The organism is Serratia sarumanii, assembly GCF_029962605.1.
GTDB lineage: Bacteria > Pseudomonadota > Gammaproteobacteria > Enterobacterales > Enterobacteriaceae > Serratia > Serratia sarumanii.
Window position 1 is genome coordinate 2899907 of sequence record NZ_CP124750.1, and the last position, 114207, is coordinate 3014113.

Annotated in this window: 107 protein-coding genes (1 of these 107 running past the window's edge); 35 read left to right on the plus strand and 72 right to left on the minus strand. The window is 60.0% G+C overall.

Annotated features, from left to right (window positions below):
• Window positions 1-54: 54 nt before the first annotated feature.
• Entirely contained in the window at window positions 55-288 is a 234-nt protein-coding gene (locus SSARUM_RS13800) for a YobH family protein (protein WP_004927690.1), read from the plus strand.
• Between the two features lie 40 nt (window positions 289-328).
• Here the strand turns inward: SSARUM_RS13800 and SSARUM_RS13805 are convergent, their stop codons facing one another.
• Complete coding sequence (locus SSARUM_RS13805) at window positions 329-568, minus strand: DUF2766 family protein (RefSeq protein WP_004927692.1); 240 nt, start codon at window positions 566-568, stop codon at window positions 329-331.
• Window positions 569-752: 184 nt separating this feature from the next.
• On the opposite strand from SSARUM_RS13805, the gene SSARUM_RS13810 reads away from it, so the two are divergent.
• A complete protein-coding gene (locus tag SSARUM_RS13810; RefSeq protein WP_004927694.1) occupies window positions 753-965 on the plus strand; it encodes a YccJ family protein in 213 nt (70 codons plus the stop codon).
• Between the two features lie 447 nt (window positions 966-1412).
• Window positions 1413-1799 (plus strand): helix-turn-helix domain-containing protein, encoded by a 387-nt coding sequence (locus tag SSARUM_RS13815; protein ID WP_004927697.1) that lies wholly within the window; start codon window positions 1413-1415, stop codon window positions 1797-1799.
• Between the two features lie 21 nt (window positions 1800-1820).
• Here the strand turns inward: SSARUM_RS13815 and SSARUM_RS13820 are convergent, their stop codons facing one another.
• The 5 genes from SSARUM_RS13820 to lysM all read right to left on the minus strand — a co-directional run bounded on the left by SSARUM_RS13820 (window position 1821) and on the right by lysM (window position 4702).
• Window positions 1821-2174 (minus strand): DUF1304 domain-containing protein, encoded by a 354-nt coding sequence (locus tag SSARUM_RS13820; RefSeq protein ID WP_033647695.1) that lies wholly within the window; start codon window positions 2172-2174, stop codon window positions 1821-1823.
• 427 nt (window positions 2175-2601) lie between these two features.
• On the minus strand, window positions 2602-3543 hold the full coding sequence (locus SSARUM_RS13825; RefSeq protein ID WP_039565624.1) for a pirin family protein: 942 nt from the start codon (window positions 3541-3543) through the stop codon (window positions 2602-2604).
• A gap of 105 nt (window positions 3544-3648) precedes the next feature.
• Window positions 3649-3813, minus strand: a complete 165-nt coding sequence (locus tag SSARUM_RS13830; RefSeq protein ID WP_162846224.1) for a hypothetical protein — start codon at window positions 3811-3813, stop codon at window positions 3649-3651.
• A 23-nt stretch (window positions 3814-3836) separates the two neighbouring features.
• Window positions 3837-3977 carry a hypothetical protein gene (locus SSARUM_RS13835; protein WP_162846225.1) on the minus strand — a complete coding sequence of 47 codons (141 nt, stop codon included), beginning with the start codon at window positions 3975-3977 and terminating at the stop codon, window positions 3837-3839.
• A 278-nt stretch (window positions 3978-4255) separates the two neighbouring features.
• The gene (gene lysM, locus SSARUM_RS13840) at window positions 4256-4702 is read right to left on the minus strand and encodes a peptidoglycan-binding protein LysM (protein WP_048321675.1); all 447 of its coding nucleotides are present in this window, start codon (window positions 4700-4702) and stop codon (window positions 4256-4258) included.
• Between the two features lie 228 nt (window positions 4703-4930).
• Here lysM and SSARUM_RS13845 point away from each other — a divergent pair, with 228 nt between their 5' ends.
• Window positions 4931-5122: a YdfD/YebW family protein gene (locus tag SSARUM_RS13845; protein ID WP_004934567.1), complete on the plus strand. Its 192-nt coding sequence runs from the start codon at window positions 4931-4933 to the stop codon at window positions 5120-5122.
• A gap of 123 nt (window positions 5123-5245) precedes the next feature.
• Window positions 5246-5470, plus strand: coding sequence for a biofilm development regulator YmgB/AriR family protein (locus SSARUM_RS13850; RefSeq protein WP_033634903.1), 225 nt, complete (start codon window positions 5246-5248; stop codon window positions 5468-5470).
• 242 nt (window positions 5471-5712) lie between these two features.
• On the opposite strand, the gene ompC is transcribed toward SSARUM_RS13850, so the two are convergent.
• The 6 genes from ompC to SSARUM_RS13880 form a co-directional block, all read right to left on the minus strand.
• A complete protein-coding gene (gene ompC / locus SSARUM_RS13855) occupies window positions 5713-6795 on the minus strand; it encodes a porin OmpC (RefSeq protein WP_033634904.1) in 1083 nt (360 codons plus the stop codon).
• A gap of 567 nt (window positions 6796-7362) precedes the next feature.
• On the minus strand, window positions 7363-8346 hold the full coding sequence (gene astE, locus SSARUM_RS13860; RefSeq protein WP_043147588.1) for a succinylglutamate desuccinylase: 984 nt from the start codon (window positions 8344-8346) through the stop codon (window positions 7363-7365).
• A 10-nt stretch (window positions 8347-8356) separates the two neighbouring features.
• Window positions 8357-9697: an N-succinylarginine dihydrolase gene (gene astB / locus SSARUM_RS13865; RefSeq protein ID WP_043147589.1), complete on the minus strand. Its 1341-nt coding sequence runs from the start codon at window positions 9695-9697 to the stop codon at window positions 8357-8359.
• 52 nt (window positions 9698-9749) lie between these two features.
• Window positions 9750-11222, minus strand: a complete 1473-nt coding sequence (gene astD / locus SSARUM_RS13870) for a succinylglutamate-semialdehyde dehydrogenase (RefSeq protein WP_060430618.1) — start codon at window positions 11220-11222, stop codon at window positions 9750-9752.
• Window positions 11222-12256 (minus strand): arginine N-succinyltransferase, encoded by a 1035-nt coding sequence (astA, locus tag SSARUM_RS13875; protein ID WP_060430196.1) that lies wholly within the window; start codon window positions 12254-12256, stop codon window positions 11222-11224. The genes astD and astA overlap by 1 nt, the downstream gene beginning before the upstream one ends.
• A gap of 52 nt (window positions 12257-12308) precedes the next feature.
• Window positions 12309-13523 (minus strand): aspartate aminotransferase family protein, encoded by a 1215-nt coding sequence (locus tag SSARUM_RS13880; RefSeq protein WP_033647702.1) that lies wholly within the window; start codon window positions 13521-13523, stop codon window positions 12309-12311.
• Window positions 13524-14178: 655 nt separating this feature from the next.
• On the opposite strand from SSARUM_RS13880, the gene SSARUM_RS13885 reads away from it, so the two are divergent.
• On the plus strand, window positions 14179-15153 hold the full coding sequence (locus tag SSARUM_RS13885; RefSeq protein ID WP_043147591.1) for an alpha/beta hydrolase: 975 nt from the start codon (window positions 14179-14181) through the stop codon (window positions 15151-15153).
• Between the two features lie 15 nt (window positions 15154-15168).
• Here SSARUM_RS13885 and SSARUM_RS13890 read toward each other — a convergent pair whose 3' ends face one another.
• Complete coding sequence (locus tag SSARUM_RS13890) at window positions 15169-16587, minus strand: aminotransferase-like domain-containing protein (protein WP_033647705.1); 1419 nt, start codon at window positions 16585-16587, stop codon at window positions 15169-15171.
• 144 nt (window positions 16588-16731) lie between these two features.
• Here SSARUM_RS13890 and SSARUM_RS13895 point away from each other — a divergent pair, with 144 nt between their 5' ends.
• The 3 genes from SSARUM_RS13895 to SSARUM_RS13905 are packed head-to-tail and all read left to right on the plus strand — an operon-like array spanning window position 16732 to window position 19309.
• On the plus strand, window positions 16732-18132 hold the full coding sequence (locus SSARUM_RS13895) for a cytochrome ubiquinol oxidase subunit I (RefSeq protein ID WP_033647706.1): 1401 nt from the start codon (window positions 16732-16734) through the stop codon (window positions 18130-18132).
• 2 nt (window positions 18133-18134) lie between these two features.
• Window positions 18135-19142, plus strand: a complete 1008-nt coding sequence (gene cydB, locus SSARUM_RS13900) for a cytochrome d ubiquinol oxidase subunit II (RefSeq protein WP_033634913.1) — start codon at window positions 18135-18137, stop codon at window positions 19140-19142.
• A gap of 14 nt (window positions 19143-19156) precedes the next feature.
• On the plus strand, window positions 19157-19309 hold the full coding sequence (locus SSARUM_RS13905) for a DUF2474 domain-containing protein (RefSeq protein WP_071605360.1): 153 nt from the start codon (window positions 19157-19159) through the stop codon (window positions 19307-19309).
• Between the two features lie 9 nt (window positions 19310-19318).
• On the opposite strand, the gene SSARUM_RS13910 is transcribed toward SSARUM_RS13905, so the two are convergent.
• From SSARUM_RS13910 to SSARUM_RS14040, 27 genes are all read right to left on the minus strand, one after another.
• Complete coding sequence (locus SSARUM_RS13910; RefSeq protein ID WP_060427944.1) at window positions 19319-19585, minus strand: hypothetical protein; 267 nt, start codon at window positions 19583-19585, stop codon at window positions 19319-19321.
• Window positions 19582-19806: a hypothetical protein gene (locus SSARUM_RS13915; RefSeq protein WP_025303190.1), complete on the minus strand. Its 225-nt coding sequence runs from the start codon at window positions 19804-19806 to the stop codon at window positions 19582-19584. Before SSARUM_RS13915 ends, SSARUM_RS13910 begins: the two co-directional genes overlap by 4 nt.
• 106 nt (window positions 19807-19912) lie before the next feature.
• On the minus strand, window positions 19913-20998 hold the full coding sequence (locus SSARUM_RS13920; protein ID WP_060430198.1) for an acyl-CoA desaturase: 1086 nt from the start codon (window positions 20996-20998) through the stop codon (window positions 19913-19915).
• Window positions 20995-22077, minus strand: coding sequence for a fatty acid desaturase family protein (locus SSARUM_RS13925; RefSeq protein ID WP_060430201.1), 1083 nt, complete (start codon window positions 22075-22077; stop codon window positions 20995-20997). Before SSARUM_RS13925 ends, SSARUM_RS13920 begins: the two co-directional genes overlap by 4 nt.
• The gene (locus tag SSARUM_RS13930) at window positions 22070-23203 is read right to left on the minus strand and encodes a sterol desaturase family protein (protein ID WP_033634917.1); all 1134 of its coding nucleotides are present in this window, start codon (window positions 23201-23203) and stop codon (window positions 22070-22072) included. The genes SSARUM_RS13925 and SSARUM_RS13930 overlap by 8 nt, the downstream gene beginning before the upstream one ends.
• The gene (locus tag SSARUM_RS13935; protein ID WP_033647711.1) at window positions 23200-23817 is read right to left on the minus strand and encodes a phosphatase PAP2 family protein; all 618 of its coding nucleotides are present in this window, start codon (window positions 23815-23817) and stop codon (window positions 23200-23202) included. The genes SSARUM_RS13930 and SSARUM_RS13935 overlap by 4 nt, the downstream gene beginning before the upstream one ends.
• Window positions 23814-25100, minus strand: a complete 1287-nt coding sequence (locus SSARUM_RS13940) for a F390 synthetase-related protein (RefSeq protein ID WP_060430203.1) — start codon at window positions 25098-25100, stop codon at window positions 23814-23816. Before SSARUM_RS13940 ends, SSARUM_RS13935 begins: the two co-directional genes overlap by 4 nt.
• Window positions 25097-25903, minus strand: coding sequence for an MBL fold metallo-hydrolase (locus SSARUM_RS13945; RefSeq protein WP_049212719.1), 807 nt, complete (start codon window positions 25901-25903; stop codon window positions 25097-25099). The genes SSARUM_RS13940 and SSARUM_RS13945 overlap by 4 nt, the downstream gene beginning before the upstream one ends.
• Complete coding sequence (locus SSARUM_RS13950) at window positions 25896-26912, minus strand: NAD-dependent epimerase/dehydratase family protein (protein ID WP_049212717.1); 1017 nt, start codon at window positions 26910-26912, stop codon at window positions 25896-25898. The genes SSARUM_RS13945 and SSARUM_RS13950 overlap by 8 nt, the downstream gene beginning before the upstream one ends.
• Window positions 26909-27916, minus strand: coding sequence for a 3-oxoacyl-[acyl-carrier-protein] synthase III C-terminal domain-containing protein (locus SSARUM_RS13955; protein ID WP_041035554.1), 1008 nt, complete (start codon window positions 27914-27916; stop codon window positions 26909-26911). The genes SSARUM_RS13950 and SSARUM_RS13955 overlap by 4 nt, the downstream gene beginning before the upstream one ends.
• Before the next feature lie 276 nt (window positions 27917-28192).
• Entirely contained in the window at window positions 28193-28870 is a 678-nt protein-coding gene (gene narI / locus SSARUM_RS13960) for a respiratory nitrate reductase subunit gamma (RefSeq protein WP_060430205.1), read from the minus strand.
• Window positions 28871-28872: 2 nt separating this feature from the next.
• A complete protein-coding gene (gene narJ / locus SSARUM_RS13965; protein WP_033647718.1) occupies window positions 28873-29595 on the minus strand; it encodes a nitrate reductase molybdenum cofactor assembly chaperone in 723 nt (240 codons plus the stop codon).
• Window positions 29592-31136, minus strand: coding sequence for a nitrate reductase subunit beta (gene narH / locus SSARUM_RS13970; protein ID WP_033634924.1), 1545 nt, complete (start codon window positions 31134-31136; stop codon window positions 29592-29594). The genes narJ and narH overlap by 4 nt, the downstream gene beginning before the upstream one ends.
• Window positions 31133-34894 carry a nitrate reductase subunit alpha gene (locus tag SSARUM_RS13975; RefSeq protein WP_041035556.1) on the minus strand — a complete coding sequence of 1254 codons (3762 nt, stop codon included), beginning with the start codon at window positions 34892-34894 and terminating at the stop codon, window positions 31133-31135. Before SSARUM_RS13975 ends, narH begins: the two co-directional genes overlap by 4 nt.
• A 292-nt stretch (window positions 34895-35186) precedes the next feature.
• A complete protein-coding gene (locus SSARUM_RS13980; RefSeq protein ID WP_053088906.1) occupies window positions 35187-37046 on the minus strand; it encodes a carbohydrate binding domain-containing protein in 1860 nt (619 codons plus the stop codon).
• A gap of 11 nt (window positions 37047-37057) precedes the next feature.
• A complete protein-coding gene (locus SSARUM_RS13985) occupies window positions 37058-37801 on the minus strand; it encodes a glycosyltransferase family 2 protein (RefSeq protein WP_033634927.1) in 744 nt (247 codons plus the stop codon).
• 7 nt (window positions 37802-37808) lie between these two features.
• Window positions 37809-38864, minus strand: coding sequence for a glycosyltransferase family 4 protein (locus SSARUM_RS13990; protein ID WP_033653670.1), 1056 nt, complete (start codon window positions 38862-38864; stop codon window positions 37809-37811).
• Between the two features lies 1 nt (window position 38865).
• Window positions 38866-39771 (minus strand): glycosyltransferase family 2 protein, encoded by a 906-nt coding sequence (locus SSARUM_RS13995; RefSeq protein ID WP_033647723.1) that lies wholly within the window; start codon window positions 39769-39771, stop codon window positions 38866-38868.
• Window positions 39772-39774: 3 nt separating this feature from the next.
• Window positions 39775-40929, minus strand: a complete 1155-nt coding sequence (locus SSARUM_RS14000) for a hypothetical protein (RefSeq protein WP_033647724.1) — start codon at window positions 40927-40929, stop codon at window positions 39775-39777.
• Window positions 40930-40935: 6 nt separating this feature from the next.
• Complete coding sequence (locus SSARUM_RS14005) at window positions 40936-41784, minus strand: ATP-grasp fold amidoligase family protein (RefSeq protein WP_048321684.1); 849 nt, start codon at window positions 41782-41784, stop codon at window positions 40936-40938.
• Window positions 41765-43063, minus strand: a complete 1299-nt coding sequence (locus SSARUM_RS14010; protein ID WP_033634932.1) for a flippase — start codon at window positions 43061-43063, stop codon at window positions 41765-41767. Before SSARUM_RS14010 ends, SSARUM_RS14005 begins: the two co-directional genes overlap by 20 nt.
• A gap of 4 nt (window positions 43064-43067) precedes the next feature.
• Window positions 43068-45248 carry a polysaccharide biosynthesis tyrosine autokinase gene (locus tag SSARUM_RS14015; RefSeq protein ID WP_033647729.1) on the minus strand — a complete coding sequence of 727 codons (2181 nt, stop codon included), beginning with the start codon at window positions 45246-45248 and terminating at the stop codon, window positions 43068-43070.
• 27 nt (window positions 45249-45275) lie between these two features.
• Window positions 45276-46409: a polysaccharide export protein gene (locus SSARUM_RS14020; protein WP_033647730.1), complete on the minus strand. Its 1134-nt coding sequence runs from the start codon at window positions 46407-46409 to the stop codon at window positions 45276-45278.
• Between the two features lie 45 nt (window positions 46410-46454).
• Window positions 46455-47504: a UDP-N-acetylglucosamine--undecaprenyl-phosphate N-acetylglucosaminephosphotransferase gene (gene wecA / locus SSARUM_RS14025; protein ID WP_049212714.1), complete on the minus strand. Its 1050-nt coding sequence runs from the start codon at window positions 47502-47504 to the stop codon at window positions 46455-46457.
• Between the two features lie 174 nt (window positions 47505-47678).
• Window positions 47679-48641: an NAD-dependent epimerase/dehydratase family protein gene (locus SSARUM_RS14030; RefSeq protein WP_049212712.1), complete on the minus strand. Its 963-nt coding sequence runs from the start codon at window positions 48639-48641 to the stop codon at window positions 47679-47681.
• 180 nt (window positions 48642-48821) lie between these two features.
• Window positions 48822-49721 (minus strand): winged helix-turn-helix domain-containing protein, encoded by a 900-nt coding sequence (locus SSARUM_RS14035; RefSeq protein ID WP_060418930.1) that lies wholly within the window; start codon window positions 49719-49721, stop codon window positions 48822-48824.
• A 771-nt stretch (window positions 49722-50492) separates the two neighbouring features.
• The gene (locus SSARUM_RS14040) at window positions 50493-51887 is read right to left on the minus strand and encodes a NarK family nitrate/nitrite MFS transporter (RefSeq protein ID WP_033647734.1); all 1395 of its coding nucleotides are present in this window, start codon (window positions 51885-51887) and stop codon (window positions 50493-50495) included.
• 350 nt (window positions 51888-52237) lie between these two features.
• On the opposite strand from SSARUM_RS14040, the gene narX reads away from it, so the two are divergent.
• The gene (gene narX / locus SSARUM_RS14045; RefSeq protein ID WP_043147601.1) at window positions 52238-54022 is read left to right on the plus strand and encodes a nitrate/nitrite two-component system sensor histidine kinase NarX; all 1785 of its coding nucleotides are present in this window, start codon (window positions 52238-52240) and stop codon (window positions 54020-54022) included.
• A 10-nt stretch (window positions 54023-54032) separates the two neighbouring features.
• On the plus strand, window positions 54033-54683 hold the full coding sequence (narL, locus tag SSARUM_RS14050; protein ID WP_016927346.1) for a two-component system response regulator NarL: 651 nt from the start codon (window positions 54033-54035) through the stop codon (window positions 54681-54683).
• Here narL and SSARUM_RS14055 read toward each other — a convergent pair.
• Window positions 54680-56191: a YchO/YchP family invasin gene (locus SSARUM_RS14055; protein WP_033653663.1), complete on the minus strand. Its 1512-nt coding sequence runs from the start codon at window positions 56189-56191 to the stop codon at window positions 54680-54682. The genes narL and SSARUM_RS14055 overlap by 4 nt on opposite strands.
• Before the next feature lie 429 nt (window positions 56192-56620).
• On the opposite strand from SSARUM_RS14055, the gene SSARUM_RS14060 reads away from it, so the two are divergent.
• Window positions 56621-57379, plus strand: a complete 759-nt coding sequence (locus SSARUM_RS14060; RefSeq protein WP_223181964.1) for a prepilin peptidase — start codon at window positions 56621-56623, stop codon at window positions 57377-57379.
• Window positions 57380-57691: 312 nt separating this feature from the next.
• On the opposite strand, the gene SSARUM_RS14065 is transcribed toward SSARUM_RS14060, so the two are convergent.
• The 9 genes from SSARUM_RS14065 to chaB form a co-directional block, all read right to left on the minus strand.
• Window positions 57692-59266 (minus strand): ABC transporter substrate-binding protein, encoded by a 1575-nt coding sequence (locus SSARUM_RS14065; RefSeq protein WP_043147603.1) that lies wholly within the window; start codon window positions 59264-59266, stop codon window positions 57692-57694.
• A gap of 132 nt (window positions 59267-59398) precedes the next feature.
• Window positions 59399-60070 (minus strand): ABC transporter ATP-binding protein, encoded by a 672-nt coding sequence (locus tag SSARUM_RS14070; protein ID WP_033634942.1) that lies wholly within the window; start codon window positions 60068-60070, stop codon window positions 59399-59401.
• Complete coding sequence (locus SSARUM_RS14075) at window positions 60067-60909, minus strand: ABC transporter ATP-binding protein (protein ID WP_039565565.1); 843 nt, start codon at window positions 60907-60909, stop codon at window positions 60067-60069. Before SSARUM_RS14075 ends, SSARUM_RS14070 begins: the two co-directional genes overlap by 4 nt.
• Entirely contained in the window at window positions 60899-61768 is an 870-nt protein-coding gene (locus SSARUM_RS14080; protein WP_060387885.1) for an ABC transporter permease, read from the minus strand. The genes SSARUM_RS14075 and SSARUM_RS14080 overlap by 11 nt, the downstream gene beginning before the upstream one ends.
• Window positions 61765-62820, minus strand: a complete 1056-nt coding sequence (locus SSARUM_RS14085; RefSeq protein ID WP_033647742.1) for an ABC transporter permease — start codon at window positions 62818-62820, stop codon at window positions 61765-61767. The genes SSARUM_RS14080 and SSARUM_RS14085 overlap by 4 nt, the downstream gene beginning before the upstream one ends.
• Entirely contained in the window at window positions 62820-64388 is a 1569-nt protein-coding gene (locus SSARUM_RS14090; protein WP_043147605.1) for an ABC transporter substrate-binding protein, read from the minus strand. Before SSARUM_RS14090 ends, SSARUM_RS14085 begins: the two co-directional genes overlap by 1 nt.
• Window positions 64389-64563: 175 nt before the next feature.
• Complete coding sequence (gene cbl, locus SSARUM_RS14095) at window positions 64564-65517, minus strand: HTH-type transcriptional regulator Cbl (RefSeq protein ID WP_033634950.1); 954 nt, start codon at window positions 65515-65517, stop codon at window positions 64564-64566.
• 302 nt (window positions 65518-65819) lie between these two features.
• Window positions 65820-66515: a gamma-glutamylcyclotransferase gene (locus SSARUM_RS14100; protein WP_033647744.1), complete on the minus strand. Its 696-nt coding sequence runs from the start codon at window positions 66513-66515 to the stop codon at window positions 65820-65822.
• A gap of 252 nt (window positions 66516-66767) precedes the next feature.
• Complete coding sequence (gene chaB / locus SSARUM_RS14105) at window positions 66768-66995, minus strand: putative cation transport regulator ChaB (RefSeq protein WP_033647745.1); 228 nt, start codon at window positions 66993-66995, stop codon at window positions 66768-66770.
• A gap of 130 nt (window positions 66996-67125) precedes the next feature.
• On the opposite strand from chaB, the gene SSARUM_RS14110 reads away from it, so the two are divergent.
• Window positions 67126-67944 (plus strand): siderophore-interacting protein, encoded by an 819-nt coding sequence (locus tag SSARUM_RS14110; RefSeq protein ID WP_033634954.1) that lies wholly within the window; start codon window positions 67126-67128, stop codon window positions 67942-67944.
• 294 nt (window positions 67945-68238) lie between these two features.
• Window positions 68239-69342, plus strand: a complete 1104-nt coding sequence (gene chaA, locus SSARUM_RS14115; protein ID WP_033647747.1) for a sodium-potassium/proton antiporter ChaA — start codon at window positions 68239-68241, stop codon at window positions 69340-69342.
• 37 nt (window positions 69343-69379) lie between these two features.
• Here chaA and lpxO read toward each other — a convergent pair whose 3' ends face one another.
• The 6 genes from lpxO to putP form a co-directional block, all read right to left on the minus strand.
• The gene (gene lpxO, locus SSARUM_RS14120; RefSeq protein ID WP_033634956.1) at window positions 69380-70282 is read right to left on the minus strand and encodes a lipid A hydroxylase LpxO; all 903 of its coding nucleotides are present in this window, start codon (window positions 70280-70282) and stop codon (window positions 69380-69382) included.
• Between the two features lie 235 nt (window positions 70283-70517).
• A complete protein-coding gene (phoH, locus tag SSARUM_RS14125; protein ID WP_015378226.1) occupies window positions 70518-71306 on the minus strand; it encodes a phosphate starvation-inducible protein PhoH in 789 nt (262 codons plus the stop codon).
• Window positions 71307-72025: 719 nt separating this feature from the next.
• Window positions 72026-73324 carry an iron uptake transporter deferrochelatase/peroxidase subunit gene (gene efeB / locus SSARUM_RS14130; protein ID WP_043147607.1) on the minus strand — a complete coding sequence of 433 codons (1299 nt, stop codon included), beginning with the start codon at window positions 73322-73324 and terminating at the stop codon, window positions 72026-72028.
• An 11-nt stretch (window positions 73325-73335) separates the two neighbouring features.
• A complete protein-coding gene (gene efeO / locus SSARUM_RS14135; protein ID WP_033647749.1) occupies window positions 73336-74472 on the minus strand; it encodes an iron uptake system protein EfeO in 1137 nt (378 codons plus the stop codon).
• Between the two features lie 20 nt (window positions 74473-74492).
• A complete protein-coding gene (gene efeU, locus SSARUM_RS14140) occupies window positions 74493-75338 on the minus strand; it encodes an iron uptake transporter permease EfeU (RefSeq protein ID WP_033647751.1) in 846 nt (281 codons plus the stop codon).
• 237 nt (window positions 75339-75575) lie between these two features.
• Window positions 75576-77060, minus strand: a complete 1485-nt coding sequence (gene putP / locus SSARUM_RS14145) for a sodium/proline symporter PutP (RefSeq protein WP_039565551.1) — start codon at window positions 77058-77060, stop codon at window positions 75576-75578.
• Window positions 77061-77631: 571 nt separating this feature from the next.
• On the opposite strand from putP, the gene putA reads away from it, so the two are divergent.
• Complete coding sequence (gene putA, locus SSARUM_RS14150; protein WP_060418943.1) at window positions 77632-81603, plus strand: trifunctional transcriptional regulator/proline dehydrogenase/L-glutamate gamma-semialdehyde dehydrogenase; 3972 nt, start codon at window positions 77632-77634, stop codon at window positions 81601-81603.
• Between the two features lie 315 nt (window positions 81604-81918).
• Here putA and tcyN read toward each other — a convergent pair whose 3' ends face one another.
• The 7 genes from tcyN to SSARUM_RS14185 form a co-directional block, all read right to left on the minus strand.
• Window positions 81919-82671, minus strand: a complete 753-nt coding sequence (gene tcyN, locus SSARUM_RS14155; protein WP_039565546.1) for an L-cystine ABC transporter ATP-binding protein TcyN — start codon at window positions 82669-82671, stop codon at window positions 81919-81921.
• Window positions 82672-82674: 3 nt separating this feature from the next.
• Window positions 82675-83337, minus strand: a complete 663-nt coding sequence (tcyL, locus tag SSARUM_RS14160) for a cystine ABC transporter permease (protein WP_033634963.1) — start codon at window positions 83335-83337, stop codon at window positions 82675-82677.
• On the minus strand, window positions 83337-84137 hold the full coding sequence (gene tcyJ, locus SSARUM_RS14165) for a cystine ABC transporter substrate-binding protein (protein ID WP_033653651.1): 801 nt from the start codon (window positions 84135-84137) through the stop codon (window positions 83337-83339). The genes tcyL and tcyJ overlap by 1 nt, the downstream gene beginning before the upstream one ends.
• A gap of 115 nt (window positions 84138-84252) precedes the next feature.
• Window positions 84253-85245, minus strand: coding sequence for a D-cysteine desulfhydrase (locus SSARUM_RS14170; RefSeq protein ID WP_043147609.1), 993 nt, complete (start codon window positions 85243-85245; stop codon window positions 84253-84255).
• A gap of 123 nt (window positions 85246-85368) precedes the next feature.
• Complete coding sequence (fliZ, locus tag SSARUM_RS14175; RefSeq protein ID WP_033647756.1) at window positions 85369-85878, minus strand: flagella biosynthesis regulatory protein FliZ; 510 nt, start codon at window positions 85876-85878, stop codon at window positions 85369-85371.
• Window positions 85879-85933: 55 nt separating this feature from the next.
• A complete protein-coding gene (locus SSARUM_RS14180) occupies window positions 85934-86656 on the minus strand; it encodes an RNA polymerase sigma factor FliA (protein WP_043147610.1) in 723 nt (240 codons plus the stop codon).
• 182 nt (window positions 86657-86838) lie between these two features.
• Window positions 86839-88074: a flagellin FliC gene (locus tag SSARUM_RS14185; protein ID WP_033653649.1), complete on the minus strand. Its 1236-nt coding sequence runs from the start codon at window positions 88072-88074 to the stop codon at window positions 86839-86841.
• 281 nt (window positions 88075-88355) lie between these two features.
• On the opposite strand from SSARUM_RS14185, the gene fliD reads away from it, so the two are divergent.
• The 5 genes from fliD to SSARUM_RS14210 all read left to right on the plus strand — a co-directional run bounded on the left by fliD (window position 88356) and on the right by SSARUM_RS14210 (window position 93742).
• Window positions 88356-89771, plus strand: coding sequence for a flagellar filament capping protein FliD (gene fliD, locus SSARUM_RS14190; protein ID WP_033634969.1), 1416 nt, complete (start codon window positions 88356-88358; stop codon window positions 89769-89771).
• A gap of 33 nt (window positions 89772-89804) precedes the next feature.
• On the plus strand, window positions 89805-90215 hold the full coding sequence (fliS, locus tag SSARUM_RS14195) for a flagellar export chaperone FliS (RefSeq protein WP_033634970.1): 411 nt from the start codon (window positions 89805-89807) through the stop codon (window positions 90213-90215).
• The gene (gene fliT, locus SSARUM_RS14200) at window positions 90215-90583 is read left to right on the plus strand and encodes a flagella biosynthesis regulatory protein FliT (RefSeq protein ID WP_004934765.1); all 369 of its coding nucleotides are present in this window, start codon (window positions 90215-90217) and stop codon (window positions 90581-90583) included. Before fliS ends, fliT begins: the two co-directional genes overlap by 1 nt.
• Window positions 90584-90891: 308 nt before the next feature.
• Entirely contained in the window at window positions 90892-91740 is an 849-nt protein-coding gene (locus SSARUM_RS14205) for a helix-turn-helix transcriptional regulator (RefSeq protein ID WP_039565536.1), read from the plus strand.
• 706 nt (window positions 91741-92446) lie between these two features.
• Window positions 92447-93742, plus strand: coding sequence for a hypothetical protein (locus SSARUM_RS14210; protein WP_033647761.1), 1296 nt, complete (start codon window positions 92447-92449; stop codon window positions 93740-93742).
• Between the two features lie 42 nt (window positions 93743-93784).
• On the opposite strand, the gene SSARUM_RS14215 is transcribed toward SSARUM_RS14210, so the two are convergent.
• The gene (locus SSARUM_RS14215) at window positions 93785-94702 is read right to left on the minus strand and encodes a LysR family transcriptional regulator (RefSeq protein ID WP_043147613.1); all 918 of its coding nucleotides are present in this window, start codon (window positions 94700-94702) and stop codon (window positions 93785-93787) included.
• Between the two features lie 128 nt (window positions 94703-94830).
• Between SSARUM_RS14215 and SSARUM_RS14220 the strand changes: the two genes are divergently transcribed.
• Complete coding sequence (locus tag SSARUM_RS14220; protein ID WP_060430209.1) at window positions 94831-95430, plus strand: FMN-dependent NADH-azoreductase; 600 nt, start codon at window positions 94831-94833, stop codon at window positions 95428-95430.
• A gap of 180 nt (window positions 95431-95610) precedes the next feature.
• On the opposite strand, the gene SSARUM_RS14225 is transcribed toward SSARUM_RS14220, so the two are convergent.
• Together SSARUM_RS14225 and fliE are read right to left on the minus strand one after the other, a co-directional pair.
• Window positions 95611-95811 (minus strand): hypothetical protein, encoded by a 201-nt coding sequence (locus tag SSARUM_RS14225; protein WP_033647764.1) that lies wholly within the window; start codon window positions 95809-95811, stop codon window positions 95611-95613.
• A gap of 80 nt (window positions 95812-95891) precedes the next feature.
• Window positions 95892-96206, minus strand: a complete 315-nt coding sequence (gene fliE, locus SSARUM_RS14230; RefSeq protein WP_033638515.1) for a flagellar hook-basal body complex protein FliE — start codon at window positions 96204-96206, stop codon at window positions 95892-95894.
• 314 nt (window positions 96207-96520) lie between these two features.
• Between fliE and fliF the strand changes: the two genes are divergently transcribed.
• The 14 genes from fliF to sra all read left to right on the plus strand — a co-directional run bounded on the left by fliF (window position 96521) and on the right by sra (window position 107771).
• Complete coding sequence (fliF, locus tag SSARUM_RS14235) at window positions 96521-98227, plus strand: flagellar basal-body MS-ring/collar protein FliF (RefSeq protein ID WP_049194673.1); 1707 nt, start codon at window positions 96521-96523, stop codon at window positions 98225-98227.
• Entirely contained in the window at window positions 98224-99216 is a 993-nt protein-coding gene (fliG, locus tag SSARUM_RS14240) for a flagellar motor switch protein FliG (RefSeq protein WP_033634975.1), read from the plus strand. Before fliF ends, fliG begins: the two co-directional genes overlap by 4 nt.
• Window positions 99209-99913 (plus strand): flagellar assembly protein FliH, encoded by a 705-nt coding sequence (gene fliH / locus SSARUM_RS14245; protein WP_060426024.1) that lies wholly within the window; start codon window positions 99209-99211, stop codon window positions 99911-99913. The genes fliG and fliH overlap by 8 nt, the downstream gene beginning before the upstream one ends.
• Entirely contained in the window at window positions 99913-101274 is a 1362-nt protein-coding gene (fliI, locus tag SSARUM_RS14250; RefSeq protein ID WP_033634977.1) for a flagellar protein export ATPase FliI, read from the plus strand. Before fliH ends, fliI begins: the two co-directional genes overlap by 1 nt.
• 21 nt (window positions 101275-101295) lie before the next feature.
• Entirely contained in the window at window positions 101296-101742 is a 447-nt protein-coding gene (gene fliJ / locus SSARUM_RS14255) for a flagellar export protein FliJ (RefSeq protein WP_033647768.1), read from the plus strand.
• Complete coding sequence (locus tag SSARUM_RS14260; protein WP_060387918.1) at window positions 101739-102968, plus strand: flagellar hook-length control protein FliK; 1230 nt, start codon at window positions 101739-101741, stop codon at window positions 102966-102968. The genes fliJ and SSARUM_RS14260 overlap by 4 nt, the downstream gene beginning before the upstream one ends.
• Before the next feature lie 165 nt (window positions 102969-103133).
• Window positions 103134-103619, plus strand: a complete 486-nt coding sequence (gene fliL, locus SSARUM_RS14265) for a flagellar basal body-associated protein FliL (RefSeq protein WP_033634980.1) — start codon at window positions 103134-103136, stop codon at window positions 103617-103619.
• A gap of 5 nt (window positions 103620-103624) precedes the next feature.
• Entirely contained in the window at window positions 103625-104629 is a 1005-nt protein-coding gene (gene fliM / locus SSARUM_RS14270) for a flagellar motor switch protein FliM (RefSeq protein WP_033634981.1), read from the plus strand.
• Window positions 104622-105038 carry a flagellar motor switch protein FliN gene (gene fliN / locus SSARUM_RS14275; RefSeq protein WP_004934799.1) on the plus strand — a complete coding sequence of 139 codons (417 nt, stop codon included), beginning with the start codon at window positions 104622-104624 and terminating at the stop codon, window positions 105036-105038. The genes fliM and fliN overlap by 8 nt, the downstream gene beginning before the upstream one ends.
• Window positions 105038-105442, plus strand: a complete 405-nt coding sequence (gene fliO / locus SSARUM_RS14280; protein ID WP_033647771.1) for a flagellar biosynthetic protein FliO — start codon at window positions 105038-105040, stop codon at window positions 105440-105442. Before fliN ends, fliO begins: the two co-directional genes overlap by 1 nt.
• The gene (gene fliP, locus SSARUM_RS14285) at window positions 105439-106200 is read left to right on the plus strand and encodes a flagellar type III secretion system pore protein FliP (protein WP_033647772.1); all 762 of its coding nucleotides are present in this window, start codon (window positions 105439-105441) and stop codon (window positions 106198-106200) included. The genes fliO and fliP overlap by 4 nt, the downstream gene beginning before the upstream one ends.
• Window positions 106201-106221: 21 nt before the next feature.
• Window positions 106222-106491: a flagellar biosynthesis protein FliQ gene (gene fliQ, locus SSARUM_RS14290; protein ID WP_004934803.1), complete on the plus strand. Its 270-nt coding sequence runs from the start codon at window positions 106222-106224 to the stop codon at window positions 106489-106491.
• A 2-nt stretch (window positions 106492-106493) separates the two neighbouring features.
• Entirely contained in the window at window positions 106494-107276 is a 783-nt protein-coding gene (gene fliR, locus SSARUM_RS14295; protein WP_033647774.1) for a flagellar biosynthetic protein FliR, read from the plus strand.
• A gap of 360 nt (window positions 107277-107636) precedes the next feature.
• Window positions 107637-107771: a stationary-phase-induced ribosome-associated protein gene (gene sra / locus SSARUM_RS14300; RefSeq protein WP_087763075.1), complete on the plus strand. Its 135-nt coding sequence runs from the start codon at window positions 107637-107639 to the stop codon at window positions 107769-107771.
• A 272-nt stretch (window positions 107772-108043) separates the two neighbouring features.
• Here sra and flgL read toward each other — a convergent pair whose 3' ends face one another.
• From flgL to flgG, 6 genes are all read right to left on the minus strand, one after another.
• Complete coding sequence (flgL, locus tag SSARUM_RS14305) at window positions 108044-109003, minus strand: flagellar hook-associated protein FlgL (RefSeq protein WP_060420803.1); 960 nt, start codon at window positions 109001-109003, stop codon at window positions 108044-108046.
• A gap of 59 nt (window positions 109004-109062) precedes the next feature.
• Complete coding sequence (gene flgK / locus SSARUM_RS14310; RefSeq protein WP_060425883.1) at window positions 109063-110712, minus strand: flagellar hook-associated protein FlgK; 1650 nt, start codon at window positions 110710-110712, stop codon at window positions 109063-109065.
• Window positions 110713-110996: 284 nt separating this feature from the next.
• Complete coding sequence (gene flgJ / locus SSARUM_RS14315) at window positions 110997-111941, minus strand: flagellar assembly peptidoglycan hydrolase FlgJ (protein ID WP_060430212.1); 945 nt, start codon at window positions 111939-111941, stop codon at window positions 110997-110999.
• The gene (locus tag SSARUM_RS14320; RefSeq protein ID WP_004934816.1) at window positions 111941-113041 is read right to left on the minus strand and encodes a flagellar basal body P-ring protein FlgI; all 1101 of its coding nucleotides are present in this window, start codon (window positions 113039-113041) and stop codon (window positions 111941-111943) included. Before SSARUM_RS14320 ends, flgJ begins: the two co-directional genes overlap by 1 nt.
• A gap of 10 nt (window positions 113042-113051) precedes the next feature.
• Complete coding sequence (gene flgH / locus SSARUM_RS14325; RefSeq protein WP_060387921.1) at window positions 113052-113753, minus strand: flagellar basal body L-ring protein FlgH; 702 nt, start codon at window positions 113751-113753, stop codon at window positions 113052-113054.
• 83 nt (window positions 113754-113836) lie between these two features.
• On the minus strand, window positions 113837-114207 hold the 3' end of the coding sequence (gene flgG / locus SSARUM_RS14330; RefSeq protein WP_004934819.1) for a flagellar basal-body rod protein FlgG. 412 nt of this gene lie beyond the right edge of the window; 371 of the gene's 783 nt are visible here — the last part of the coding sequence; its start codon lies off the right edge, out of view; the stop codon is at window positions 113837-113839.

Sequence of the window (114207 nt, forward strand, 5' to 3'; positions counted from 1 at the left end):
CCCTCGCATGCGCGCCGTGGCTAGATGCTCCCTCGGGGACAACGAGGAAATGCGATGAGTAAATTGATTAAGTGGGTACTGGTGTTGGCTGTCATTTACGGCGGCTTTTTGATCTCGGGCTACGGCGTGCTGATCGGCAGCAACAAAAACGTTGGCGGGTTGGGATTGCAGTGCAAATACCTGACGGCGCGTAACGTGGCGATCGCCCAGTACGTGAATGGCGACAACGGTTTCATCGGCGTAGCCGACTGCCCGCTGTTCAAGAAAATCGAAACGGTGGTGGATTAACCGCCACCGCCCGACGCCGTCGCTCTGCGGCGGCCCCGCCTCAGTTGCGGGTAAACTTCATCTCGATCAGCGCAATCGCCTTGTCAATCGCTCGGCGGGTCACCGGATCGGCGCCAGCAGGGTGCGTGGAGAAATCGATGCTTTTGAGCTGACCCGCCATCTTGTCGCGCACTTCGGTCGGCGCAATCACGTCGATAACGTCCAGAATCTGTTTGATGACCAGTTGGCAAGCGACCAGATCGGAAGCCAATTCCTGCTCGTTGCTCAGCATGTCAGACATAATAACTTTCCTTCTTGATTCAAACGCCGCACAGAATAGCATGGCGTCCGCGCCATTGCCCGCTCTCCCCGTCTTTTTCCCCCTTCTGCGCACCGCCGGGCAAAAGCCCGCGGCGGATTAGCCTATACTTGCAGCATGACGGTGGCAAAAACCACCCCCAAGCCACAACCAACAGGAGAAAGTTATGGCGAATCACAATGTGAAATCCTGGGCGACAGTGCGTGAAACTTCGGTGGAGATCGCCGAAGCCATTTTTGAACTGGCAGGGAACGACGAAGTGTTGGCGCAGAAAATCTGGGAAGAAGGCAGCGACGAAGCGCTGGAGAAAGCCTTTGCCAAAACCACCGCCGACCAGCTTTATTGGGGAGAGGAAACCGTCGAGCGGAAAAACGTTTGAGCGCCTGCGCAACAAAAAGCCCGGGTTTCTGACCCAGGCTTTCCCGATTGGCGTTCGCCCCGCTCAGCGGCGTGCAATATCTCTTGCTCTCACGGTTCTTCACCTCCCACACCTTCCGCGTTTTTCATGCTCATCACCGGCATCGCCATAAAAGCGCCGACGCCCACGATTACAACCAGAGTAATAATCACTGTCATTAACATGCGATCACCCCATCAACGTTGAGTTGTTACGGCTGACTCTGTTTTGGCGGTTACTTGCTGCGGCCTTCTTTGCGTCCCCCACCGAGGCGGTGACCGTCTCAGATTAGCCGTTTTTCCTTTCGGCTGACAAGCGGCGGTTACGCGGTTTTTCCGAATAATTGCCGCCCGACACCGGCGGCGTTTTTGTCCACGGCGGCAAGTTGTGTATACTTCACCGCTATGTAGGTCTCACACTGACGCACTGATGATACAAGAACACCACCTCTCATTGGTCTGCGCCCTCAGCAAATGGGTCGAAACTCACCTCGGACGAGTGATCCATCTCGAAGAGCTGGCCGAGTACTCCGGCTACTCGCTGTGGCACATGCAGAAGCTGTTCAAAGAAGCGACGGGAATTTCGCTCGGCAAATACATTCGCGAACGCCGTCTGGCCGGCGCGGTCTACCAACTGCGCAGCAGTGAAGCGTCGATCTTCGATATTGCCCTGGACTTTGGCTTCGGTTCACAGTCTCACTTCACGTACATGTTCAGAAAGCGTTTTAATATCACGCCCTATGATTTCCGCCAGGATTTGAGCGTCGATCTGCATATCGATCCGCCGCTGCACGTCATTCACCAAAAATCCGCCTGAAGCCCGCCGCAAACCGGCGGGTTAACGCGCCGCCCATGCCGCCAGTATCGCGATCGCGGCCGGCAGCGCCTGCACCCACAGAATTTTGCGGCTGGCGGTCAGCCCGCCGAACACGCCGGCCGCCAACACGCACCCGAGAAAGAACAGCTGCAGCGCCATATCCCCACGCCAGTAGCTCCATGCCAACCCCACCGCCAGAAAGCCGTTGTACAACCCCTGATTGGCGGCCAGCACCCGGGTGGCGGCGGCGAACTCCGCCGTCGTGCCGAATGCGCGCCTGCCGAGTGGCGTACGCCACAGGAACATTTCCAGCACCAGGATATAAAGATGGAGCGCTGCGATGAGCAGCAGCAAAATATCGGCAAAGAGCGTCATGAGGATCCCGGTCGTTTATTGAAGATGTCATCAATTATAAACTCCGCCTCTCATCTTCCCACCGGCGGAGATAAAAAAACCCGCCGAGGCGGGTTTATGCAGGAGTCATTTTTTGAGGTTAGTTTAATACGGCGACCAACAATGCCGCGACAGAGGCCCAAAACAGCGCCGTGGCAACCACGACATGGGACAGTCTTGCACGATAGAGTACCTGGCTCATAATGACCTCACTGACATCTGACTAACGGGAGACAACCTTACTTCCTGAGGATTATCCTAAACTTCTTCTCGCTGTCATTATATGCGCCAGATCACTTTTCCGCCGATAAACCTTATATTGTCGTAAAGCTGGAGCCGCGATCACATTAATTGCGCCTTATTAGAGCGAAATAAGCCGAATAATCGCGGCGATTATATCCTAACGCTATCAAACATCGCTCCAGGGCAGGCGTGGCGCGGTCATGCGCTCACCAGAATAACCGCTAACCGCCGGGAAGCGCGGCGCCCCTTGTTCCCAATCATGCTGAGCCCGAGTAATTTCAGCCTTGCTATGGCCAACGAAATTCCACCAGATAAGGATCTCTTCGTTTAATGGCGCCCCACCGATTAATAATCCCCGGCTGCCCTTTTGCGCATTTAACCCAATAGAGTTATTCTTCATGCCCAAATAGGCGAACTCATCAGGTGAAAAAGTTTCACCATTAAGTTCAAATGCACCAATAAGGGGCAAAAAGCCGATTTCATCATCATCGCGCAGCGGCAATTCGATCCTCGCCGCTTCCTGCCATTCCAGATCAATGGCGATTAATGGCGAAAGCGTAAACACCGGTGAACGGTAAGCGCCAAATTCCCCCACCAGCAAACGGTGATTCACGCCGTTATTCTGCCATTGCGGCAAGTCAGGATAATGATCGAAGCGTGGCGCCATGTCGGCATGTTCGGCCGGCAACGCGATCCATAATTGTGCGGCATGCAATCGCCGTTGCTCACCCACCGACTGTTCGGTATGCGCAATGCCGCGCCCTGCGGTCATCAGATTAACCTGGCCCGGGCGAATCACCTGCTCACTGCCGAGGCTGTCTCGGTGCAGCACCTCCCCCTCTATCATCCAGGTGAACGTTTGCAGCCCGATGTGCGGATGCGGCCCCACATCCATGCCGGGCGAGGTGCCGTTGAAGACCGTCGGCCCGGCGTGATCGAGAAAACACCAGGCGCCGACGGTGCGCCGCTCCCGGGTTGGTAACGCACGGTTGATCGGGATGCCCCCCACTTCTGCGTTACGCACGGCAATACGTTGTATCTGGCGCACGCCGTCAACGACAGGGCATTCGCGTGCAGGTGAAGAGAGCGTAGGACGTGACTGACTCATCGCAAAGACCTCCTGAATGGCGCAGATTCGCCAAGGGTAACCGCCCAAGCTTAACACAGGACCGCTTCCCCACAGAGCGGCGACGCTCAGGCGCAGTTGCGCGGTTCAGGACGCTTTGATATAGCAGCTCATGATGTCTATATCGTCCTGCGCGTGCCTGAGATCGGAGAAATAGGTCACGCCAAAGAGAATTGATACCACCAGCAGCACGGACACCAACAGGCCGATAATCGCCAGCAGTTTGGTCTCATCATGGAGATTAGGCTCCATTTTATCTCCCCTAGTTAATCGCGTCAGGTCACCCACAGCGTGACCGCCAGCGTAAAGATAATCAGTGAGCAGGACGCCACCGCCAACACGACGATCGCAAATTGCGCATCACCCAAGGTTTCTCGATAGTTTTTATCCGTTGAGGCGTTACGCTGTTGTTTCACTAAATCGGTTTCACTCGTTCAACTGCTGCATTGCTGTTTGATGGGGCAAAACATCCCCTCAGAATAAGGCGCCAACGTTGTCGCCTTGGTCGTTCCGGCTCAACCGGGGGATGACGCTATCAATTTTCCCCATCAGGGTCAACACCGCGCCTGCCGGCAAGCGAGCGGGTACACAGGGGAAATGTAACCGGCATCAAGATCGCAGGGAAATAAGAGACACCTATTGCAGAGGACAAAAAAAAGCCCGGTACACAACCGGGCTATGGCAGACCGACGCGTTATTGCGGGATACGCAACACCTGCCCAGGATAAATCTTGTCCGGGCTCGACAGCATCGGCTTGTTGGCTTCGAAAATCTTGTTGTACTGATTGGCGTTGCCGTACATCTCTTTAGAGATGGCGCTCAGCGTATCGCCCTTCTTCACGGTATAGAAGCGGCTCTCGGCGTCGGGTTGCGTCACCGCCACCTTATCCTCCACGCCGCTGATGCCCGCCACGTTGCCGACAGCCACCAGGATCTTCTCTTTTAACTCCTGGCTGACGGCGTCGCCGGTCACTACGGCTTTACCATCGATCACCTGCACATTGACTTTGTCGGTGTCCGGCAAGCCGCTCTTATTGAGATGCTCCTTGAGTTTGGCGCCTTGATCTTCGGCGGAGGCATTACCGGTGACTGTGTCCCACAGTTTTTCACCCGCTTCTTTGACGAAGTTAAACAAGCCCATATTCACTCCTTTTGATGGTTTCACTAATGCGTTTAAGTAAGGCTAGTTAAGCTTAGCATCGACAAAAGGATATGCCATCCGCTCACGGCGTCAGAAACGGTTAGAGTATTCCGAAAGTGTCGTCAACGGCGTTTCGGTGGCGATTAATCGCGCAATGATGCTGAAAAATCGCGCTTTTTTACCTACACTGTTGCAGACAGAGCAACTCGACGAAGGAGGCGTGCAACGATGTACGCATTGGTGATGTTTGTCTGTTATCTGGATGGTGGCTGCAGTGAAATGGTGGTCGACATATTGCGCGACGAGCCGCAATGCCTGGTCGCGATGAAGGAACAGAACTTGCGACACGCCGGCTGTTATCCCATGGAAGAGTTTATCGACGGCTTCTGGTTGCCAGCCAGCGAATATTCGGATTTTTAACGCCCTCCCCGCGCGACGCTGAGGAATTTCTGATTTCATCGGAAACTGCGTCTTCCTCCGAGGCATAAGGCCGCTGTTTTGCTAAATTGCGGCTCCCGAAGAAGAAAGAGACAGAGAAAGGTCATGCCAGCATCGGCTCACTCCAACGAGCAATATGAAACTCTGCTGCACGACGTCAGCCTGGCGTTAGGCGACGCAGTGTTGCAGTTAATCCAAAACCATAAAAAGGTCTCCGGCGGCAACATTCTTTCACAGCTGGTGAACGAAATAGAGCGTGAGCAGGATCAGCAACGTTTCGCCGCGCTGCGTTCCGCCATTGAGCTGGTCGGGCTGGCGCCCAAAGGCTGAGATCCCGATAAAACGAAGGCCGGGCTTGCGCCCCGCCTGAGGTTAATGACAAGCCTGGTGACATTGCCAGGTTTACCGAAAACAGCATTTAAAATAAGGGAAATCAATTCATTGATTTTCGGTTGCTCACCACAAAGAAGGAAAAACCACGCTTTTTCCGCCTTTGTCAACGAGCTAAGGCGGGGCTTGCGCCCCGCCTGATTACCAATCCCGACACAGGATGAAGGTAAGGGAATTGCAGATTAGAAGCGATACGTCAGGCTGACGGCAACAATATCATCGTTGGCCAGTTTCAGTTTGTTATCGTCGCTCAGCTGGTTGATTTGGTAATCAACGTAGGTGTACATATTTTTGTTGAAGTAGTAAGTCGCCCCCACTTCCACGTACTTCACCAGGTCGGCATCACCGATCCCTTCGATATCCTTGCCTTTGGACTGCACGTAAGCCACGGAAGGACGCAGACCGTTCTCGAATTGATACTGGGCCACAACTTCGAAGTTTTGCGTTTTATTGGCGAAACCGGAAGTGCCGTTGACGCTGATCGGCGTCATGTTGCGGGTTTCGGCATACATCGCAGCCAGGTAAACCTGGTTGGCATCGTATTTCACCGCAGTGGTCCATGCGGTGGCGCTGTCGCCTTTACCGTACTGCAGCGCTTTTTGAGCGCTGGTGCGGTTGGAGTCGGAGAACGCCGCCGCTACGCCGATGCCGGAACCGCCGATGTCCTGATAGTCCAGAGACAGGCCGTAACCGTCGCCGTTTTGCTTGGTCACGCTGCGGCCGTCGCCATCGTTTTTACCCTGGTACTGCACCGCCAGATTCAGGCCGTCCACCAAACCGAAGAAATCACGGTTGCGGTAGGTGGCCAAACCGTTGGAACGGGCGGTCATAAAGTTATCGGTATAGCTGTAGGAGTCGCCGCCGAACTCCGGCAGCATGTCGGTGTAAGCCTCGGCGTCATAGACCACACCATAGTTGCGGCCGTAGTCGAAAGAACCGTAGTTGCCGAATTTCAGCCCCGCGAAGCCCAGACGCGTTTTGGTGCCGGTAGTGCCCTGCGCTTCGTCATGATTGGCCTGGACGTTGTATTCCCACTGGCCGTACCCGGTCAACTGATCATTGATTTGCGTTTCGCCTTTGAAGCCCAGGCGAACATAGGTCATATCACCGTCGTTGGATTTACTGTCGCTGAAATAATGCTTGGCGTTAACACGGCCGTACAGGTCGAGTTTATTGCCATCCTTATTGTAGATTTCAGCCGCGTTGGCGAAGGAGGTGATCGCCCCGAGGGCGACAGCTAAGGCTAATACACTGCGTTTCATCATTTATTTTCCTAGATATTATAATTAGAACCCTGCCCATCACGCCCATTTATAATTTGGGCTGTGATTTTATCTTTTGGTATTTTATGAGCCCCCCTAATACGGGGGTGATGTGACATTAGCATCATGAATCAAAACTTAAAATCAAAAAGTTCATGAAACAACGAGGAGAAAGCATGTTTATTTGTAACCAAACATTACAAAGCAAGCATCACGCAACCAATTGAATATATGAATATTTTGCCACATAAGTTATAACCAAAATGGTGCAACGCACCAATATGGTGCATTTAGGTTTCGTTTTGCGTGCTTTCTGCACGATTCAAAAATAACAATAAAATTAGCATGGTTATTAAAAACGTTACTTATTTCACATTTTTGTCTTAACATATTCACCAGGCAATTAAGACTTTCAGCTAATCATCTGACACCGCCTTTTATTCATTCACATAAGGGAATCTCTTCAGAACGAATAAAATTCGCCTTACGGCAATTAAAATAGCGAGAAATAGCAGACTAAAATAATGAAGGGAATAACGGCGGCGCGCTGAGGGCGCCGCCGTGGATAAATCAATACAGCGTAGAACGGGAAACTTCGCTCAACAACATACCGGCACGCAGGCCCAACGCCACACCGGGGTTAGGGAACAGTATCCACGCCCCCTCCTGGCCCACGCGATACTCCTCCTGCGGCTGCTCGCACAGCAACATCCCCGGTTTCAGCTCGGTGAAGTTGGCCGTGTCATCGTCCAGGTGCAGCTTGAAATCTTCGCTGTGCTTGATCAACGAGTGCATCACACGGAAAACCCGAATCTCGGCGCCCGCACGCACCGGCGGCGGCCCTTCGCTGACCGCCGCCCGCAGCGCGCGATCGATGGCGGCGAATTGCTGCAGATCGTTACTGCCGAACGGCCGCGCCTTGCCCAACTCGAGCGTACAGCTCGCCGCATTGAGATGTTCGCTGGAGTAGTGGCTAAAGGTACCGCCCGGCGCGCTGTGCACCACCAGCGCATCCAGATCGGCGGCATCCAGCAGCTGCAACATCGGCTCGCTGTACGGGCGTTTCTGGAAGGGCAGAATGCCGAAGCGCGGCAAACGCGATTCACGGATGGCGGTGTGCAAATCGTAGTGGAAACGCGCCGCCTGCTCGCCATCGAAAAAGGCGGCGAGCGCACGCTCCAACTGCTGCGCGCGCACGGTTTCGCCGCTGGCGGCGAAGTTGCGGTAGCGGCCGCCGAACATGCGGTTCATATCGCTGTGCAGATAACGCTTGCCGGCCCGCATCGCCGCCGGGTTACCCAGCACCACCAACAGCCGCACCTTCAGCGGCAACCGGCCAGCCAGCAGATCGCCGACCAGCTGATTGAGCAGTTCAATCGGCGCGGTTTCGTTGCCGTGCACGCCCGCCGACATCACCATCGCCTGGCGGTGAGGCTGCCGCGGCGTGAGCTCCAGCACCCCTTCCCCCTGCCAGCGCCAGCGCAGCTGCGGTGTTTCACCCTGCCATTCGACGGGTTCGTTCCCTTCCAGCGTCAGGGGCAGTAGATCGATCATGCCGCCTCCCTTAGCGTTGGAATGGATAGATGGAGCCGAGGCCGAGGATCGACGTCAGCGCATCCAGCGCCTCGCGCCCTTCGCGCAGCAGCAGCGGATCGGCCAGGTCATCCTGCGTCAGGCGATCGCGGTAATGACGATCCACCCATTCGTTCAGCGTCGCAAACAACCGCTCGTTCATCATCACGCGCGGATTGACCGCTCTCAACTCTTGTTCGTTGAGCGCCACCCGCAACCGCAGGCAGGCCGGGCCGCCGCCGTTGCGCATGCTTTCGCGCAGGTCGAACACGCGGATTTCATCGATCGGGTCGCCGCTGCCGATCATGTCGTTCAGATAACGCCACACGCCGGCGTGCTGACGCGACTCTTCCGGCACCACGATCATCATCCTGCCGTTCGGTTTGGTAAGAATTTGGCTATTGAACAGGTAGGTCGCCACCGCGTCCGCCACCGAAACGCGCTCGGTCGGCACCTCGATCGCCACCAGCTCGCTGTCCAGCGTCGCCATCTTGCGGCGCACTTCATCCAGCGCCTGCTGCTGGCGGTGAAACGCCTGCTGGTGGTGGAAAAGTACGTTTTGGTTGCTGACCGCAATCACGTCGTTATGGAACACGCCCTGATCGATCACCGCCGGGTTTTGCTGCACGAAGACCGTATGCTGCTCGTCCAACTGATGTAGGCGAGCGATCGCCTCACCGGCTTCGCGCGTCTGGCGCGCCGGATAACGCGCCGGCGCCGTTTCGCCGCCGAACTCCTGCCGACCGTAGACGAACACCTGCACGCTGCGCTTGGCGTAGTCGCCGCCCAAACGGTTGTGGTTGGCGGCCCCTTCGTCGCCGAACAACGCCACCTGCGGCAGCGCCTCATGGTGGGCGAAATGCCGATCGTCGCTGAACATCGCCCGCAATACGGCGGTGGTGGTTTCCGCTTCGATGGCGCGGTGGAATTTGTTGTTCAGGTTGGCGGCGGTGAAATGCACCTTGCCGTCGGCGCTGTCCGCCGAAGGCGACACCGTAGCCGCATTGGCGGTCCACATGCACGACGCCGAGCTGAGCGCCGACAGCAGGCGCGGCGACTGACGCATCGCCTGCGCCAGCACCGCCTCATCGCTGCCGCTGAACCCCAGGCGCCGCAGCATCGGCAAGTGCGGCCGCTCCTGCGGCGGCAATACCCCTTGCTGGAAACCGAGATCGGCCAGCGCCTTCATTTTCAGCAAACCTTGTTTCGCCGCCAGCTTCGGGTTAGATACGCTGTTTTGGTGCTGCGTCGAGGCCTCATTGCCGAACGACAGCCCGGCATAGTGGTGCGTCGGCCCCACCAAACCGTCGAAATTGACTTCATATCCTGACATGGCTATCCCCTGGGGATGGCCTGCGGCGGCGCCATCGCGCCGCCGCAGACGATTAACGGAACAACAAGCCCGGCGAGAGCGTCGCCGGCAGCGACAGGCTTTCGCTTTCCAGCGAAGCCATCGGCCAGGCGCAATAGTCCGCCGCATAGAAGGCGCTTGGGCGATGGTTGCCGGAGGCCCCCACGCCACCGAATGGCGCCGCGCTGGACGCCCCGGTCAGCGGCTTGTTCCAGTTGACGATGCCGGCGCGCGCTTCCAGCAGCAAGCGCTCGAACAGCGCGCGCTGCGGCGATACCAGCCCCACCGACAGGCCGTAGCGCGTCCGGTTGGCGAGCTGTAGCGCTTCGTCGAAATCGCGGTAACGCACGATGGTGGTCAAGGGGCCGAAATACTCTTCGTCCGGTACGCCGGCCACGCCGGTCAGATCGACGATGCCCGGGCTGAGCAGCGAACTGCCCGGTTCCAGCAGGCGCATGCTCAGCAGCGATTTGCCGCCCAGCGCCAGCAAGCGCTGCTGCGCGTTCAGCATGTTTTCCGCCGCGGCTGCCGACACCACCCCGCCCATGAACGGCTGCGGTTCGGCATCCCAGCGGCCGACGCGCAGTTCACCCGCCACCTGGACCAAACGTTCGATAAAGGCGTCTCCTTCCGCCCCCTGCTTCACCAGAATACGGCGTGAACAGGTGCAGCGTTGGCCGGCGGAGATAAACGCCGATTGGATAGCCAGGTTGACCGCCGCATCGCGATCGTCAAAACCGTCGACGATCAGCGCGTTGTTGCCGCCCATCTCCAACGCTAGGATCTTCTCCGGCTGCCCCGCCAATTGGCGATGCAGGTGATAGCCGGTGCCGGCGCTGCCGGTGAACAGCAGGCCGTCGATATCCGCACTGGACGCCAGCGCTTCGCCGGTCTCGCGGCCGCCTTGCACCAGGTTGATCACCCCGTTCGGCAGGCCGGCCTGCAGCCACAGCTTCAGGGTCTCCTCGGCGGTCAGCGGCGTCAGCTCGCTCGGTTTGAATACCACGCAGTTGCCGGCCAACAGCGCCGGCACGATATGGCCGTTCGGCAGATGGCCGGGGAAGTTGTAAGGCCCGAACACCGCCAGCACGCCGTGCGGACGATGGCGCAGCACCGAAGCGCCGTCGGCCATCGCCGTCTGGCTAAAGCCGGTGCGCGTCTGATAGGCCTGCAGCGAAATGCCCACCTTGCCGATCATCGCCTGAATTTCGGTCAGCGTTTCCCAGCGCGGTTTGCCGGTCTCGCGGCTGATGGTTTCCGCCAGCGACTGCTTGTGTTCTTCCAGCAAGGCGGCGAAGCGTCTTACCAGCTGTTCGCGCTGCTCGAACGGCGTACGCGCCCAGGCCGGGAACGCGGCGCGCGCGGCCTCGCAGGCGGCGGCGACGTCGTCGGTATCGGCGGCGTTGGCGCGCCACAGCGGCTGGTTGCCGACCGGATCGGCCTTGCCGAACTCGGCGCCGCGGCCCTGCCGCCAGACGCCGTTAATCAACAGTGCAGGATGAGACATCATGCTTTCTCCTGTGCAATAAGGGGGAGCACCCGCACCGAGCTGCCCTGTTCGACGCCCAGCGCCGCGGCGGTGGCGGCGTTGATATGCAGGCGGTCGTCATACAGATCGGCATTGACCAACAGTGCGCGGTAGTGCTGATAGTTGTCGTTGGCCACCAGATGCACCGGCGCATCGGCGCGCATCGGCGTGTCATCCAGCACCACTTTCACCAGGCGGCTCTGCTTCACCGCGCGGATGTGGTCGATCTCGGCTTCCAGCGTCGGGCCGCCGTCGAAGATATCGACGTAGCCCTGATAGCTCAGGCCTTCCGCCTCCAGCAATCGGCGCGCCGGCAGGGTTTGCGGATGCACTTCGCCGATCACTTTCTGCGCGTCTTCGGCCAGGAAATCGACATACAACGGGTGTTTCGGCATCAGTTCGGCGATAAACGCCTTTTGCCCGGTGCCGCTCAGGTAGTCCGCCTTGGCGAACTCGATGGAGAAGAAATGGCGCCCGACGCTCTCCCAGAACGGCGATCGGCCGTTTTCATCGGAGAAACCGCGCATCTCGGCGATCAGGCGCCGGGAGAAACGTTCGCGGAACGCGGCAATAAACAGGAAACGCACCTTCGACAGCAGCTTGCCGTTCTCGCCGTGACGATAATCCGGATCGAGGAACAGCGTGCACAGCTCCGAATGGCCGGTATGATCGTTGCTGAGGAACAGCGTCGGCACCGATTTATAGACGTTCAGCTGTTTGGAAGCGTGCACCTGCGTGCCGACGCGGAAGCTGTACCAGGGTTCCGCCAGGCCGACGGCCACTTCGATCGCGCAGACCCCGACCACCTGACGGCGCTCGCTGTCTTCCAACACGAACAGATAACACTGGTCACTTTGCGGAAGTTCGCCTTGCCAGGTTTTTAACGCCCGCTCAATGCGTGCCGACAGGGTATCTTCATTTTGCGGCAGTGAAGTGAGACCGATGCCGGATTTACCGGCCAGCGTCAATAAATCCGCCAGATCGCGACGCTCTATAGGGCGAATAATCATCATAATGCGAACCTCTTCTGAATCAGGCTGCGCCGGTGAAGGCGCAGCCCGCTGATTAGCTGCAAATGCGCGCCACGGCGCGCGCGAATCGCGCCAGCCCCTCTTTCACATCCTGCTCAGGGATGATCAGCGACGGCGTGAAACGCACCACGTCCGGGCCGGCGATCAGCGCGATAACGCCTTCTTCGTTGGCCAGTTGGGTGATCTGCTTCGCTTTGCCGGCATAGTCTTTCGTCAATTGGCAGCCAATCAGCAAACCGCCGCCGCGAATGTCGGCGAAGATCGGGTACTGACGGTTGATGTCGTTCAACCCGTCGATAAACCACTGGTGACGCTGTTTGACGCCTTCCAGCACTTCCGGGGTGTTGATGATGGAGAACACCGTCCCCGCCACCGCCGTCGCCAGCGGGTTGCCGCCGTAGGTGGTGCCATGGGTGCCGACGCCCAGCGTTTTCGCCAGCGCATCGGTGGTCAGCATAGCGCCGATCGGGAAACCGCCGCCCAGCGCTTTGGCGGTGGTCAGCACGTCCGGCACCACGCCGTACTGCATGTAGGCATACAGGTGGCCGGTGCGGCCGACGCCGGTCTGCACTTCGTCGAAGATCAGCAGCGCATTATGGCGATCGCACAGCTCACGCAGCCCCTGCAGGAAACTGGCTTCCGCCGGCAGCACGCCGCCCTCGCCCTGGATCGGCTCGACGATCACCGCGCAGGTGCGATCGTTGATAAGCTCGGCCGCCGCGGCCAGATCGTTGTACGGCGTATGGGTGATGCCGCCCGGCAGCGGCGCAAAGTCCTGCGAGTATTTTGGCTGGCCGCCGGCGGACACGGTAAACAGCGTGCGGCCGTGGAACGCGTTGTTGAACGCCACAATCTGATCTTTACCGGCGCCGTGCTGGTCGTGCGCATGCTTGCGCGCCAGTTTCAGCGCCGCTTCGTTGGCTTCGGCGCCCGAGTTGCAGAAGAACACCTTGTCGGCGAAGGTGGCGTCGATCAATTTTTTGGCCAGGCGCAGCACCGGTTCGTTGGTATAGCCATTGCCCAGATGCCACAGTTTGCCCGCCTGCTCCACCAGCGCCGCCTTGACCGCCGGGTGCGCATGCCCCAACGCGTTAACCGCGATGCCGCCGGCGAAGTCGATGTAAGACTTACCCTGCTGATCCCACACCTGCGAGCCTTCTCCCCGCACCAGAATAAAATCGGCAGGGGCATAAACCGGGACCATCCAGTCATCGAAAGACTGGCGGGTGACTGCGATTGGCTGTTCCATAGTGACCTCATAATCTCAGCAAAGGCTGAATTTTGACTGTAAGGGCCGCTCAGGCCCGGCTAGGCCGCCACATTGCAAAAAAACCGTTGTTCAAAACCGACTTTCACGGCGGAGAAAATGCTGCCCCTTACCGCTGATTTAGAAACAAATCTGTTACATAAAATCGGTTTTTCACTATTTATGGCGTATATCCGGTCCCTGAGCGGGGAGTAAATGTTAACGAGCAGTTAAAATACATGTCGTTTGATAAAGAGTGTAGAGCAGCTATCGTGCCAAAACGGGATTTTTACCGGATTTTGCTATTTTTGACGTTAAAACAACGGCTTATATTGCATAGTTATTCATTTTCTATGCATTGGTAATGCATAAATTAAAAAATAAGGCCTAAAATCATCATTGCGCGCGAAATCCTATTCAATTGCGAAAAACTTCAGGATTTCTGATCGGGCTCGCAAAAATAATTTCGCCCGATTTGCTCGCTATCACACTTTTTGCCCCCAGCGGGTGCAGCGGTGCGCCAGAATGGTGCATCGCGGCAGCGACGCGAGACCCCACCGGTCAAAAGGGGCCACGCTGGCCGCGGCTCCTGCTTTGTGCGCCAGCGACTACACTGTGATCCTGACCGCCCCTTCTCTTCTGCGCACAAGGAGTCCCCATGCCCAAGAAAACCGTCGATCTCAGCCAGCCGCACGCCCAACACGACATCCGCGCGTTTCTCGACGCGCTGAATGCCGGCGGCGGTAAACCTATGGAACAGATGAAGCCCAAAGAGGCGCGCAGGGTGTTGGAGGACGCGCAACGCAGCGTCGAGGTGCCGCTGCGCGAGGTCGAGATCAGCGAGAAAACCATTCACGTAGAAGGTCAGGATATTCTGCTGCAGCTGGTGCGGCCGGCCAGGGTCAAAGAGGCGCTGCCGGTATTCATGTTCTTCCACGGCGGTGGCTGGGTGCTGGGCGATTTTCCCACCCATGAACGGCTGGTGCGCGATCTGGTGCACAGCTCAGGTGCGGCGGCGGTGTTCGTCAATTATCCCCGCTCACCGGAGGTGCGCTACCCTGAGGCGATCAACCTGGCTTACGCCGCCACCGAATGGGTGGCCGAGTACGGCGAGAAGATCAACGTCGACGGCTCGCGGCTGGCGGTGGTCGGCAACAGCGCCGGCGGCAATATGGCGGCGGTGGTCAGCCTGATGGCCAAACAGAAAGGCATACCGGCGCTGCGCTGCCAGATCCTGCTGTGGCCCGTCACCCGCGCCCAGTTTGATACCGATTCCTATCATCAGTTTGCCGAAGGCCATTTCCTGACCCGCAACATGATGAAGTGGTTTTGGGACAGCTACGCGCCCGATAAGGCGCAGCGCAAAGATATCTACGCCTCGCCGCTCAACGCCACGCCGGACCAGCTGCGGGGGTTGCCGCCGGCGCTGGTGCAAACCGCCGAGCTGGACGTACTGCGCGATGAGGGCGAAGCCTACGCGCGTCTGCTCGATGCCGCCGGCGTCGAGGTCACCTCCACCCGCTATAACGGGCTGATCCACGACTACGGCCTGTTGAATCCGCTCGCCCACGTCCCGGCGGTGCATTCGGCGATCCACCAGGCCGGGCGCGCGTTGAAGCACTATCTGTCCTGACGCCAGGTGTGCCGTTCAGCCTGCCGCCGCCAGCCCCCGGATAAGTTTGGCTAAGGTTTTGATCGCCTCTTCAAAGCGGTCGTTCCATTCAAAAGAGGCGTTGAGACGGAAGCAGTGGTTGAAATGGTCGCCGGTGGTAAACATGCGCCCCGGCGCGATGCTAATGCCCCGGGAAAGGGCCCGCCGGTACAGTTCCATCGACGACAGCGCCGGATCCAGCTCCAGCCACAGGAAGTAGCCGCCGTCGGGCTGGCTGACCTTCACCGTCGGCGGGAAATGGTGGGCGATCGCCTGACGCATCGCGCTTTGGCGCTGGGCCAGCAGGCGCCGCAGCCGCCGCAGATGGGTATCGTAGCCGCCGTGCAGCAGATAATCCGCCAGCGCCATCTGGGTCGGCACGCTGGTAGAAACGGTGCTCATCAGCTGCAAACGCTGGATCTGCTGCGCATAACGCCCCGCCGCCACCCAGCCGACGCGAAAGCCCGGCGCCAGGCATTTGGAAAACGACGAGCAGTGCAGGATCTGGCCGCCGCTGTCGAGCGCCTTGGCCGGCAGCGGCCGTTCCGCGCTGAAGTACAGTTCGCCGTAGACGTCGTCTTCAATCAGCGAGATCTGCCGTTCGCGCAGCAGCGTCACCAGCCGTTGCTTGTTGGCCTCCGGCAGGGTGGCGCCCTGCGGGTTCTGGAAATGGGTCATCAACCAGCAGGCTTTGATCGGATACTGGTCCACCGCCTGCTGCAGCGCGTCCAGATCGATGCCGTCCTGCGGATGCGTAGCGATCGCCACCGCCTTTAACCGCAGCCGTTCCAGCGCCTGCAGCGCGCCGTAAAACGCCGGCGATTCGATCGCCACATAGTCGCCCGGTTGGGTCACCGCCTGCAGGCTGAGGCTGAGCGACTCCATCGCCCCGGCGGTGATGACGATTTCGTCCGGCGCGACCTGCATGCCGCTCAGCGCATAGCGTTGGGCGATGTGCCGCCGCAGCGCGTCGTTGCCCGGCGGCAGGTTGGCCAGCGAACTGTGCGGCGTGAACTTGCGCGCCACGCTGCTCAGCGCGCGCGCCAGCTTCGGCTGGGCGAACAGCGTGGCGTCGGGAAAGGCCGAACCGAAAGGAACGATATCCGGATCCTTGCAGGCCTGCAGCACGTCGAAAATAAAGGCGTTGATGTCCACCTGCTCGCTCAGCAACAGCTTCTCGCCGCGCGAAGGCTGGGGCAGCGGCTGCGGGCGCGCCGCCACGTAGTAGCCCGACTGCGGCCGGGCGACGATCCACCCCTGGCTCTCCAGCAGTTGGTAAGACTGCACCACCGTCATCAGGCTCAATCCGGCGCGTTTGCCGCTCTCGCGCAGCGAAGGCAGCTTGTCGCCCGCCCGCCACACCCGGTTCTGGATCTGCTCTCTAATCTGCTGCGCAAGCTGCTCGTATCGGGTCATAACCATTAACTGTTATATGAAAAAGTAAAATAACTGTCACTATTATAGTCACTGTACTCCGTGCTTAACTTAACGCCAAGTATTTCACATAAAAATGACAGCTATACTCAAGAGGTTAATTTATGTTCAACCCTAGGAGGCGCCATGCTGGGTCTTGATGCACTGGAACTCGCCAGAATACAGTTCGCCTTCACCGTGTCTTTCCATATCATCTTCCCCGCCATCACCATCGGTTTAGCCAGCTATCTGGCGGTGCTGGAAGGATTATGGTTGAAAACGCACAATGAAGCCTACCGTGAGCTTTACCATTTCTGGTCAAAGATTTTCGCCGTCAACTTCGGCATGGGCGTGGTGTCCGGGCTGGTGATGGCCTATCAGTTCGGCACCAACTGGAGCTTCTTCTCCGAGTTCGCCGGCAGCATTACCGGGCCGCTGCTGACCTATGAAGTGCTGACCGCCTTCTTCCTCGAAGCCGGTTTCCTCGGCGTAATGCTGTTCGGCTGGAACCGCGTCGGCCCCGGCCTGCACTTCTTCGCCACCTGCATGGTGGCGCTCGGCACGCTGATCTCCACCTTCTGGATCCTGGCTTCCAACAGCTGGATGCAGACGCCACAGGGGCATGAAATCATCAACGGCCAGGTGGTACCGGTCGACTGGCTGAAGGTGATCTTCAACCCGTCCTTCCCGTACCGCCTGCTGCACATGTCCACCGCCGCCTTCCTCTCCTCGGCGTTCTTCGTCGGCGCCTCCGCCGCCTGGCATCTGCTGCGCGGCCGCGATACCCCGGCGATGCGCAAAATGCTGTCGATGGCGATGTGGATGGCGCTGATCGTCGCGCCGGTGCAGGCGCTGATCGGCGATGCGCATGGCCTGAATACGCTGAAACACCAGCCGGCGAAGATCGCCGCCATCGAAGGCCATTGGGAAAACCCGCCGGGCGAAGCCACGCCGCTGATCCTGGTCGGCTGGCCGGACATGGAGCGCGAAGAGACCCGCTTCAAGCTGGAAGTACCGTACCTCGGCAGCCTGATCCTGACCCACAGCCTGACCGAACAGGTGCCGGCGCTCAAATCCTTCCCGCCGGAAGATCGCCCCAACTCCACCGTGGTGTTCTGGTCGTTCCGCATCATGGTCGGGCTGGGCATGCTGATGATCCTGGCCGGGGTGTGGAGCCTGTGGCTGCGCTGGCGCGGCGGGCTGTATCAGTCGCGTCCGTTCCTGTACTTCATCCTGTGGATGGGCCCTTCCGGGCTGCTGGCGCTGCTGGCGGGCTGGTTCACCACCGAGATCGGCCGCCAGCCGTGGGTGGTGTACGGCCTGCTGCGCACCAAGGACGCGGTCTCCGCGCACGGCGATCTGCACATGAGCATCAGCCTGCTGGCGTTCATCATCGTCTACTGCTCGGTGTTCGGCGTGGGCTATTCCTACATGATGCGCCTGATCCGCAAAGGGCCGCAGCCGCATGAACACCAAGAAGACAATACCGAGGGCCGGCCGGCGCGTCCGCTGTCCGCGGTCAACGACACTCTGGACGACAGGAGCTGAACATGGGCATCGATCTTCCGCTGATTTGGTTTGTGATCATCGTGTTCAGCACCATGATGTACGTGGTGATGGACGGTTTCGACCTGGGCATCGGCATCCTGTTTCCGTGGGTGAAAGAGAGCGGCGACCGCGATCTGATGATGAACACCGTCGCCCCGGTGTGGGACGGCAATGAGACCTGGCTGGTGCTGGGCGGTGCGGCGCTGTTCGGCGCTTTCCCGCTGGCCTACTCGGTGATCCTCGACGCGCTGGCGATCCCGCTGACGCTGATGCTGATCGGGCTGATTTTCCGCGGCGTGGCCTTCGAGTTTCGCTTCAAGGCGACGCCGGAGAAACGCCATATCTGGGACAAGGCGTTCATCTGGGGCTCAATCTTCGCCACCTTCAGCCAGGGGGTGGTGGTGGGCGCCGTGATCAACGGCTTCCCGGTCGAAGGCCGCACCTACGCCGGCGGCGCACTGGACTGGCTGACGCCGTTCGCGCTGTTCTGCGGGCTGGGACTGGTGGTGACCTACGCCCTGCTAGGCTGCACCTGGCTGGTGATGAAAACCGCCGGTGACCTGCAGGCGCGCATGTATCATCTGGCGACGCCGCTGCTGGCGATCCTGTTGCTGGTGCTGGCCGCGGTCAGTATCTGGACGCCGATCGCGCATCCGGAAATCGCCGCCCGCTGGTTTACGCTGCCGAATTTGTTCTGGCTGCTGCCGGTGCCGGTGCTGGTGCTGCTCAGCGCCTGGGGAATTCAACGCGGGGTGAAACGCGGCGCGCACTACTCGCCGTTCATGCTGACGCTGCTGCTGGTGTTCCTCGGCCTGAGCGGGCTTGGCATCAGCATCTGGCCGCACCTGATCCCGCCGGCCATCAGCCTTTGGGACGCCGCCGCCCCGCCGCAGAGCCTCGGCTTTATGCTGGTGGGCGCGCTGTTCATCATCCCGATCATTCTGGTCTACACCTTCTGGAGCTACTACGTGTTCCGCGGCAAGATCAGCCATGAACACGGCTATCACTGAGAAGGGAGGACGCTATGCAAGATAAAACGGCAACCGCCGCGCCGGCGCCCTGGTGGAAACGCATCGGCTGGCTGGTGATCATCTGGAGCGCCAGCGTGCTGGGGCTGTTCGTGGTCGCCTCGCTGTTCCGCCTGCTGATGACCGCGGCGGGCATGAAGTCGCATTGACGCGGCGCCTTATCTGGCCGCGCTGGTGGGAAAGTAGAAGGAAACCACCAGCGTGACCAGCGGCAAGGCGCCGATCTTCACCAGTTCGAACGTTTGTCCGAGCGCTTCATTTTTGTCCCAGTACGCGTGGGCGGCGAATACGCCCACGCTGACCGCGAATATCCCGCACAATACCTGGCGCGCCAAGCGCAGCCACTCCATTTCGTCGAAGACCAACACCTGTTCCAGATAAACCTGGCTGGCCTCATCGCGCAGATTACGGCTTTCGATGTTCATGGGAAGATCTCCACGACCCGGCCCACCGCTTCAAGCTGTTCACCCTTCTCCCGTACAATGCCAAGAGAAGTACCATCCTGTTTCATCCAGTACTTATCGGCAAGGGTAATCAGTGCAAACGCCATTTTGATTACCTCGGTTTTTTCCATCCCATGACGCCGGGCAATATCGTTCAGATCATCATCAATTTTGTTCGATAACCGAATCGGCAAGCTGCGCATAGTCCACCTCCTGTGGACGTTGATTCACAGGAGGAAAGTCTACTGGAAGGGCAACTATCGTTCAATTAGTGAACTGCGTAACGCCTCGCACAATCCGCATGCAACGCTAATGTGGTTTGCGCCCCATCGCGCTGAGGAAGCGCTGCTGCAGGCGCAACAGCTCCCCCAGCTCCAGCAGGCGGTAGTCGATGCCGAAACGCGGCGCTACCTCGCCGATGATGCGGCTCAGCGCCGGGTAATGGCGGTGGCTCCAGTGCGGGAACAGATGATGCGTCAAATGCAGGTTCGCCCCGCCGAGCCAGTATCCCAGCCAACGCGGCCGGGTCAGCCAGTCGAAGGTCGTGGCGAACACATGGTGATACCAGCCGTGCGGCATCGCACCCTGCGCCGGCGCCTGGTAAAAATTGGCCTTGGCCCAGTGGGTGCCGATGATCAACATCACGAACAGCAATGAAGAAAGCATCTGGCTCAGCAAATAGACCAGCAGAATTTGCCCGATGCCGATGGCCGGCGGCAGCAGCCAGCACGGGATCGCCAGCGCCAGCAGCAGGTGCGCCGCCTTGCCCGCCAGAAACTCGCACCAGCCGCGCACGCCCTGCTGTGCCATGCGCGCCGCCACCCGGGTGCGTCCCGCCCGATCCAGCCAGTCGAACAGCCAGATGTAGTACGGGAACGTCAGCGCCGCCACCAGCGGCCAATAGTAACGCTGGGCGCGCATAAAGGGCCGCCAGCGCTGGAACGGCGTTTGCCGCAGCACGCCGTTGGCGTCGATGTCGGGGTCGTAATGTTCGATATTGTTATGGGCATGGTGGAACAGCACGTGCCGCACGCGCCAACAGTCGGGATCCAGCCCCAACGGGACGCTCACCAGGGCGTTCAGCCAGCGGTTGGCCCAGGGCCGACGGAAAAACGCGTTATGCGAGGCATCGTGCACCACGTTCACCGTCAGGAACATGCCGATAAAGATAAAACCGAAGTAGCAAGCGAAAAACGCCCAGCCGTTTTGCTGCTGCAGGCTCAGCCCGTAACACAGGCCGCACAGCGCCAGCAGCAGCGCCACCTTTGCCAGCATGCCGCCGTCGGCGAAGCGGTGATCGCCGTTGGCCGCCAGATAATGCTGGGCGGCCTGCATCAGCGCGCGATGCAGGCCGCCGTCGTCGCGCCGATAGGCTAACGGACGCAGCGCTTTCATGGCTGCCCCATAAGGCGCAAGAAGCGCTGTTGCTGCGCCAGCAGTTCGCGATAGCCGATGCAGCGATATGCCATGCCGTGCCGCTGCGCCACTTCCGCCAGCGCGGCGGCCAGCGCCGGATAGTGGCGGTGATTCCAGCCGGGAAACAGGTGGTGGGTCAGGTGATAGTTCAGCCCGCCGGTCAGGTGCTCCAGCCCGCGCGGCTCGGGCTGCCAGTCGCAGGCGGTGGCGAAATTGTGCCGGTACCAACCGTGCGGCATGCTGTCGCCCGCCGGCGCCGGGTAAAACTCGGCCTGCGCCCAGTGGGTGCCCAGCAGCAGGAACACCACCAGCAGCGAGGCAAACATCTGGCTGAGCGCGTAAGCCAACAGCACCCAGCCCCAACCGATGCCGTGCAGGTGGCACAGGATCAGCGGCACCACCAGCACCAGCGCCACATGAAGCAATTTGCACAGCACGAACAGCGTCCAACCGCCGCGCCCCGCCAGCACGCGTTTTTCCCGCAGCGGCGTTTTATCGAGCCGATCGGACCAATCGAAAATCCACGCGATGTAGGGCAGCGAGAGCGCGGCGATCAGCGGCCAGTACAGATGCTGATAGCGCATATGCGGCCGCCAGCGCTGGAACGGCGTCTGGCGGAAAAAGCCGTTCTCTTCGGTGTCCAGATCGTAGTGTTCGACGTTGGCGTAAACGTGGTGGTAATCCACGTGCCGCGTGCGCCAATAGTCCGGATCGACGCCCAGCGGCAGCGTCACCAGCCGCCCCACCAGGCGATTGGCCCAGGGCGCGCGCAAGAAGGCGTTATGCGAAGCATCGTGGTTGACGTTGACGTTGAGCAGCATGCCCATGGCCACGAACAGGAAATAGCAGAGGAAAAACGCCCAGGGCTGATGCTGCAGCAGGCTCAGGGCATAAAACCCGACGCACAGCGCCAGCAACAGTGCGGCCTTGGCCAATCGCGCGGCATCGGCATAGCGATGATCGCCCGCCAGGCAGGCGTGCGCCGCGCGCTTGAGATCGCGGTGAAACGCCTGCTCGCCATCGGCGGGAAAACGCAGCGGCGGCAATAAGTCAGCCATGCGGTTCCTCCACGGCGGCCGGCGCGGCCACTCGCCCCCAGCCCAGCGCCACGCACAGGGCATGCAGCGCCACGGCGGCCATGGCGATATGCCAATAGCGCTGCGGCCAGCCAAGATAGCCGATAAACAGCAGCGGCATACCCAGCGCGATCAGCAGCCAGACGGCGCTCGCCCACGGCCGCCCTTCCGTCATGCCACCCAGCGCTACCGAGCCCAACGCCAGCAGCACCAGCAGCGCCATTTGCGGCCAGCTGATGTCGCCGTAGCCGTAACCGTATTGGTAGACGTAACCGACCACCAACGAGAACAGCAGCATGGCGCCGCTGAAGACGCTGAGCGCCGAACGGCGGTCGCGCGGCCGGCCCGGCGCCGGGCGCCATGCCAGGCGCAAATAGCGCAGAAACGGCAGATTGCTCGCCCAGAACGGGTTGGCGGACGGCCGATCGCCGCTGACGCCGTAGCTGAACGGTGTGGTCGGCAACGCCGGGCAGAACGTGCCGAACAGCTTGTCCCAGAAGATAAAGCTGCCGCCGAAGTTCTTATTGGAATACGCCATGTCCTTGACGTGGTGCACCCGGTGGTGCGCCGGCGTGACCAGGATTTTTTCCAGCACGCCCAGCTTCGGCGTCAGCGCATTGTGGTTGAACAGCTGAATGCTGTAGTGAAAAATCGACACCGTGACGAACACCGACAGCGGCACGCCCGCCAGCGCCAGCAGCAAAAAGAACGGGATCGATGTCAACGACGAATACCAGGAGTTGCGCACCCCCAGCGACAGGTTGAAGTGCTCCCCCTGGTGGTGCACCACGTGTACCGCCCACAGCACGCGGAAGCGGTGATGCAGACGGTGCAGCCAGTAGAAACCGAAGTCCCACGCCAGCAGGGCGAACAGCCACATCAGCAGCGGCGGCCAGGCGTCCAGCAGCCCCAGACTGAAATGCGCGGCCACGTAGCCGTAGCAGGTGATCTCCAGCCCGCGGAACAGCCACAGCATGATATGGCCGGAGTTCAGGTTAAACACCAGATCGTGCCAGTTGACCGGCTCACGGCGCCCCCACTGCAGCGCCACCGCCTCGGCCACCACGATGAACAGCATGAACACTATCGGCAACGCCAGATCGCTCATCCCATTTCTCCTTTAACCACCCGCCGGCGCAGGGTCTTGATGCGCAGGGCCAACCACCCGGCGCACAGCGCCAGCAGCGCGCCGCCGGCCAGATCGACAAACAAATGGCGGCGCAGCTGCAGAATGGAGAACGCGATCGCCACGCCCCACAGCATCCACAGCGCCGTCCGCACTTTGCGCTCGCCGTCGCTCAACGCCCACACCGCCAGCACCGTCAGCGCCATATGCAACGAAGGCAGGCAGTTCTGCGGCGAATCCACCTGGGTTAACGCCGCCAGCAGCTGCGCGCTGATCCCAACGCCATCGTTCCGCGGATAGGCCATGGTGGTCGGCCACAGCAGGTAAACTGCCCCGGCGCCCAGCGCCGTCAGCTGCATCGCCAGCGTCAGCCATTTGATTCGCTGCAGCGGCGCCAGCAAATAGCCCGCCGGGACGATGAGGAAGAACGACAGGTAAAGCCAAATGGCCGCCGGGCTGAACGGGATCGCCCGATCAAGCGCCGACGGCGGCAACAAAGTTCCCGTCCCCTGCAGGCGATCGGTCAGGCTATACACCACCCCGACCGTCCCCCAGCCGAGCAACATGTGCCCTAGCCTGAACAGCGTATTTTTCATGCTTCCTCCGCCTGGCGCACGATGCGCCGCCGCTTGCGATCGAACTGCGGCAGCACCGCCTGCGCCGTCAACCGCCATTCGAGCCGATCGGTGGCGATGCCCTGGCGAGCGAACAGCGCGATCAGCTGCGCCTGGCAGTGCGCCAACGCCGCCGGGCTGCAATCGGCGATCAACTCCAGCCGGTGCTCGCCGCGCTGGATCAGGCGGTAATCGCTGGTCAGCGGCAGCGCATTGGCGATCGTCCGGCTGCAGGCATCGGCGAACACCGCCTGCGGTTGCCGCTGCGCATCGGGCAGCATCAGCTGATCGTCGCGCCGCCCTTCGATACGCGCAATCGCCCGCGTCGGCTGCCCGCACGGGCAGGGTTCCTTGCGCAGCACCAGCACATCGTCCAGCCGATAACGCACGATCGGCTGCGTGCTGCGGGTGAAATCAGTGATCAGCGGCGTGAAACGCAGTTCGTCGATCCACTGCGGTTCGATATGCAAAAACTCTTCGTTCAGATGCAGGGTGCCGTGCGCGCAGGTCGCGGCCAGGAACCCCTCGGTGGCCTGATACACTTCGCCGACCGCCGGAAACACCTGCATCAGCAGGCGGCGATCCTGTTCTTCCAATACCTCGGCGACCGAAATCACTTTTTTGACCGGCAGCTTCACCTGCCCGGCCAGCACCGCCAGCGCCAGGGCGCGCAGCACCTGCGCCGGCGCCACGATGATGCTGGGCGCCTGCCGTTCCAGCGCGGGCAGATGCTCGCTGAACGGCGCCAGCAAATCGTAAAACGCCAGGCTCAGCCAACGGTTGTTTACGCTGTGATAGAGATTATTGTCCGCCCGCAGAAACAGCGCGACACGCTCACCGGCCAGCAGCCCGTCCGGCAGCATCTTCGCCAGCATGCCGCCGGCCCACACCTGCTGTTCGCGCGGGCTGACGACAAACACGCCGCGCTGCCCAGAGGTGCCGGACGACAACCCGACGCTGTAGCGCCCGATCTTTGGCGTGAAATCGCGATCCGCCTCGCTGCGCTGCGCGCAGGCCAGCACCGCCTCCCGGCTCAGCCCGGCGGTATTCATCCGGTCGAACTGCGCCATCATCAGCGCCTTGTCCATCTGCGGCCATTCGGCGAACGGCCGGCGGCTGAAACACTGAAAATAGGGGCTCTTGCTCAGCACCCGGCGGGCAAAGCCCGCGAGCTGCCGGGCCTGATGCGCCTCCAGCGCCGCACGATCGCCAAAGCGCAGGCGCCGGGCGCGGAAGTAGTGCCAAAGGGTCATGAAGGGGATCACAGGTCCCCCTCGTGGCACAGCAAAATGTTGACCTGGCCGCCCGCCCACAGTTGGTTAAGCCGCTCCAGCGTGCGGGTGTACGCCGCCGCATCGTCCATCACCAGATTGGCCAGGCGTGAGGGTCCGCGCAGCGTCTGGTAGCTCTGCGGCGACCAGGCGGCGTCGCTGGCCAACAGCGTCCAGCCGGCGTCGGTGAGGATAAAGGCGCCGATATGGCCGGCCGCATGCCCCGGCAGCGGCACCAGCACGATTTGTCCTTCACTGCCCGGCAGCGCGTAACCGCGATCGAACGGCGCCAGCAGTGCGGGCAACGCCACCGAGGGAAAAGACTCCATAAACTGCAGGCGGCTCTCGAAATCCGCCGGGATCAGGCCGGGAATAAAGGCGCGCTTGAGCGCCGCGAAACCGCGCAGCCCGCGGGTTTGCTGCCAGCCTTCGCCGCAGCAAATAAAATCGAGGCGGCTGAAATCCTGCAGCCCGGCGATGTGATCCGCGTGAAAGTGCGAGACGATCAGCGCCTGGATGTCGCCTTCGGCGTAACCGGCTTCGCGCAGCTGATGCGCCAACGACTCGGCGGGATCGAAATAGACCGGCGTCATGCGGCGGTAAAGGCTGAACAGCCCCGACTGCGTGTGCTGCTGAAAATAATGCGCATAGCCGGTATCCCACAGCCAGCGGCGCTCTCCCACCTCCAGCAGATAGGCGCGCGCCGGGAATTTACACACCCGGAACCCGGCGCCGCGCAGCGCCATGCAGCCGATATGCGTGCAATAGCCCACTTCAAATACGGTGACCTTAGCCATGCTGTATGCCTCCTTGCTGCCGCAGCCACTCGCCGGTCAGGCGGATCCCCTCTTCCATCGAGTAACGCGGCCGATAGCCCAGCTCTTCGATCGCGCGGGTCTGGCTCAGGGTCATGTCAAAATGCACCGCCGCCACGCTGTAGCGCGTCAGCAGCGGTTCCTTGCCGCTCAGCGTTGCCCACAGCTCCATGCCGCCGGCCAGCGCCTGCAGCAGCGGGTAAGGCACGGCCTGCAGCCGGTAACGCAGCCCCAGCTCCTGGCGCAGCAGTGCATCCAGCATCTCCGCCAGCCGCTGCGGTTGGTGGTTGGTGATGTTATACACGGCGCCGGACGGCAATCCGCGCTGCCGGCTGGCCAGCTCCATGGCGTGCACCACGTTGGGAGCAAAGGTCAGATCCAGCAGCGCTTGCCCGCCGCCGGGCAGCCGCAGCACGCCGCGATCGCGTTCGAGCTGCTGCAACAGCCGCGGCACGATCACCCGATCGTGCGGGCCAAACAGGCCGCGCGGCCGCAGCATAATATAGGTGGTTTGCGGGTAGATTTTCGCCTGCGCCAACAACCGCTGCTCGGCGGCGTGCTTGCTGGCGGCATAGTGATTGGCGAAGCGCCGGGCGCGATAACCCTCATCAAGATCGTAATGCGGCTGAAAATCGAAGTAGATTGCCGGCGTGGAGATATGCACGAAGCGCCGCACGCCGCAGCGCCCGGCCGCCTCCGCCAGTTTCTCCGTCGCCGCGGCGTTGATGCGGTGAAATTCCGCTTTGCTGCCCCAGGGCGAAGACTTGGCCGCACAGTGCCATACCCACTCGCAGTCGGTCACCAGCTCCCGGCACTGCTGCGGCGTGGCCTGCGCCAGATCGCGCGAGTAAAATTCAGCGCCCATCTGCCGCAACGCTTCGCCGGCCCGCTCATCGCGGCCGGTGGCGCGCACCTGATGCCCGGCCTCCAGCAACCACTGCGCCGCGTTGCGCCCCAGCCCGCTGGTCGCCCCGGTCACCAGCACCCTCATGGCAGCAACACCATGCCGGCCAGCGCCAGCCCGGCGGCGGTGCCGATCAGCATCACCGGCTGGCCGGGGTTGAAGCGCCCGCTGGTCACGGCGGCATGCAGCGCGGTCGGGATAGAGGCCGCCACCTGGTTGCCGTGATGGCGGTAGATGTCCACCAGCGCCTCGCTGGAGACGTGCAGCCGTTTGCGCATATGTTCGAGCGACAAATGGCTGGCCTGGTGCGGCACCACGGTGGCGATCTGCGCCAGGGTCAAGCCGCTGGCGCTCAGCAGCCGGTCGAGGTAGTCCTCAATCAGCGCCGACGCCTGACGGAACAGCGGTTTGCCCTGCATATGAAACAGGAAGTCTTGCTCGCACATGCCGGCGCGCGGGTTGCGGCGCGTGCCGCCGGCGCGGATCTCGCACAGTTCGCTGCCGGCGGGATAGGTTTCCACCAGGCTGGCGAGGATGCCGCCGGTGCCGTCGCCGCGCTCCACGATGGCGCAGGCGGCGCCGTCGCCGAAAATCAGCGACGACTCTTCGTGCTGCCAGTCGATGCCGCGCGAAGCGAGATCCGCCGAGACGATGGCGATACGCCGATACGTCCCGGCGTTCAACAGCCCCGCCGCCACCTGCAGCGCAGAGATAAAGCTGACGCAGCTGCTGTTGATGTCGAAGCCCGGCGTACCCGGCGCCAATCCGGCGATCTTGAGAATATGCGCGGCAGAGCACGGCAGCGCCTGTACCGCTATCGCCGAGGCGGAGATCAGCAGGTCAATCGAAGCGGCCGGAATAGTGCTGCGGGCCAGCGCGTCTTGCAGTGCGGCGGCGGCGAGCTCGGCCTGGCTGGCGTCGTCGTCGGCGTGATAGCGGTAAACGATGCCCGAGCGCTTTTCAACGTAGCCGGCCGGTTTCCCCAGGCGGGCATCGAGCGTAGAGGAGGCCACGCGGTTGGGCGGCAACGCGGCCCCGGTGGCGATGATTTTCAGAGGCAACAGCTCGGGTGAGCGACATTGTGTGGTCATTATTGTTATTGATTAACCTGACTATCCATAAAGCGATTCTCCCGCGCGGCGCGAAGGCCATGCGGATCATCCCCGGTTTTTATGTCCCAAAAGGCCTTTCATCAAGGCGCTATCTCTTGTTATCGGCTACCACGGGCCGACGTCCGTCGGCGCAAGCATAAGCGTAACATGACTGAGATAGTAAGTTTACGACAAGGCGGCGAGAATGGGCAGACGGCGGGGGAATTATCGGAATAGCGCCGCCGCTGGCGATCGGCGGCGGCGGCGGGGTCAGGCTCAGCGGCGGTTGCGCACCAGCTGGTAACGGCGGGTCAGATACTCTACCGGCGCACTCCAGATATGCACCAGGCGGCAGAACGGGAACAGCACGAACAGCGTCATGCCCAGCACCATGTGCAGTTTGAAGATAATCGCCACCCCTTCCAGGTGCGCAGAGGCGCCGGCGTGGAACGTCACCACCGCCTGCGCCCAGGCCACCAGCTTCATCATTTCGCTGCCGTCCATATGCTGGGCGGAGAACGGAATGGTCAGCAGGCCGAGGCACACCTGCACCACCAGCAACGTCAGGATTATGATGTCGGCGAAGCTGCTGGTGGCGCGCACCCGCGGATTGGTCAACCGGCGCTTCAGCAACAGCGCACCGCCGATTAGCGTCATCAGGCCGCAGGCGCCGCCGGCGATCATCGCCAGCTTCTGCTTCACGTCGATCGGCAGGAAAGCCTCATACATCCAGTGTGGCGTCAGCATGCCGAGGAAATGGCCCGCGAAGATGCCGATAATGCCGATGTGAAACAGGTTGGACGCCAGCCGCATGCCCTTTTTATCCAGCATCTGGCTGGAGCCGGCGCGCCAGCTGTATTGCCCGTAGTCGTAACGCAACCAGCTGCCGATCAGGAATACCGCGCCGGCCAGATAAGGGTAAATATCGAAGAAGAACTGATTCAAAAATTGCATGATTAGCGTCCTTTGGTTCCGGTTAACGCATCCGTCAGGTCCAGATACTGTGGCGCCACCGCGCCGGCGAAGCGCCGCTGGTGCGCCGTCTGCTGGGCGGAGGCGCAGCCCTGTTCGCCGAGAAACTTGACCTGCTCCTCTTCCCACACCGCATCCAGCGCCTGCGGCGTATCGTCGCGCGCCTCTTGCGCCACCTGGGTTTCCAGCGTCTGGGCCTGCACCTCGCTGCCGGACAGCAATAGCAGCAGATCGAACAGCACCGCATACGGGCTTTCGCGCTGTTGCAGGCGCGCGCCCAGCAGCGCCAGGATCGGCGCGATGTCCTGCAGCCCTTCCCGCGCCTGCGCCGCGCTGCGGCTGGCCAGATACTCCAGGTACAGCGGCAGGAAATCCGGCAGCTCGCGGCTGTCGATCTCCAGCCCGGCGGCGCGGTACTGCGCCATCAGATCGACCATCGCCTGGCCGCGATCGCGCGACTCGCCGTGCACGTGCTCAAACAGCAGCAGCGAGGTGGCGCGGCCGCGATCGAACAGCTCGCAATAGTCGGCCTGCGCGTCCAGCAGCGGACGGGCGCACAGGCGGCGGATAAACAGAATCAGCTGCGCGCTGTGGTGCAGATCCAGCTCGCTGGCCGGCTCCAGCGCCTCAATCAGCGCCTGCTGATGGTCAAACAGGACCTGCTCCGGGTAATCCAGCAGGCGGGCGATCACTTTCAGGCTGATCATGAGGCGTCCTCCGGCCGCGCGGTTTTCGCGGTCACGTCGATGGCGTCGATGCGGCGGCTGTTGAACAGGTTGAACTTGCCGTCGCTGCCGTGGCAGCCGTCGCCGAAGCTGAAACCGCAGCCTTTGCTTTCCGGGAAGGCTTCGCGCGCCAGCTCGCGGTGGCTCGACGGCACCACGAAGCGATCTTCATAGTTGGCGATCGCCAGGTAGCGATACATCTCCTGCGCCTGCGCTTCGCTCAACCCGACCTGCTCCAGCGCGCTGGTGTCCACCACGCCGTCGACGGTTTCCGCCCGCTTGTAGTGGCGCATCGCCAGCATGCGCTTCAGCGCCAGCAGCACCGGTTCGGTATCGCCGGCGGTCAGCAGGTTCGCCAGATACTGCACCGGAATGCGCAGGCTCTCGACGTCCGGCAGCACGCCGCTGTGCGCCAGCTCGCCGGCGTCGGCGGCGGACTGAATCGGCGACAACGGCGGCACGTACCAGACCATCGGCAGCGTGCGGTATTCCGGGTGCAGCGGCAGCGCCAGCTTCCAGTCCATCGCCATTTTGTACACCGGCGACTGCTGGGCAGCTTCAATGACCCCCTGCGGCACGCCGTCCGCCAGCGCCTGAGCAATCACCTTCGGGTCATGCGGATCGAGGAAGATGTCGAGCTGGCTCTGATACAGATCCTTGTCGTTCTCCACCGCCGCCGCCTGCTCGATGCGGTCGGCGTCGTACAGCAGCACGCCGAGGTAGCGAATGCGGCCCACGCAGGTCTCCGAACACACCGTCGGCTGCCCAGCTTCGATGCGCGGGTAGCAGAAGATGCACTTCTCGGACTTGCCGCTCTTCCAGTTGAAGTAGATTTTCTTGTACGGACAGCCGGTCAGGCACATGCGCCAGCCGCGGCACTTGTCCTGGTCGATCAGCACAATACCGTCTTCGCCGCGCTTGTAGATCGCCCCGCTCGGGCAGGTGGCGACGCAGGCCGGGTTGAGGCAGTGCTCGCACAGGCGCGGCAGGTACATCATGAAGGTGTTTTCGAACTGGCCGTACATCGCCTTCTGCAGGTTGTCGAAATTCTTGTCCTGCGAGCGTTTTTCGAACTCCCCGCCGAGGATCTCCTCCCAGTTCGGGCCGCTTTCGATCTTGTTCATGCGCTGGCCGGTGATCAGCGAGCGCGGGCGGGCCACCGGCTGGTGCTTGCCCTGTTTGGCGGTGTGCAGATGCTGGTAGTCGTAATCGAACGGCTCGTAGTAGTCGTCCAGCGCCGGCACGTCCGGGTTGGCGAAGATTTTCGCCAGCACGCCGACACGGTTGCCCATACGCGGCTCCAGCTTGCCGTTGATTTTACGTATCCAGCCGCCCTTCCATTTTTCCTGATCTTCCCAGGCGTGCGGATACCCGACGCCGGGCTTGCTTTCCACGTTATTGAACCAGGCGTATTCCATACCTTCACGGCTGGTCCAGACGTTTTTGCAGGTGACCGAACAGGTGTGGCAACCGATGCACTTGTCCAGATTCAGCACCATGCCGACTTGCGAACGAATTTTCATTTGCTGTTCTCCTGCTGACTGCCCTGCGCGTAGTCGTTGCCTTCGTCATCCAACCAATCAATGCGGTTCATCTTGCGCACCACCACGAACTCGTCGCGGTTGGAGCCGACGGTGCCGTAGTAGTTGAAGCCGTAGGCCAGCTGCGCATAGCCGCCGATCATGTGGGTCGGCTTCGGACAGGCGCGGGTCACCGAGTTGTGGATGCCGCCACGCTGGCTGGTGATCTCCGAGCCCGGCAGGTTCACGATGCGCTCCTGCGCGTGGTACATCATGGTCATGCCGGCCGGGATACGTTGGCTGACCACCGCGCGCGCCGTCAGCGCGCCGTTGGCGTTAAAGGCCTCGATCCAGTCGTTGTCCGCGATGCCCAGATCTTTGGCGTCGTCTTCGCTCAGCCAGACGATCGGGCCGCCGCGCGACAGCGTCAGCATCAACAGGTTGTCGCTGTAGGTGGAGTGAATGCCCCACTTCTGGTGCGGCGTCAGGAAGTTCAGCGCCTTCTCCTTGTTGCCGTTCGGTTTGCTGTTGAGCAACGGCTGCGCGGCGCGGGTGTCGATCGGCGGCCGGTATACCAGCAGGCTTTCACCGAAGGCACGCATCCACTCGTGATCCTGATACAGCTGTTGACGGCCGCTAAGGGTGCGCCACGGGATCAGCTCGTGCACGTTGGTGTAGCAGGCGTTGTAGGAAACGTGTTCGTCTTCCAGACCGGACCAGGTCGGGCTGGAGATGATTTTGCGCGGCTGCGCCTGAATGTCGCGGAAGCGAATTTTCTCGTCTTCCTTGTTCAGCGCCAGATGGCGGTGATCGCGGCCGGTGACGTTGCTCAGAGCCTCCCAGGCTTTTACCGCCACCTGGCCGTTGGTTTCCGGCGCCAGCGACAGGATCACTTCCGCCGCGTCTATCGCGCTCTCGATCTTCGGCCGCCCCGCCGCCGGGCCGTCGGCCTTGACGTAGTTAAGCTGCTTGAGGAAGTCGACCTCGGTTTGGGTGTTCCAGCTGATGCCCTTGCCGCCGTTGCCCAGTTTGTCCAGCAGCGGCCCCAGCGAGGTGAAGCGCTCGTAGGTGGCCGGGTAATCGCGTTCCACCGCGATGATGTGCGGCGCAGTTTTGCCGGGGATCAGATCGCATTCGCCTTTCTTCCAGTCCTGCACGCCGTAAGGCTGCGCCAGTTCGGCGGCGGAATCGTGCTGGATAGGCAGGGTCACCACGTCGGTTTCCTGGCCCAGATGGCCAACGCACACCTCGGAGAAGGCCTTGGCGATGCCCTTGTAGATCTCCCAGTCGCTCTTCGAATCCCAGGCCGGATCGACCGCCGCCGACAGCGGATGGATGAACGGGTGCATGTCGGAGGTGTTCATGTCGTCTTTTTCATACCAGGTGGCGGTCGGCAACACCACGTCGGAGTACAGGCAGGTGCTCGACATGCGGAAATCGAGCGTCACCACCAGATCCAGCTTGCCTTCGCCGCCCTGCTCGCGCCATTCCACTTCCTGCGGCATCACGCCGCCCTGCTGGCCGAGATCTTTCCCCTGAATGCCGTTTTCGGTGCCCAACAGGTATTTGAGCATGTACTCATGGCCCTTGCCGGAGGAGCCCAACAGGTTGGAGCGCCAGACGAACAGGTTGCGCGGGAAGTTCTGCGGATTGTCCGGCTGCTCGGCGGCGAAGCCCAGCGAGCCATTTTTCAGGCTGTCGACGGTGAACTCGACCGGCGACTGACCGGCCGCGCGGGCCTGCTCCGCCAGGCGCAGCGGGTTGGTGCTCAGCTGCGGCGCCGACGGCAGCCAGCCCATGCGCTCGGCGCGCACGTTGAAGTCGATCAGGCTGCCGCCGAAGCGCGATTTGTCCGCCAGCGGCGACAGCAGCTCGTCGGTGCCGACGGTTTCATAGCGCCATTGGCTGGAATGGTTGTAGAAGAACGAGGTGCTGTTCATGTGGCGCGGCGGACGCTGCCAGTCGAGGCCGAACGCCAGCGGCAGCCAGCCGGTTTGCGGCCGCAGTTTTTCCTGGCCGACGTAGTGCGCCCAACCGCCGCCGCTCTGGCCGACGCAACCGCAGAAGATCAGCATATTGATCAGGCCGCGGTAGGTCATGTCCATGTGATACCAGTGGTTGACGCCGGCGCCGACGATGATCATCGAACGGCCGTGGGTCTTTTCGGCGTTTTCCGCGAACTCGCGGGCAATGCGGATGATGTTGTGGCGCGACACGCCGGTGATCTGTTCGGCCCAGGCCGGGCTGTAGGCCTTGACCTCGTCATAGTCGGCGGCGCAGTTGGCGTCACCCAACCCGCGCTCGAGGCCGTAGTTGGCAAGCGTCAGGTCGTACACGCTGGTCACCAGCGCTTCGCTGCCGTCCGCCAGCTGCAGGCGTTTCACCGGCAGTTTGTGCAGCAGGATCTCGTCCAGCGCCACGCTGTTGAAATGCTCGCTGTCGGCGCCGCCGAAGTACGGGAAGCCCACCTCGGCAACGTCGTCATGCATGCCCAACAGGCTGAGCTGCAGCTCGACTTCCTGTTGCGACTTGCCCTCGCGCTGTTCCAGGTTCCACTTGCCCTTCTCGCCCCAGCGGAAGCCGATGGAGCCCTGCGGCGCCACCAGATCGCCGCTGCGGCTGTCGATAGCGACGGTTTTCCACTCGGGGTTGTTTTCCTGGCCCAGCCCGTCCACCAGATCGGCGGCGCGCAGCAGGCGGCCAGCGGCGTAATGGCCGCCTTCACGCGCTTCCAGCAGCACCAGCATCGGCATGTCGGTATAGCGGCGCACGTAGTCGCGGAAGTAGCCGACTTCGCGATCGAGATGGAACTCTTTCAGCATTACGTGGCCCATCGCCAGCGCCATCGCGCTGTCGGTGCCCTGCTTCGGATTCAGCCAGTGGTCGCACAGCTTGGCGACTTCGGCATAGTCCGGCGTCACCGCCACGGTTTTGGTGCCCTTGTAACGCACTTCGGTAAAGAAGTGGGCGTCCGGGGTGCGCGTCTGCGGCACGTTGGAGCCCCAGGCGATAATGTAGGAGGAGTTGTACCAGTCGGCGGATTCCGGCACGTCGGTCTGCTCGCCCCAGGTCATCGGCGAGGCCGGCGGCAGATCGCAATACCAGTCGTAGAAGCTCAGGCAGGCGCCGCCGATCAGCGACAGGTAGCGGGCGCCGGCGGCGTAGGACACCATCGACATCGCCGGGATTGGCGAGAAGCCGATGATACGGTCCGGGCCGAAGGTTTTGGCGGTATAGACGTTGGCGGCGGCGATCAGTTCATTGACCTCCTGCCAGCTGGAGCGGACGAAACCGCCGCGGCCGCGCGCCACCTTGTAGCTTTTGGCTTTTTCCGCATCGCCGACGATAGAGCCCCAGGCCGCGACCGGATCGCTGTGCTGCGCTTTCGCCTCGCGCCACAGCTTGAGCAGACGCTTGCGCATCAGCGGGTATTTCAGCCGGTTGGCGCTGTACAGGTACCAGGAGTAGCTGGCGCCGCGCGGGCAGCCGCGCGGTTCATGGTTGGGCAGATCGGGGCGGGTGCGCGGGTAGTCGGTTTGCTGGGTTTCCCAGGTCACCAGGCCATTCTTCACGTAGATCTTCCAACTGCAGGAACCGGTGCAGTTCACGCCGTGGGTGGAACGCACCACTTTGTCGTGCTGCCAACGGCTGCGGTAGCCGTCTTCCCAGTCGCGGTTGGTGTTCAAGGTCTGGCCGTGATCGCCAGAAAAAGGCTCCGCCAACTGCTTGAAATAGCGGAAACGGTCTAAAAATTTGCTCATCCGGAATGCTCCTGAAGGCTCTTGTCGTTATAAGAAGACATGCTCAATCTGCCGCCAGCCTACTGACGGCCAATCGGCGGCAAATTGATTGCGATCAAGAGAAAGCGGGAGGCGATACACGCACCGGGTGAGAAATACCACCAAAGTATAGGTGCGATAAACGAGATTAATATGTTGAATTTAAATGAATAAATCAGGAGTGGAAGACAGAGGCTGACGGGCGGGAGGCAAGATGGGGTATTTGGGGGTAGGACGCGGGAGAAACCTCCCGCGTAACGCTAACTCGACGCTTTCAGCGTTGGAGCCACAGCGTCGCGGTGCCCACGGCGGGCAACGCCAGCTGGATCTCCGCCCCCCCTTCCCGCTGCCGCCAGCCCGCCGGAAGGCGCAATCGGGTGCTTTCCTCTCGATAGTAAGGGTTGGCTACCAGCAGCAAGGCGCGATCGCCCAGAACAAACATCCGCGCCGGCATTTGAGGGTTGCTTCCCGCCAGCGGCGTCGATTTTCCCGTCAGCAGATAAGGGGTGAAGGCGGCGATTTGCTGCGACACGGCGGCCACAACGCGCCAGGTGGCGTCAAACTCCCGTTGGTCGAAGCGGCCGGTTTTGCGCTTGTAAAACAGATCGGTATAAGAATAAAACAACAGCCCCTTGGCGCCGCCGATCAGCGCCTGCCAGGCCTGATTGCGGATTTCCGCCTCTGACGGCGGATGTGGCTTGCGGCGGGCGTCATAAGCGGCATGATCCATGATTTGCATCACCACCCAGGCCCCGCGCGCCTGGCGGGCGGCCTGCACCGTCAGTTCGGTATAACGCGTGGTGCGCGTCAGATCGCGATCGTTCCCCACCGGGTAAGGGTCGGTCGCCAAAATGTCGCTGCTGTTGAAGTGAGCGTCCAACTCCCCGGTTTTGTTCAACACCTGGAAGGTAGGATGATCGCCGTCAAGCCGCTTTATTTGCAGGTTTTTTTCCTCGATCTTATCGAGATATTCCGGCCCCAGCTCATCGTTGATGTACCAGGCGAGCAGGTTGGGCTGAGAGCGCAAGCGCTGCACGTACCAGGCCGTCATCGCCGCATAATCGCCGCCGCGCACGGCCGGAGCGAAACGGCTGCCGCGGTACTGATCTTTGACGGAGTAAATGACCAGCAGCCCGCGCTGGCGTGCGTTGCGGAAAAAGGCGTAAGGGTCTTTCTTCTCCCCATAATCATAATTCAGCACCGTGTTGAATCCCGCCGATGCGATGCGCGCCAAATGCTCATCGGTCGCCACGTTGGCGTAAATACCCAACGGGAAAAGCCGTTGACCGTCGCGCAGGGTAAAGCCTTCGCTGTCGATCGCCACTTTGGCCGCAGGCTGCCCGACGCGAAAAGACAGCTCGCTGTCCGGTGCCGGCCGGGATTGCTGCCCGGTGACCTGCTGACGCAGGCGGTATTCGCCCTGGGCCAGGCCGGTCGGCGGTTGGTATTCGATACGGCGCTGCCCTTCAACCTGATAACGGTCGCGGCTACGGTGAACAACCTGCCCCTCGGCATTGAGCAATTCGCTGTCGACTTGCAAACGCTGCGGCTGCGAAGTGACGACCAGCGTGTCGACCTTCCCCTGTGCCGACGCGCCGAGCTGATACAACGCGGGCGTAGGCGCTCGAGCACACGCATAGGCGTCGTCAAACCAGGCGGTACCGGTGCTCCCCTTGCGCAGATAAACGCCAAACGTGATTCGCGCCGCCTGCGGCGGCACGGTATAGCTGGCGTTCACCTGCCGCCAGCCGCTGTCGCCGGTCACCCCAGCCGGATAGCTGCCCTCCAGAAAGCGCCCCTGCGCATCAAAGCTCTGCAGATAAACCCCGGCGCCGCCGTCGCGGCTTTGCCCGCGTACGCCGCGGGTTTTGAGCCAGACGCCAAAATCGATCGTCTGTCCGGGCGCAACCTGCAGCGCCTGGTTGAAGGTGCGGTACTGCGCGGCATCTGCATTGTCATAGCGCAAACTGCCATTGCCGCTGTGCGTATCGCCGTCGGCCTGCGCGCCCTGCGCTCGCCAGCCGCCGAGCCCCTGCTCAAAGCCGGGGTTGGCCAACAGATTGGGTTGGCAGCTCTGCGCCAGAGCCGAAGCGCCCCACAAGGCGCAACAGCCCAGAACCACCCTCTGATACATCCCCCTCATGGTCATTTCCTTTTCACCACGGCATTGAACAGATAGGTGGCGAACAGATAGCAGGATTTCTGGTAAGACAGCCCCAAATGCTGACGGTAAATCCGCCATTGCCAGTCAGCGGCGCGGATTTTGTTGCCCGACAGCGAATGGGTAGACAATCGGTAACAGGCCAGCGGTTCAGGAATGCAGTAGGCCAGGCCGTTACGCGCCTTCTGCAGCACCGCCAGCCACATCAAATAGTCCTCATGGCCCACTTTTTGCTGATACACCTTGCCGATGCGCTTTTGATTGTAGATGCCGGTGAGATTACCGATCCAGTTGCTTTTCAACATGTCCTGATAGCCGATAAGCTCTTCCGCGCCACGGGTGTTTTTGATCAATTTCAGGTCGTCTTCGAAGGTGTAGTAATGGGAACACACCACGTCGTAGCGGCGGGTTTGCAAAATGCTCGCCTGGCGCGACAGCTTGTTGGGGAGCCATACGTCATCGCTGTCGCAGAAGGCGATATAGTCGCCGTTCGCCGCCTCAATGCCGATGTTGCGCGTTTCCGCCACGCCCTGATTATGCTCATTGCGTATATAGGTGAGGCGATCGTGGATAAACGGCCGCACCACCTCGGCAGTATCGTCGGTGGACGCATCATCGATCACATACAGGTGATAATCGGTAAATCGCTGGTTCAGCACGCCTAGAATCGACTCTTTGATAGAGTTCGCGGCATTGTAGGCCGGCATGATTACGGATATCTTTTCCATTTTGTCCTCACTCGGTGAGCTGTTGCCACTGGGGATAAATACGTTCGGGAGAAAAACGGCGAGACTTCTCTAACGCGGCGACAGAAAAGTGCTCGCGCAAACCCGGATCGAGCATCAGTTTGATCACCCCTTCGCTGAAGGCGGCGGCGTCGTCATCGGGCACCAGATAGCCGTTGACGCCGTCGTCTATCAACTCGGCCGGGCCGGTCTTGCAGTCGTAGGCCACCAACGGCAGGCCGAAACTCATGGCTTCGATCAACACCATCGGCAATCCCTCATAGCGAGAGGTCATCAAATACAGGCTGGCCTGGCGATAATAGTCCGCCACGTCGGCGGTGGCCGGCAGCAGACTCACCTGCCGCGCCAGCCCGGCGTCTTCAATCTGCCGCCGCAGCGCATCGCGCTCCGGGCCGTCGCCAATAATCAGCAGCCGCCAATCCGGCACCTGCGCCGCCACCCCTCGCCACAGCGCGATCAGACGATCGAAGCCCTTCTGATTGCTCAAGCGCCCCACCGCCAGCGCCACCTTTTGCTGCAGCGCCGGCGTCGGCGCCTGTGCGCGGAACGGCGAAACGTTCTCGATCACCCTACATTTCCCGGCCCCCACCCAGCGCGCGATGGCGTCGCTATCTTGCCGCGTCAGGAAAATCACGCGATCGCTCAGCCGGTAAACCAGCAACTTCAGCCACTTAAATACGCGCGGATACTGGTGAAAGCTGACGTGCTCACTCAACAGCAGCCGGCTGCGGGCACAGAACAAACGCAGGAAAGGCGTCATCACCACCGACAGTTTCCCCATGGAAACGGTAATGATCACGTCCGCGCGTTCACGCCGCAGCGCGAACGCCAGCCGCCACGGCCAGAACAGCGAATCGCCACCGCCGCAGCGCAACCGGACGTCGCTCGCCAGCGGAAAGAAGCTCCGCTCGCCAAACAGCGAAAACACCGCGACCTCGTAACCCGGCAAACGCGCCAGCGCATTGGCCAAACCGCTGGCGACCCTCTCAGTACCGCCCTTGCCCGCCATATTTTCGATAACGATGATTATCTTGCGTGGTTGCATGTCATCTCCTGAATCCCTGGCGCACGTTGCGCAGCAGCCGGCCGCCAACCGAGAACAACCCCAACCGCGCCAGACAATCGCCATACCATTTGATCATCTTGAACTTGCCGCTCAGGCTATGCCGCACGATGCGCGACGAGTAATAATTGAACGCCTGGGCGTTTTCCGAATACAGCGAGGCCAGCAGATGCTTACAGGCGAATCCGCTGATATGGCGATCGCTGGGGCTGAGGAAGGTATTGATAAAGCGGTCGCTGGCCTCCAGATTAAGCTTCGCCGTCATGCGCCCGTAGCGCCCCACGTCGAGAAACACCCCGCCGCCGGCGTCATGCGCCACTTGCGCGCCCAAATTGGTGGCGTTGACCAGAAAACCCCAATCCTGATGCTTGTTGAGAAACTCGGGAAATAAAAAGCGGCGATCGCTTTTTTTACGCATGCTGATGGTGGATGACCGAATATCGCCCATTTCCAGAAAAAGAAAATCTTCGCCGGAAGAACCGGATTTGTAGTGGAAGTTGAAGTCGCGTACCGAATCGCCGCTCACCTCCGCATAGTTGCCGAAGATAATATCAATCTGGCGATCTTCATGCTTCTTCATGCGGCGAATAATATAGTTGGTTGTGAAGTAATCATCGGAGTCGAGGAAAAACACGATCTCCGATTGCGCTAACTTGGTGCCTAAGTTGCGCGATACCGCCGCATTGCTCTTCTGTTTTTTCTCATGCAGCATCACATTGCTATTGGTCGCCGCTATCTGGCGGATAGATTTGATGTCATCCTCGTCAGAGCAATCATCAACCAAAATCACCTGATAGTCGAACCCTTGGCAAGCGTTGAAAATTCGCTTCAGCGTTTTAGGCAGGTAGCGCGAACTATTATAAATAGGGATCACGATAGAGAAATCCATTTCTTAACCCTCCAGCTTAGAATTTATTATTTCTTTTCCACGGCAAAGCAACAATAACGACACGTTAAATACCGGGACCAAAAAATAGGTTTCCGTCAAGGTTGTTAACAGGAAAACCACCACCACCCAGCGCATGAATCGACTCAGCCTGCGCATATTGCCCAACAAGTGAAAATAACAAAAAAGCATGACGACAGAGGCGATGCCACCGGCCGAATAAAACATGGCGATGAAGAAGAAATCGACTGGCTTATACGGCTCTATATTCATGCCGAACAGCGGATTGGGTAGCCCCACCGCCTGAAACATCTGCCAGGAGAACCAGATCCGGCCGGTCAGCGCCTGGTTCAAGAGCACGTCCAATGCCGGATTGTTCCCCCAGCGTATAACGCTGGCGAATTGAAAGCCTACAATGACCAACGTCAGTGCGATGCAGACTTTTCTGTTGGGGGCGACACGCAGCAGCGGCGCCAGCCAAAACAGCAGCAGCATCAACAACGCCAGCATAAAACAGGTGCGAGAATAGGAATACATCAGCACCGGGAGAATTAACGCCGATACCGCCAACGAAGCGATATTTTTCATTCCACGCGTTAATTTCGCATGGTCGATCAGGCACAGCAGTGTGGCGAACAAGGCAAAAGAATAATACGCCAGGGTATTCGGGTTATCGAACCCCAGCGTTAATCTGTTGCCATAACGTTCATCAAGGTAAACAAACCCATCAGTGTAAAAGGTATAGGGAATAACCACCAGCAACCCTGCCACCACAAAGGTGATGGCAAACATTTCAGCGCCACGCCCCATTTCGATACGACGAAATAAAATTATCACCGCCGTGCTGAATACCGCACCAAACAGATAATCACCATGCCCGGTGGCAATATTCATAAGAAACAGCAGAACCAAAAAACCCGCAACCGCCTTTTCCGCCAGCGTAGCGATAAAAAATGCATAGCCGACATAGAGCAACATCAGGCCATTCAGCCCCAGCACGGCTTTATTAATCAGCTCGCTGTTGAACGATCCCGAGGTCAGGAAGGTTTTCACGAAAAACATCAGCAGGAAGGTCAATACGATGGATTGATTGATCAAATCCCGCGACTGATTATAACCGGCATTGGCATGCATTTGAAAATTGGAGGCGACTCTTTGCATAAGCGTTTACTCAGTAAAATAACTGCCCCATTCCTGCTCAATGTTTTTCGGCATCAGCTTGCTTAGCCCCGCGCCAGGCGTAAACGTCAACTCACCGAAATACACCTTCTCGCCGACCTGGTAGAAATCCACGCGCACATAAGAGAACTGCTGCGCCGTCTGGCGAGCCAAACGTATCATTTCATCCAGCCGCGTAGGGCGCGGCATCGGTTCGTCGGCATTGGGCAAGCTGATGCGGATTTCGGTGCGGTTCCAGTCGACATCAAAAATATCGCGCCGATGGGTGCCGAAGCGCTGATAATCCACCTGGATGAACATGCGAATTTCATGATTGTCGTTGAAACAATGAAACTTGATATCGTTCGGCACCTGTTCGCCATCCAGCAACATGCGCTCCACCATGATGCAGGGTTCGATATCCAGATAATGCTTTTCGCGACTCTGCTCATAAAAGTTGCTGCGCATCCACGCGTTGCTGAGATCGTACAACTCCGCGTAGCTAACCTGCCGCTTGTCGAACACCAACCGGTTATAACCGCTGCCGTGGTTGGCCTTCAGCACAAAGGCGTTGGGCAATTGCCTGAACATCTCGTAGCTGAGTTCAGTGCCATGCGCATACAGCTCCACCAGGTACTCCTCGCCCCACAGACCGGCGATAAATTCACGTACCTTGAACTTGTCCGACAAGGTGGTGTAGATGCTGCGCGGGTAAATTTTGCGGCGCATGATCTTTTCGCTGAAGCCGGTCGGTTTTGACAGGTGCGGCAGCTTCTTGAAATAGAGCGCGTATTTAACCTGATGGTGCCAGGCATCGGGCAGGCGCTTGGAAATGTTTTTAACCAGGATGTTTAACATGCTCTCTCCTTAATTTGCTGACAAGACGCGGCAGGCAGTAAAAACAGGTCAGCTGCAGTCGGGTAATTTTTCCGCCACGGAATAAACTGTTCAGCACAAAGAACGAAATGAATTCCGCCAGCAGCGTAGACACCGCCGCGCCGATCAGGCCATAGCGCGGGATCAGCAGCAGATTCATCACCACGTTCGCCACAGCCACCAACGGCATCTTGATGGCGATAAAGCGATAGCCGGCGAACAGCACGATGCTGCGGTACGAAACCGTCCCCATGACCGAAAACAGCGAGGTCAGCGTACAAATAGCCAGGATGTTGGCGGCCGGTTGGAAAGCGGCGCCGTACAGCAGCGCAATGGCCGGGTGGGCGAACCACCACAGGCCCAGCAACACCGGCAACGACAGGCCCAGGACCACCAGATAAAGCACCCGGATACGGTACTCCTGCTCCAACGGATCGCGGCAGCTGGCAATGCCCGGCATCAACGAGGTGATCAGCGCCATCGGCACGAAAACCCAGCCTTGGCTGAGGGTGGTGGCGGCACTGAACCAGCCTACCGCCTGTTCGCCGACCAGATTGCCCAGCATGATTTGATCGATGCGGGTATAGATCACTATCGACAGGCTGGAGATGGCCAACGGCAGCCCCACCTTTAGCAAGTAACGGCCGTAGCGCCTGGCCTGGCGCGGCGTAACCCGCGGCGAGGCCGCAGCTTCCCCACGGAATAACCAGAGGCGCACCAGGTAAGGCACGGCGCTGCTGAGGATGTAGGGTACCGCGAACCACACCAGCGGCAGCGCGGCGCTCACCAGCGCCAGCCGCAGCCCGATCGACAGCAGCAGCGCCAGGTTGTTGATCAGCGTATTGCGTTTCGACTGCAGGCGGGCATCGTAATAAATCTTGTACACGTCCTGAATCGAGAAATAGGCGCTGACAAGCAGCAACAGCGTCATCAGTTGGCTGGCGGGCGTTTGGCTGAAATAGCTCCATATCAGTATCGGCAGCGCCACCACCAGGAACAGCCGGCGGCGCAGGCGTATTGACGCCAGCATCAGGCGAATGCCGCTCGGCTGTCGGCGGGCGACGCGGTTGAAAATGATGCTGTCGGCGCCCAACTGCACCAGTGGCACCACGATGGCGATCGTCGCCAACAGATAGTTGAGCGCGCCAAACTGCGCGGGCCCCAGATAGCGCGCAACGTAAATGGAGACGAAGATGCCGGACAGGCTGAGCGAAACGCGTTCGAGCATCAGCCACAGGGCATTGGTGATAATGGCCTTCACCCGCTTACTCCCCTGCCTGCGGGCGTTCTTCCCGATGGCTTGGGTAGGCGAAGTTGTAATAGCTCATGTCGGTTGCCGCCTTCTTCACCATGCCGTTGAGGATCACGCCCTTGATCGTCACCCCATTCTGTTCGAAGCGGCGCATGCTGGTTTCGATCTGCTTGACGGTATTCACCTCAAAGCGCACCACCAGCAGCGAGGTGCCCGCGTGATTGCCGACGATCGCCGCGTCCGTCACCGCCAGAATCGGCGGCGTGTCGATCAGCACCAGATCGTAGTTTTGCCCGGCCCAGCGCAGAAAATCGGCGAAACGGCGGTGCATCAGCAGTTCGGACGGGTTCGGCGGCACCTGGCCGCGCGGCACGAAGTCCAGGTTGGCGATGGCGGTTTTCCGCACCGCCTGTTCCGCCGTCACGTTGCCCACCAGCATGTCGGACAGGCCCTGATGCCCATCATCCGCCAACCAGCGGTGCAGGAAGCCTTTGCGCATATCGGCGTCGATCAACAGCACCCGCTGCCCGGCCTGCGCCACCACCACCGCCAGGTTGGTGCTGGTAAAGCTCTTGCCGCTTTCCGGGCTGGCGCCGGAGACCATCAGAATGTTGTTTTTGGCCTCCATCATGGCGAAATGCAGGCTGGTGCGCAGGCTGCGGATCGCTTCCACCGACAGATCCGTCGGTTCGGCCACCGCCAGGATCGGCAAGCGCCGGCCGCCGGATTTGGGCAGCAAATGGCGCTGCTCGCGGTTGCGCTTGACCTGCCACGGCGACAGCGGCACGGTGGCGTAGACGTTGATGCCCCGCTTCTCCAGGGTATCGATATCATTGATGCCGCGATGGAAAGCCGCGCGCAGCAGCACCACCGAGGCGGCGCCTCCCGCCCCCAGCAGCAGCGCCAACAAGACGATCAGCATCTTTTGCGGCTTAATCGGCCGGATAGCGGTTTCCGCTTCGTCGATGATGCGAACGTTGCCCACCGTGCCGGCCTTGCTGATGCTCAGCTCCTGCTGCTTGTTCATCAGCTGCATGTAAACCTGCTGATCCACCTGCACGTCGCGGGTGAGGCGCAGGATCTCCTGCTGCATTTTCGGCAGCGTCTGCACCTGTTTACCCAGCCGCGCCTTTTCCGCCTCCAGCGTGGCGCGCTTTTCCAGCAGCGCCCGGTAAGCCGGGTGCGCGCGGGTATAGAGCTTGGAGATCTCCGCTTCCTTGAAGGTCAGCTCATTGAGCTGGGCTTCGAGCTGCACCTGAGTATCCAGCACCGATTTGGCTTCCAGCGACAGATCCACCGAGTCGTTTTGCTGGCGGAACTGATTGAGCTGGGTTTCGGCATTGTTCAGCGAGGTTTGCGTTTGCGGCAATTGCTCTTGCAGGAACGCCAGCATGCGCTGCGCCTCTTCCGTTTTGCGGTCCACGTTCTGTTGCAGGTAGTTGTCGGTGATGTTCTTCAGCATCGCCTCGGCGCTCTGCGGATCTTCGCTCGGCAGCGTAAAGGCCATGATGCCGCTGTCCTTGCCGCCCGGTACCACGTCCAGGTATTTGCGCAGATCATCCACCGCTTCTTGACGCGCGACTTTGACCACGGTAAAGCTGGCGCCCGGCGCCGCGTCCAGCGCCGAGACGGTCATGTTCCAACCGCCCTGCGCCACCGGCTGCCCGACCACGCCGCTGAACAGTTTGTCGCCGTCATGGCTCAATTCGTAATGCTGCCCGTCGCGCACCGTCAGCGTCAGCGCTTCGCCCTGCATGTCCGCCGGCGTCGTCAGCGTGGTGATGTTCAGCACCGGCGGCTTTTCACCGCTCAACCGGGCAAGGCCTTTGCCGAACACCGGGAAATAGTCCGGGCTGACGCGCACCGTCAGGCCGAGGGCGTCCACCGTTTTGCCGAGCACGTAGCGTGACTTGGCCAGCGTCACCTCATCCTGCGTCGCCGAGCTTTGCCCCATCGTGCTGTCCAGCGTTTCACGCAGCAGCGAATCGCCGGACAGCTGCTTCTCCACCTGCACCACCGCCGTGGCCTGATACACCGGGGTGGCCAACAGGGCGTAGGCGACGCCCAGCACGCCGGCCAAACCGGTCACGACGGCGATCCGCCAACGGTTATCCCACAGCGGCCCGATCAGCCGCTCCCACTCCAGCTTTTCATCTTGTTCGGCCACCATCACGGACAGCGCATTGTTTTTCATCTTCTGTTCCTTATTCACCCTGCGGAGTTACCAGTTGCGCACGCGCAAGGTAGCCTCGCTGAGATCGTTAAAGCTGCTGATGGTCGGCACCAGCTGGCTGATCAAACGGTTCCAGCGCGCGATCGGCGCCGCAGTGACGTACACGACGTCGTAAGGTTGCAGCTGAAATTCAGCGCCCATCGCCAGCGCGCTGGCGTCGGAGAGATCGAACTGATACAGCGTCGCCAGCCGCTGCGGCGTTTTACCGCCGCTCGGCCGGATCACGAACACCCCGGTCGCATCCGCCACCGTCTGGCTGATCCCTTCGGAAGATCCGAGGGCTTCGGTCAGGGTCATGCCGCTGCGATCCATCTTCAGCGTCGCTTGCTTGCCCACCTCGCCCATCACGAACACTTTCAATTCGTCATTGCGCGGGATGTAGAGGATGTCGCCCGGCTGCAGCAGCGCGTTCTGGCTGATGTCGCCACGCTGCATCAGCGCCTGCAGCGAAATAGCCCGCTCTTTGCCCTGATGGGTCAGCACCACGTTGCGCCAGTCGGCGTTGTCCGTCAGGCCGCCGGCGGCGTTGATCGCGTCCAGAATGGTCAACGGCACGTTGGTGATCGCCTGTTGGCCGGAGGTTTTCACTTCGCCGGTCACGTAGGCCTTCTGCGAACGAAAAGCGGCGATGCTGACGTCCACCTGCGGGCTTTCCACGTACTGCGCCAGACGGCCGGCGATCAGGCTGCGCACTTCGGTGACGGTCTTGCCCACCACCGCCACTCGCCCGATATAGGGATAAAAGATCGTGCCATCTGCATGCACCCAGTTGCCGGTATCGCTGGCGCTGCGGTACTGCCCGGCCGGCGTGGTCAACTCGGGGTGATCCCAGACGGTGACGTTCAACACGTCGCCGACGCCGATGCGGTATTGATAGTTCTGCAACCGCTGATCCAGCGCCGGATTCGGCCGGGCGACCGGTTCTACGCGCCGCATTTTCTGCAGCAGCATCGGCGACATGCGGTAAACCTGCACCTGGTCATTCAAATCGAAATCGTCATCCTGCTGCACGACGATGGCTTTTCCGCTGGTCGGTAAATGTGAGCCGGGGACCACCGTACACCCGCTCAACAACGCGGAGGTGAAGGCCAACGGCATCAAAAGAGGCAAATGAAAATTCATGGAAGTACCGTGATAAGCGGGCTGCTGCCGCAGCCCGTGAGGGGATTAACGGCCGACGGTCGGATTATCGCTGAACACCGTCGCCTGACGCGGTTCGCGCAACATGGCGAAATAACCGCAGAAACAAAACAGAAACGCCACCAGCATCAGGCTTTCCTGCAGCTGCAGCACTTCGCTGCAAATGCCGACGCAGGCCAGCGTCACCGCCAGCATGGTGCTCATCGCCAGCGCCTGGCGCGCATTGAGCCCGCGACGCATCAGAATGTGGTGCAAATGATCGCGGCCCGCTTTGAAGGGGCTTTGGCGGCGCAACAGGCGGCGCACCATCACGGTCACCATGTCCATCAGCGGAATGGCGATCAGCCACAGCGCGGTGACCGGACGCATTACCGCCTGCGGCCCCTGAGTCGCCAGCAACACCAGCCACAGCACGCTGAAACCGATCACCATGCTGCCGGCGTCCCCCATAAAGATCTTGTTGCGCGCGCCGAACAGGCTCAGGTTGAACAGCAGATAAGCCGCCAGCGCGGCGATCAGGCCCAGGCACCACAGCGCCAGATCTTCCCGGCCGCCCAATCCGAACACAATGGCCAATGCAACGAAGGTAACGCAGGACAAGGCGCCCAGTTGCCCATCGATGCCATCCACCATGTTGTAGGCGTTGATCGCTCCCCATACCGCCAGCGGCGTAAGCAGCAACGCGCCATAGCCGAGCATCACTTCCTGATGCCCCCAGACATAACCCAATGAGGAAAGCTGCATCCCTGCCGCCAGCATCATCGCCAGCGCGATCCCTCCCTGCACCATGACGCGCGGCGCCACGGGCAGATCAAAGCGGTCATCCAGCACGCCCAATACCACCAGCGCCGTAATGCACAGCAGATAGACGGTGCTGTCGGGCAGCCAGGCGGGTTGCCACAGCGTCATCAGCATCAGCGTCAGGTATATGGCGATGCCGCCGACCAGCGGAATATGTCCCAGATGTTGCTTGCGCGCATTGGGCTTATCCACCAATCCCACCGTCAAGGCGGCCCGGCGGGCAATAAGCACCCAGGCGACCGCCAGCACAAATATCACGCTCAGTTGATATAACATCGTTCCTCCAGCGAATAAGCACGCTACCGCCCTTGAGTTACAGCTCCCAATGCGCTATTAACAAAAACAAAATTGATCCGGCCAGGATATAAGTCAGCATGAGTTAATCCTGAAAAATACAGATTTATCCGCTTGTCGGCGGAAATAAGTAAATAACGTCAGCGTGCGGTTAAGTTATCTATCAGAAAACTCATGTTTAATGGTTCTTTCGATTGCCGAATCAAGTTCAACCGGCGCCACGAAATTATTTTTCACATTACTTTTAAATTGCGTTCTGGCGCAGAATTTCTGCACTCTGACGCGGCTGATTGGGAATTTTTTACGACTTATTTTACTCACGACATCCAATGCGGTCGCCCCGCATATGCCCACCACATAAGGAATGCGAATCGTCTTATTTTCTCTGCCCAGCGAGGAGGAAATAACGTCGACCAATTGATTCATCGTAAAATCCGGTTTATCGACGTAGTTGCTGACCTGATAACTTGACTGCTGGTCCAACGCATGTTCCAGCCGCGCGGCAATATTTTCAACGTAAGCCATCGACTTCATATTATTGCCGCTGCCAATCATCACGAATCGGCCGCTGGCGATCTGGCGAAACAGGTTATACACATTGCCCCGGTTGCCTTCACCGAATACCACCGTCGGGCGGATGATGGTCAATTTGTTTGCGCTATCCGCCTTGCGCCACGCTTCATAAACGTATTCCGCTTCGAGCTTGGACTTGCCGTAATGGTTGAAGGGATCGAAACGTCCCCCTTCATCGGTTTCCTGCTCGACGAACCCGTAAACGGCCACCGAGGAAGTGAAAATGATTTGGCGGATATTCAAGGCGGAGGCGGTCATGCAGACATGGCGTGCGCCTTCGACATTGACCTGATAATAGAGCGAAATAGGATCGACGTTGTCCTGATGCTCCGCCGCCAGATTAATGATGGCGTCACAGCCCGCCAGCGGTTCTTGCAGGGTCTGGGGCTGTGTCACGTCGCCATACTGATAGAGCGCCGGAAAATGCGCGCTGGGTTGCTTGTCAACGATGACCAACGTCAGATCATCGCGCGCACTGAGACGTTTTGCCAGGCGTGTTCCGATAAAACCGGAACCCCCGATAATAGCTACTTTACGCTTATCCATAATTTGTCACTCAGCAGGTTCTCATTATTCCTGTCACCGCGATGGAAACAGGACGCTAATATGCGTTAGGTAATGAGTTCCAGACTGGACAAATCGAACCTGGCTTTCAAATAACAAATAATGAAATAAAAGATTTCATCAAATGTAAAATTATCGCTAAAGATAAAACCTCATTCAGCACTAATTTTTAACATCGTAAGCAACTTGATATTGCAAGGTTTTGTTCGGCAATATGAGATTAATCCGACCTTTACCCGGCGTAGAAGAAGTCTCATATTTTACCGGCAACTTAAGCTGCCCTTGCTTAGGGTCGACACATTCGATGGTCGCCTGCTCCATGCTCTCGCCCTGGTACAGGCAGAGCAGGGTTTGCGGGCTGTTGGTATGGGGATTATTCAGCGTCAGCGTCAACACCACGCGCGTGTTGTTCTGAATATCATTGATCACCGGTGGACGAGTTTGGTTGCCGAGCACATATGAAAAATGTGAAATAACCAGCAAAGAAGCGAATACCGTCAGGTATTTCACTACGCGGCTGGCGGGCATGCTGAAAAAGCGCCGCGCCGTCGTCGATTTTTTTTCACGCGTGGGTTCATGAGCTGACTCTACCGTTGCAACAGGCGCAGCCACCAGCGTCGATTTACGCGGCTTATCTATTTTTTCATCGTTTGTTTCAGACGACTCACTTTCATTTTCAGAAAGTTCCGCTTGAATATCAACGCCAATATTTTCATCGCCATTTAATATATCATCATCAGCGTAGCCCTCATCCTCGGATATAAAGTAAAAAGCCGCTTGATTTTCCACCTTGTAACCCAAACGGGGAATGGTTCTGATAAGCGTATGTTCCGTGTCGCTAATTTTTTGGCGAATAGATTTAATTGTTTGATTTATCGTTGAATCTGAGCAGTAAGTTCCTTTCCAGATATTTTCTATAATTTCCGTTCGTGTAACCAGCTCTGGCGATCTGGCGACAAGCAGCGAAAGAATTTGATACTCCTTCCAACGCAGACGAAATTTCTCCCCGGCAGGAGTCAGAACATCGAGATTCCTAATCTTTATTCTTTTATCAAGATTCACTTTTAATTTCCTTAGCGTGCCTGTCCTGCACACTTTGTATAGAAATATCAAAAAATGTTCAAGAAATTAAATGTAAACTCAACAGGTTGCATTCATCGGATATTGGCCTTTATAAAAATTTTCTGATTTCATTTTTTACATTAGGCCTTATTAAGGATGTTCCGTTTACCCAAATGACTCTTTTTCCCTGCTGGCAACATGGATTTCTTTCATGGCTACCGTAAAATTCAAATGGTCACCTCATTGATTTAAAAAGGAAAAACTAGCGGCGTTGTTAGATTGTTAATCGAATAAAATTGTGAAATTTCATTCTTATCCGTGAATTCATTGTGTTTTTCCACCTAATCTGATTGTCAGATAGACTACAAAAAGCCGGAAAAAACAGAATGAGAGTTATCTGATTTAACCCCGTTACACATTCCACTCAGTGCGTGCAGCATCTATGACAAAACCCTATTACTGATTTTATAACAATCGCACTAATTATGCCTTACCGTCCCGGAAATTTCATTTAATCTGCGGAAAGATATTAACGCCTTAATGTAAGAATACTCTCAATAAAACGAAAAAAACGTACAAATAATATAATCCGTTTTGGCGAAAATATTCCCACATTGAGAGATAGTGCTATAAAAAAAGAAAAAAACGGCAAGCGGAGATGAGAATTTTACCTAAAGACAGAAAATTTCACTGAGGAGGCGAGGAGAGATGACTCGGAATGAGCGAAATATCCCTCCCCTGCCGGGAGGGATTGAGAAAGACGTTTGATACTCAGGCTTTTTTCTTGCGGCCATACACCGCCCAGGTGATCACCACGCACAAGATATAGAACACCAGGAATACTTTCATTGCCCCCGCCGGCGAACCGGTCAACGCCAGCGAGGTGCCGAATGCCTGGGGAATGAAGAAGCCGCCGGCGGCGCCGATCGCCGAGATAAAGCCCAATGCGGCGGCGGAGTCCGTCACCGCTTCACGCTGCGCGCTCTCGTCGCTGCCGCCGGCCGCTTTCACGCGATCGACAGTGATTTTACGGAAAATGACGGCGATCATTTGGAAAGTCGACCCGCTGCCCAGCCCCGCAGTGAGGAACAGCACCATAAAGATGCCGTAGAAGGCGATGAACGAACCGCCCTCACCCGCCGTCGGCAAGGTCAGGAACAGCAGCGCGGCGAATACGGCCATCACCACAAAGTTGATCAGCGTCACCCGCACGCCGCCGAAACGGTCAGACAGCGCGCCGCCGACCGGCCGCGCCAGCGCACCGAGGAACGGCCCGAAGAATGCGTAATGCAGGATCACGATGTCCGGGAATTGCGTCTTCGACAGCATGGCAAAACCGGCGGAGAAACCGATGAAAGAACCGAAGGTTGCGAGATACAGCAAACTCAGCATCCACAAATGCCCACGCTTGAGCACCGGCAGTTGCTGGCGCAGCGAGGCCTTGGCCGCCGCCAGATCGTTCATGCCGAACCAAGCCGCCAGGGTGGCGACCAGCAGGAAAGGCACCCAGACCCAGGCGGCGTTTTCCAGCCACAGCTGCCCCCCCTCCGCCTGATTTTGCGCCGTGCCGCCAAACAGGCCGAACAGGCTGAAAGAAATCGCCAGCGGCGCGACCAGCTGCATGACGCTGACGCCCAGATTTCCCAACCCGCCGTTGAGCCCTAACGCGCCGCCCTGACGCGCTTTTGGGAAGAAGAAGCTGATGTTGGCCATGCTGGAGGCAAAGTTGGCGCCGGCGAAGCCGCACAGCAGGGAAATGATGACGAACACGCTGTACGGCGTGCTGCTGTCTTGCACCGCGAACCCCAGCCACAAGCACGGCACCAGCAGGAAGCAGGTGCTGATGGCGGTCCAGCGACGGCCGCCAAACAGCGGGATCACGAATGAATACGGCACGCGTAAAATAGCACCCGACACCGACGGCAGCGCCGTCAGGAGGAACAGCTGGTCGGTGGTGAAGTTGAAGCCCACCTTGTTCAGGTTGACCGCGACGGCGCTGAACAGCATCCAGACGCAGAAGGCCAGCAGCAGGCAGGGAATGGAAATCCACAGGTTGCGGGTGGCGATGCGATGGCCACGCTGCTGCCAAAAGGCGCTGTCTTCAGGACGCCAGTCCTGAATCAGCGCACCGGTTTTCTTTGATGAAGGCGTTGCAAGTTGCGACATAAAAACCTCAGACACGGGGGATCATTCTGCACACCCTAGGGGGCGGCCCCGGCGGCAAAGTTGATGTATATCAACCCGAATGCAAGTAGTTGGCGGCGCAAATAGCGCCTTCATCCCCTTAGGGGTACGCCCAAAATAAAAATTAAATCACTTTAAATCAACGCATTAGAAAACATCACGCCGCTACTCTCACCGCTGCGCCGTCCCGCCGGAAACTAATGGGTACTTCATTCGAGGTATGGGGTTATGCTCAGGGATAATCAAAAATACGGCTGAATCGTTACTTGTTTACCCCGTCGCCGCCTCTCCCCCTGAGTTTCAGCGGCGCCAAATGCCAGGAACCCGCGCTTATGAAACGCCTGTTGGCCCCGCTTTCGATCGTGAATCAGGTCGCCCTGCTGATGTTGCTGTCGGGCATTCTGGGCGTGGCCGGCATGGGGATTTCCGCCTGGATGTCGCAAAGCATTCAGGGCAATGCGCACGCCATCAACAAGGCCGGCTCACTGCGTATGCAAAGCTACCGTCTGCTGGCGCAGGTGCCGCTGGATGAACGGCATGAAGCGTTGATTCGCGAACTGGAGCGCGACGAAAACAGCCCCGATCTGCAGCGTTCGGTGGAGCAGGAAGGGTTGACGCAACCTTTCGACGCCTTGCGCGACTACTGGCAACAGACCCTGCAACCACGCCTGCGCAGCGCGCAGCGCCCGGCCGACGCCGCGCCGCAGGTGGCGCACTTCGTGCAGCTGCTGGATAAGCTGGTGTCGGATATCGACAGGCAAACCGAGCGCCGCCTGCTGATGGTGACGCTGGTGCAGGCCGGCTTCATCGCGCTGACCCTGCTGCTGCTGATCGGCACCACCTGCTACCTGCGCCGCCGGTTGCTGCATCCGTGGCGACAGCTGGTGGAAATGGCGCTGGCGGTGGGCCGCGGCGATTTTAGCCGCCGCTTCGCGCAGCGCGGCCATCAGGATGAAATGGCGTCGCTCGGCGGCGCGTTGAACACCATGTCCGACGAACTGTCGGCCACCTACAGCGGGCTGGAGCAGCGCGTGGCCGAGAAGACCGCGGACCTGCAGCAAAAGAATCAGGTGCTGAGCTTCCTTTATCGCGCCAGCCGCCTGCTGCACGCCAGCGAGCCGCTGTGCAGCCGCCTGACGCCGCTGCTCAACCAGCTGCAAACCCTGACGCCGCTGCGCGCCATTCAGGTGCGACTGTATGAAAACGACAGCCGGGAACCGCTGCTGCAGCTGAGCGGCAACCAGCCGCTGCGGCCGGAGCATTGCCATAACCCGGTGTGCAGCGCCTGCCTGAACGACAGCGACCGCCAGCATCCCGACAATCCGTCGCTGAGCTGGAGCCTGAGCGACAAGCTCGGCGACTACGGCGTGATCGTGGCACAGCATGCGCCGCAACAGCCGCTGAACGATGAGCACCGCCAGCTGATCAACACCCTGGTGGAGCAGCTGACCAGCGTGCTGGCCATCGAGCGTCAGGTCGACCATCAGCAGCAGCTGATGCTGATGGAAGAACGGGCGGCGATCGCCCGCGAGCTGCACGACTCCATCGCCCAATCGCTTTCCTGCCTGAAAATGCAAATCGCCTGCCTGCAGATGCAGGGCGAAACGCTCTCGTCGGCCAGCCAGGCGCTGGTGCAGCAGATGCGCGAAGAGCTGAACGGCGCCTATCGCCAGCTGCGCGAGCTGCTGACCACCTTCCGCCTGCAACTGACCGAACCGGGCCTGCTGGCGGCGCTGCAATCGACAGTGGCGGAGTTCAATCCCAAACTGGGTCTGACCATCAGCCTCGATTACCAACTGGGGCCACGCACGGTGCCGGCTTACCAGGCCATTCACCTGCTGCAGATCGCCCGCGAGGCGCTCAGCAACATCCTTAAGCATGCCGCCGCCAGCGAGGTAAGCATTCAGGTCATCAACAAGCGGGGCGAAGTGACCCTGAGCGTATGCGACAACGGACGCGGCCTGCCGGCCGAGACGTCTCGCCCCGACCATTACGGCTTGATCATCATGCGCGATCGCGCCAAGAGCCTGCATGGCCGCTGCAATATTTTACCGCGCAGCGGCGGCGGCACCGAGGTGCGGGTCAGCTTCACGCCGGATAACCACGCCATCGACTAACGGAGACACCATGACGACAGAAACCGCCGCCACAATCTTACTGATAGACGACCACCCGATGCTGCGCAACGGCGTAAAACAGCTGATTGGCATGGACGCCCGCCTGCAGGTCATCGCCGAAGCCAGCAACGGTGAGCAAGGCGTCACGCTGGCGGAGCAGCACGACCCGGACCTGATCCTGCTCGACCTGAACATGCCCGGCATCAACGGGCTGGAAACGCTGGATCGCCTGCGCCAGACCGACCTGTCGGGGCGCGTCGTGGTGTTCAGCGTGTCCAACCATGAAGACGACGTCGTCAGCGCGCTCAAACGCGGCGCCGACGGCTATCTGTTGAAAGACATGGAGCCGGAGGATCTGCTGAAGGCGCTGCATCAGGCGGCGGCCGGGCAGATGGTGCTGAGCGAAACGCTGACGCCGATCCTCGCCGCCAGCCTGCGGGAAAACCGCCCCAGCGCCGATCGCGATATTCAGCAATTGACGCCGCGCGAGCGGGATATCCTGAAGCTGATCGCCCAGGGGCTGCCGAACAAGCTGATCGCCCGCCGCCTGACCATCACCGAGAGCACCGTCAAGGTGCACGTCAAACACCTGCTGAAAAAGATGAAGCTAAAATCCCGCGTCGAGGCCGCGGTGTGGGTGCTGCAGGGTAAAAACGGTTAATCGCCGCCGTACAGCGGCCCGGTTTGCGCCGGGATCGGCGGCGGCGTCAGGGTTTTGATCGGCAGCAGGCTCGCATCATCACCGGCGGTCGCCGTCAGCGGCGGCGCCACTTTCAGCTCTATCCAGTTGGAGGTCACGCGCTGCTGCTTTTCGTCCTCCAGCGTGACCGACAGCCGGTAGCTGTTGGCGGCGCCCGGCGCGTCGTCCCACGGCGGCACGATCGCCGTCCAGCCCTGCGGATCGTTGGCGTTGTGCGGCGGCGTCAGGCTCAGCGCCTGCGTATCCCCCTGCCAACTGACGTGAGCGATGCCGTTCAACGCCTTGATTTCCAGCACCAGCGGCACGGTTTCCCCTGCCTGCAGGCTCCACGGCGGCGTGGCCAGGAACACCTGCAGCGTTTTGCGCTGGCGGAATTCCAGCACCGGCACGTTCTTGCGTTCGATGGGATCATAGCGGCTGCCGCGCAGCGACTTGGCCTGCGCCACATACTCCGGCGAAATCTGCTTCGCCAGCGGTACCCCGAGCCGATAGCTCAGCGCCAGTTCGACCTGATCCTGGCTCTGCCCGCCCGCGCCAATCTTATGCAGCGCCTTCATCGTCACCAGCGGCACCGGCGTGTAATTGAGCCCCAGCTGCATCGCGCGCGGATCGTTTTGTTTTTTGCCGCTGCCAAACAGATCGACATTATCGCCCAGATACTGCTCATAGCTGAGCGAACCGCCGATCTGGCGATAAAACGGCAGATAGCCTTGCGTCGTGATGTCGTAACCGCGCGCCGGACGGCTGAAAAACACGCCATCGCCGGGCTGTTGCGCCAGCGCCGACAGCGGGTAGTAATAGTTGGTGGAGAAACGCAGGTAGTCTCCCCAGGCTTCCGCGCCGACGCTGCCGCGATTGCGCTGCCGGGCGAAATCGCTGTCGAGCGCCGTGTTGTAACCCAGCAGCCAGTCGCCGACGATCCAGCGCTGCCCCAGCGCAAAATTGCCGAGCGCCCCGGCGCTTTGCTGCAGCCAGCCGATCTGGCTGTAGGTCAGCAATCCGTCGACGTCGTACAGCGGGCTGAATAACTGCCCGTTGCTGCCGGTAAAGTCCCCCTCACCGGTCATCTTCAGCGATAGCCGGGCGGTGCCCAGCGGCGACAACAGCTCCTGCGCCTGTTGCTGCAGCGTGTCGGCCGCCTGGCCGAGCAGGTAATCCTCGGCGCGGCTGCGCATCTGCTGACGGGAAACGTTATTCAGATCTTTTTCGCCAAACTGCTTGGCCATCTCGGCCCACTGCTTCTCGCGCGCGGCATCGTCGGGCGCACCGCCCAGCTCCGGCAAACTCTCGGCCGGATCCGCGGCTTGCCGTTCGGAAGAAATAACGGCGTCCGGCGCCGGCGGGGATTCGGCGCACACGGGCGCCGCGCCGGCCAGCCACACCAGCGGCCCGGCCAGCCAGGCCGCCCGGCGGCGGCGCCAGAGTCGTTTTTTGATTTTGATGAGTCCTGCCTGAATTTCGTCTTTCATGACACCGTTGGCCTCCCTCCCTCCTGGAGCATGCCAACCCACTGCTTTGCTGCCGCCTTTCCCGCGGCAGATCTGAAAAACCTTACGTCCCGGCCTGTCGGGGCGCCTCTCCCTTAAAGCCTAACGGCTTGACGAGCAGAAACAATAGGATAAACCCCAATCACCTCTCAGTGACGCCGTCACTTACGCCATTGGCCGCTCCATTCCGGCCGCCAGGTGAATTCACACCCTTTTAGCACCGATTTTGCCGATAAAAAGCGCAGCAACCCACTGCTGCGCGCCACCGCGCATGGCATTGTATCACTCTGCAATACCTAAAGTGGCGATGCGCACGACTGCGCATTTCTCACAATCCACCGCATTTCACTCCGATGAAATACGCATTTTGCCGTTATTTTAAACATCTGTTTCACGACTGACGGAGCCTTGATGTTTCTTTTCTCACTGTGGCACGCGCTGTTTTTTACCGCGCTGCTGTCGGCAGGAATGGTCGCCTTCGCGCTCATCACCCGGCTGGAGCGAACGGCGGCCGTGCGCGCCAGCCCGCCGAGATTGCGCCGCCGCAGCCTGCTGCTGACGGCCTTGGGTGTGGCGTTGGCGACGCTGCCTTTCGACCCGCCGGCAGCACACCGGCTGTGGTTACCGCCGGCCGCGGCGCTGCTGATCGCCCTGGCCTGGCTGGACTGGCGCCACCGCTGGCTGCCGGACCGGCTGACCCAGCCGCTGCTGTGGGGCGGGCTGCTGTGCAATCTCGACGCTCGCTGGGCGCCGCTGGACGATGCGGTTATCGGCGCCGCCGCCGGCTACGGGGCGTTGTGGCTGCTCAACGCGCTTTATCGGCAGCTGCGGCGGCGTAACGGCATCGGCCAGGGCGACTTCAAACTGCTTGCGGCGCTGGGCGCCTGGCTCGGTTGGACGATGCTGCCGCTGCTGGTCTGCCTGGCGGCAGTATTCGGATTAGGCATGGCCTTGGCGCGCGGCCTGCGCAACCGTCGCGCCTGGCGAACACCGCAACCTTTCGGCATCGCCTTGGCGGCCGCCGGCTGGCTGTTGCTCTTGATGAACGCCGGCCAGAACGCGCCGGCGTTGTTCGGTGAGTTCTTCAGCGTCTCGATCAGCCGATTGAGCAATCCGGCCACTTCTGCCGTGCTGGCCGTTGCCGGATTGGCCAGTGGCTGGAAACCATAAAAACTGTTCCGGCGTCACAACCTCACCGGCGGCGAGCCAGGTTGCCGCGCGCTCCACTGAAGCGTTTCCGTTATTGTCCATAATATCTCCTGAGGTGATGTGTCCGCCTCATTGCGGACAACCGCGGTGAAAGACGTAAACAACGCCGCCTTTCAGCGCCAATTTATCAGCGCCATGTGAGCACGTTATGAAATTTCATTTTATTTCACCCTGACAAAACCTCTCACGATTCCAGGTTGCAGCAGCAAGCGATTTCACGCACGGGCGGCCTTTGGCGCGATAGAAAGCTCGGCCAGGCGCACGGCGTTGGCGCTACTTGCTGACCCGATCCAGATACAGCATGCTGTTGGCGATATCCAACCGGGCACCTTTGACGTTGTCGCGCAATGCCACCAGCGTTTGCCCCTGCAGCGCCACTACATAGGGCGAGCTGGCCTGCAGTTCCCGTTGCAGCGCGGCATAACGTGCGCGGCGCGCGGCGCTGTTGCCCTCTGCGGCCGCGGCACGCGTTTCCGCGCTGATGGCGGGAATGCCCCACTGGGTGCGCCAGGCCAGGGTTTTCGGCCCACCGGGCACGTTGTAGGCAAAGGCGCTGGCGTTGGTGTTCGGATCTAGGTAGTCGGCGCCCCAGTAGGTGAAGATCGCCTGAAAATCGCGGCCGCGCATCTTGCCCCACAGGTCGCTCTCCACCACCGGATGGATATCCAGCCGCAGCCCGGCCTGCGCGAAGCTGGCCTGCAGCGCCTGTGCGATGTCAGTGTACGGCGGCTGATTGATGACGATAAGATCGAGGCGCGTACCTTCGGCAATACCGGCATCGCGCAGGATCTGTTTGGCTTTGCCCACGTCGAGCGTAAACGGCCGATCGTCGAGCGCCCCATCCAATCCCTGCGGCAAGAAGGCCTGATGCACGCGATATTGCCCTTTCAGCAGTTGCTCGGCGATGCTTTGATAATCCACCAGCCAGCGCGCCGCCCGCCACAGCGCCGGATTGCCCAGCGCCGGGTTGTCTTTGCTGCCGGTGTTGAAACCGAGGTAATAGACCCGGGGCGCATCGGCCTGCTCGATGCGCACGCCAGACGCGTTGCGCAGCGAGTCGAACTGGTCGGCGCCCAGATCGTAGGCCACGTCGGCATCTCCTTTCAGCAACAGCAAACGGCGGGTGCCGGCGTCGCTGACGTTCTTGAACAACACCGTTTTCAGCCGGGCCGGCGACGGCGCATAGTCGTTGCGGCCAAACAGCAGCGCTTCGTGCGGCACATAGTTGTTCACCCGATACGGGCCGCCGCCGGCGGAATGGCCGCGCAGCCAGGCATTGCCGTAATCCCCCTGCTGCGCGTGCTCGTTCAGCAGCTTTTCATCCACGATCGAGGCCACATTCGCCGTCAGCAGCCGCAACGCCAACTCGCTGCCGATGTTGGCGGGCCAACTGAGTTGCACCTGGTTATCCCCCACCTTCTTCAGCTGCTGCTCAACGTTATCCGGCGTCCAGCCAAACTCACCGAGAATAAACGACGGCGCCTTGTTCAGCTTCACCGCGCGAACCAGCGAGAAAATCACGTCTTCGGGCCGCAGGGGATTGCCGGAAGCGAAGCGCTGCTGCGGTTTCAGGGTAAAGATCAGGCTGTGGCCATCGGCGCCCGCTTGCCAACTGGCGGCGGCGTCCGGCGCCAGCGTTTGCGGCGCACCGCGATCCGGCGCCACCAGGCGCTGATAGAGGTTGACCAGATTGGCCGAGCTGACGGTTTCAAAACTCTCCGCCGGATCGAGGCTGATAATGCCCTCCAGCGAACTGACCACCACCAAGGTGTCCTGCGGGGTGGCGGCCTGCGCACCGAACGCGGCCACCAGCGCGCCATACAATAAGGTTGGGATTAACCGTTTCATCGATACACTCTCCACTATCACGCGGTTGCGCTGTTTTTCGAGTGTAGGGGGTAAGAATTAACGGAAGAACGACGATAAATTGCTTTATTTATTACCAGGATGGATATGCCCGCCGCGTTGGCGGGCATAGGGTCAAACGATGATGCGGCCGTGCGCCATCGCCACCGAACGATCGCACATGTGGTCAATCACGTCCGCATCGTGGCTGACCAGCACCATCGTCAGATCGCCCGCCTGTTTCAGCTCGTTGAGCAGGTTGAGGATCTCCGCCTGCACCGACATGTCCAACGCCGAGGTCGGCTCATCCAGCAACAGCAGCTTCGGCCGCAGCAACAATGCGCGCACGATCGCCACACGCTGACGCTGGCCGCCCGACAGCTGATGCGGGTAGCGCTCCAGCAGGCGCGGATCCAACCCCACCTGGCGAAAGCCCGCGCTGATTTTACGTTCAATGTCGCTTTCCTGCAGCAGTTTGAGCGGCTCCGACAGCGTACGCAAAAGCCGGTGCTTGGGGTGTAGCGAAGCATAGGGATCCTGAAACACCATCTGCACCTCGCGCCGCAGCTCGCCGGTAAACGCCTGGCCCGGCTGCAGGCGCCGCCCCAGCAACTCAAAGCCGCCCTGCCAACTGCCATTCAGCCCGGCCAGCACCCACAGCAACGAGGACTTGCCGCAGCCGGAAGGCCCCACCAGCCCGAAACACTCGCCCGGTTCGATGCGCAGGTTAACCTCATGCACCACGGTGCGCAGTTCGTAACCCTGGCGATGACTGACGCTCAGGTTCTCCAGTGCGATCACGCTCATTTCAACGTCTCCAACAGCGCGCGATCCAGCACCGGCAGCGGTTTGCCGCGCGTCTCGCGGCTCGGCCGACACGCCCACAGCGTGCGGGTATAAGGATGCGTGGCCTGCGCCAGCTCTGCTGCCGGCAGCTGATCCAACAGCTCGCCTTTGTACATCACCAGCACCCGCTCGCAGTGGTGCGCCACCTGCTGCAAATCGTGGCTGATCAGGATCAGCCCCATATTGCGTTGCGCCACCAGGTTTTCTATCAGCTGCAGCACCTGATCGCGCATCTGGTGATCCAGCGCCGAAGTCGGTTCATCGGCAATCAACAGCTGCGGATCGTTGATCAACGCAATGGCCAGCATCACCCGCTGCCCCATGCCGCCGGAGAGCTGATGCGGATAGCGGCGGCACAGCGCAGCCGGATCGGGCAAGCCCACCGCCGCCAGCATCTCCAGCACTTTTTCACGCCGCTCGGCGCGGCTCAGCTTCGCATGCAGCACCAGCGGCTCCTCCACCTGACGGCCGATCGGCTGATTGGGATTCAGCGCATGCTTGGGATCTTGCATCACCATCGCCACCCGGTCGCCGCGCAGCCGGCTCCACTGGCGCTCGCTCAGGCGCGTCAAGTCTTCATCGCCCAGCGTCAGGCGCTGCGCCTGCAGCTGCAACGGCGGCGGCAATAGCCCCATCAGCGCACGCGCGGTCAACGATTTGCCGGAACCGGACTCACCGACCAGCGCCAGCCGCTCCCGCCCCATGCTGAACGAAATATGCTTCACCAACGTCACCGGCTGTGGCCCCGGCACGCCGATCGCCAACCGTTCGACGGTCAATAAGGTGTTATCAGTGCCCATGACGAGGATCCATTTTGTCGCGCAGGCCATCGCCCAGCAGGTTAAACGCCAGGCTGGCGAACAGGATCGCCCCGCCCGGCGCGGCGGCGACCCACCATTGGTCGAAAATCACTTTACTGCCTTCGGCCACCATCGAGCCCCATTCGGCGGTCGGCGGCGCGACGCCCATGCCGAGGAACCCCAGACCGGCGGCGGACAGGATGATGCCGCCCAGGCTGAGCGCTGCGCGCACCACCGCGCTCGGCAGGCATAAAGGCAAAATATGGCCGACCATCAGCCGCAGCCCGTTGATGCCCTGCATGCGCGCCGCCGCCAGGTAATCGCTGCGGCGCAGCGCCAGGGTTTCGGCCCGCGCCTGGCGGGCAAAGGCCGGCCAGCTGGTCAATGCCAGCGCCAGCGCGCCGTTCATCAGCCCCGGCCCCATGACCGCCACGAACGCCAGCGCGATCACCAGGCTCGGCAGCGACAGAAAAATGTCGGTCAGGCGCATCAAAATGCGCTCTACCCAGCCGCCGAGGTAACCGGCGCCAATGCCGACCAGCAGGCCGATGGGAATAGTCAACACCAGAATCAGCGACACCAGAATCAGCGTCGGCCGCGCGCCGTAAATCACGCGGGAGAGCAAGTCGCGGCCAAAACCGTCGGTGCCCAGCCAATGTACGGCGGAAGGCGGCAATAACCGCAGCTCGATATGCTGCAGATTGGGATCGAAAGGCGCCAGCCACGGAGCCAGCAGCGCGGTGACGATCAGAATCGCCACCAGCGCCGTGCCCAGCGTCAGCGTGGTCAGGCGCCGGCCACGGCGGTAACCGACGGCTGGCTCGCTTTGCGGTTCGTGTTCAGAGAGATATTGGCTCATCGGGTTCGCGGATCCACTAAATAGGTCAAGGCGTCGGCCAGCGCATTCAACAGCACGAAACAGGTGCCGATCAGCAGCGTGGCACCGAGGATCGCCGGCGTATCGGCGGCAAACAGCGCCGAGGTCAGGTAACGCCCGACGCCGGGCCAGGCGAACACCGTTTCGGTCAATACCGCGCCCTCCAGCAGGCTGGCGTAGGAGAGAGACAGTACGGTGATCAGCGTGCCCAGCACGTTGGGAAACACATGGCGCAGCAGAATGCGCAGGCGCCCGGCCCCCTTGGAACGCGCCAGCGTCACGTATTCCTTGTTGCACTCTTCCAGCATCGCCGCCCGCAGCAACCGAGTAATGCCCGCCATCGACAACAGCGCCAACGCCACTACCGGCAACCACAGGTGGCCGATGGCGTTGTAGAACATGTCGCGATCGCCGGACAGCCAGCTGTCGATCAACACGAAACCGCTGCGCGGCTCCATGCTGTACAGGTAGATGTCGTCCAGCCGCCCCGGCCCCGCCGACCAGTGCAGCGTGGCGTAGAACAGCAGCAGCCCGAGCAGGCTCAGCCAGAAAATCGGCACCGAATAACCGATCAGCGATAGCAGACGTGCCGCGTTATCCAGCCAGCTGCCCGGTTTGAGCACCGCCAGAAACGCCAGCGTAATGCCGCCGAGGGCGCCGAGGATAATGGCGCAGGTGGCCAGCTCCACCGTCGCCGGGAAGGTACGCAGCAAATCGCTCAACACCGGCTGGGCGGTTATGCGCGAAATGCCCAAATCGCCGTGCGCCAGGTGCACCAGATAACGCCAAAACTGCACCGGCAACGGCTGATCCAACCCCAACTCATGCCGCACCTGTGCGTAGGTGGCTTCGCTGGCATGATCGCCCGCCACCTGCAGCGCCGGATCGATCGGCGCCAGATGCGACAGCATGAAGGTGAACAGCAGCAGGCCAAGCAACGTCAACGCCAGCGACAGCGCGCCGCCGAGCAGCCGCCCGCCCCAGCGCCAATACCGCCGGGCCGCCCCGGCGGAGGCGGACAGTTCAGCGGCCATTACTTGCTGACCTTGCTGTAGAACACCATGTCAGGGTTGATGCCCTGCACATAGCCCTTGAGGTTGTCGCGCACCGCAATCAGGCTGCGCGCCTGCAGGCCGATGACGAACGGCGAGCTTTGCTGCACCTGTTTTTGCAGTTGCTGGTAGTCGGCCACCCGTTTGGCGGTGTCGTTTTCCGCGGTGGCGGCCAGCGTCAGCTTGCTCAGCGCCGGGATCTGCCAGTTGGCGCGCCAGGCCAGCGTCTTGCTGCCGTCTTCCGGGTTGTAGGCGAAGGCTGCGGCGTTGGTGTTAGGGTCGAAATAATCCGGCCCCCAGGAAGTCAGCGTCGCATCGTAGTTAAGCGTTTTCACCTTGGTGGAGACCTGCGAGCTGATGCCCGGCACCAGTTCCACCTTCACGCCGCCCTGGGCAAAACTGGCCTGCAGCGCCTGGGCGATATCCAGGTACGGCGGCTGGTTGTTGACGTCCAGACGGAAACTGACGTTGCTGAGCCCCGCTTTGGCCAGTATTTCTTTGGCTTTTTGCGGATTGAAGCTGTACGGCTGATCCTTGAGCGCACCCAGATAACCGTCCGGCAGGAATGCCTGATGGCTCTGGAACTGCCCTTTCAGCAGATCGTCGGCGATGCCTTGGTAATCGAACAGCCAGCGCGCCGCCTCCCAGAACGCCGGATTGCCGAGCGCCGGCGACGCCTTGGCGTTGAACTGCAGGAAATAAAGTGAGGCGTAAGGAATGGCCAACGGTTTGACGCCCGGCTTGCCCTTCAGGGCCGCCATCTGGTCTGCCCCCAGGTTGCGCGCGATATCGGCATCGCCCTGCTCGATCAGCAAACGGCGCGCGGCCGGATCGGGCACGTTTTTGATCAGGATGGTTTTCAGCGTCGGCGCCCCTTCCGGCGAACCGGGGTTGGCGTCCAGCACCACAACCTCGTGCGGCACATAGGTGCGGATTTTGTAAGGGCCGCTGCCGGCGGAGTGGCGGTTTAACCATTGGTGCCCCAGATCGTCGCCCTGCTGGTGCGCCAGCGCCTCTTTGGCGTCGACGATCGACGATACCGGCGCCGACAGCAGGCTGAGCACGAAGGCTGGGCTGACGTTTTCACTCCAGCTGATTTTTACCTGGTGGTCATCCACCTTGCTCAGGTGTTGCTCCACGTTCTTCGCGTTCCAGCCCAGCTGCGTCAGGATAAACGACGGCTCCAGATTCAGTTTTACCACCCGTGAAAGCGAGAAGATCACGTCTTCCGGCCGCAGCGGATTGCCGCTGGCGAACCTGGCGTCCGGGCGCAGGCTGAAAGTCAGGCTGCGATTGTCGGCGCCGGCCTGCCAGCTGCTGGCCAGGGTTGGCTTGAGATCGATAGGGTTGTGCGGATCGGACTGGATCAGACGTTGATACAGGCTGTTGAACGACTGCACCGTGGTTAACTCAAATCCCTGGGCCGGGTCAAAGCTGACCACGTCATCGATAGACTGCGCGATCACCAGCGTGTTGGCCGGCGTCGCCGCCTGCGCGTTAACGCTGGCCGCCACGGCTAAAAACAGCAAAGAAGGAACGAGCGCTTTCATCTGAAACTCTCCAAGCGGATGGAATTTATAATAATTTCGCGAGTGTATGCGAGCACGATCGGCAGCTGAAGGTACTTAAATCACTATAGATATTCTTTTTATGTATATAGATGGGATTTTGATTATTAGGGGAGCGATGCGGAATGCGCGGCAGGGGTTGCCTGCCGCTTATCGATTAAATCTGGTAGTCAATCACCGCATCCAGCTGCGACGAGAAGACCTTGTCCTTGATTTCGGTCAGCGACAGCGTCGGGTTGCACAGTTGGATAAAGCGCCAGGCATAGTTGCGCTGCAGCTGGCTGCGCTTCAGGCCCAGCCATACCGTATTGGGTTCAAACAGGTGCTCGGCGTTGAGGCTCACCAACCCGCGATCGCGCTCTTTTTCATACGACATGTCCGCCAGCACGCCCACGCCCAATCCCAGTTCGACGTAGGTTTTAATTACGTCGGAATCCTGCGCGCTGAGCGCGATGTCCGGCGTCAGACCCGCCGCTTTGAACGCCGCATCCAACTTCGCGCGCCCGGTAATGCCCTGGCGGTAAGTGATCAGCGGCAAGGTGCTGAGCATCTCCAGCGTCACCTGCGGCTGGCGCGTCAACTCGTGCCCTTCCGGCACCAAAATGGTGTGATGCCAGCGGTAGTACGGGAATGCCGCCAGCGACTCGTCGCTCATCAGACGTTCGCTGGCGATGCCGATATCGGCTTCGCCGGCGGCCAGCATCGAGACGATCTCTTCGGGGCTGCCCTGATTGAGCACCACCCGCACCCGTGGATAAAGCGCGCGAAACTCTTTGATCACTCCCGGCAGGCTGTAGCGCGCCTGGGTGTGCGTCGTCGCGATATGCAGCTGCCCCGAATCGTTGCTGCTGAAGACGTCCGCCAGGCGACGGATGTTGTTGGCGTCGTTGAGAATGCGTTCCGCCACCACCAGCAGCTCTTTGCCGGGCTCGGTCATGCCCAGCAGCCGTTTGCCGCGGCGAATGAATATTTCAATGCCCAGCTCTTCTTCCAGCTCGCGAATATGCCGGCTGACGCCGGACTGCGAAGTAAATAAGGTATTGGCGACCTCGGTCAGGTTGTAGTTGCAGCGCGCCGATTCGCGAATAATTTTTAATTGTTGAAAGTTCATCCCCGTCTCCCTGTTTCTTGCGGTAGCGTCTGCCATATTGATACGGAGTCCTGCGGGGCTGAACAAATAAGAAATAGCCTTTAGTTATGCAATTTAATACTAAGTGAATTATTTATCGTGACTCTCGGGGTGTGAAGACGGAGGAAAATGATGAATGGCTTTAAAAATAACGAGATAAATAACCATACAAAGAGACAGGCTTAAATAATCATGCAGAATAAAGTTATTAAATAGAGGTATTAGATATATGAAAAAGGGCTCCGCACGCTGAGCCCTTTACTGTCTGCCGCCCCGCCAACGCCTCAGGCCGTGGCCTCGGCCCCGAAAGCGCCGGGGCGGTTCTGCTGCAACCATTGCTGCACGTAACGCACCAGATCGCCGATGCAATCATCCTGCATGCCGTGGTGCTTCAGCTCGTTATCCAGCGCAAACAGGTATTGCGCGTTGGTGCCCAGCGGGCCGCTGGCGCTGGCGATCAATGGCGCGATCACCTGGTGGCTGGTGTCTGCTTCAAACAACGGATGCTGCGGGTTCATCACGAACACCAGCGCCGTGACGGCCTCACCGCCCTCCAGCTGCAGCTCACACCAGGTCGGCACGTAGCAATCGGTGATCATCTCGCGCTTCCACAGCAACTCCAGCTCTTCGCGCAGCGTGCTTTCCGGCAGACGGAAGGCCAATCCGGTGGTCTGGCCGCCCTCTTTCAGCGCCAGCATGCGCCCCGGCTGATGCAGCGTGCCGCGCCCGGCGGTCAAACGCATGCAGAACGCCCGATGCCAGCCCTGCAGTATGGCTGGCCGCACTTCTTCCGATTCGAAAACCGGATTCCACATCAGCGAACCGTAACCGAATACCCATACCGGGCTGTGATCCGGCCGGCGCGATAATGTGCACGCCAACGAGGCTGCGCGCTGTTCAGGCGTCAGCAACAGCGACTCCTCAATAGCGCCAAAGGCGGTTTTGCAATCCGCTTTTTGCAGAAAATCTCGCGTTAACACTGTTACAACCTCCCGGGAATACGATTTCTCGTCCTCCCTCGCCACTACTGAACCTTTGCAATTTTATTTTTTGGTGCGGAATTTTATTAATTCAATAACCGCTCCGATTAATAATGACCATATTCTTTTCCCGCCGCGCAATCAAGTTGCAAAGCGGCGTTAACGTGGAAAAGTATTTGTACTGAGCAGCAATAATATTAATTGCCGAGGTCAGCATAACGTCTGCGCGATTTTTACCGGGCATGAAAGGCGTTACTTTTTGTGCCAGCGCTCATCGTCGCCCTTGCGATAGCTTTGTTTGACCGCTGCCCAGGCCACCTTGTGCGCCGTCTCTTCCCGGCCGGCGTCACCGCGTCGATCTTCAGGATCCCGATATTGTTGCCAGGCGCTGTTGAACGCTTCTTTATAGATCGCCTGCGCATGGGCCGGCAGCACATGCTTCACATTGTCCGGCAAGTCGTTCGTGTCTTGGTATGGCATCACGTCCTCCCGTGCGTATTGCGTGAGCCTTAAGCCTAGCTCACACGCAGTTGCGCCTCAATGAGCAAACAATTCTCATTATCAAACGGCATGGTATACTCACCGCCAAACGAACTATAAGGAGATCCCCGTGACTACCGAAGCCCCTCGCTCACGCGCCCCCTACCTGATCGCCGTCAGCGCCGTACAGGACATTACGCCGCACCTGCGCCGCATCACCTTTACCGCGCCCGATCTACGCTACTACCCGGCCAACGCCGCCGCTGCGCACATCAAAGTCTTTTTGCCGCTCGCCGACCAAACTCAGCCGGATCTGCCGACGCTGACCGAAAACGGCCCGCGCTGGGCCGCGGACGCCGTGCGCCCGATCGTGCGCACCTATTCCATTCGCGCCGTGCGCCCGGAACAGGCGGAAGTGGACATCGAATTTGCGATTCACGATCACCGAGGCCCAGCGGTCGACTTTGCGCGCCAGGCGAAAATCGGCGATAAAATCGGTATCAGCAACCCGGGCGGCCCCAAACCGATGCTGCCGGCGGCCGATTTCTACTGCCTGGCGGGCGATCCTTCCTCGCTGCCTGCGCTGGCCGCGCTGCTGGAAAACCTGCCGCCGCACAGCGCCGGGCGCGCTTTCGTCCGCGTCGACAGCACCGCTGACATGATTGACCTGAAAAAACCCGCTGATGTTGAAGTCAATTGGATCGTCGGCGGCACGGAGAAAACCGACGAACTGATCGCTCAGTTCCGCGCACAGTCCCTGCCGCAGGGCGAAGCGCACTTCTGGCTCGCCGGTGAAGATCGCCTGGTGGTGGGGTTGCGCCGCTACCTGCGCCGTGAACGCCAATGCGATCGCAATCGTCTTTATGCCGTACCTTACTGGCGTGAGGGGCTAAATGAAGAGGGTTACCACAATAAACGGCATGAAATCATGGATAATATTGATGACTGACGGTCTCGTTTTCCTTGATTAACCAAGCGGTAAATGAGTAAACACGACTTTTCTCAAATCTAACGTTAAAAATTGGCGTTACTGCGTAAAAGTAAGTAAATAAAACCGCACCCCGTGCGGTTTTTTTGCTACCCTGATCACATAAAGCAAGCAATTGCTTTCTCAGATAAAAACAACATCACACCGGCGCCGCGGGTGTATCCTAATATAAAATACCTACTGGAAACGCAGAGTTGCCGTGCCACGGCGACCGGCGCCGACGGGCTACGCTGTTTGAGAAGGAGTGTCACCCTCATGAAGTCGCAACACGATCCTGGCCGATCCACCAAATCTCGCCACACCGAATACTCGCTGATCTTCCCCATCGCCGCGCTGGTGGTGTTGAACCTGTGGAGCAGCACCGCTAACTTTCCGCTGATCGTCGGCATCAATATTCTCGCGCTGGTGGGGATCCTCAGCAGCGCCTTCAGCGTGGTGCGCCACGCCGACGTGCTGGCTCACCGGTTGGGCGAACCCTACGGCTCGCTGATCCTCAGCCTGTCGGTGGTGATCCTCGAGGTCAGCCTGATCTCGGCGCTGATGGCCACCGGCGACGCCGCGCCGGCGCTGATGCGCGACACGCTGTACTCCATCATCATGATCGTTTCCGCCGGCCTGGTCGGCTTCGCGCTGCTGCTCGGCGGGCGCAAATTCGCCACCCAGTACGTCAATCTGGGCGGCATCAAACAGTACCTGATGGCGATTTTCCCGCTGGCGGTGATTGTGCTGGTATTCCCGAGCGCGCTGCCGGGCGGCAACTTCAGCACCGGGCAAGCGCTGTTGGTAGCGCTGATCTCCGCCGCCATGTATGGCGTGTTCCTGGTGATCCAGACCAAAACCCACCAGAGCCTGTTCGTGTACGAGCATGAAGACGACGACGGCGACCCGCATCACGGCAAGCCTTCTTCCCACAGCAGCGCCTGGCATGCCGCCTGGCTCATCGTGCACCTGATCGCGGTTATCGCCGTCACCAAGTTCAACGCCAATCCGCTGGAAGGTCTGTTGACCAAAATGAACGCGCCGGCGCAGTTCACCGGTTTCCTGGTGGCGCTGCTGATCCTGTCGCCTGAAGGGCTGGGCGCGCTGCGCGCCGTGTTGAACAATCAGGTGCAACGCGCCATGAACCTGTTCTTCGGCTCGGTGCTGGCGACCATCTCCCTGACCGTGCCGGCGGTCACCATCATCGCCACCCTGACCGGGCAGACGCTGATCTTCGGCCTGCAAACGCCGCATATCGTGGTGATGCTGACGGTGTTGCTGCTGTGCCAGCTGTCGTTCTCGACCGGCCGCACCAACGTGCTGAACGGCACCGCCCACCTGGCGCTGTTCGCCGCCTACATGATGACTATCTTCGCCTGATCAAAAAGGGGCGCACACCGTGCGCCCCCACCTTCGTTTATACCGAGAAGAATATCGCCGCGGCGATCCCCCCGAACAAAATCCACTTGATGATGTAGTAACCGGTGCGATTCCAGGCCTTCAGGCGTTTCCCCACCCGGCGTATCGCATAGATGTATTTGAACATCTTGTTGACGCCGCCGGTGCGATCGCCCTCTTCATTCGGCGCGGTGGCGGCGCTCATCAGATTGCGCCCCAGCCAGTGGTTCACCGCCTGCGCCCAGCGGTAGCGCATCGGCCGTTCGATGTCGCAGAACAGGATCAGACGGTTCTGCCCGCTCTGGTTTTCCGCGTAGTGCAGATAGGTTTCATCGAACATCACGCCTTCCCCGTCGCGCCAGCTGTAGCGCTCGCCGTCCACCTCAATGAAGCAGCGGTCATCGTTGGGGGTAATCAGCCCCAGGTGATAACGCAGCGAACCGGCGTAAGGGTCGCGGTGGCGCGGCAAACGGCTGCCGTCCGGCAGTTCGGCGAACATCGCCGCCTTGACCGAAGGCAGGCTGCGCAGCAGTTCCGTGGTCTGCGGGCACAGGGTCATGGCCGAAGGATGGCTGTCTTCATACCATTTCAGATAAAAGCGCTTCCAACCGGTCTTGAAAAACGAGTTGAAACCGGCGTCGTTGAATTGATCGGACGCCTTGATCTGCTGGATCTCCATCAGCTTCTGTCCTTCGTCGCGGATGGTTTCCCAGTTATCTCTCAACACCGCCAGCTCAGGAAACTGCTCCGGCTTCAGGTACGGCGTGGTCGGCACGCGGGAAAACAGATACATGAAGACGTTCAATGGTGCGGTAAAGGTGGAATGGTCAGACAGCTGCCGCCACACGTTGTAGCGTACCCGTCCGCGGTAATGCACATAGACGACGCATAAAATAAGCAAAATCAGAACGATGTATTTCATGTTTGAATCGCATCAAGGAACCTACACGCTATGCGCCGCACGGCGCACACCCCAGATAATGTCCTTTTGGCGGCACAGGCAAATTGCGCGCCAATCTGGAACTCACTAATCATTGACGCTAACTCAACGAAAATCTATACAAAAAACCACAATAATTTACACAAAGGTTAAACGAAATGATAAATGAGGGGCGATAAAAAAGGCCGCCGAAGCGGCCTTTCCAGTAGCGGATAGGTTAACTGTAAGCGTTGAGCGTGCGCTGGCACAAAGCGGAACGCACGCAGTCCTGTTTTTCAAAGCGGATAACGCCGATCATCTCGTCCTCTTCGAAGCGCTCCAGGGCATCGCTGAGGCCGGATTTCACGCCGCGCGGCAAGTCGCACTGGGTCACGTCGCCGTTAACGATAACCGTCACGTTTTCTCCCAGGCGGGTCAGGAACATTTTCATTTGGCTGGCGGTCACGTTCTGGGCTTCATCCAGGATAACGACCGCATTTTCGAAGGTGCGCCCGCGCATATAAGCGAACGGCGCAATCTCTACCTTGCCGATTTCCGGGCGCAGGCAGTACTGCATAAAGGAAGATCCTAAACGACGTACCAGAATGTCATACACCGGGCGGAAATAAGGCGCGAACTTCTCGGAGATATCCCCCGGCAAGAAACCGAGGTCTTCATCCGCCTGCAAAACAGGACGGGTAACGATAATCCGATCCACCTCTTTATGAATCAGCGCCTCCGCCGCCTTGGCGGCGCTGATGAATGTTTTGCCACAGCCGGCTTCGCCGGTGGCGAAGATCAGCTGCTTATTCTCTATGGCTGATAAGTAATGACCCTGAGCTTCGGTTCTAGCCTCGATGGGTGAGCTATCGCGCTTGTCTCGCGCCATGCCGATAGACTCGACTCCCCCCATTTGCACCAGCGAGGTCACAGACTCTTCTTCCAGCTGGCGATGACTACGAGCGTCACGACGAATAACGCGTTTCGCTTCACGACGTGCTTTGATCACTGCTTTCTGTCTACCCATAGTGGCACCTTACAGTTTGTTTCACCTACCGCAACGGCCTGGCCGCGCGATTATGTTTCACACACGTATTAGGTTTTGGCCTCCTCCGAGCCAATAAGAGCCAAGGGACAAGGTGAATTGACGGCAACGCTTAAGCGCCGTGTCTTCACGGGACAACGCGGACTGCATCTGTAAACGTGGAGTAAAAAGTGATGAGATTCGGTAGCGATAAGAGTGCGGAGTTGCCGGTAAAAGAGAGTCGGAGAGATAACCCTCGTTACAACGAGAAATCAGGGGAGATGTGTTATTTTTTCTTTCCAGCCCAACCAAGGACTTTACCATTAGCGATCCCCGCAGTGATATTTACAGCTTCAAGCTGTGCACCGTGTGAAAACTACCGCCAGATGATTACAGTATAATGACATTCAATCTCGTCGCGTTACTAAAATGTAAAAAAATTTAATATCTTTTGTTTTCAGTTAGCGCTAAAACACTATATCACGCTCGACACGTCATTCCAGAAAAATTTTTACCACAACAATATCAATGAATTGCAATTAAAAACCGCAAATGACACTTTGGTTTCTCGATTAAATTTTGCGCAATCCAAAGCCGGTGAGCCGTGCAAGTTTTTTTAATCCGCAGCCAAAGCATCGAATTGAACTTCGTCGCGCAATGTCCCGCGCAATAGGCAATACAAAGTAAAACGAGGCGGAAGATCGCGCCTCGTCATTGCGCACTCAGGCCTTGAGCAAGCCGCTGGCCAGATAGTCGCCGCCCTCTTTCACGCCCGGCAATACGAAGAAATACCCGCCGCCGATCGGCTTGATGTATTCCTCCAGCGCTTCGCCGTTGAGCCTTTTTTGCACCGTCAGGAATCCTTTTTCCAGATCGGCCTGGTAGCAGACGAACAGCAGCCCCATTTCCAGCTGCCCGGCATTCGAGACGCCAAGGGAATAGCTGTAGCCGCGCCGCAGCATCAGGTTGCTTTGGCTTTCCGGCGTGCGGGGGTTCGCCAACCGAATGTGCGCATCCATCGGTATCACCTTGCCGTCGGGATCGTTCGCGTAGTTCGGCTCGTCATGTTCATGCTTCATACCGAGCGGCGCGCCGCTGTACTTTTCGCGGCCAAAGATGGTTTCCTGCTCCTGCAGCGGCGTGCGATCCCAAAACTCCACGCGGAAGCGAATAATGCGCGCCGCCTGGTAGCTGCCGCCCGCCGTCCACGCCGGCTCGCCGGCGCCGTCGCCAACCCACACCACCTTATCCATCAGCGGTGTGTCGTCGGTTTTCGGGTTGGCGGTGCCGTCTTTGAAGCCCAGCAGGTTAATCGGCGTTTCTTTGCCTTTGCTGCGCGCCGCATGCGCCGAGATGAACCCTTCCCGCTTCCAGCGCACGCTGAGCAGATCCGGCGAATGCTTGATGATATCGCGCAGCGCGTGGAGAGCGGTTTCATTGGTGTTGGCGCAGATCTGCAGCAGCAGGTCGCCGTGGCACAGCGCGGCGTCCAGCGCATCGTTGGGGAAGCGCGTCATCTTCTGCAACCGCAGCGGTTTTTGCGCCTGCAGGCCAAAGCGTTCGTCAAACAGCGATGCGCCGACCGAAACGGTGATGGTCAGGTTGTCCGGGTAAATCTCCGGCCCCATGATGCCCGAATCGAGCGGCGGCAGCTTGGCATCCACTTCCGGCGCCTTGCCGCCGTGGGTCAGGAACGCGATGCGATCGGTCAGCAGCCGGAACAGACGCTCCAGATCCGCTTTGCTGGTCGCCAGCACGTCGAACGCCACCAGCATCATCGCCGCCTGTTGCGGCGTCAGCACCCCAGCCTGATGGCGACCATAAAACGGCTGTTTCTGCCAACGCTCATCCTGCGGCGTCGCCAACGGCTCCGCCGCGTTGCCCGCCGCCTGCGCCAGGCGGCTGCCGCCCAGCGCCAGTGCGCCCAGCCCCAGCCCTTGCAGCAAACGGCGCCGCGAAGGCGAGGCCGCCCCCTGCGATTGCGGATGCGGCCCGTTGTTCAGGCCTGCCTTGTTGCTCATAATCCTATGCCTCAGTCCAGGCCCAACACGCCGCGCAGTTGAGAAAGGTCTTCCGCCAGCGTGGTGATCGGCCCTTTCAACGCGTTGCGATCGGCTTCGCTCAGCTTCTCGTAGGACTCATAGCCCTCTTTGGTTTTGTACTTCGCCAAAATGGTGTCCACGGTTTTGAAGTTGGCGTCAATCTTGTCCAGCAGCGGCTTGTTGGCCTTGACCAGCAGCGGACGCAGCAGGTTGACGATCTTCTGCGCGCCGTCGACGTTGGCCTGGAAATCCCACAGGTCGGTGCGGCTATAGCGGTCTTCTTCACCGCTGATCTTGCTCGCCGCCACTTCTTCGATCAGCCCGGCTGCGCCGCCCACCACCTTGCTCGGCGGGAAGGTCAGTTCACCCACGCGTTTTTGCAGCTCAACGGTGTCCTGATACAGCCGATCGGCGTATTTATCCATGTCTTTGGTCGAGTTGTCGGCAAACAGCGCCTTCTCCAGACGGTGGAAACCGGTGAAGTTAGGGTCCGCCGATTTCTTCTCGTAGTCGTCTTCACGGGCGTCGATGCTGCCGTCCAGATCGGAGAACAGCTCGGCGATCGGCTCGATGCGCTCATAGTGCTGACGGGTCGGCGCATACAGCTTGCGCGCTTGCTCCACGTTGCCGGCCTTCACCGCGTCGGTGAACAGCTTGGTCTGTTTCACCAGCCCGTCGACTTCTTTGGTGACGTAGACTTTGTATTCGGCGATCGGGCCAACCAGATCCAGCGCGCTCGGCTTGCCGTCGGTGGCGCCGTTGGCCGCCGCAGTGACGGTCAGTTTGCCTTTTGGATTGCTCAGCAGCCCGCAGGTCATGTCATATTCGCCCGCTTCCAGCGTGGCGGTCATTTTCTGGGTGAAGCCCGGCGCGATGTTCTCGCGCTCTTCCACCACCATCACCCCTTTCAGGATTTCCCATTCGACGTTTTTCTGGCTGGTGTTATGCACCACAAACTGCGTCTTGCCGGCCGGCACCGTCAGCTGCATCGGTTCGCACTGCTTGTCGTTGACCGTGACTTTGACCTGCGGCACGTCCGCCGCCAGCGCATCGATGCTCAGCGCAAACGCCGGGATAGCCAGTAATGCTGCGTGCAACGCCTTGCGGCGAAATAACGGAGTAGACATACGAGATTCCCTATTAAACATTAATGATTGATTTTACGTTGCGCCGGAGCCGCTGCCGGCTCCGCGCGCTGCGGCAGGAAAAAGAAAATCAGCGCCGGGATCAGATACAGGAAGTAGACCGCCACTTCGCTGACCGTCGGCGCTTCCTGATAACCGAGAATGCCTTCCAGCAGGGTGCCGAACAGCGAATGGGTCGACAGGGTGCTGCTGAAATCGAAGGCGATGTCCTGGAAGTGGTTCCACAGACCGGCCTCATGGAAGGCGCGGATCGCCCCCGCGGCCAGCCCGGCGGCGACGAACAGAATGAACAGGCTGGTCCATTTGAAGAATTTGGCCAGGTGCAGCTTCACCCCGCCCCAGTAAATCATCATGCCCAGCACGATGGCGGCCGCCAGGCCGAGCACCGCGCCGATCGGCGCCGCGGCGCCCACGTCTTGCTGGAAAGCCGCCAGCAGGAAGAACACCGACTCCAGCCCTTCGCGCGCCACGGCGAAGAACACCATCGCCACCAGCGCCCAACCCTGCCCTTTGCCGGCGCTGAGCGCCTGATCGATCGCCCCTTCCAGATGCACCTTGACCGACTTGGACACTTTGCGCATCCAGAACACCATATAGGTGAGGATCACCACCGCCACCACCGCGACGATGCCTTCGAACAGCTCCTGCTGCTTCTGCGGGAACTCGCCGGTGGTTTCATTGATGAAGATGCCGAGCGCCAGACACAGCGCCGCGGCGACAATCACGCCGACCCACACCGCGCCCAGCCATTGGCTGCGCTGCGTGCGTTTCAGGTAGCTGGCGATCAGGCTGACGATCAGCGCGGCCTCCAGCCCTTCACGGAACATGATAAGAAAGGGAACGAACATAAATAATCACCCCTGAAAAGACCGCGGCGGCAGAGAAAGCTGGCTCGACATGCGCTGCGCAACTCTGTAAAGAAACGTAAAATGCAACGAGAGTGATTATCATTCTGCCAAGAAGAAATACAAGAGGCGCCAGCGTGATTTTTTCTAATCAAATGTCACCAGGTGTTGGATGACGGCGATCGGCAGGCGAAAAAAAGGGCGCGTTACGCGCCCCTTGCTGACTGACATCGAACGGCGTTATACCGTTTTATACTCGGCTTCCGCCTGATCGAAACGCTCGGTCATGGTGGCGGAAGGCCGGCGGCCCATTAGGCTCACCACCACGATGGCGAGGCTGCCCAGGATGAAGCCCGGGATGATTTCATACAGGCCCAGCCATTCGTACTGTTTCCAGACGATAACCGTCACCGCGCCGACCAGCATGCCGGCCAGCGCGCCGTTGCGGGTCATGCGCGACCACAGCACCGAGATCAGCACGACCGGGCCGAAGGCGGCGCCGAAACCTGCCCAGGCGTAGCTCACCAGGCCCAGCACGCGGTTCTCCGGGTTGGCCGCCAGCGCGATGGCGATCAACGCCACCACCAGCACCATCACGCGGCCGACCCACACCAGCTCACGCTGGCTGGCGCCTTTGCGCAGGAACGCCTTATACAGGTCTTCGGTGATCGCGCTGGAGCACACCAGCAGCTGGCAGCTCAGCGTACTCATGACCGCCGCCAGGATCGCCGACAGCAGCACGCCCGCCACCCATGGGTTGAACAGCAGCATCGCCAGCTCGATGAACACGCGTTCGCCGTTCTGCGACACGTTGCCGGCTTGATCCGGGTTATTGGCGAAGTAAGCGATGCCGAAGAAACCGACGGCGATGGTGCCGGCGAGGCACAGGATCATCCAGGTCATGCTGATGCGGCGCGCGCTGCGGATGGTGCGGTGAGAATCCGCCGCCATGAAACGCGCCAGGATGTGCGGCTGGCCGAAGTAGCCCAGGCCCCAACCCAGCAGCGACAGGATGGCGACGAAGTTCAGCCCCTTCAGCATGTCGAGGTTCGCCGGGTTCTGCGCCTGGATCACCAGCATCGAGGTATCGATGCCGCCGACGGCGAAGATCACGATCACCGGCGTCAGGATCAGCGCGAAAATCATCAGGCTGGCCTGCACGGTGTCGGTCCAGCTCACCGCCAGGAAACCGCCGATAAAGGTATACAAGATGGTCGCTGCGGCGCCGGCCCACAGGGCGGTTTCGTAGCTCATGCCGAAGGTGCTTTCGAACAGGCGCGCGCCGGCCACGATGCCGGAGGCGCAGTAAATGGTGAAGAACACCAGGATGACGATGGCCGAGATCACCCGCAGCAGCTTGCTGTTGTCTTCAAAGCGGCTGGTGAAATAGTCCGGCAGCGTCAGGGCGTTGTTGTTGGCTTCGGTATGCACGCGCAGCCTTCCTGCCACCAGCTTCCAGTTCAGGTAAGCGCCGATGGTCAGGCCGATGGCGATCCAGCTTTCGGAGATGCCGGAGAGGAAGATGGCGCCCGGCAGGCCCATCAGCAGCCAGCCGCTCATGTCGGAAGCGCCGGCGGACAGCGCGGTCACCACGCTGCCCAAACTGCGGCCGCCGAGAATATAGTCATCAAAGTTGTTGGTTGCCCGGTAGGCAAGCAGGCCGATCAGCACCATCCCGAAAATGTACACCAGGAAGGTCACCAGCATAGGTGTGCTCATTGTCATTTAATTCTCCACTTTCATTATTATTCGCGTTTCGCTCCGGCCACGCCGGCGCCGGTAAACCCACGCGCAATGCATTTCACTGGCCGCCGCGCCGGAACGTGGCGCAGCCTGCGAGCGAGTGCAGGTAAAATAGTTTCTGCCCGTAATTGTTGACCGTCGGCTATCCTAGATGAGCCTTTCATCAACCAACAAGATATTTAACAACAAAGTTACACAAAGTTTACCCTGCGTCACATTTACCGGGCTCAAAGGTTGCACTCACGACAAGTAAAATGAGTTGCACCCGGTCATTACCCTTATATACCGCAAGGTAAAACGCCTGCGGCCGCATAAACCCCGCCGCGTTCGCTCAATAAGGCAACATTCATGCCAACTGCCGATGTTAAAAAATCGATGAAACTCACACTTCGTTCATCAGCCTGATTTAACAAGGTTGCACAAAGTTGCAACATGCAGGATATTGTCTGCATTCTTAACCCCACACATCTCACGAACCTATCCCAACAGGCTTTCCGGCCTGCCGTTTGTCTAGCCTGATGGGATAGGTTCTAAACACAGGAGTTGGATTGGCATGGGCACTACCACAATGGGCGTGAAACTCGACGAGGCAACACGCGACCGGATCAAGAGCGCCGCGCAGCGCATCGATCGCACGCCGCACTGGCTCATCAAGCAGGCCATCTTTAATTACCTCGAGCGTCTCGAGAGCGGTACCGATATTCCTGAAATTCCAGCGCTGGCCGCTGCGGGCCAGCCTGAAGCGGACGACATTATGCCGCAAGCGCAGGAAGAGTCACACCAGCCATTCCTCGATTTCGCCGAACAAATTCTGCCGCAGTCGGTCACCCGCGCCGCCATCACCGCCGCCTATCGTCGCCCGGAGACCGAAGCGGTGCCGATGTTGCTCGAACAGGCGCGATTACCCGCCGATCTTGCACAGGCCACTCACAAAATGGCCTATGGCATCGCCGAGAAGTTGCGTAACCAAAAAAGTGCAAACGGCCGCGCCGGCATGGTGCAAGGCCTGCTGCAAGAGTTCTCCCTCTCCTCGCAGGAAGGCGTGGCGCTGATGTGCCTGGCGGAAGCGCTGCTGCGCATTCCGGACAAACCGACCCGCGATGCCCTGATCCGCGACAAGATCAGCAACGGCAACTGGCACTCGCACCTCGGGCGCAGCCCGTCGCTGTTCGTCAACGCCGCTACCTGGGGCCTGCTGTTCACCGGCAAACTGGTGTCCACGCATAACGAAGCCAATCTGTCCCGTTCGCTGAACCGCATTATCGGCAAGAGCGGCGAACCGCTGATCCGCAAAGGCGTGGACATGGCGATGCGCCTGATGGGCGAACAGTTCGTGACCGGCGAAACCATCGCCGAAGCGCTGGCCAACGCGCGCAAGCTCGAAGATAAAGGCTTCCGCTACTCTTACGACATGCTGGGCGAAGCCGCCCTGACCGAGGCCGACGCCCAGGCTTACCTGGTTTCCTACCAGCAGGCGATCCACGCCATCGGCAAAGCCTCCAACGGCCGCGGCATCTATGAGGGCCCCGGCATCTCCATCAAGCTGTCCGCCCTGCACCCGCGCTACAGCCGCGCGCAGTACGAACGCGTCATGGAAGAGCTCTACCCGCGCCTGCTGTCGCTGACCCTGCAGGCACGCCAGTACGATATCGGCATCAACATCGACGCCGAAGAGGCCGACCGCCTGGAGATCTCGCTCGATCTGCTGGAGAAGCTGTGCTTCGAACCGCAGCTGGCCGGCTGGAACGGCATCGGCTTCGTGATTCAGGCCTACCAAAAACGCTGTCCGTTCGCCATCGATGCGGTGATCGACATGGCGCAACGCAGCCGCCGTCGCCTGATGATCCGTCTGGTGAAGGGCGCCTACTGGGACAGCGAAATCAAACGCGCCCAGATGGACGGCCTGGAAGGCTACCCGGTCTACACCCGCAAGGTCTATACCGACGTTTCCTACCTGGCCTGCGCCCGCAAGCTGCTGTCGGTGCCGAACCTGATTTATCCGCAGTTCGCCACCCACAACGCCCATACCCTGAGCGCCATCTATCACCTGGCCGGCAACAACTACTACCCTGGCCAGTATGAGTTCCAGTGCCTGCACGGCATGGGTGAACCGCTGTACGAACAGGTGGTGGGTAAAGTGGCCGACGGCAAACTGAACCGCCCTTGCCGCATCTATGCGCCGGTCGGCACCCATGAAACGCTGCTGGCTTACCTGGTGCGCCGCCTGCTGGAAAACGGCGCCAACACCTCGTTCGTCAACCGCATCGCCGACGCCACCCTGCCGCTCGACGAGCTGGTGGCCGATCCGGTCAGCGCCGTGGAAGCGCTGGCGGCCAGCGAAGGCCAGATTGGCCTGCCGCACCCGCGCATTCCGCTGCCGCGCGAGCTGTACGGCGAGAAGCGCACCAACTCCAGCGGCCTGGATCTGTCCAACGAACAGCGTCTGGCTTCGCTCTCCAGCGCCCTGCTCACCAGCGCCAGCCATCCGTGGCGCGCGGAGCCTATCATCGACGCCGAATTGGATCAGGGCGTGGAACAGCCGGTGATCAACCCGGCCGAGCCGGGCGATGTGGTCGGCTACGTGCGCGAAGCCACCGAAGGCGAAGTCAGCCGCGCGCTCGACGCCGCCGCGGCCGCCGGCCCAATCTGGTTCGCTACGCCGCCGACGGAGCGCGCCGCGATCCTCGAACGCGCCGCCGAGCTGATGGAAAGCCAGCTGCAAAGCCTGCTGGGCATTCTGGTGCGCGAAGCCGGTAAAACCTTCAACAACGCCATCGCCGAAGTGCGTGAAGCGGTCGATTTCCTGCACTACTACGCCGGCCAGGTACGCGACGATTTCGCCAACGACAGCCACCGTCCGCTGGGCCCGGTGGTCTGCATCAGCCCCTGGAACTTCCCGCTGGCGATCTTCACCGGCCAAATCGCCGCCGCGCTGGCGGCCGGCAACAGCGTGCTGGCCAAACCGGCCGAGCAAACGCCGCTGGTGGCCGCGCAGGCGGTGCGTATTCTGCTGGAAGCCGGCATTCCGCAAGGCGTGCTGCAGCTGCTGCCAGGCCAGGGTGAAACCGTCGGCTCAACGCTGGTCAACGACGCCCGCGTACGCGGCGTGATGTTTACCGGCTCCACCGACGTCGCCGGTATTCTGCAGCGCAGCATCGCCGGTCGTCTGGATCCGCAGGGCCGCCCGACGCCGCTGATCGCCGAAACCGGCGGCCTGAATGCCATGATCGTCGACTCTTCCGCCCTGACCGAGCAGGTGGTGACCGACGTGGTGGCCTCCGCCTTCGACAGCGCCGGCCAGCGCTGCTCCGCGCTGCGTATCCTGTGCATTCAGGAAGACGTGGCCGAGCACACGCTGCAAATGCTGCGCGGCGCGATGGCCGAATGCCGCATGGGCAATCCGGAGCGCCTGTCCACCGACGTGGGCCCAGTGATCGACGCCGACGCCAAAACCGGCATCGAACGCCACATTCAGGCGATGCGCGCCAAAGGCCGCAAGGTATACCAGGCCGCCAAAGGCAGCGCGCAGGATGAGAAAGAGTGGGCGCGCGGCACCTTCATCAAGCCGACGCTGATCGAACTCGACAGCTTCGACGAACTGCAAAAAGAGATCTTCGGCCCGGTGCTGCACGTGGTGCGCTTCCAGCGCAACAATCTGGACGCGCTGGTCGATCAGATCAACGCCGCCGGTTATGGCCTGACGCTGGGCATTCACACCCGTATCGATGAAACCATCGCCCGGGTGACCGAACGCGCCAAGGTCGGCAACCTGTACGTCAACCGTAACATGGTTGGCGCGGTGGTCGGGGTGCAGCCGTTCGGCGGCGAAGGTCTGTCGGGCACCGGCCCGAAAGCCGGCGGCCCGCTGTACCTGTACCGTCTGCTGGCCAACCGCCCGGACGACGCGCTGCAACGTACGCTGCACCGTCAGGACGAAGAGCGCCCGATGGAAGCCACCGCGCGGCCGCAGCTGCTGGGCGCGCTGCAATCGCTGGAGAAATGGGCGGTCACCAGCCAACAAGGCGAACTGGCGGCACTGGCGCAGCGCTATGCGGAACTGGGTCAGGGCGGCACCGTACGCCCGCTGCCGGGCCCGACCGGCGAGCGCAATACCTATGCCCTGCTGCCGCGTGAACGCGTGCTGTGCCTGGCGGATAACGAAGCCGACGCGCTGATCCAGTTGGCCGCCGTGCTGGCGGTCGGCAGCAGCGCGCTGTGGCCGGAAGCGGAACTGCAGCGCAATCTGTTCCGCCGCCTGCCGAACGATGTGCAGGCGCGCATCGCCTTCAGCAAAGACTGGCAGCAGGACAAGGTCGAGTTCGACGCCGCCATCTACCACGGCGATGCCGACCAGCTGCGCACCCTGTGCGAGCAGATCGCGCAGCGCGGCGGCGCCATCGTCTCGGTGCAAGGCTTCGCCCACGGTGAAACCAACATCCTGTTGGAGCGCCTGCTGATCGAACGTTCGTTGAGCGTCAACACCGCCGCCGCCGGCGGTAACGCCAGCCTGATGACCATCGGTTAACGCATCTCAAGGCGGCCATACATTGCCGCCTGATTGGCTCACCGCTACGCAAACCCTGCACTCGTGCAGGGTTTTTTATTGCCCGCAGCCCGGCCAGACGTTAGCGTCTTGTTATCCTTGCATGAGGATGTGTCGCCTCATGGGCGATAACAATAGGGGGAGCTTAGAACGGATTAGTTTGCTTGAAAGCCGCAGCAGACCGCTACGATTCGCATTGACTCTCTGGTTCGGCAACATCCGGGATACGGCAGCCGCAGCGCGAAACGAATTGTTGAAAGCGGAGTAAATGCGGGCGGGGGAAGCTCCCCCGCCGCCTTATTGATTCCGGAACTTGTCGAGGAATTGCTGAGTGCGCTGGTGCTGCGGGTTGGCGAACAGCGCTTTGGCCGGGCCCTGTTCGACGATGCGGCCGTGATCCATAAAGATAACCCGGTCGGCCACGTCGCGGGCGAAACTCATCTCATGGGTGACGATCACCATGGTGCGTTTCTCTTCCGCCAGTGAGCGCATGGTATTGAGCACTTCCCCTACCAGCTCGGGATCGAGCGCCGACGTCGGCTCATCGAACAAAATCACCTCCGGCTGCATCGCCAGCGCGCGCGCAATAGCCACTCGCTGCTGTTGCCCGCCGGACAGCCGCCGCGGATAAGCATGCTCCTTGCCGCTCAGCCCCACCTTGGCCAGCAACGCGCGGGCGCGCTGTTCCGCGCTGGCTTTCGCCTCGCCCTTGACGACCACCGGCCCTTCGATGATGTTTTCCAGCACCGAACGATGCGGGAACAGGTTGAAGCTCTGGAACACGAAACCGACCTGCTGACGCAGCGCGCGCACCTGATTTTTCTGTTTGCTCAACGGCTTGCTGCCGTCGATCAGGATGTCGCCGACGCGAATGGTGCCGGAATCCGGCTCCTCCAGCAGGTTGATGCAGCGCAACAAGGTGGTTTTCCCTGAGCCGCTAGGGCCGATGATCGCCACCACTTCACCGGCGTCCACCGCCAGATCGATCCCATGCAGCACCGTCTGACCCTTGAACTGCTTGGTCAATTGCTTAACTTCAATGGCACTCATGCGCTACTCCTGATCCTGGCGATTAACGTGGGCTTCCAGGCGGTTTTGCAGTGCGGAAAGCAGGGTCGCCATCACCCAGTAAATCAGCGATGCCGCCAGGTACATGGTGAACACTTCCAGCGTGCGCGAGGTGATCAGCTGCGCCTGGCGGAACAGCTCCGGCACCTGAATGGTGGCGGCCAGCGAGGTGTCTTTCACCAGGCCGATGAAGCTGTTGCCCAGCGGCGGCAAGGCGGTGCGCGCCGCCTGCGGCAGGATCACCCGGCGCAGGGTTTGCCAACGGGTCATGCCGATGCTGGCGGCGGCTTCCCACTGCCCTTTGTCGATCGACGAAATCGCCGCGCGCAGCGTTTCCGAGGTGTAGGCGGCGGTATTGAGCGACAGGCCAATCAGCGCCGCCGGGAAAGGATCGAACTCGATGCCGAACTGCGGCAGACCGTAATAGATCATAAACAGCTGGGCGATCAACGGCGTGCCGCGGAACAGCGACACGTAAATGCGCGACAGCCACGCCAGCGGCCAAAGCGGCGAAAGGCGCATCAGCGCCAGCAGAAAACCAAGCAACAGGCCGAACGCCATACCGCCCAGGCTAAGCTGAAGCGTCAGTATTGCGCCCTTTAATAAAAATGGCGCTGAATCCAGCGCCAGTTGAATACTTTCGTGCATTATTTAGTTACGTCCGCGCCAAACCATTTCTCGGAGATCTTCGCCAGCGTGCCATCTTTTTGCATCTCGGCGATCGCCTGGTCAATCGCGGCCAGCAGCTCCGGGTTGTTCTTGCGCAGCGCCACGCCGGACTCCTGGCGGGAGAACGCCGGGCCGGCTACCGCCAGCGTATCGCCGGTTTTCTTCACCAGATCCAGCGCCGCCAGGCGATCCACCAGAATGGCGTTGATGCGGCCGACGCGCAAATCCTGATACTTGGTCGGGTCGTCGTCGTAGGTACGCACGTCCACACCCTGCACGTTCGCGCGCAGCCATTGCTCATAGTTGGTACCCAGGCCAACGCCGACCTTCTTGCCCTTCAGGTCTTCCGGCTTGGTGATGGTGCCTTCGTTGCCTTTTTTCACCAGCGCCTGAATACCGGAAACGGTGTAAGGGGTGGAGAAATCATATTTCTTCTTGCGCTCATCAGAGATGGTCACCTGGTTGATCACCACATCGATGCGTTTTGATTCCAGCGAAGCCAGCATGCCGTCCCACTTGGTCGGGTTCAGCTTGGCCTTCACGCCCAAATGTTCCGCCAGCGCGTTGGCGAAATCCACTTCGAAACCGGTCAATTTGCCGTCTTCACCCTGGAAGCTGAACGGCGGATAGGTGCCTTCCAGACCGACGATCAGCGTGCCGCGCTGTTTCACCTGCTGCAGCAGATTGTCGGCGGCGTAGGCTTGAGTCGCCAAACCGGCGGCCAACGCGACGCCCACCACGCCCAACAGCCATTGACGACGAACTTTCGCAAACATCATAAACACCCCTGTGTGTTATTTATCTTTTTTGATATCAGCACTTTAACAGTGCGACCGCCCGCATAAAGGAATATAACCTTATAAATATAGTTCAAAATGGAATAACAAGCGGTATTTACACCTGCGGATGGTAGGCGAACAGCGCCGGCGCACCGCCGGTGTGGACGAACAGGATAGGCCCTTCGTCGCGGAAACGCCGCTGGGCGATGCCGTCGATCAAACCGGCCATCGCTTTGCCGGTGTATACCGGATCCAGCAACACGCCTTCTTGCTGCGCCAGCAGCTGCACCGCCGCCATGCCCTCTTCGTTCGGCATGCCGTACTGCGGCGCGAAGTAATCGTCCCACAGCGCGATCGGCGCCAGTTCGTCGATATTCAGCGAACAGGCCAGGGCTTTCTGGATCTGCTCCACCTTCGGCAGCTGATCGATCACGGTGCGCGAGACCGTCACGCCGATCAACTCGGTTTCGGGCAGCAGCTGTTGCAGCCCCACCGCCAGCCCGGCATGGGTGCCGGCGCTGCCGGACGCCACCACCACCGAACTGAACGCCACGTTGCTGCGTTGGCTCTGTTCGGCGATTTCCAATGCGCACTGCACATATCCCAACGCGCCCAGGGCATTGGAGCCGCCCACCGGCACCACGTAAGGCCGGAAGCCCTGCGCCTCGAGGCGCGTCGCCAGTTCCGCCAACTGCTGCTGCGGATCGTGCAGCGCTTCGCACATCACCACCTCGACGTTGAACAGGCCGAGCAACAGGCGGTTGCCGTTGGTCAGGTAGTTTTCCGCACGGGTATCGATGGGATTTTCCAGCAGCGCGACGCAGTGCAGGCCCAGTTTCGCCGCCACCGCCGCCGTCTGGCGCACGTGGTTGGATTGAATGGCGCCGGCGGTGACCAGCGTATCAGCGCCTTGACGCAGCGCATCTGCGGCCAAAAACTCCAGCTTTCTCAGCTTGTTGCCGCCCATCGCCATAGGGGTGACATCGTCACGTTTGAGGTAAATTTCACGGCCGAGGTAATCGGAGAGACGGGACAGTTTTTCGAGCGGTGTGGCGGTGCCAACCAGATCCAGACGCGGAAATTGCGCCAGTTGTTGTTGCAGGTTCACTACTTCCCCCCAGGGAATCGAATATCGACATCTGATAACCGATAGATTTAGCAGATGTGAACTGAATAATCATCCTTTATCACGGGGGGAGCCGCAGATCCCGGCCAGCGGCCGGGGAAAGTCTCAGTAGCTGCGCTGCCAGGCGAGATACTGATCGTATTTGCGCAGCGCAATGCGGTAGTTGTTGTGCGCCGCGCTAGGCAGATCGTCAATGATGCGCTGATGGCTGGCACAGTTGGCGAATTTGTCCGCCGGGTAATTGCGCGCCACCAGCATTTCATCCAGCCGGCGCAGCCGCACCACGTACTCGCGAATGGTGCTGTGGCTCATCTCGGTCTGTTCGAACAGATATTGCTTGAACGCCATGATGTCGAAATAGCTCGGGTGGCTGTTGCAGGAAATCTCGCTGCAAAAGCGGCACAGTGCGGTCAGCTCATGCTGCACGTTTTGCCAGACCGCATCGTCGATCGGCTGATCCATGCGCGCGATGGCTTCTTTATTGATGATTTTGCCGCGAAACACCAGCGCCATGCGGTCCAACAGCTTACCGCACTGGGAGCAATGCGTCTGGCTGTGCTTGTAATCTTTCAGGTAACGGCTAAGCGGCCGTTTCTTCAACAGTATTCCTGGCATAAGGGGCAGTCCGATTGTCGCATGAGTCATCGAGTTGAGGGGCGGCGGGCCGCCGTCAGGTATCGTTCGCCAGCCGCGCGCGCAGGCGCTTGATCGCCTGACTGTGCAGTTGGCTGACGCGGGATTCCCCGACGTCCAGCACGGCGCCGATCTCCTTGAGATTCAACTCTTCTTGGTAATACAGCGTCAGCACCATTTTTTCGCGCTCCGGCAACGCCTCGATGGCGTCGATCACTCGCTGGCGCAGGCTGCCTTCCAACAGGTGATGCAGCGGGTTGGCCTCTTCATGCCCTTCCAGCATCGGTTCCGCGTTCTCGCCATGCTCCTCGCGCCATTCGTCGTAGGAGAAAAGCTGGCTGTTATTGGTGTCCAACAGAATTTGACGGTACTCATCCAGCGAGATATTCAGCGTCTGCGCCACTTCCGTCTCGCTCGCCGGGCGGCCGTAACGCTGTTCCAGCAGCCGCATCACCTGCGCGACCTCGCGCGCATGGCGCCGCACGCTGCGCGGCACCCAGTCACGGCTGCGCAGCTCGTCGAGCATCGCGCCGCGAATGCGCTGCACCGCATAGGTGGTAAAGGCGGTTCCCTGTAGGGCGTCATAACGCTCAACGGCGTTCAGTAGCCCGATTCCCCCGGCCTGCAGCAGGTCGTCAAGCTCCACGCTGGCGGGCAGCCTGACCTGCAGGCGCAACGCCTCGTGGCGCACTAACGGCACGTAGCGCAGCCAGAGAGAATTTTTGTCCATCACGCCTTCGGCGGTATACAGATCGCTCACTATGTCTTAAACCTGCGGATAAGAGAGTCAGCGCTATTATGCGTAGGGGGCGGAATGCCAATCGGCTGAACAGTCGCACAAAACGGGCTTTATTTGCGCCATGTAATAACCGTGCGGTGCGCGAGCATAAAAAAACCCCGCCGAGGCGGGGTTTCTTTGCGACAGTTAATCGGGAGAGACGATTAACGCAGCAGGGACAGAACGTTCTGAGTAGACTGGTTAGCCTGTGCCAGAACAGAGGTGCCAGCCTGTTGCAGGATGTTGGCGCGGCTCATGTTGGACACTTCGGTCGCGTAGTCGGCATCCTGAATACGGGACTGAGAAGCGGACAGGTTGTTAACGGTGCTGTTCAGGTTGTTGATAACAGAATCGAAACGGTTCTGTACCGCACCCAGGGAAGAACGCAGGGAGTCAACCTGAGACAGCGCTTTGTCCAGGGTCGCCAGCGGGTCGGCAGTTTTTGGCTCGGTGGACTGCTCAGCGCCCTTGGTCACTTTACCGGAAGCGTCTACGGTCGCCTTGAAATATTTGGCATCGGCACCGGTACCTTCCTGGATCACGTAAGATTTACCGCTGTCGTAAGAGCGCAGGTTAGCCGCATCAGGGCCAGTAGGAGCCACTTCTTTCTCAATGCTGGTTACCGCAGTGCCGCCAGTTGGTTTAGTGGCTTCTTTGGTGCCAACAGATTTCAGATCGCCGGTCGCTTTATCGAAAGTTGCTTTGTAGTAGTCACCATCCGTGTTGATAGCGAATACATCGTCACCCACTTTTTCGTAGCCGGTGATGTCTTTAGTATCAGCCTTAACGGTGCCGGTGTTGATAGCCACGCTGGTGCCGGTTTTCACGGTAGCAGGTGCGGTTGCAGCTACTTTGGATTTATCAATGCCATCAGCCACGCTGAACTTTTCCAGACCCAGCGTTTTAGCGTTGATGTCTTTCAGTTCGATATCGATGGTTTCGCCGTCGTTCGCGCCAACCTGGATGGTCAGTTTCTGATCTGAGCTCAGCACTTTCACGCCGTTGAAATCGGTCTGCTCGGAGATGCGGTTGATTTCAGACAGACGCTGAGAGATCTCGTCCTGGATGGACTGCAGGTCGCTGGCAGAGTTGGAACCGTTCTGAGACTGTACGGTCAGACGACGGATGTTCTGCAGGTTGTCGTTAACTTCGTTCAGTGCGCCTTCAGTGGTCTGCGCCAGGGAGATACCGTCGTTGGCGTTGCGAGAAGCCTGAGTCAGGCCTTTGATGTTTGCAGTGAAACGGTTGGAGATAGCCTGACCCGCAGCATCGTCTTTCGCGCTGTTGATACGCAGACCGGAAGACAGACGCTCAATCGCAGTGCCCAGAGAAGACTGAGATTTGTTCAGGTTGTTCTGCGCCATCAGCGACAGGCTGTTAGTGTTGATTACTTGTGCCATTGTTTGCTTTCCTTACGAGTCAGTTGCGTTCTTCGCAACACAGTTAAAAGGTTCGGGCTTGTTTGCCCACGGCGTCAACCACCGTCCCCTCAGGTATCGGCCCTCCCCTAACAACCTTTAGCAATTTTTTAAAATTTTTTGCGCCGCCGGCAATGGCAGAAATAACGCGGTTTTTCCCTCTTCTATTGCGCCATCGTTTTTTTGTTTTTTTCAGTAAACTTTTTCACCGCTGGGCCGATAACGCGTAAAGCGAATAAAGTCATTATCAAGGAGAAGCACGAATGGCATCGATCAGTTCATTAGGCATCGGCTCAGGACTCGACCTTAACGGTTTGCTGGACAAGCTGACCAAAGCGGAACAACAGCGTCTGACGCCGTACACCACCCAGCAGACCAGCTATAACGCCCAGTTGACCGCTTACGGTACGCTGAAAAGCTCGCTGGAGAAGTTTGACAATCTGAGCAAAGACCTGGCCAAGCCAGAGTTCTTCAACAACACTACCGCCACCAAGCACGATCAGTTTACCGTGACCACCACCGACAAATCGGTGCCGGGCAACTACTCGATCGAGGTGTTGAAGCTCGCGCAGCCGCAAACGCTGACCACTCAGACGCCGATTGCCGACCAGCAGGCCAAACTGGGCACGCCGGGCAGCAGCGATCGTTCCATCTCTATTACGGCAGGCAACCCGCCGAAAGAGACCAAGATCCCGCTCGGCGACGATCAGACCTCACTGGTCGAGATGCGCGACGCCATCAATAAATCGAAATCCGGCGTCACCGCCAGCATCATGCGCGTCGGCGACAATGACTATCAACTGGCATTAAGCTCCACCACGCCAGGCGAAAAAAACACCATTTCGGTGCAGGTCAATAACGACGACAAGCTCGGCGCCATCCTCAACTACGATCCTAAAAATCCGCCTAAAGATGGCAGCACCGCGATGAAGCAAACCGTGCCCGGCCAGGATGCGGAAATCGTCGTCAACGGCACGAAAATCAAGCGCAGCACCAACTCGATCGCCGATGCTCTGCAGGGCGTAACGCTCGATCTGAAAACCACCACCAAGCCCGGCGAACCGCAAAACCTGGTGATCGGCATCGACAAGAGCGGCAGCGCCGACAAGATTAAAGAGTGGGTAGATAACTACAACTCGCTGCTGGACACCTTCAATTCGCTGACCAAATACACGCCGGTTAAAAGCGGTGAAGCGCAGAATGCCAAAAACGGCGCGCTGCTGGGCGACAACACCCTGCGCGGCATCCAGTCCTCGATCAAGAGCGCCCTCAGTTCGGCACAGGACAACCCGGAGTTGAAAGGCCTGGGCAACCTCGGCATCACCACCAACGTCAAAACCGGTAAGCTGGAAATCGACAGCACCAAGCTGAACAAAGCCATCGACGAAAAACCGGATCAGGTTGCCAACTTCTTCGCCGGCAACGGTAAAGACACCGGCATGGCCACCGAAATCCACAACGAGATCCAGAACTACGTCAAATCCGGCGGCATCATCGAGAACTCGACCAAGAGCATCAACACCAACCTCGATCGCCTGAACATTCAGATCACCACGGTCACGGCCAGCATTCAGAACACCATCGACCGCTATAAGCAGCAGTTCGTTCAGTTGGATACCATGATGTCCAAATTGAGCAGCACGGGTAACTATTTACAACAGCAATTCTCGACAAAGTGATCCCTTAACCAGGTAACAGGTAAAAGAAACAACATGTATAACAGAAGCGGCACTCAGGCCTATGCACAGGTCAGTCTGGAAAGCGGCGCCATGAGCGCCAGCCCGCACCAGTTAATCGTGATGTTGTTCGACGGGGCGCTCAGCGCCCTGCTTCGCGCACGCATCCTGATGAACCAGGGCGATATCGCCGGCAAAGGCATGGCGCTGTCCAAAGCCATCAACATCATCGACAACGGCCTGAAAGGCGGCCTGGACCCTCAACAGGGCGGCGAAATCGCCGAAAACCTGGCGGCGTTGTACGACTATATGAAGCGGCGCCTGATGCAGGCCAACCTGAACAACGACGAAGCGGCGATCGCCGAAGTGGTCAAACTGCTGGAAAACATCGCCGATGCCTGGCGCCAGATCGGCCCCAACTACCAACCTTCGCAGGACGCCGTGTAATGGAACGTCAACAGCAGCTGTTAGCCGCTTATCAACAAATTTACAGCCTGAGCAGCCAGATGATCGCGCTGGCGCAAACCGGGCGCTGGGAGGAGCTCGTCGAGCTCGAATTCGCTTACGTAACGGCGGTGGAAAAAACCGCCGCCTTTACCGGGCAAGCCGGCCCTTCCATGGCGTTGCAGGAGATGCTGCGCAATAAGCTGCAACAGATCCTCGACAACGAAACCGAGCTCAAACGTCTGTTACAGCAGCGCATGGATGAGCTGAAAATGCTGATCGAACAGTCCACGCGCCAGAACGTGGTCAACAATACCTACGGCCAGTTTCATGACCGTGCACTGTTGCTGGGGGAGCCACAGGTCCGATAAGATCGACAATACTGACGAAAATGGATTAAATAGCACTATGCGCTATTACTCTCGGGTTACGTTAGGATATTAATCTATGGCATTTGAATTATTCAGTTTATGGGTAATTGGTAAAATGCGCGCTTCGAGCCTGGCTCTCACTTTAATGGATAAACATTATCCCGACACGGACGTTTTCTGTTCAGCAGGAAATTGATTTTTGATAGATAAAACACGCCGCTGTGTTTCACGGCCCATGGAAAAATGTTGCTCCAACGCGGATCAAAGCGTAAAGATATTCTCAGATAATGGCTGCGAAATGAATATCGATGGAACGTACAATTAATCTCTGTCCAGGAATTGGCGCCTCAGCGCACATCATTCAGCATACTGAATTATTATTCCCTTCAGTCTATTTTGAGCAACCACATCTGTATCTGATACAACAGGGCCATAAGCGCGTACGCTGGCAACAACGCGAGGTGGTGGCTCATGCCGGCGAGCTGTTGATAATCGACGGGGGGCAAACGGTGGATATTATTAACGGCCCATCCGAAGAAGGCGTTTTCAGTTGCCAGTTGCTGACCTGCGACCCACTGCTGCTCACCGTTCAGCCTCCGGCCGAGGACGCGCCGGCGCCGATGCCGTTTGATGCCGTCCTGGCGCTGCGCAGCCTGCCCTGCGCCCTGAAGCACAGTTTCGAGACCACCAGCCTGGCGCTGGCGCTCCGGCAGCGCTTTCCCGCCATCATCGTGCGGCACAAGATGCTGGAAATTCTGCTGTGGCTGGCCCAATTCGGCATTCGCTTCATCCACAACGAAGCCAAAGACCTGACGCAGCGCGTGCGCCGCTGCCTAGCGACCGACCCGCACAGCATTTGGACGGCGGCGAAAGTGGCGGAAAGCCTGTCGATGAGCGAAGTGATGTTGCGCCGCAAACTGTCGATGGAAAATACCGCGTTGCGCAACCTGATGATCGACGTGCGCATGAGTAGCGCACTGGCCCTGCTGCAGTCGACCGACTGGCCGATTTCCGCCATCGCGCAACATGTCGGCTATGAAAGCGCGTCACGTTTCGCCGAACGTTTTCGCAAACGCTTCGGTTTCGCCCCGACCGCCATTCGCGGTCACCAAAGGATTATGGAGCCGGCCTTTGAACAGCATTACGGTTCCAGCTAATCAATGGCGGAAAACACTGCAATTTAGCTCAGATAGACGATGGCATCTCAAGGATGTGAGCGTACCGAGCAACTTATCTTGACGTATCCGCCAGCGACCGCTGGCGCCTTTTCCTGGTTGCTCTCTTCCTGCCGCTGGCTAATTATCCCGCACAACCCACTGCTCAGTTCCTCACCAAAGCATTAAGTATTTTCCTATTTTGACCGACACCTAAAACTTGCTTGCTATACTGCTTTTCTATCTGACTGTCTAAAGCGAGAACGTAAAAATGCGGCAAAGGAACAACGTTAAAGCCAAGCTTAAGCAAGCTGGTGAAAAGCTGGTGTTTGCCTGCTGTCTCTTGTTGCTGCTTTATTACGCATTGCAATGGTCGTTGCTCCTCGGTGATTTTTGATTAATTTTATTTACTTATTTTATTGCTAAATTAATTGCACCAGTGGCCTGCTTCCTGCTGTTATAGCAAATCCCGAGGGCCAACCGTCACTATATCAAACGCAAAATCCGCGCGACTTAGTTAGCTCATTTATTATAAGAATGGAATATACTTGCACCCTCATTCTATAACCCCATGAATCTACGACACTTGCAGCTAGACCGTCCCATTTTCTTATTGTATGATAGCGCGCGGAAATGCGCTGGCTTTTATAACTACTTTAATCTGAAGCCAGGCGATGCCATATAGGATAAGTAACTTAGGGAATATAATGTGAATATATTAAGTTTTGTTTGGCTAGCTCTTGCTTTCGCCACTTTTTTCCTACACCACAGAACCATTTTCGCCCTGTTGATTATCGCGTCCATCTTTCAGTCAAGCGCTATTATCAATACAGGGAGTAATAGCCTACCCATATTCTACTTTATCGAGCTAGTTTTAATAACCCGGTTTGCTTTTACTTCGAAAAACAGCACACCTGTCTTTAACTTAAAACACCGAGTATTTCTGCAATCTCTGGTGATAATTATTCTTTTTTGGTTCTTCACCTATGCGTTTACCCATCTATTTGAAGGGATAAGAGTTTATTCACCGGCTTATAGCTTTGAAAATAACTACGCCAAAAAAGGTATCTCGCTTGTGTGGGGCAATAACAACATCAAGCAACTGATTCTAATCACGCTGAACCTGATCACGCTGTATGTCATTTACGTCAAGCGGCGTGAAATCACGCCTGAATACGCTCTGAAAACCATCATTTTTACGACGTTGGTTTTCTCCGCTTACTGCCTGATTTGGCTCCTTGCCAGGCCGCTGGCGAATGCGATTCAGATTTTGATGTATAACAGCATGCATAACGCCAATGCCATTTTTGAATCCAGACTGAGCGGTACCTTCGGTGAACCGTCATTCGCCGGTATCTTTATCGGCGCAACGATCGTGCCTCTTTTGGTTGCCAAAGGGTTGCGACTGAAGTTAGTGGCCCTATTGATGATGCTGCTCTTGGTTAAAAACGGCTCTACATCAGGCTATTTTACCCTGCTTACGTCGCTGTGCGGCACATTCATTTTCAGTCCGCGTTTTAGCCTGATACAGAAAGCTCTATTTTCTCTGTCTTTGGTCATCGCATCAAAGCTCACATTTATCTTTTTCCTAGATAAAATAACGGATTACGCGGACAAAAAAGCGCAAACGATCTCTCACCTCGTGCGTTCCGCCTCCAACTACAATGCCCTTGAAATTATGTATAATACCTTTGGCTTGGGCGTCGGTATCGGTAGCGCAAGAATATCTTCTCTGCCTCTGTCCCTACTTGCTAACTTCGGAATATTGGGGACGATACTGTTAGTCGGTTTTATCGTATCCAAGCTTATTCGTTCGCAATATAACGTCGCCGGCAACGAAGCCAATTCCATGCTTAAATTTATGCTTTTCTCCGCATTTTTGGGCTCCTGCGCCGCCAACCCTGATTACTCTTACGGGTTCATTTGGGTTCTTATTTTCAGTTGCCTGTTGACAGGGAAAACACAACCGTCACTGCCACGATCAACGCAACAGCGCACGCTCTGACATCGGCAAGCGTCCCTTGGACCGTTGCCACCACATACACCCTCAGGCCGACGCGAGCCGCGTCAGCCTGCCCGGCAGCTCCGCCACCAGTTTGTCCACCGCCAGCCGCACTTTGAGCGGTTGGTAAGGCATATAGGGCCACACTGCATTCACCGGAAAACTGAGGCTGGACTCACCGCGCATGATCTCCACCAGCGTCCCGGCCATTAGCCGATCGCGTACCAGCCACTCCGGCAGCCAGGCAATACCGGCGCCGGCGGAAACGGCATCGACGATCCCCTGCATGTCATCCATCATCATCTTGGCCGGTGGCCTGAACGGCCGCAGCTCGCCGTTTTCACCGCGAAGTTGCCAGGGCAACACGGCGCCGGCGTGCAGATACCCCACCGCCTGATGCCGGCTTAACGCCTCCACCGAATTCGGTGCGCCACAGCGCTGCACGTAGTCGGGCGAAGCGCACAGCAGCATGCCGTGTTCGCCCAGGCGTCGGGCAACCAGACTGCCACTGTCCGCCAGTTCGCCGATGCGAACCGCCAGATCGAACCCCTCGTCGATCAGATCGATCCTGCGGTCGCTGAACGAAATTTCCAACGACAGTAACGGATGCTCATTCGCCAGCGCCGTCATCAAGGGCGCAATGCACAGATGGCCGAACAACACCGGCATCGAGATCCTAAGCCGGCCGCTGACCTGCATCTTGCCGCTGTCCAGCTGGTTTTCCGCCGCCTGAACGTTCGCCAACGCCTGCCGACAGTGCTCATAGTACAGCGCCCCTTCATCCGTCAGGCTCAGGCTGCGGGTGGTGCGCATAAACAACATCACGCCAAGCCGCGCCTCGAGCCGCGACACGATTTTGCTGACCGCGGAGCGCGTCAGATGCAGTTTTTCTGCGGCGGCGGCAAAGCTGCCGCCTTCCGCCACGGCGACAAAGGCCGGCAGCGCGCTGAGATCGCTTTTCATCTTAATGCTTCCAAATTGGAATCAATGAAGTGAAAACCTATCACCACTGGTGAATATCGAGCAATGATAACCTGCAGTCATTCCGGAATGCCCGGTGAAACCGCCAATTACCGTCTGAGGACAACAGCATGAAAAAAATACTGGTGCTCAAATCCAGCATTATGGGAAACGACTCGCAGACCAACAACCTGATTGACCGCTATCTGGCGGAACGTCGGGCCAAAGGATATGAGGAGCAGATCGTCGAACACGATCTGACGGCGTTGGATCTGCCGGTATTGGACGGCGAGCTGTTCAGTGCGCTGCGCGGCGCAGATAACATCAGCCCACGCGCCAAAGCGGCGGTGGCGCTTTCCGATCGGTTGATCGCCGAACTAAAAGGGAGCGATCTGCTGCTGATCGGCGCGCCGATGTACAACCTCAACGTCCCGACCCAGCTGAAAAACTGGTTCGATCTGGTGGCCCGCGCCCGGCTGACGTTCAACTATACCGCCACCTACCCGGTCGGGCTGGTGGAAGGCGTCAATGCAGTGGTGTTCAGTTCACGCGGCGGCGTACACGCCGGCCAGCCGACCGACGCCGTGACGCCCTACCTGCGCTCGGTGCTGGGGCTGATGGGGATCGGCGAGGTGCAATTTATCTATGCCGAAGGACTGGATATGAAACCGCACGGCCTCACTCAGGGGCTGGCGAATGCCCACCAGCGGATCGTGGCCTTGGTGGGCTGAAGCAAACGCACGGCAGCATTGATTTGTTATAACATAACAAATATGATGACCACGTCGACGCCACCTCGATGAGGTGTCGACGCTCCTACATCACATAAAGTTTTATCGCACTTTGAGCCAGCTATTCCGATAGCTGGTTTTTTTTGCCTGCGATAATGAAATGCTACCGGAGCCGCGGGTTCAATCGTGGCGGGCAGCGCGTTTCATTTCTCGCTCGCCGGGCGACTGCGTTTTGACGGACAGCGGCGCAACAAACGCTTTCCATTCCTTGCCTGCTTCCTGATGAGCCGCGTTTTTATGGGCCGATGAATAGTCATCGTTTTGCCCGGCGCATCCAGACAGCGCCATGATGCCCACAGCAAGATACAGCGATTTGCACATCATCCTATCCTGATAATTAACCGTCGCTATAGGGTAACAGCGCCGGCCCCAATGTCACTGCAAAATGACCGGCACGTTCATCACACCGGCATATTCATGATGTCCTGGTAGGCCGCGACCAGCTTGTTGCGCACCTGCACGCCCAGCTGCAGCGAGACCGATGATTTCTGCAGATCGACCATCACATCATTCAGGCTGATGCCCGGCACGCCCAGTTCGAAATCCTGCGCCTGCTTGCGCGCCGTTTGCTGGGTCTCGCTGATCTTGCCGAGCGCCGCAGTCAGTTCGCTGGCGAAGCTGACGCCCTGCGGCGCCGTATTCTGCCCCATCTTGCCGGCCTGAACCGCCATGGTCTGCATCTGCTGCAGCACCCCTTCAATGCCCTGAATCGCCATCTGGTCCTCAATCATCTCGTCACGCCGGGTGACGTTTCACCCTGCACTTCTCCAATGATGCACACCCTAGCACAGCGTTTTCAGACCTAAAGCGGCTAATTAACTGCAAAAAACCCGGCTTATCGGGCAATCGGAATCGTCTGATAAGGCGAATAATGGCCTGCCCAGAAATGGGAGCGCCGCTATTTAGAAGATATGTGTATCAGGGAGTCTGTTTTGTCACACAACGCTAACCATACCGTTCATCAGCCTGGCAGGGAGCTGCTCAGCGGCCCATACGGGATCGTGAGCGCCATTGAAGGACGAGACCTAAAATGAGTGCTTCGATAACCGCCGGCGAAAGCCGCGACAACGGCCTGCAGGCCATCTGGAATCGTCTGCGCGCCAACCCGAAAATTCCGTTGCTGGTCGCCGCCTCCGCCGCGATCGCCATCGTTGTCGCGCTGCTGTTGTGGGTGAAAAGCCCTGACTACCGCGTGCTGTACAGCAATCTGAACGACCGCGACGGTGGCGCCATCGTCACCCAGCTGACGCAGATGAATATCCCTTACCGCTTCGCCGAGAATGGCGCAGCGCTGCTGATCCCGGCGGAAAAGGTGCATGAAACCCGCCTGCGCCTCGCGCAGCAAGGGCTGCCGAAGGGCGGCGCCGTCGGCTTCGAACTGCTGGATCAGGAAAAATTCGGCATCAGCCAATTCAGCGAACAGATCAACTATCAGCGCGCCCTTGAGGGCGAGCTGTCGCGCACTATCGAATCGCTGGGGCCGGTGCAAAACGCCCGCGTTCACCTAGCGCTGCCTAAACCTTCGCTGTTCGTGCGCGAACAGAAATCCCCTTCCGCGTCGGTGACGCTGACCCTGCAACCCGGCCGTGCGCTGGACGACGGCCAGATCAACGCCATCGTTTATATGGTGTCGAGCAGCGTCGCCGGCCTGCCGCCGGGCAACGTGACCGTGGTCGATCAGGCCGGGCGCCTGCTGACGCAGTCCGACGGCACCGGGCGCGATCTCAACGCCTCGCAGCTGAAATACGCCAACGAAGTGGAAAACGGCTTCCAGCGCCGCATCGAAGCGATCCTCGCCCCGGTGGTCGGCAGCGCCAACGTGCGTGCGCAGGTCACGGCACAGATCGACTTCGCCACTCGCGAACAAACCGATGAACAGTACCAGCCGAACCAGCAGCCGGACAAAGCCGCTATCCGCTCTCAGCAAACCAGCCTGAGCGAGCAGATCGGCGGGCCACAGGTGGGCGGCGTGCCGGGCGCGCTGTCCAATCAGCCGAGCGCGCCGGCCACCGCGCCGATTGAGACCGCCAAGCCGGCCACCGCAGCAGGCAACAATGCCAATGCCAACGCGACCGCACAAAACGCCGCGACCACCCGCAGCGCGGCGGCCAACGGCGTGCCACAAAATACCCGTCGCGACGCGACCACCAACTACGAGCTCGACCGCACCATTCGTCACACCCAGCAAAAAGCCGGCACCGTGCAGCGTCTGTCGGTCGCCGTGGTGGTCAACTATCTGGGCACCGATAAAGACGGCAAACCGCAGCCGATGAGCAAAGAGCAGCTGGCGCAGATCGAAGCGCTGGTGCGTGAAGCGATGGGCTACTCCAGCAGCCGTGGCGACACCCTGAACGTGGTCAACACGCCGTTTACCGACACTCAGGTGACCGGTGGCGAACTGCCGTTCTGGCAAAGCCAGTCGTTTATCGATCGCCTGATCGACGCGGGCCGCTATCTGCTGGTGCTGCTGGTGGCCTGGCTGCTGTGGCGCAAACTGGTGCGGCCGCAGCTGCAACAGCGCCAGGCGGCGCAACAGGCCGCCGTCGCCGCCGCCAACGCCCCTGCCGCCAAAGCGGTCGACAGCAGCAAACCGAGCAACGAGGAGCTGGCGCAGCGTCGTAAATCGCAGCAGCGCGTCAGCGCAGAAGTCCAGAGCCAGCGGATCCGCGATCTGGCTGACAAAGACCCACGCGTGGTCGCTCTGGTAATCCGCCAATGGATGAGTAACGAGATATGAGCCTGACCGGAACCGACAAAAGCGCCATCCTGCTGATGACGCTGGGTGAAGATCGCGCGGCGGAGGTGTTCAAACACCTCTCCTCGCGCGAAGTACAGCTGCTGAGCGGCACCATGGCCGGCATGAGCCAGGTTTCACACAAACAGCTCGGCGAAATACTGACCGAGTTCGAAGACGACGCCGAGCAATACGCGGCGCTGAGCGTCAACGCCAGCGACTACCTGCGTTCGGTGCTGGTCAAGGCGCTGGGCGAAGAGCGCGCCGCCAGCCTGCTGGAAGACATTCTCGAATCGCGCGAGACCACCACCGGCATGGAAACGCTCAACTTTATGGAGCCGCAGAGCGCCGCCGATCTGATCCGCGACGAACACCCGCAGATCATCGCCACTATCCTGGTGCACCTCAAACGCGGCCAGGCGGCGGATATCCTGGCCCTGTTCGACGAACGCCTGCGCAACGACGTCATGCTGCGTATCGCCACCTTCGGCGGCGTGCAGCCGGCGGCGCTGGCGGAGCTGACCGAAGTGCTGAACAACCTGCTCGACGGCCAGAACCTCAAACGCAGCAAAATGGGCGGGGTGCGCACCGCCGCCGAGATCATCAACCTGATGAAAACCCAGCAGGAAGAAGCGGTCATCGACGCGATGCGCGAATACGACGGCGAGCTGGCGCAGAAGATCATCGACGAGATGTTCCTGTTCGAAAACCTGGTGGAAGTCGACGATCGCAGTATCCAACGCCTGCTGCAGGAAGTGGAAGGCGAGTCGCTGCTGATCGCCTTGAAAGGCGCCGAGCAGCCGCTGCGCGAGAAGTTCCTCAAGAACATGTCGCAACGCGCCGCCGACATCCTGCGCGACGATCTGGCCAACCGTGGGCCGGTGCGCATGTCGCAGGTGGAGAACGAGCAGAAAGCCATCCTGCTGGTGGTGAGACGCCTGGCGGAAAGCGGCGAAATGATCATCGGCGGCGGCGAGGACACCTATGTCTGATCGCATTAACACCCTGCCCTGGCAGCCCTGGTCGCTCAGCGATCTGGGCGAACAGAAACCGGCGATCGAACTGCCGCAGTTGCCGGATCTCGAACTTGACGATCCGTCGCCGGACGCACAGGCCGAATTGCAACAGCAGTTGGCGACGCTGCGCCTGCAGGCGGAGCAACAGGGCCAGCAGGTGGGCTATGCCGACGGCCAGCAAAAAGGCTATGAGGCCGGTTTTCAATCCGGACTGGAGGAAGGCCGCCAGCAAGGGCTGCTGGAAGCGCAACAGCAGCAACAGCCGCTGACCGCCCACTGGCAGCAGCTGGTCACCGAATTTCAGCACACGCTGGACGCGCTCGACAGCGTGATCGCTTCGCGGCTGATGCAGCTGGCGCTGACCGCCGCCAAGCAGGTGCTGGGCCAGCCGCCGGTGTGCGACGGCACCGCCCTGCTGGCGCAGATCCAACAGCTGATCCAGCAGGAACCGATGTTCAACGGCAAGCCGCAGCTGCGGGTACACCCGGACGACTACTCGCGCGTCGAGCAGCAGCTGGGGGTCACCCTCAGCCTGCACGGCTGGCGCCTGCTGGCGGACGGCGAGCTGCACCCGGGCGGCTGCAAGGTCAGCGCCGAGGAAGGCGATCTCGACGCCAGCCTGGCGACGCGCTGGCATGAATTGTGCCGCCTGGCGGCACCGGGAGAAGTCTGATGACCGCGCGTCTCGGCCGCTGGCTGAGCTCTCTGGATACGCTGGAAAAACGCATCGCGCGCGCGCCGATGGTGCGCCGCTACGGTCGCCTGACCCGCGCCACCGGATTGGTGTTGGAAGCCACCGGCCTGCAGCTGCCGCTCGGCGCGACCTGCCTCATCGAACGGCACGACGCCGGTGAGGTGCAGGAAGTGGAAAGCGAAGTGGTCGGCTTCAACGGCCAGCGGCTGTTCCTGATGCCGCTGGAAGAGGTGGAAGGCATCGTGCCGGGCGCGCGGGTTTACGCCCGCATCGCGCCGGAAGGCCAAAGCGCCGGCAAACAGCTGCCGCTCGGCCCGGCCCTGTTGGGGCGGGTGCTGGACGGCAGCGCCAAACCGCTCGACGGCCTGCCTTCACCGGAAACCGGTTACCGCGCGCCGCTGATCACCGCACCGTTCAACCCCTTGCAGCGCACGCCAATCGAGCAGGTGCTGGACGTGGGGGTGCGCACCATCAACGGCCTGCTGACCGTCGGTCGCGGCCAGCGCATGGGCCTGTTCGCCGGCTCCGGCGTCGGCAAGAGCGTGCTGCTCGGCATGATGGCCCGTTATACCCAGGCGGATGTGATCGTCGTTGGCCTGATCGGCGAGCGTGGCCGCGAGGTCAAAGACTTTATCGAGAACATTCTCGGCGCCGAAGGCCGGGCGCGATCGGTGGTGATCGCCGCGCCGGCGGACGTCTCGCCGCTGCTGCGCATGCAGGGGGCGGCCTACGCCACCCGTATCGCCGAAGATTTCCGCGATCGCGGGCAGCATGTGTTGCTGATCATGGACTCCCTCACCCGCTACGCCATGGCGCAGCGTGAGATCGCTCTGGCCATCGGCGAGCCGCCGGCGACCAAAGGCTACCCGCCTTCGGTCTTCGCCAAGCTGCCTGCGCTGGTGGAACGCGCGGGCAACGGCATCAGCGGCGGCGGTTCCATCACCGCCTTCTACACCGTGTTGACCGAAGGGGACGATCAGCAAGACCCGATCGCCGACTCGGCGCGCGCCATCCTCGATGGTCACGTGGTGCTGTCCCGGCGCCTGGCGGAAGCCGGCCACTACCCGGCGATCGACATCGAAGCGTCAATCAGCCGCGCCATGACGTCGCTGATCGACGAAGAGCATTACCGCCGGGTGCGCACCTTCAAACAGATGCTGGCCAGCTATCAGCGCAACCGCGATCTGATCAGCGTCGGCGCCTACGCGGCGGGCAGCGATCCGTTGCTGGACAAAGCGATGACGCTGTATCCGCAGATGGAAGCCTACCTGCAACAGGGCATCTTTGAACGCAGCGGCTATGATGAAGCCTGTCAACAGCTGCAGCAGTTGATTGTTTAACGTCACCAGAGGCGCACAGCGATGAAATCACAATCCCCCCTGATTACCCTGCGAGATCTGGCGCAGGATGCGGTGGAACAGGCCGCGCAACAGCTGGGCCAGGTACGGCAGGCGCAGCAGGCGGCAGAGCAGCAGCTGTCGATGCTGCTCAACTATCAGGACGAATACCGCCAGAAGCTGAATCATACGCTCTGCGACGGCATGGACAGCTCACGCTGGCAAAACTACCAGCAGTTTATCGGCACGCTGGAACAGGCCATCGACCAACACCGCCAGCAGCTGCTGCAGTGGGGGCAGAAAGTGGATCATGCGGTGAAGCAATGGCAAGACAAACAACAGCGGCTGAACGCTTTCGAGACCCTGCATACCCGCGCTCTGACGGCGGAGCAGCAGCAGGAGAACAAACGGGATCAAAAACTGATGGATGAGTTCGCTCAACGCAGTGCACAAAGGAATATCAACCCATGAATCTGAACGCCCTGCCCGGTCTGGTCTTACCCGGCGACGCCGGCGGCCTGGCCGAACTGACGTCGGCGCTGGATGAGAGCCAGCTGTCGTCCGCTTTCGCCCAGCTGCTCGGCGCCCGTTTCGCACCCGCCGCCGACGGCAAACAGCCGCCGGTCGCGCTGAGCGCGGACGAAGAACGCGCCCCGGCCCTGAGCCGCAACCAGCTCAATCAACTGCTGGCCACCTTCGGCGAGCGCGGCGGCCTGCTGCCGGGCCAGACCGTCTCAGCCGACGCGCTTTCACCTGAAGGCACCGAGGGCGAGGCGCCCGCCGCCGGCGACAAACCGGCGCAGCCGCCGATCGCCGCCGCCAAAGAGCTGGATGCCGCTACGCTGCAGGCGCTGTACGCCATGCTACCGGCCGCGATCGTCGCCCAGACTCAGCCAGCCGAAGGCCAACGCTCGCTGCCGGTGGAAAGCGCTGACGAGGCGACTGCGCTGCAGCCCGGCAACGGCCTGCTGAACATCGCGGCGGCCGGTGATAAAACCGCCACACATTCATCGGCATCCCCTGCTCCGTCGCCGACGGGCGCGAAAACGCCTGCCGCCGACGGCGACAATGCCACGGCGGCGCTCCCGCAACCGACCAACGGCGAACGCGCAAGCACCGCACAACCGCTACAGGCGGGCGATACGCCACAGCCGCCGCTCAATCACGCCGTCGCCCTGGCCGCCGCCAGCCCGACGCAAACCGCCGCCCCGGCCAGCGCACTGGTGACCGCGCCGCCTGCGCCGCAGCTCAACGCGCAGCTGGGCAGCCCGGAGTGGCAGCAGGCGTTGAGCCAACAGGTGCTGATGTTCCACCGCAACGGCCAGCAAAGCGCCGAGCTGCGCCTGCACCCGCAGGAACTGGGCGCCCTGCAGATCACGCTGAAGCTGGACGATCAGCAGGCGCAACTGCACATCGCCTCCGCTCACGGCCAAGTGCGTGCGGCGGTGGAAGCGGCGATGCCGCAGCTGCGGCACGCGCTGGCGGAGAGCGGTATCAACCTGGGGCAAAGCAGCGTGGGCGGCGAGTCCACGCCGCAATGGCAGCAGCAGGCGCAACAGCAGGCTTCCAACGGCCAGGGGCGTGCCAGCTATGCGGAACATCATGGCGGTGACGCTGCGGCCGCCGAGGGCGTCAGCGCACCGGTGGCGCTGCAGCGCATGGCCAGTGCGGTCAACGGCGTCGATATTTTCGCCTGAGCCGCCGCAAACGCCCAAGCTGGCACCCATTTGCGCGTCTATTCAGGCTATTGCACACCGCAATAGACGCGATAATACCTTTACATGTCATGCGTGCGGCTTTGCCGCGCGCTATGCCCGCCGCCTCGCCGGCCGCGGGTGGAACAACAGGAATTAGATTTGGCTATGTCTCAGAACACCCTTCCCGCAGCACCGAAACGCTCCCTTCTGGTCATCCTGCTGGTGTTGATCAGCGTCGTCGCCTGTGGCGCCGCGGGCTACAGCTGGTGGCTGCTGCAACAGCATAAAAACGGCGCCGAACCGGCCGCCGCCAAACAGCAACCGCCGGCCGCGCCGGTGTTCATGCCGCTCGACACCTTTACCGTCAACCTGGTGACGCCGGACAACAACCCGGATCGCGTGCTGTACATCGGCCTCACACTGCGTCTGCCGGACGAAAGTACCCGCCGTCAGCTGAACGATTTTCTGCCGGAAGTGCGCAGCCGTCTGCTGATGCTGCTCTCCCGCCAGGAAGCGAGCCAGCTGGCCAATGAACAAGGGAAGCAACGGTTGGTGGCGCAGATTAAGGACGTGCTCAGCCCGCCGCTGGTTAAGGGACAACCGAAGCAGGTGGTCAGCGATGTGCTGTTCACCGCCTTCATACTGCGGTAATCACTATGGGCGACAGCATTCTTTCACAGGCAGAGATCGACGCCTTGCTCAACGGCGACAGCGCGGGTGATGAACCCGAAGCGATAGTCGGCAAAGAGAGCGAGGTCAAGCCTTACGATCCGACCACCCAGCGCCGCGTGGTGCGCGAGCGTCTGCACGCGCTGGAAATCATCAACGAACGTTTTGCCCGGCAGTTCCGCATGGGGTTGTTCAACCTGCTGCGCCGCAGCCCGGACATTACCGTCGGCCCGATCAAAATCCAGCCGTATCACGAGTTCGCCCGCAACCTGCCGGTGCCGACCAACCTGAACCTGGTGCATCTGAACCCGCTGCGCGGCACCGCCCTGTTCGTGTTCGCGCCGAGCCTGGTGTTCATCGCCGTCGATAACCTGTTCGGCGGCGACGGCCGCTTCCCGACCAAGGTCGAAGGCCGCGAGTTCACCCCGACCGAACAGCGGGTGATCAAGCGCATGCTGCGCCTGGCGCTGGACGCCTACGGCGATGCCTGGAGCGCCATCTACAAGATCGACGTGGAGTACGTGCGCGCCGAAATGCAGGTGAAGTTCACCAACATCACCACTTCGCCGAACGATATCGTGGTCACCACGCCGTTCCAGGTGGAGATCGGCGCGCTGACCGGAGAGTTCAACATCTGCATTCCGTTCGCCATGATTGAGCCACTGCGCGAGCTGTTGACCAACCCGCCGCTGGAAAACTCGCGGCAGGAAGACAGCCATTGGCGCGAAACCCTGGTGAAGCAGGTGCAACACTCCGAACTGGAGCTTATCGCCAACTTCGTCGATATCCCGATGCGGCTGTCGAAAGTCCTGAAGCTGCAGCCGGGCGATGTATTACCGATAGACAAGCCGGAACGCCTGATTGCCCATGTGGACGGCGTACCGGTGCTGACCAGCCAATACGGCACGTTGAACGGGCAATATGCCCTGCGTGTTGAACATTTGATTAACCCTATTTTGAATGCTCTGAGTGAGGAACAGCCCAATGAGTGATCCTAAGCAACCGTCTGGCGAAGGAAAGGAATCCGTAGACGATCTGTGGGCTGATGCGTTTAACGAGCAGCAGTCCTCAGAGAAATCCGGCGCGAGCACCGAAGGGGTGTTCAAGTCGCTGGAAGCTCAGGATGCGCTCGGCAGCCTGCAGGATATCGACCTGATTCTGGATATTCCGGTCAAGCTGACCGTGGAACTGGGGCGCACCAAGATGACCATCAAAGAGCTGCTGCGCCTGTCGCAAGGCTCGGTGGTAGCGCTGGACGGCCTGGCCGGCGAGCCGCTGGACATCCTGATCAACGGTTACCTGATCGCACAAGGTGAAGTGGTGGTGGTGGCCGACAAGTTCGGCGTGCGCATCACCGACATCATCACCCCGTCCGAACGCATGCGTCGACTGAGCCGCTGATGACCGTCGCGGCGCCCGTTACCGTCCAAAGCAGCCAACCACCCGCCGCGCCGGCCTTGCCGGCCGGTTCGGTGTTGATGCAGGTCAGCAGCGCGCTCGGCGGCATTCTGCTGCTGATCCTGCTGGCCGGTTGGCTGTTCCGCCGGCTGGGCTTCGCCCCGCAGGCGCGCAACAACAAGCTGCTCAACCTGCGCGCCAGTTGCCAGGTCGGGCAGCGCGAGCGCGTGGTGGTGGTGGAAGTCGACGATACTTTGCTGGTATTGGGCGTCACCGCCCAGCAGATCACCCCGCTGCACACCCTGCCCGCCCCGCCGAAAGACGAAGGCGCGGCCGACGCGGCGACGCCGGCGGACTTCCGCCAACTGATGCAAAAAGTTCTGAAACGCCCGGAAAAATCGGCATGACCTCGACTCTTCATACCCTCGTCCGCCGTCCGGCGGTTTGGCTCCCTGCCGCCCTGCTGTTCATCAGCCCGGCGGCTTTGGCGCAACTGCCGGGGCTGATCAGCCAGCCGCTGGCCAACGGCGGCCAAAGCTGGTCGCTGCCGGTGCAGACGCTGGTGCTGTTGACCTCGCTGACCTTCCTGCCCGCCATGCTGCTGATGATGACCAGCTTCACCCGCATCATCATCGTGCTCGGGCTGCTGCGCAACGCGCTGGGCACCCCGTCGGCGCCGCCGAACCAGGTGATGTTGGGGCTGGCATTGTTCCTCACCTTCTTCATCATGTCGCCGGTGTTCGACAAGGTCTATCAGGATGCCTACCTGCCGTTCAGCCAGGACAAGATCGGGTTGGAGGTCGCGCTGGATAAAGGCGCGCAGCCGCTGCGCGAATTCATGCTGCGCCAAACGCGCGAAACCGATCTGGCGCTGTACGCCAAGCTGGCCAATCAGCCACCGCTGGCCGGCCCGGAGGCGGTGCCGATGCGCATCCTGCTGCCCGCCTACGTCACCAGCGAACTGAAAACCGCCTTCCAGATCGGCTTTACGGTGTTCATTCCGTTTCTGATTATCGACCTGGTGGTCGCCAGCGTGCTGATGGCGCTGGGGATGATGATGGTGCCGCCGGCCACCATCTCGCTACCGTTCAAGCTGATGCTGTTCGTGCTGGTCGATGGCTGGCAGCTGCTGCTCGGCTCGCTGGCGCAGAGTTTCTATTCGTAACCCCCGACCGGAGAACGCGAGATGACACCTGAATCGGTTATGGCGCTCGGCACCGAAGCGATGAAAGTGGCGCTGGCGCTGGCCGCCCCGCTGCTGCTGGCGGCGCTGATCAGCGGCCTGGTGGTCAGCCTGCTGCAGGCCGCCACCCAGATCAACGAAATGACGCTGTCGTTCATCCCCAAAATTCTGGCGGTGGTGGCCACCATCATCATCGCCGGCCCCTGGATGTTGAACCTGCTGCTGGACTACATGCGCACCCTGTTCAGCAACCTGCCCACCCTGATCGGCTAACCGTGCTCACCTTCGACAGCGCCCAGCTCACCGTCTGGCTCAGCCACTATTTTTGGCCGCTGCTGCGCATTCTGGCGCTGATAAGCACCGCGCCGGTATTCAGCGAAAAGCAAATCAGCAAAAAGGTCAAAATCGGCCTTGGCGGGCTGATCGTCATCCTGATCGCGCCGACGCTGCCCGCCAGCAATATCCCGATCTTCTCCGCCGCCGGCCTGTGGCTGGCGATTCAACAGATTCTGATCGGCGTGGCGCTGGGATTGACCATGCAGTTCGCCTTCGCGGCGGTGCGCCTGGCGGGCGAAGTGATCGGCATGCAGATGGGCCTGTCGTTCGCCACCTTCTTCGATCCCAGCGGTGGCCCGAACATGCCGGTGCTGGCGCGCCTGCTCAACCTGCTGGCGATGCTGCTGTTCCTCAGCTTCGACGGCCATCTGTGGCTGATTTCGCTGCTGGCGGACAGCTTCCACACCCTGCCTGTCCAAACGCAGCCGCTGAACGGCAACGGCTTCCTGGTGCTGACCCAGGTCGGCTCGCTGATCTTCATCAACGGCATGATGCTGGCGCTGCCGCTGATCTGCCTGCTGTTGACGCTCAACATGGCGCTCGGCTTGCTCAACCGCATGACGCCGCAGCTGTCGGTCTTCGTGATCGGTTTCCCGGTCACCATGACCTTCGGCATCATGACACTGGGCATGATGATGCCGATGCTGGCGCCGTTCTGCGAACATCTGTTCGGTGAAATCTTCGATCGGCTGGCGGCGGTGATCGGCGGCATGACTTTCTGAGCCCCTAAGCCGCCCCTTCTTTCCCTCCCGCTTCCCTCTGAGACAAAATGGCAATAAAAACGCTTTCCTGGAACAAAAGCCTGAGAAACGTCTTTTATCCGGATTAAGGTTCAAATGTCTCCGGTGGCTTGAATAAATAAAACCCCGACCTAGAATAGACCCGGTAACAAAAAAATATCGCCTTGCACCTCCTTATTTTTCGCAGCGATAAAGTACGTTTATCTCGAGTAAAAAATAAGAATAACGCAGTCACGCATTGTTAAATGCGCGACAGATAACTTACACCCAGAATAAATGCGTCCGGCAGCCTGCCGGCTGCAGGGCGCAGCATCGACCTTTGCTAACCACAGGAGCGAGATCATGATTAAAGCGAAAAGCAACCGCAAAGCACGCCGGTTATTCGGTTTGACCCACTGGAAAAGCAACAAGTTTAGAGTTTCTTTTACCGAGACGGCCGACGGCGGAAAATGGAAAGTAGAGAAGAAAAAGAAATAGCACCGCTATTTATCGTCAGGGAAATAATATCCATCGCGATTTTTCCACCACTGATTTCAATCATGCCGTTGCGCATTAAACAGGGGTGACAATCGTATTATTTCTTCCCTGATGAAAAAAAGGCGCGTCACTCAGTCAGTAGTGGGAGAACGAGTGACGCGCCAAACGAGTGCGCCCGGTTTCAAGAAGCCTTCCCCCCCGCGGGGCGGAGAGGACGTTTTCTAAGCGCACTAAAGGGAAACCCGTCGCGGTCAGGCAACAGGGTCTTGCTCTTAACGATTCATCTGGAACAGCGACATGCCCTGCATATCGCTGAAGGTTTTATACGACGCCTGCAGCGCCGCCTGCTGCATAAAGTAAGACGAAATAGACTCGGCCAGGTCGGCATCCGTCAACGCGCTCATCTGGACCTGGTTGGTCATGTCGCGCTCTTTGCCGATGCTGTCCAACTGATCCATCTCCTGCAGCTGGCTGCCCAGCTCGGCGCGCACGCTCAGCACGTTGTTGTATGAGTTGTCCAGGCCGCGGTTGGCTTTCGCCAGCGCATCGTTCACCTGCTGCTTGGTGGCCTCATCGGCGCCCTGCAGCGGGGTTTTCAGCGCGTTCAGCGCGATATCGATACTCTCGAATACGTTGCTGACCGGCGCGCTACCGTCCGGCTCAGGCTTCGGGTTGCTGGTCAACGACATGAACACCGCGTTGCCGGTATGGCCGATGGTCATGGTGCGGTTGGCGTCCACTTTCTGCTGAACCGTCTTGTCACCGCCCTGATAGCTGACGGTGCCACCGTTGTCGACGAACGGCGCCTTGTCGTTCACGTATCCGCCGAACATATAGCGGCCGTTGCCGTCGGTGCTGTTGGCCTGGTTCAGCAGCTGATCTTTCAGCCCCTGCAGCTGGGTGGCCAACGACTGGCGGTCGTTATCGCTTTCCGTGCCGCCGGCGCTGACGATCAGCGCCTTCATGTCCGCGATGGTGGACGTCGCGCCGGCCAAGACCGTTTCTTCCATCGACACGCTTTGGCGAGCGAAAGTCCGCGCCAGCGTGTATTGGCTGTTTTCCGCCTGCGACTGCGACAACATCACCGCGCGCGACGCCGCCAGCGGATCGTCGGACGGGTTGATCACCCGCTTGCCCGAGGAAAGCTGCTCGGCGGCCTTCATGAACAGCGACTGGTTGCCCGTGATGCCGTTCATGTTCTGTTGGTACATCATGCTGGTGCTCATGCGCATGCTGTGGGTTCCTTACTCTGAGCGACCGGCGCCGTTATCAGCGCCGGTTAACAATGAAATCAACGAATATTCAGCAGCGCGTCGAACAGCGAGCTGGCGGTCTGGATCACCTGCGCGTTGGCCATGTAGTACTGCTGGAAACGCAGCAGCTCGCCGTACTCTTCGTCAAGGTTAACGCCGGACATCGACTGCTGTTGCGCGCCCAGCTGCGTCACGATCTTGGCCTGCGAAGTGGCGATGGCCTTGGCGGCAGCGGTCTGGTTACCGACGCCGCTGACGATGCCGGCGTAAGCGCCGCTCAAGGTCGCCTTGCCGTCCACCAGGTTTTTGGTCTGCAGATCCAGCAGCTTCTTGGCGTTTTCGTTATCGCCTCGGCCGCTGTCGTCTTTACCGGCGGCGGCGATCTTGGACGAATCGGTGATGGCCACTTTCAGGTTGCCCGCCACGTCGCTGACCGGCTTCACGGTGAAGCTGTCTTTAGCCTGCGCATTGCCGTCGATGCTCACTTCCAGCCCATCGAAGTTCAGCGTCGGTTTGCCATCGGCGCTGGTGCCCGGCGTGGCGTTGACTTTCACGTTGTCCGGCAGGCGGCTGACCTGCCAGTTGCTGCCGTCGAACTCGACGCGATAATCGTTGGCCTTCACCTTGCCGGTGTCGGTGTAAGCGACCGACAGCGACGCGTCGCCGGTGTTGCGGGTGTTATCCACCACCCGGCCGCCGCTGAAGCTGAAGAAGTCGCCGCCTGCGTCGCCGTTCAGGTCGAAACCGGCGCGATGCTGCTGGTTAAAGCTGTCCGCCATCGCCAACGCCAACTGGCCCAGCTGATTGCGCACGCCGTCCAGCGTCTCGCTGCGGAATTTCAGCACGCCACTCAGGCTGCCGCTGGTGATCTGGCCTTCCGGCACTTCGCTGGCGCCATTGCCGCGGTTATAACCGATGGTCAGGCGGGAAGGATCGCTGCTGGAAGGCATCGCCTCCACCTGATAAGTGTTGCTGCCCTGCACCAGGGTCAAACCGTTGGCGAAGGAGACGGTATAAGCGTCGCCATCCTGCTGCGTGACCTGCACGCCCACCAGCTGATTCAACTCGGTAACCAGCTGATCGCGCTGATCCAGCAACGCATTCGGCTCGCCGCCGGCGCTGCCGCGCAAACGGGTGATCTCGTCGTTCAGCTTGGCGATCTGTTGGCCGTAGCTGTTGATCTGCTGCGCCGTATCGCTGATCTGCTGATTGACGCCGTTGTCCATGTCGCGCAGGAATTTGTCGGTGTTGTTGAACTGGTTCACCAGGCCGTTGGCCTTGCCCAACACCGTCTGGCGCGCGGCGTCGTCACCGGCGTTGCTCACCAGGTTCTGCAGGTTGGTGAAGAAATCCTGCATGTTGGTCGACAGCGGGTTGGTTTTGCTCGCCAGCAGGTTGTCTATCTGCGAAATCTTCTCGTAATAGGCGTTTTGCGCCCCGAAGGCGCTTTGCGCACCGCGCAGCTGGTTGGTGATGAACTGGTTGTACTCGCGGTTGACGCTGGTGACGGTCACGCCGTTGCCGATAAAGCCGCTCATGGTGGCCATGCCGCCGTTCTGCGCCAGGATCGCGGTCTGGCGGTTATAGCCCGCCACGTTGTAGTTGGAGATGTTGTTGCTGACGGTACTGAGCGCCACCTGAGCCGCATTCAGCCCGCTCATCGCGGTATTGATTAAGCTATTGGACATCGGGATTCCTTATGCTGCGGCGCCGGTGGCCCACAGGATTCTAATTGAGCTGCTGAGCCTGTTCGCTCAGCCTGTCTCGGTTATCGGCAAAAATGAGAAGAACTTGAGGAAAAAAAGCGGCAATGCGGTCAGCATCCAGCCAGCCTTCATTACCGCCTACCCCCTCAATAATTGGCGTCGCAGCAAGGCGACAAGCAAGGGCGTCCCCGGGAGCCTGGTTAAGCCAAGTGACCGGGGCGAACTTGTGCAGTCAACGCCGCTGCGGCGTCAAGCCTGACGGGGATTTAGAACAAATCTTTCAAATCGTGGGTATACGCTTTGACCGCCTGTTCCCCTGCGTTCTTCATCTGCTGAATCACGCTGACCAGTTTGCTGGCGTACTGCGGGTCGGTGGCGTAGCCGGCGCGTTGCAGCGCATGCGCCGCCTGCTCCGGGCTGCGCGCGGCGGCCACGTCGGCGTAGCGCGGGTTGTTGGTCAGCAGTTTGACGTAATCAGCGATCGCTTCGACATACGAACCGTAAACGCGGAACTTCGCCTTCACCTTCTTCGCCGCGCCCTGTTCGAACTCGGTGGTGGTGATCTCCGTCACCGGCCCGTTCCAGCTGCCGCCGGCCTTGATGCCGAACAGGTTGTAGCTCGGCGTGCCGTCTGAGGTCGTGATCTCGCGCTGCCCCCAGCCGGACTCCAGCGCCGCCTGCGCGACGATCAGCTGATGCGGAATGCCGCTCTGCTGGCTGGCCACCTTCGCCGGTATCGACAGGCGAGCGACGAAGTTGCCGTTGTTGAGCGACAGCGGCGCGGCGGCCGGCGGAGCTTTCGGCATCGCGCGGCGCACCATCTGCTCCAGCGCCTGGTTCGGCAGCGTTTGCAGCACCTCGTTATCCAGCGCCATCGGCGACAGGCCCGCCGTTTCGCTCGGCACCGTGTTGGCGTTGCTCATCTGCTTGACCATCATGTCCGCCAGCCCCAGCCCTTTTTGCGACATCTGCTGGGCGATTTGCTGGTCGTACATCGAGGTGTAGAGCCGCGTTTGATCGCTGCTCAATACCCCGTCCTGCGGCAAGGCGGAACGCATGCTTTTCAGCATCATCTGCACGAACATGCCTTCCACCTGCTGGGCCACCTGCTTGAGGTTGCCCTGCGGGTCGGCCGCCGCGTCGCGCTTGAGGCCGTTCAGCGCCTGGGCGTCATAGGCCGCGCCCGACATCGCCATCAGATCGCCGGCCATCAGATGATTTCCAGCTTGGCGCGCAGGCAGCCGGCGCTCTGCATCGCCTGCAGGATCGACATCAGGTCGATCGGCGTGGCACCCAGCGCGTTCAGCGCGCGGATCACGTTGTTCAGGTTGGCGCTGGCGTTCACTTTCTGCAGCGATCCGCCCTGCTGTTGCACCGAGATCTGGGTGTTTGGCGTCACCACCGTCTGGCCGCCGCCGAACGGCGTCGTCGGCTGGCTGACGGTGTTCTGCCGATCGACCACCACCGACAGATTACCCTGGGCGACGGCGCAAGAGTCGAGGATCACATCGCGGTTCATCACCACCGAACCGGTGCGCGAGTTGATGATCACTTTGGCGTCCATCGCGCCGACGTTGACGGTAATGTTTTGAATCTCCGCCAGGAAGCGCACCTGAGAGCTGTTGCCCTGCGGCACCAGCACCTGGATCGTGCGGGCGTCGAGCGGCGTCGCGGTGCCGCCGCCGCGTTGGCGGTTGATGGCGTCGCTGATCTGCTGCGCCAGCGTGAAATCTTCGTCGTTCAGCTGCAGGTTGAGAACGCCGCCGCTGCCGAAGGTGGTCGGCAGCTCACGCTCGATGGTGGCGCCGTTGCTGATGCGCCCGCCCGCCAGCTGGTTGACCTGCACGCTGCTGCCGCCGGCCGCCGCGCCCGCGCCGCCGACCAGCACGTTGCCCTGCGCCAGCGCATAAACCTGGTTATCCACGCCTTTGAGCGGCGTCATCAGCAGGGTGCCGCCACGCAGGCTCTTGGCGTTGCCCATCGAAGAAACCACCACGTCGATATTCTGCCCGGCGCGCGAGAACGGCGGCAGTTTGGCGGTCACCATCACCGCCGCCACGTTTTTCAGCTGCATGTTGGTGCCCGGCGGCACGGTGATGCCCAGCTGCGACAGCATGTTGCTCAGGCTTTGGGTGGTGAACGGCGTCTGCATGGTCTGGTCGCCGGAGCCGTCCAGCCCCACCACCAGGCCGTAGCCGATCAGGGCGTTGTCTCGCACGCCCTGCACCGTCACCAGATCGCGGATGCGCTCCGCCGCCGCCGGCAAGCACACCAGCCCGACGCACAGCGCGATAAACCATTTTTTCAGCATCAGTCAATCCTTAGAACGGTGAAACATTTAAGAAGAAGCGCTGCAGCCAGCCCATGGTCTGCGCTTCGTTGATATAGCCATTGCCGACGTATTCGATACGCGCGTCCGCCACCTGCGTCGAGGTCACCGAGTTGTTGCCGCTGATGGTGCGCGGGTTGACGACGCCGGAGAAGCGGATGAATTCCGTGCCCTGGTTGATGGCGATCTGCTTTTCCCCCACCACGTGCAGATTGCCGTTGGCCAGCACCTGGTTGACCGTCACCGTAATGGTGCCGTTGAAGGTGTTGTTGGCGTTGGCGCCGCCCTTGCCGCCGAAGGTGCTGTCGCCGGAAATGTCCATATCGGCGCGCGCATTGCCCAGCAGGCCGTCAAGGTAACGCGGCGAGGTGGCGACGCCGAACTTGCTGGCGCCGTTGCGGCTGGCGTTGGCGGAGGAGCTTTTGCTGGCGCTGACGTTTTCCTGCAGCACGATGGTCAGGGTATCGCCGACGTTGCGCGGACGGCGGTCTTCGAACAGCGGCTGGTAGCCGTAGTTCATCGGCTGCACCGTCTGGAAGATCGAGCCGTTCGGCATCGGCGCACTGGCCGGCGCCGGTTGCGCCGTGGTCGCGCCGTCCACCAGCGGTTTGTGCGGGATATAGGCGCAGCCGCTCAGCGTCAGCATCACCATGCTCGCCAGCCAGCGTTGTCCCTGCCGCGGCAGGATTGCCATCGAATATGTGGTTACCACGGGTATCGCCTTTGTTTCACGAAAGAGAATGACGGGCGCGGCAAGCCGGGCCCGTCAATGACAGATTACAGTTGCGTCAGCTTTTGCAGCATCTGATCGGAGGTCGATACCGCTTTGCTGTTGATCTCGTACGCGCGCTGAGTCTGGATCATGTTGACCAGCTCTTCCGCCACGTTGACGTTGGAGGTTTCCACGTAACCCTGATACAGCAAACCGGCGCCGTTCAGCCCCGGGGTGCTCTCGTTCGGCGCACCCGAGCTTTCGGTTTCCTGGTACAGATTCTCGCCCACGCTCTCCAGACCGCTGTCGTTGACGAACGTGGTCAGCGTCAGTTGGCCCACCTGCTGGGCGGCGGTTTGCCCCTGCTGGGTGACGCTGACGATGCCGTCGCGGCCGACGGTGATGGACAGCGCGTTAGCCGGAATGGTGATCGCCG

Excerpts from the sequence above, each read along its gene's own strand:
- SSARUM_RS14085 (WP_033647742.1), bottom strand. The coding sequence starts at position 62,820 with ATGGCCGCTGAACTGTCCGCCTCCGCCGGGGCGGCCCGGCGGTATTGG.
- fliI (WP_033634977.1), top strand. The coding sequence starts at position 99,913 with ATGACCGCGCGTCTCGGCCGCTGGCTGAGCTCTCTGGATACGCTGGAA.
- flgL (WP_060420803.1), bottom strand. The coding sequence starts at position 109,003 with ATGCGCATGAGCACCAGCATGATGTACCAACAGAACATGAACGGCATC.
- ompC (WP_033634904.1), bottom strand. The coding sequence starts at position 6,795 with ATGATGAAACGCAGTGTATTAGCCTTAGCTGTCGCCCTCGGGGCGATC.
- fliJ (WP_033647768.1), top strand. The coding sequence starts at position 101,296 with ATGAAATCACAATCCCCCCTGATTACCCTGCGAGATCTGGCGCAGGAT.
- narL (WP_016927346.1), top strand. The coding sequence starts at position 54,033 with ATGACGACAGAAACCGCCGCCACAATCTTACTGATAGACGACCACCCG.
- SSARUM_RS13920 (WP_060430198.1), bottom strand. The coding sequence starts at position 20,998 with ATGAAAGCGCTGCGTCCGTTAGCCTATCGGCGCGACGACGGCGGCCTG.
- fliN (WP_004934799.1), top strand. The coding sequence starts at position 104,622 with ATGAGTGATCCTAAGCAACCGTCTGGCGAAGGAAAGGAATCCGTAGAC.
- SSARUM_RS13880 (WP_033647702.1), bottom strand. The coding sequence starts at position 13,523 with ATGGAACAGCCAATCGCAGTCACCCGCCAGTCTTTCGATGACTGGATG.
- efeB (WP_043147607.1), bottom strand. The coding sequence starts at position 73,324 with ATGAGCAACAAGGCAGGCCTGAACAACGGGCCGCATCCGCAATCGCAG.
- fliZ (WP_033647756.1), bottom strand. The coding sequence starts at position 85,878 with ATGCCAGGAATACTGTTGAAGAAACGGCCGCTTAGCCGTTACCTGAAA.
- SSARUM_RS13850 (WP_033634903.1), top strand. The coding sequence starts at position 5,246 with ATGCCAGCATCGGCTCACTCCAACGAGCAATATGAAACTCTGCTGCAC.
- SSARUM_RS14015 (WP_033647729.1), bottom strand. The coding sequence starts at position 45,248 with ATGAAAAACAATGCGCTGTCCGTGATGGTGGCCGAACAAGATGAAAAG.
- SSARUM_RS14055 (WP_033653663.1), bottom strand. The coding sequence starts at position 56,191 with ATGAAAGACGAAATTCAGGCAGGACTCATCAAAATCAAAAAACGACTC.
- putA (WP_060418943.1), top strand. The coding sequence starts at position 77,632 with ATGGGCACTACCACAATGGGCGTGAAACTCGACGAGGCAACACGCGAC.
- SSARUM_RS14040 (WP_033647734.1), bottom strand. The coding sequence starts at position 51,887 with ATGTCGCAACTTGCAACGCCTTCATCAAAGAAAACCGGTGCGCTGATT.
- fliH (WP_060426024.1), top strand. The coding sequence starts at position 99,209 with ATGTCTGATCGCATTAACACCCTGCCCTGGCAGCCCTGGTCGCTCAGC.
- SSARUM_RS13910 (WP_060427944.1), bottom strand. The coding sequence starts at position 19,585 with ATGAACATCGAAAGCCGTAATCTGCGCGATGAGGCCAGCCAGGTTTAT.
- SSARUM_RS13845 (WP_004934567.1), top strand. The coding sequence starts at position 4,931 with ATGTACGCATTGGTGATGTTTGTCTGTTATCTGGATGGTGGCTGCAGT.
- SSARUM_RS13980 (WP_053088906.1), bottom strand. The coding sequence starts at position 37,046 with ATGTATCAGAGGGTGGTTCTGGGCTGTTGCGCCTTGTGGGGCGCTTCG.
- tcyJ (WP_033653651.1), bottom strand. The coding sequence starts at position 84,137 with ATGATGTTTGCGAAAGTTCGTCGTCAATGGCTGTTGGGCGTGGTGGGC.
- SSARUM_RS13975 (WP_041035556.1), bottom strand. The coding sequence starts at position 34,894 with ATGAGCAAATTTTTAGACCGTTTCCGCTATTTCAAGCAGTTGGCGGAG.
- SSARUM_RS13810 (WP_004927694.1), top strand. The coding sequence starts at position 753 with ATGGCGAATCACAATGTGAAATCCTGGGCGACAGTGCGTGAAACTTCG.
- astA (WP_060430196.1), bottom strand. The coding sequence starts at position 12,256 with ATGATGATTATTCGCCCTATAGAGCGTCGCGATCTGGCGGATTTATTG.
- efeO (WP_033647749.1), bottom strand. The coding sequence starts at position 74,472 with ATGTCTACTCCGTTATTTCGCCGCAAGGCGTTGCACGCAGCATTACTG.
- lysM (WP_048321675.1), bottom strand. The coding sequence starts at position 4,702 with ATGGGCTTGTTTAACTTCGTCAAAGAAGCGGGTGAAAAACTGTGGGAC.
- SSARUM_RS14005 (WP_048321684.1), bottom strand. The coding sequence starts at position 41,784 with ATGTTAAACATCCTGGTTAAAAACATTTCCAAGCGCCTGCCCGATGCC.
- SSARUM_RS13895 (WP_033647706.1), top strand. The coding sequence starts at position 16,732 with ATGCTGGGTCTTGATGCACTGGAACTCGCCAGAATACAGTTCGCCTTC.
- fliT (WP_004934765.1), top strand. The coding sequence starts at position 90,215 with ATGGAACGTCAACAGCAGCTGTTAGCCGCTTATCAACAAATTTACAGC.
- narJ (WP_033647718.1), bottom strand. The coding sequence starts at position 29,595 with ATGATCAGCCTGAAAGTGATCGCCCGCCTGCTGGATTACCCGGAGCAG.
- astD (WP_060430618.1), bottom strand. The coding sequence starts at position 11,222 with ATGTCTCATCCTGCACTGTTGATTAACGGCGTCTGGCGGCAGGGCCGC.
- SSARUM_RS14220 (WP_060430209.1), top strand. The coding sequence starts at position 94,831 with ATGAAAAAAATACTGGTGCTCAAATCCAGCATTATGGGAAACGACTCG.
- tcyL (WP_033634963.1), bottom strand. The coding sequence starts at position 83,337 with ATGCACGAAAGTATTCAACTGGCGCTGGATTCAGCGCCATTTTTATTA.
- putP (WP_039565551.1), bottom strand. The coding sequence starts at position 77,060 with ATGACAATGAGCACACCTATGCTGGTGACCTTCCTGGTGTACATTTTC.
- SSARUM_RS13800 (WP_004927690.1), top strand. The coding sequence starts at position 55 with ATGAGTAAATTGATTAAGTGGGTACTGGTGTTGGCTGTCATTTACGGC.
- SSARUM_RS13830 (WP_162846224.1), bottom strand. The coding sequence starts at position 3,813 with ATGGAGCCTAATCTCCATGATGAGACCAAACTGCTGGCGATTATCGGC.
- lpxO (WP_033634956.1), bottom strand. The coding sequence starts at position 70,282 with ATGAAATACATCGTTCTGATTTTGCTTATTTTATGCGTCGTCTATGTG.
- SSARUM_RS14020 (WP_033647730.1), bottom strand. The coding sequence starts at position 46,409 with ATGAATTTTCATTTGCCTCTTTTGATGCCGTTGGCCTTCACCTCCGCG.
- SSARUM_RS13890 (WP_033647705.1), bottom strand. The coding sequence starts at position 16,587 with ATGACCCGATACGAGCAGCTTGCGCAGCAGATTAGAGAGCAGATCCAG.
- astB (WP_043147589.1), bottom strand. The coding sequence starts at position 9,697 with ATGTCAGGATATGAAGTCAATTTCGACGGTTTGGTGGGGCCGACGCAC.
- flgH (WP_060387921.1), bottom strand. The coding sequence starts at position 113,753 with ATGGCAATCCTGCCGCGGCAGGGACAACGCTGGCTGGCGAGCATGGTG.
- SSARUM_RS14000 (WP_033647724.1), bottom strand. The coding sequence starts at position 40,929 with ATGCAAAGAGTCGCCTCCAATTTTCAAATGCATGCCAATGCCGGTTAT.
- SSARUM_RS14030 (WP_049212712.1), bottom strand. The coding sequence starts at position 48,641 with ATGGATAAGCGTAAAGTAGCTATTATCGGGGGTTCCGGTTTTATCGGA.
- fliD (WP_033634969.1), top strand. The coding sequence starts at position 88,356 with ATGGCATCGATCAGTTCATTAGGCATCGGCTCAGGACTCGACCTTAAC.
- SSARUM_RS13925 (WP_060430201.1), bottom strand. The coding sequence starts at position 22,077 with ATGGCTGACTTATTGCCGCCGCTGCGTTTTCCCGCCGATGGCGAGCAG.
- SSARUM_RS14075 (WP_039565565.1), bottom strand. The coding sequence starts at position 60,909 with ATGGGCACTGATAACACCTTATTGACCGTCGAACGGTTGGCGATCGGC.
- SSARUM_RS13915 (WP_025303190.1), bottom strand. The coding sequence starts at position 19,806 with ATGCGCAGCTTGCCGATTCGGTTATCGAACAAAATTGATGATGATCTG.
- SSARUM_RS14065 (WP_043147603.1), bottom strand. The coding sequence starts at position 59,266 with ATGAAACGGTTAATCCCAACCTTATTGTATGGCGCGCTGGTGGCCGCG.
- SSARUM_RS13825 (WP_039565624.1), bottom strand. The coding sequence starts at position 3,543 with ATGAGTCAGTCACGTCCTACGCTCTCTTCACCTGCACGCGAATGCCCT.
- SSARUM_RS13990 (WP_033653670.1), bottom strand. The coding sequence starts at position 38,864 with ATGCAACCACGCAAGATAATCATCGTTATCGAAAATATGGCGGGCAAG.
- flgJ (WP_060430212.1), bottom strand. The coding sequence starts at position 111,941 with ATGGCCGGCGATCTGATGGCGATGTCGGGCGCGGCCTATGACGCCCAG.
- fliE (WP_033638515.1), bottom strand. The coding sequence starts at position 96,206 with ATGGCGATTCAGGGCATTGAAGGGGTGCTGCAGCAGATGCAGACCATG.
- SSARUM_RS13905 (WP_071605360.1), top strand. The coding sequence starts at position 19,157 with ATGCAAGATAAAACGGCAACCGCCGCGCCGGCGCCCTGGTGGAAACGC.
- chaA (WP_033647747.1), top strand. The coding sequence starts at position 68,239 with ATGAAGTCGCAACACGATCCTGGCCGATCCACCAAATCTCGCCACACC.
- SSARUM_RS14060 (WP_223181964.1), top strand. The coding sequence starts at position 56,621 with ATGTTTCTTTTCTCACTGTGGCACGCGCTGTTTTTTACCGCGCTGCTG.
- fliL (WP_033634980.1), top strand. The coding sequence starts at position 103,134 with ATGTCTCAGAACACCCTTCCCGCAGCACCGAAACGCTCCCTTCTGGTC.
- narX (WP_043147601.1), top strand. The coding sequence starts at position 52,238 with ATGAAACGCCTGTTGGCCCCGCTTTCGATCGTGAATCAGGTCGCCCTG.
- astE (WP_043147588.1), bottom strand. The coding sequence starts at position 8,346 with ATGATCGATCTACTGCCCCTGACGCTGGAAGGGAACGAACCCGTCGAA.
- SSARUM_RS13930 (WP_033634917.1), bottom strand. The coding sequence starts at position 23,203 with ATGAGCGATCTGGCGTTGCCGATAGTGTTCATGCTGTTCATCGTGGTG.
- efeU (WP_033647751.1), bottom strand. The coding sequence starts at position 75,338 with ATGTTCGTTCCCTTTCTTATCATGTTCCGTGAAGGGCTGGAGGCCGCG.
- cydB (WP_033634913.1), top strand. The coding sequence starts at position 18,135 with ATGGGCATCGATCTTCCGCTGATTTGGTTTGTGATCATCGTGTTCAGC.
- fliG (WP_033634975.1), top strand. The coding sequence starts at position 98,224 with ATGAGCCTGACCGGAACCGACAAAAGCGCCATCCTGCTGATGACGCTG.
- fliP (WP_033647772.1), top strand. The coding sequence starts at position 105,439 with ATGACCTCGACTCTTCATACCCTCGTCCGCCGTCCGGCGGTTTGGCTC.
- SSARUM_RS13950 (WP_049212717.1), bottom strand. The coding sequence starts at position 26,912 with ATGAGGGTGCTGGTGACCGGGGCGACCAGCGGGCTGGGGCGCAACGCG.
- SSARUM_RS13805 (WP_004927692.1), bottom strand. The coding sequence starts at position 568 with ATGTCTGACATGCTGAGCAACGAGCAGGAATTGGCTTCCGATCTGGTC.
- fliM (WP_033634981.1), top strand. The coding sequence starts at position 103,625 with ATGGGCGACAGCATTCTTTCACAGGCAGAGATCGACGCCTTGCTCAAC.
- SSARUM_RS14090 (WP_043147605.1), bottom strand. The coding sequence starts at position 64,388 with ATGAAAGCGCTCGTTCCTTCTTTGCTGTTTTTAGCCGTGGCGGCCAGC.
- SSARUM_RS13985 (WP_033634927.1), bottom strand. The coding sequence starts at position 37,801 with ATGGAAAAGATATCCGTAATCATGCCGGCCTACAATGCCGCGAACTCT.
- SSARUM_RS13945 (WP_049212719.1), bottom strand. The coding sequence starts at position 25,903 with ATGGCTAAGGTCACCGTATTTGAAGTGGGCTATTGCACGCATATCGGC.
- fliQ (WP_004934803.1), top strand. The coding sequence starts at position 106,222 with ATGACACCTGAATCGGTTATGGCGCTCGGCACCGAAGCGATGAAAGTG.
- narI (WP_060430205.1), bottom strand. The coding sequence starts at position 28,870 with ATGCAATTTTTGAATCAGTTCTTCTTCGATATTTACCCTTATCTGGCC.
- SSARUM_RS14070 (WP_033634942.1), bottom strand. The coding sequence starts at position 60,070 with ATGAGCGTGATCGCACTGGAGAACCTGAGCGTCAGTCATCGCCAGGGT.
- SSARUM_RS14225 (WP_033647764.1), bottom strand. The coding sequence starts at position 95,811 with ATGTGCAAATCGCTGTATCTTGCTGTGGGCATCATGGCGCTGTCTGGA.
- SSARUM_RS13820 (WP_033647695.1), bottom strand. The coding sequence starts at position 2,174 with ATGACGCTCTTTGCCGATATTTTGCTGCTGCTCATCGCAGCGCTCCAT.
- SSARUM_RS14080 (WP_060387885.1), bottom strand. The coding sequence starts at position 61,768 with ATGAGCCAATATCTCTCTGAACACGAACCGCAAAGCGAGCCAGCCGTC.
- phoH (WP_015378226.1), bottom strand. The coding sequence starts at position 71,306 with ATGGGTAGACAGAAAGCAGTGATCAAAGCACGTCGTGAAGCGAAACGC.
- fliO (WP_033647771.1), top strand. The coding sequence starts at position 105,038 with ATGACCGTCGCGGCGCCCGTTACCGTCCAAAGCAGCCAACCACCCGCC.
- SSARUM_RS13885 (WP_043147591.1), top strand. The coding sequence starts at position 14,179 with ATGCCCAAGAAAACCGTCGATCTCAGCCAGCCGCACGCCCAACACGAC.
- wecA (WP_049212714.1), bottom strand. The coding sequence starts at position 47,504 with ATGTTATATCAACTGAGCGTGATATTTGTGCTGGCGGTCGCCTGGGTG.
- sra (WP_087763075.1), top strand. The coding sequence starts at position 107,637 with ATGATTAAAGCGAAAAGCAACCGCAAAGCACGCCGGTTATTCGGTTTG.
- SSARUM_RS14215 (WP_043147613.1), bottom strand. The coding sequence starts at position 94,702 with ATGAAAAGCGATCTCAGCGCGCTGCCGGCCTTTGTCGCCGTGGCGGAA.
- narH (WP_033634924.1), bottom strand. The coding sequence starts at position 31,136 with ATGAAAATTCGTTCGCAAGTCGGCATGGTGCTGAATCTGGACAAGTGC.
- SSARUM_RS14260 (WP_060387918.1), top strand. The coding sequence starts at position 101,739 with ATGAATCTGAACGCCCTGCCCGGTCTGGTCTTACCCGGCGACGCCGGC.
- tcyN (WP_039565546.1), bottom strand. The coding sequence starts at position 82,671 with ATGAGTGCCATTGAAGTTAAGCAATTGACCAAGCAGTTCAAGGGTCAG.
- SSARUM_RS13995 (WP_033647723.1), bottom strand. The coding sequence starts at position 39,771 with ATGGATTTCTCTATCGTGATCCCTATTTATAATAGTTCGCGCTACCTG.
- fliF (WP_049194673.1), top strand. The coding sequence starts at position 96,521 with ATGAGTGCTTCGATAACCGCCGGCGAAAGCCGCGACAACGGCCTGCAG.
- SSARUM_RS13935 (WP_033647711.1), bottom strand. The coding sequence starts at position 23,817 with ATGAAAAATACGCTGTTCAGGCTAGGGCACATGTTGCTCGGCTGGGGG.
- fliS (WP_033634970.1), top strand. The coding sequence starts at position 89,805 with ATGTATAACAGAAGCGGCACTCAGGCCTATGCACAGGTCAGTCTGGAA.
- SSARUM_RS14205 (WP_039565536.1), top strand. The coding sequence starts at position 90,892 with ATGGAACGTACAATTAATCTCTGTCCAGGAATTGGCGCCTCAGCGCAC.
- cbl (WP_033634950.1), bottom strand. The coding sequence starts at position 65,517 with ATGAACTTTCAACAATTAAAAATTATTCGCGAATCGGCGCGCTGCAAC.
- chaB (WP_033647745.1), bottom strand. The coding sequence starts at position 66,995 with ATGCCATACCAAGACACGAACGACTTGCCGGACAATGTGAAGCATGTG.
- SSARUM_RS14185 (WP_033653649.1), bottom strand. The coding sequence starts at position 88,074 with ATGGCACAAGTAATCAACACTAACAGCCTGTCGCTGATGGCGCAGAAC.
- flgK (WP_060425883.1), bottom strand. The coding sequence starts at position 110,712 with ATGTCCAATAGCTTAATCAATACCGCGATGAGCGGGCTGAATGCGGCT.
- SSARUM_RS13815 (WP_004927697.1), top strand. The coding sequence starts at position 1,413 with ATGATACAAGAACACCACCTCTCATTGGTCTGCGCCCTCAGCAAATGG.
- SSARUM_RS13955 (WP_041035554.1), bottom strand. The coding sequence starts at position 27,916 with ATGACCACACAATGTCGCTCACCCGAGCTGTTGCCTCTGAAAATCATC.
- SSARUM_RS14320 (WP_004934816.1), bottom strand. The coding sequence starts at position 113,041 with ATGCTGAAAAAATGGTTTATCGCGCTGTGCGTCGGGCTGGTGTGCTTG.